The 115,343-nt window shown below is 74.1% G+C and carries 76 protein-coding genes, 1 pseudogene and 2 CRISPR repeat arrays (1 of these 79 running past the window's edge); of the genes and pseudogenes, 42 read left to right on the plus strand and 35 right to left on the minus strand.

The genetic code is table 11. The features are described 5' to 3' along the window. Nucleotides 1–34 precede the first annotated feature (34 nt). Nucleotides 35–2,991: a CRISPR direct-repeat array (repeat unit 29 nt; unit sequence CTGCTCCCCGCACCCGCGGGGTTGGTCCC). A gap of 1,212 nt (nucleotides 2,992–4,203) precedes the next feature. The 7 genes from casA to cas2e are packed head-to-tail and all read left to right on the plus strand — an operon-like array spanning nucleotide 4,204 to nucleotide 13,578. Next, nucleotides 4,204–8,964 carry a type I-E CRISPR-associated protein Cse1/CasA gene (casA, locus tag FHX73_RS33855; RefSeq protein WP_246214059.1) on the plus strand — a complete coding sequence of 1,587 codons (4,761 nt, stop codon included), beginning with the start codon at nucleotides 4,204–4,206 and terminating at the stop codon, nucleotides 8,962–8,964. Further along, the gene (gene casB / locus FHX73_RS33860; RefSeq protein WP_145909829.1) at nucleotides 8,961–9,644 is read left to right on the plus strand and encodes a type I-E CRISPR-associated protein Cse2/CasB; all 684 of its coding nucleotides are present in this window, start codon (nucleotides 8,961–8,963) and stop codon (nucleotides 9,642–9,644) included. Before casA ends, casB begins: the two co-directional genes overlap by 4 nt. Beyond that, nucleotides 9,641–10,873: a type I-E CRISPR-associated protein Cas7/Cse4/CasC gene (cas7e, locus tag FHX73_RS33865; RefSeq protein WP_145909830.1), complete on the plus strand. Its 1,233-nt coding sequence runs from the start codon at nucleotides 9,641–9,643 to the stop codon at nucleotides 10,871–10,873. The genes casB and cas7e overlap by 4 nt, the downstream gene beginning before the upstream one ends. Next, nucleotides 10,870–11,565: a type I-E CRISPR-associated protein Cas5/CasD gene (gene cas5e / locus FHX73_RS33870; protein ID WP_145909831.1), complete on the plus strand. Its 696-nt coding sequence runs from the start codon at nucleotides 10,870–10,872 to the stop codon at nucleotides 11,563–11,565. Before cas7e ends, cas5e begins: the two co-directional genes overlap by 4 nt. 3 nt (nucleotides 11,566–11,568) lie before the next feature. Beyond that, complete coding sequence (cas6e, locus tag FHX73_RS33875) at nucleotides 11,569–12,273, plus strand: type I-E CRISPR-associated protein Cas6/Cse3/CasE (RefSeq protein ID WP_145909832.1); 705 nt, start codon at nucleotides 11,569–11,571, stop codon at nucleotides 12,271–12,273. A 4-nt stretch (nucleotides 12,274–12,277) separates the two neighbouring features. After that, nucleotides 12,278–13,231: a type I-E CRISPR-associated endonuclease Cas1e gene (gene cas1e / locus FHX73_RS33880; RefSeq protein WP_145909833.1), complete on the plus strand. Its 954-nt coding sequence runs from the start codon at nucleotides 12,278–12,280 to the stop codon at nucleotides 13,229–13,231. Then, the gene (cas2e, locus tag FHX73_RS33885; protein WP_145909834.1) at nucleotides 13,228–13,578 is read left to right on the plus strand and encodes a type I-E CRISPR-associated endoribonuclease Cas2e; all 351 of its coding nucleotides are present in this window, start codon (nucleotides 13,228–13,230) and stop codon (nucleotides 13,576–13,578) included. Before cas1e ends, cas2e begins: the two co-directional genes overlap by 4 nt. Before the next feature lie 597 nt (nucleotides 13,579–14,175). After that, nucleotides 14,176–15,973: direct repeats of the CRISPR family, unit length 29 nt; unit sequence CTGCTCCCCGCACCCACGGGGTTGGTCCC. 114 nt (nucleotides 15,974–16,087) lie between these two features. Here cas2e and FHX73_RS33890 read toward each other — a convergent pair. Beyond that, nucleotides 16,088–16,471 carry a hypothetical protein gene (locus tag FHX73_RS33890; protein WP_145909835.1) on the minus strand — a complete coding sequence of 128 codons (384 nt, stop codon included), beginning with the start codon at nucleotides 16,469–16,471 and terminating at the stop codon, nucleotides 16,088–16,090. 4 nt (nucleotides 16,472–16,475) lie between these two features. Further along, entirely contained in the window at nucleotides 16,476–17,006 is a 531-nt protein-coding gene (locus FHX73_RS33895; RefSeq protein ID WP_246214060.1) for a serine/threonine protein kinase, read from the minus strand. 106 nt (nucleotides 17,007–17,112) lie between these two features. Between FHX73_RS33895 and FHX73_RS33900 the strand changes: the two genes are divergently transcribed. Further along, nucleotides 17,113–18,057: a S41 family peptidase gene (locus tag FHX73_RS33900; protein WP_170305199.1), complete on the plus strand. Its 945-nt coding sequence runs from the start codon at nucleotides 17,113–17,115 to the stop codon at nucleotides 18,055–18,057. Between the two features lie 3 nt (nucleotides 18,058–18,060). Here the strand turns inward: FHX73_RS33900 and FHX73_RS33905 are convergent, their stop codons facing one another. After that, nucleotides 18,061–18,972, minus strand: a complete 912-nt coding sequence (locus FHX73_RS33905) for a LysR family transcriptional regulator (protein ID WP_170305200.1) — start codon at nucleotides 18,970–18,972, stop codon at nucleotides 18,061–18,063. A 158-nt stretch (nucleotides 18,973–19,130) separates the two neighbouring features. Between FHX73_RS33905 and FHX73_RS33910 the strand changes: the two genes are divergently transcribed. After that, nucleotides 19,131–19,568 (plus strand): tautomerase family protein, encoded by a 438-nt coding sequence (locus FHX73_RS33910; protein WP_145909837.1) that lies wholly within the window; start codon nucleotides 19,131–19,133, stop codon nucleotides 19,566–19,568. Nucleotides 19,569–19,684: 116 nt separating this feature from the next. Next, nucleotides 19,685–27,775 carry a type I polyketide synthase gene (locus FHX73_RS33915; RefSeq protein WP_145909838.1) on the plus strand — a complete coding sequence of 2,697 codons (8,091 nt, stop codon included), beginning with the start codon at nucleotides 19,685–19,687 and terminating at the stop codon, nucleotides 27,773–27,775. Between the two features lie 31 nt (nucleotides 27,776–27,806). Here FHX73_RS33915 and FHX73_RS33920 read toward each other — a convergent pair whose 3' ends face one another. After that, the gene (locus FHX73_RS33920; RefSeq protein ID WP_145909839.1) at nucleotides 27,807–28,025 is read right to left on the minus strand and encodes a hypothetical protein; all 219 of its coding nucleotides are present in this window, start codon (nucleotides 28,023–28,025) and stop codon (nucleotides 27,807–27,809) included. A 206-nt stretch (nucleotides 28,026–28,231) separates the two neighbouring features. On the opposite strand from FHX73_RS33920, the gene FHX73_RS33925 reads away from it, so the two are divergent. From FHX73_RS33925 to FHX73_RS33935, 3 genes are read left to right on the plus strand one after another with little or no spacing between them, the layout of a single operon-like run. Beyond that, nucleotides 28,232–29,317 carry an ABC transporter substrate-binding protein gene (locus FHX73_RS33925; RefSeq protein WP_211786420.1) on the plus strand — a complete coding sequence of 362 codons (1,086 nt, stop codon included), beginning with the start codon at nucleotides 28,232–28,234 and terminating at the stop codon, nucleotides 29,315–29,317. Further along, entirely contained in the window at nucleotides 29,314–30,333 is a 1,020-nt protein-coding gene (locus tag FHX73_RS33930) for a FecCD family ABC transporter permease (RefSeq protein ID WP_145909840.1), read from the plus strand. The genes FHX73_RS33925 and FHX73_RS33930 overlap by 4 nt, the downstream gene beginning before the upstream one ends. Then, on the plus strand, nucleotides 30,330–31,109 hold the full coding sequence (locus FHX73_RS33935; protein ID WP_145909841.1) for an ABC transporter ATP-binding protein: 780 nt from the start codon (nucleotides 30,330–30,332) through the stop codon (nucleotides 31,107–31,109). Before FHX73_RS33930 ends, FHX73_RS33935 begins: the two co-directional genes overlap by 4 nt. A gap of 7 nt (nucleotides 31,110–31,116) precedes the next feature. Here FHX73_RS33935 and FHX73_RS33940 read toward each other — a convergent pair whose 3' ends face one another. The 6 genes from FHX73_RS33940 to FHX73_RS33965 form a co-directional block, all read right to left on the minus strand. After that, nucleotides 31,117–32,049 (minus strand): L-tyrosine/L-tryptophan isonitrile synthase family protein, encoded by a 933-nt coding sequence (locus FHX73_RS33940; RefSeq protein ID WP_145909842.1) that lies wholly within the window; start codon nucleotides 32,047–32,049, stop codon nucleotides 31,117–31,119. Between the two features lie 76 nt (nucleotides 32,050–32,125). After that, entirely contained in the window at nucleotides 32,126–33,388 is a 1,263-nt protein-coding gene (locus FHX73_RS33945; protein WP_246214102.1) for a cytochrome P450 family protein, read from the minus strand. 41 nt (nucleotides 33,389–33,429) lie between these two features. After that, complete coding sequence (locus tag FHX73_RS33950; protein WP_145909844.1) at nucleotides 33,430–34,785, minus strand: MFS transporter; 1,356 nt, start codon at nucleotides 34,783–34,785, stop codon at nucleotides 33,430–33,432. Nucleotides 34,786–34,959: 174 nt separating this feature from the next. Then, nucleotides 34,960–37,185 carry a heavy metal translocating P-type ATPase gene (locus FHX73_RS33955; protein WP_145909845.1) on the minus strand — a complete coding sequence of 742 codons (2,226 nt, stop codon included), beginning with the start codon at nucleotides 37,183–37,185 and terminating at the stop codon, nucleotides 34,960–34,962. Next, the gene (locus FHX73_RS33960; protein ID WP_145909846.1) at nucleotides 37,182–37,397 is read right to left on the minus strand and encodes a hypothetical protein; all 216 of its coding nucleotides are present in this window, start codon (nucleotides 37,395–37,397) and stop codon (nucleotides 37,182–37,184) included. The genes FHX73_RS33955 and FHX73_RS33960 overlap by 4 nt, the downstream gene beginning before the upstream one ends. A 23-nt stretch (nucleotides 37,398–37,420) precedes the next feature. Next, nucleotides 37,421–38,023 (minus strand): sigma-70 family RNA polymerase sigma factor, encoded by a 603-nt coding sequence (locus FHX73_RS33965; RefSeq protein WP_246214061.1) that lies wholly within the window; start codon nucleotides 38,021–38,023, stop codon nucleotides 37,421–37,423. Between the two features lie 73 nt (nucleotides 38,024–38,096). On the opposite strand from FHX73_RS33965, the gene FHX73_RS33970 reads away from it, so the two are divergent. Then, nucleotides 38,097–38,396 carry a hypothetical protein gene (locus tag FHX73_RS33970; RefSeq protein WP_145909847.1) on the plus strand — a complete coding sequence of 100 codons (300 nt, stop codon included), beginning with the start codon at nucleotides 38,097–38,099 and terminating at the stop codon, nucleotides 38,394–38,396. 297 nt (nucleotides 38,397–38,693) lie between these two features. Here FHX73_RS33970 and FHX73_RS33975 read toward each other — a convergent pair whose 3' ends face one another. Beyond that, entirely contained in the window at nucleotides 38,694–39,443 is a 750-nt protein-coding gene (locus FHX73_RS33975) for a hypothetical protein (protein WP_145909848.1), read from the minus strand. 1,554 nt (nucleotides 39,444–40,997) lie between these two features. On the opposite strand from FHX73_RS33975, the gene FHX73_RS33980 reads away from it, so the two are divergent. The 10 genes from FHX73_RS33980 to FHX73_RS34025 are packed head-to-tail and all read left to right on the plus strand — an operon-like array spanning nucleotide 40,998 to nucleotide 53,197. Continuing rightward, the gene (locus tag FHX73_RS33980) at nucleotides 40,998–41,738 is read left to right on the plus strand and encodes a glycosyltransferase family 2 protein (RefSeq protein ID WP_145909849.1); all 741 of its coding nucleotides are present in this window, start codon (nucleotides 40,998–41,000) and stop codon (nucleotides 41,736–41,738) included. Further along, nucleotides 41,735–42,283, plus strand: a complete 549-nt coding sequence (locus tag FHX73_RS33985) for a hypothetical protein (RefSeq protein ID WP_145909850.1) — start codon at nucleotides 41,735–41,737, stop codon at nucleotides 42,281–42,283. The genes FHX73_RS33980 and FHX73_RS33985 overlap by 4 nt, the downstream gene beginning before the upstream one ends. Further along, nucleotides 42,280–43,047, plus strand: coding sequence for a polysaccharide deacetylase family protein (locus FHX73_RS33990; RefSeq protein WP_145909851.1), 768 nt, complete (start codon nucleotides 42,280–42,282; stop codon nucleotides 43,045–43,047). Before FHX73_RS33985 ends, FHX73_RS33990 begins: the two co-directional genes overlap by 4 nt. Continuing rightward, nucleotides 43,047–44,138 (plus strand): glycosyltransferase family 4 protein, encoded by a 1,092-nt coding sequence (locus tag FHX73_RS33995; RefSeq protein WP_145909852.1) that lies wholly within the window; start codon nucleotides 43,047–43,049, stop codon nucleotides 44,136–44,138. The genes FHX73_RS33990 and FHX73_RS33995 overlap by 1 nt, the downstream gene beginning before the upstream one ends. Before the next feature lie 34 nt (nucleotides 44,139–44,172). Beyond that, nucleotides 44,173–46,563, plus strand: coding sequence for a DUF2206 domain-containing protein (locus tag FHX73_RS34000; RefSeq protein WP_145909853.1), 2,391 nt, complete (start codon nucleotides 44,173–44,175; stop codon nucleotides 46,561–46,563). Continuing rightward, the gene (locus FHX73_RS34005; protein WP_246214062.1) at nucleotides 46,560–47,786 is read left to right on the plus strand and encodes a glycosyltransferase family 4 protein; all 1,227 of its coding nucleotides are present in this window, start codon (nucleotides 46,560–46,562) and stop codon (nucleotides 47,784–47,786) included. The genes FHX73_RS34000 and FHX73_RS34005 overlap by 4 nt, the downstream gene beginning before the upstream one ends. 32 nt (nucleotides 47,787–47,818) lie before the next feature. Continuing rightward, complete coding sequence (locus FHX73_RS34010; RefSeq protein WP_145909854.1) at nucleotides 47,819–48,343, plus strand: hypothetical protein; 525 nt, start codon at nucleotides 47,819–47,821, stop codon at nucleotides 48,341–48,343. Further along, nucleotides 48,340–49,668 (plus strand): lipopolysaccharide biosynthesis protein, encoded by a 1,329-nt coding sequence (locus FHX73_RS34015; protein WP_145909855.1) that lies wholly within the window; start codon nucleotides 48,340–48,342, stop codon nucleotides 49,666–49,668. The genes FHX73_RS34010 and FHX73_RS34015 overlap by 4 nt, the downstream gene beginning before the upstream one ends. Then, nucleotides 49,665–50,933: a polysaccharide pyruvyl transferase family protein gene (locus tag FHX73_RS34020; RefSeq protein ID WP_145909856.1), complete on the plus strand. Its 1,269-nt coding sequence runs from the start codon at nucleotides 49,665–49,667 to the stop codon at nucleotides 50,931–50,933. The genes FHX73_RS34015 and FHX73_RS34020 overlap by 4 nt, the downstream gene beginning before the upstream one ends. Then, a complete protein-coding gene (locus FHX73_RS34025; RefSeq protein WP_145909857.1) occupies nucleotides 50,930–53,197 on the plus strand; it encodes a glycosyltransferase family 4 protein in 2,268 nt (755 codons plus the stop codon). The genes FHX73_RS34020 and FHX73_RS34025 overlap by 4 nt, the downstream gene beginning before the upstream one ends. Nucleotides 53,198–53,549: 352 nt before the next feature. Here the strand turns inward: FHX73_RS34025 and FHX73_RS46745 are convergent. The 11 genes and pseudogenes from FHX73_RS46745 to FHX73_RS34075 all read right to left on the minus strand — a co-directional run. Then, a pseudogene (locus tag FHX73_RS46745) lies at nucleotides 53,550–54,242 on the minus strand (cellulase family glycosylhydrolase); the annotation flags it as partial. 237 nt (nucleotides 54,243–54,479) lie between these two features. Continuing rightward, nucleotides 54,480–56,201, minus strand: a complete 1,722-nt coding sequence (locus tag FHX73_RS34035) for an ABC transporter ATP-binding protein (protein ID WP_246214063.1) — start codon at nucleotides 56,199–56,201, stop codon at nucleotides 54,480–54,482. Between the two features lie 17 nt (nucleotides 56,202–56,218). Next, nucleotides 56,219–57,979 carry an ABC transporter ATP-binding protein gene (locus FHX73_RS34040; RefSeq protein ID WP_145909860.1) on the minus strand — a complete coding sequence of 587 codons (1,761 nt, stop codon included), beginning with the start codon at nucleotides 57,977–57,979 and terminating at the stop codon, nucleotides 56,219–56,221. Next, nucleotides 57,976–59,580 (minus strand): (2,3-dihydroxybenzoyl)adenylate synthase, encoded by a 1,605-nt coding sequence (locus FHX73_RS34045; RefSeq protein WP_145909861.1) that lies wholly within the window; start codon nucleotides 59,578–59,580, stop codon nucleotides 57,976–57,978. Before FHX73_RS34045 ends, FHX73_RS34040 begins: the two co-directional genes overlap by 4 nt. Nucleotides 59,581–59,601: 21 nt before the next feature. Continuing rightward, nucleotides 59,602–60,891: a salicylate synthase gene (locus FHX73_RS34050; RefSeq protein ID WP_145909862.1), complete on the minus strand. Its 1,290-nt coding sequence runs from the start codon at nucleotides 60,889–60,891 to the stop codon at nucleotides 59,602–59,604. Next, complete coding sequence (locus tag FHX73_RS34055; RefSeq protein ID WP_145909863.1) at nucleotides 60,888–66,284, minus strand: non-ribosomal peptide synthetase; 5,397 nt, start codon at nucleotides 66,282–66,284, stop codon at nucleotides 60,888–60,890. The genes FHX73_RS34050 and FHX73_RS34055 overlap by 4 nt, the downstream gene beginning before the upstream one ends. After that, nucleotides 66,281–66,997 carry a VOC family protein gene (locus FHX73_RS34060; RefSeq protein WP_145909864.1) on the minus strand — a complete coding sequence of 239 codons (717 nt, stop codon included), beginning with the start codon at nucleotides 66,995–66,997 and terminating at the stop codon, nucleotides 66,281–66,283. Before FHX73_RS34060 ends, FHX73_RS34055 begins: the two co-directional genes overlap by 4 nt. Continuing rightward, the gene (locus FHX73_RS34065) at nucleotides 66,991–69,171 is read right to left on the minus strand and encodes a Gfo/Idh/MocA family oxidoreductase (RefSeq protein ID WP_145909865.1); all 2,181 of its coding nucleotides are present in this window, start codon (nucleotides 69,169–69,171) and stop codon (nucleotides 66,991–66,993) included. Before FHX73_RS34065 ends, FHX73_RS34060 begins: the two co-directional genes overlap by 7 nt. Continuing rightward, nucleotides 69,168–70,238: a saccharopine dehydrogenase NADP-binding domain-containing protein gene (locus FHX73_RS34070; RefSeq protein ID WP_145909866.1), complete on the minus strand. Its 1,071-nt coding sequence runs from the start codon at nucleotides 70,236–70,238 to the stop codon at nucleotides 69,168–69,170. Before FHX73_RS34070 ends, FHX73_RS34065 begins: the two co-directional genes overlap by 4 nt. Then, nucleotides 70,235–70,360 (minus strand): hypothetical protein, encoded by a 126-nt coding sequence (locus tag FHX73_RS47405; RefSeq protein ID WP_281292766.1) that lies wholly within the window; start codon nucleotides 70,358–70,360, stop codon nucleotides 70,235–70,237. The genes FHX73_RS34070 and FHX73_RS47405 overlap by 4 nt, the downstream gene beginning before the upstream one ends. Next, nucleotides 70,357–77,898: a non-ribosomal peptide synthetase gene (locus FHX73_RS34075; protein ID WP_211786422.1), complete on the minus strand. Its 7,542-nt coding sequence runs from the start codon at nucleotides 77,896–77,898 to the stop codon at nucleotides 70,357–70,359. The genes FHX73_RS47405 and FHX73_RS34075 overlap by 4 nt, the downstream gene beginning before the upstream one ends. Nucleotides 77,899–78,008: 110 nt before the next feature. Between FHX73_RS34075 and FHX73_RS34080 the strand changes: the two genes are divergently transcribed. Together FHX73_RS34080 and FHX73_RS34085 are read left to right on the plus strand one after the other, a co-directional pair. Next, a complete protein-coding gene (locus FHX73_RS34080; protein ID WP_145909867.1) occupies nucleotides 78,009–79,592 on the plus strand; it encodes an MFS transporter in 1,584 nt (527 codons plus the stop codon). Nucleotides 79,593–79,678: 86 nt separating this feature from the next. After that, a complete protein-coding gene (locus FHX73_RS34085; protein WP_145909868.1) occupies nucleotides 79,679–79,963 on the plus strand; it encodes a hypothetical protein in 285 nt (94 codons plus the stop codon). A gap of 59 nt (nucleotides 79,964–80,022) precedes the next feature. Here the strand turns inward: FHX73_RS34085 and FHX73_RS34090 are convergent, their stop codons facing one another. The 6 genes from FHX73_RS34090 to FHX73_RS34115 form a co-directional block, all read right to left on the minus strand. Beyond that, nucleotides 80,023–80,766, minus strand: a complete 744-nt coding sequence (locus tag FHX73_RS34090) for a thioesterase II family protein (protein ID WP_145909869.1) — start codon at nucleotides 80,764–80,766, stop codon at nucleotides 80,023–80,025. Beyond that, a complete protein-coding gene (locus FHX73_RS34095) occupies nucleotides 80,766–83,216 on the minus strand; it encodes an ABC transporter ATP-binding protein/permease (protein WP_246214064.1) in 2,451 nt (816 codons plus the stop codon). Before FHX73_RS34095 ends, FHX73_RS34090 begins: the two co-directional genes overlap by 1 nt. Beyond that, nucleotides 83,213–84,157 carry an ABC transporter permease gene (locus FHX73_RS34100; protein ID WP_145909870.1) on the minus strand — a complete coding sequence of 315 codons (945 nt, stop codon included), beginning with the start codon at nucleotides 84,155–84,157 and terminating at the stop codon, nucleotides 83,213–83,215. Before FHX73_RS34100 ends, FHX73_RS34095 begins: the two co-directional genes overlap by 4 nt. After that, nucleotides 84,154–85,728 carry an ABC transporter substrate-binding protein gene (locus FHX73_RS34105; protein WP_145909871.1) on the minus strand — a complete coding sequence of 525 codons (1,575 nt, stop codon included), beginning with the start codon at nucleotides 85,726–85,728 and terminating at the stop codon, nucleotides 84,154–84,156. Before FHX73_RS34105 ends, FHX73_RS34100 begins: the two co-directional genes overlap by 4 nt. Nucleotides 85,729–85,893: 165 nt before the next feature. Continuing rightward, nucleotides 85,894–87,222, minus strand: a complete 1,329-nt coding sequence (locus FHX73_RS34110; protein WP_145909872.1) for a lipase family protein — start codon at nucleotides 87,220–87,222, stop codon at nucleotides 85,894–85,896. Nucleotides 87,223–87,377: 155 nt separating this feature from the next. After that, nucleotides 87,378–89,432: a phosphocholine-specific phospholipase C gene (locus tag FHX73_RS34115; protein WP_211786423.1), complete on the minus strand. Its 2,055-nt coding sequence runs from the start codon at nucleotides 89,430–89,432 to the stop codon at nucleotides 87,378–87,380. A gap of 302 nt (nucleotides 89,433–89,734) precedes the next feature. On the opposite strand from FHX73_RS34115, the gene FHX73_RS34120 reads away from it, so the two are divergent. Beyond that, nucleotides 89,735–90,511 (plus strand): hypothetical protein, encoded by a 777-nt coding sequence (locus tag FHX73_RS34120; protein WP_246214065.1) that lies wholly within the window; start codon nucleotides 89,735–89,737, stop codon nucleotides 90,509–90,511. Between the two features lie 15 nt (nucleotides 90,512–90,526). Here FHX73_RS34120 and FHX73_RS34125 read toward each other — a convergent pair whose 3' ends face one another. Next, complete coding sequence (locus FHX73_RS34125) at nucleotides 90,527–92,074, minus strand: APC family permease (protein WP_145909874.1); 1,548 nt, start codon at nucleotides 92,072–92,074, stop codon at nucleotides 90,527–90,529. 294 nt (nucleotides 92,075–92,368) lie between these two features. Between FHX73_RS34125 and FHX73_RS34130 the strand changes: the two genes are divergently transcribed. Continuing rightward, the gene (locus FHX73_RS34130) at nucleotides 92,369–92,977 is read left to right on the plus strand and encodes a helix-turn-helix domain-containing protein (protein ID WP_145909875.1); all 609 of its coding nucleotides are present in this window, start codon (nucleotides 92,369–92,371) and stop codon (nucleotides 92,975–92,977) included. Between the two features lie 44 nt (nucleotides 92,978–93,021). On the opposite strand, the gene FHX73_RS34135 is transcribed toward FHX73_RS34130, so the two are convergent. Next, nucleotides 93,022–93,738, minus strand: coding sequence for a DJ-1/PfpI family protein (locus FHX73_RS34135; protein ID WP_246214066.1), 717 nt, complete (start codon nucleotides 93,736–93,738; stop codon nucleotides 93,022–93,024). Between the two features lie 164 nt (nucleotides 93,739–93,902). On the opposite strand from FHX73_RS34135, the gene FHX73_RS34140 reads away from it, so the two are divergent. Next, entirely contained in the window at nucleotides 93,903–94,943 is a 1,041-nt protein-coding gene (locus tag FHX73_RS34140; RefSeq protein WP_145909876.1) for a GlxA family transcriptional regulator, read from the plus strand. On the opposite strand, the gene FHX73_RS34145 is transcribed toward FHX73_RS34140, so the two are convergent. The 3 genes from FHX73_RS34145 to FHX73_RS34155 all read right to left on the minus strand — a co-directional run bounded on the left by FHX73_RS34145 (nucleotide 94,894) and on the right by FHX73_RS34155 (nucleotide 99,745). Further along, nucleotides 94,894–95,982: a polyprenyl synthetase family protein gene (locus tag FHX73_RS34145; RefSeq protein ID WP_145909877.1), complete on the minus strand. Its 1,089-nt coding sequence runs from the start codon at nucleotides 95,980–95,982 to the stop codon at nucleotides 94,894–94,896. The genes FHX73_RS34140 and FHX73_RS34145 overlap by 50 nt on opposite strands. A 63-nt stretch (nucleotides 95,983–96,045) precedes the next feature. Continuing rightward, nucleotides 96,046–97,896 (minus strand): glycoside hydrolase family 15 protein, encoded by a 1,851-nt coding sequence (locus tag FHX73_RS34150; protein WP_145909878.1) that lies wholly within the window; start codon nucleotides 97,894–97,896, stop codon nucleotides 96,046–96,048. Between the two features lie 67 nt (nucleotides 97,897–97,963). Continuing rightward, entirely contained in the window at nucleotides 97,964–99,745 is a 1,782-nt protein-coding gene (locus tag FHX73_RS34155) for an NB-ARC domain-containing protein (protein ID WP_145909879.1), read from the minus strand. Between the two features lie 241 nt (nucleotides 99,746–99,986). Here FHX73_RS34155 and FHX73_RS34160 point away from each other — a divergent pair, with 241 nt between their 5' ends. The 12 genes from FHX73_RS34160 (at nucleotide 99,987) to FHX73_RS34215 (ending at nucleotide 112,993) form a co-directional block, all read left to right on the plus strand. After that, complete coding sequence (locus tag FHX73_RS34160) at nucleotides 99,987–100,718, plus strand: helix-turn-helix transcriptional regulator (protein WP_145909880.1); 732 nt, start codon at nucleotides 99,987–99,989, stop codon at nucleotides 100,716–100,718. 136 nt (nucleotides 100,719–100,854) lie between these two features. Next, the gene (locus tag FHX73_RS34165; RefSeq protein WP_170305201.1) at nucleotides 100,855–101,697 is read left to right on the plus strand and encodes an alpha/beta fold hydrolase; all 843 of its coding nucleotides are present in this window, start codon (nucleotides 100,855–100,857) and stop codon (nucleotides 101,695–101,697) included. A 12-nt stretch (nucleotides 101,698–101,709) separates the two neighbouring features. After that, complete coding sequence (locus tag FHX73_RS34170) at nucleotides 101,710–102,711, plus strand: ATP-grasp domain-containing protein (RefSeq protein ID WP_145909882.1); 1,002 nt, start codon at nucleotides 101,710–101,712, stop codon at nucleotides 102,709–102,711. Next, entirely contained in the window at nucleotides 102,708–103,877 is a 1,170-nt protein-coding gene (locus FHX73_RS34175) for an AMP-binding protein (RefSeq protein WP_145909883.1), read from the plus strand. Before FHX73_RS34170 ends, FHX73_RS34175 begins: the two co-directional genes overlap by 4 nt. Then, nucleotides 103,874–105,289 (plus strand): DHA2 family efflux MFS transporter permease subunit, encoded by a 1,416-nt coding sequence (locus FHX73_RS34180; RefSeq protein WP_145909884.1) that lies wholly within the window; start codon nucleotides 103,874–103,876, stop codon nucleotides 105,287–105,289. Before FHX73_RS34175 ends, FHX73_RS34180 begins: the two co-directional genes overlap by 4 nt. A gap of 32 nt (nucleotides 105,290–105,321) precedes the next feature. Further along, a complete protein-coding gene (locus FHX73_RS34185) occupies nucleotides 105,322–106,557 on the plus strand; it encodes an ATP-grasp domain-containing protein (RefSeq protein ID WP_145909885.1) in 1,236 nt (411 codons plus the stop codon). 41 nt (nucleotides 106,558–106,598) lie between these two features. Then, on the plus strand, nucleotides 106,599–107,267 hold the full coding sequence (locus FHX73_RS34190) for a class I SAM-dependent methyltransferase (protein ID WP_145909886.1): 669 nt from the start codon (nucleotides 106,599–106,601) through the stop codon (nucleotides 107,265–107,267). Beyond that, nucleotides 107,264–108,748: a class I adenylate-forming enzyme family protein gene (locus FHX73_RS34195; RefSeq protein WP_145909887.1), complete on the plus strand. Its 1,485-nt coding sequence runs from the start codon at nucleotides 107,264–107,266 to the stop codon at nucleotides 108,746–108,748. The genes FHX73_RS34190 and FHX73_RS34195 overlap by 4 nt, the downstream gene beginning before the upstream one ends. Next, a complete protein-coding gene (locus FHX73_RS34200; RefSeq protein ID WP_145909888.1) occupies nucleotides 108,745–109,947 on the plus strand; it encodes a LeuA family protein in 1,203 nt (400 codons plus the stop codon). The genes FHX73_RS34195 and FHX73_RS34200 overlap by 4 nt, the downstream gene beginning before the upstream one ends. Before the next feature lie 4 nt (nucleotides 109,948–109,951). Then, nucleotides 109,952–111,385 carry a 3-isopropylmalate dehydratase large subunit gene (gene leuC / locus FHX73_RS34205; RefSeq protein ID WP_145909889.1) on the plus strand — a complete coding sequence of 478 codons (1,434 nt, stop codon included), beginning with the start codon at nucleotides 109,952–109,954 and terminating at the stop codon, nucleotides 111,383–111,385. An 11-nt stretch (nucleotides 111,386–111,396) separates the two neighbouring features. Next, the gene (leuD, locus tag FHX73_RS34210) at nucleotides 111,397–111,987 is read left to right on the plus strand and encodes a 3-isopropylmalate dehydratase small subunit (RefSeq protein WP_145909890.1); all 591 of its coding nucleotides are present in this window, start codon (nucleotides 111,397–111,399) and stop codon (nucleotides 111,985–111,987) included. 496 nt (nucleotides 111,988–112,483) lie between these two features. Further along, the gene (locus FHX73_RS34215) at nucleotides 112,484–112,993 is read left to right on the plus strand and encodes a hypothetical protein (protein WP_145909891.1); all 510 of its coding nucleotides are present in this window, start codon (nucleotides 112,484–112,486) and stop codon (nucleotides 112,991–112,993) included. Between the two features lie 25 nt (nucleotides 112,994–113,018). Here the strand turns inward: FHX73_RS34215 and FHX73_RS34220 are convergent, their stop codons facing one another. Beyond that, nucleotides 113,019–114,173 carry a serine hydrolase domain-containing protein gene (locus tag FHX73_RS34220; protein ID WP_145909892.1) on the minus strand — a complete coding sequence of 385 codons (1,155 nt, stop codon included), beginning with the start codon at nucleotides 114,171–114,173 and terminating at the stop codon, nucleotides 113,019–113,021. Between the two features lie 157 nt (nucleotides 114,174–114,330). Further along, nucleotides 114,331–114,930, minus strand: a complete 600-nt coding sequence (locus tag FHX73_RS34225) for a TetR/AcrR family transcriptional regulator (protein WP_145909893.1) — start codon at nucleotides 114,928–114,930, stop codon at nucleotides 114,331–114,333. 131 nt (nucleotides 114,931–115,061) lie between these two features. Here FHX73_RS34225 and FHX73_RS34230 point away from each other — a divergent pair, with 131 nt between their 5' ends. Then, nucleotides 115,062–115,343, plus strand: partial view of an AMP-binding protein gene (locus FHX73_RS34230; protein ID WP_145909894.1) — the start only. The gene runs 1,257 nt beyond the window's last position; the window shows 282 of its 1,539 coding nt (coding positions 1–282); its start codon is at nucleotides 115,062–115,064; the stop codon falls past the right edge of the window.

Genomic DNA, 115,343 nt, shown 5'->3' on the forward strand with positions numbered 1-115,343 from the left:
CCGCCCCGCTCGCGGTGTTCCGCGAGATCGAACCCTGCTCCCCGCACCCGCGGGGTTGGTCCCCGCGTGGCCGTGGGACGCGGTGGCCGCCGCCGCTGCTCCCCGCACCCGCGGGGTTGGTCCCCAGCGGTACCAGATCGACCGGGCGCTGAGGGCCTGCTCCCCGCACCCGCGGGGTTGGTCCCAGCTCGAAGCCCAGCCCGAGATCCTGATCGGTCTGCTCCCCGCACCCGCGGGGTTGGTCCCGGGTGCTGTCCGTTGCCCGCGAAGCAGACGAGCTGCTCCCCGCACCCGCGGGGTTGGTCCCGGCAAGCTCACCGAGCGGCTGTTGACGATCGTCTGCTCCCCGCACCCGCGGGGTTGGTCCCTGCAGGACCAGGTGCGGCTCGGCGCCGACCCGCTGCTCCCCGCACCCGCGGGGTTGGTCCCTGCGCCGGGCCCGGCTCAAGTTGAGCGACGGTCTGCTCCCCGCACCCGCGGGGTTGGTCCCCCGGTACCTACGTGAAGGCCGAGCAGCCGCAGACTGCTCCCCGCACCCGCGGGGTTGGTCCCGACACCGTGCACCGGACCCTGGTCCGCAGACTCTGCTCCCCGCACCCGCGGGGTTGGTCCCGCCCAGCGGCTGCTGCCGAAGTCGATTCGGTACTGCTCCCCGCACCCGCGGGGTTGGTCCCTTCCAGGCGTTGAGCGCCCGGCTCGAACAACTCTGCTCCCCGCACCCGCGGGGTTGGTCCCGTCAGCGCCATCTCCCGGGCGTCCTCGACCTCCTGCTCCCCGCACCCGCGGGGTTGGTCCCTGCACGCCACGATCACCGACGATCGAGGTCCCCTGCTCCCCGCACCCGCGGGGTTGGTCCCCGGCCGTCAGGTGGTCGGTCAGGTCGGCCTTGCTGCTCCCCGCACCCGCGGGGTTGGTCCCTCAGCGCCCGTTCCATGTTCCCCTTTTCGCCTCTGCTCCCCGCACCCGCGGGGTTGGTCCCGGGGAGACGGCCGCCTTCACGGAGCCGAACTGCAGCTCCCCGCACCCGCGGGGTTGGTCCCGCCGCCGCGAAGTGATCCAAGCGCTCGGCGACCTGCTCCCCGCACCCGCGGGGTTGGTCCCCCGACCGACAACGGCGGCACGCAGACCAGCTGCTGCTCCCCGCACCCGCGGGGTTGGTCCCGGCCCGTCAGCCACAGCGCGAGGAACCGCGCGCTGCTCCCCGCACCCGCGGGGTTGGTCCCCCCGGGGCGCCGCCCGCCCCTGACCAACCGGCCTGCTCCCCGCACCCGCGGGGTTGGTCCCGCCCGGACCTGCCCGACGTCGTACAAGATGGGCTGCTCCCCGCACCCGCGGGGTTGGTCCCTGGGGATCGGATGAGGTCTCCCGGGGGTGAAGCTGCTCCCCGCACCCGCGGGGTTGGTCCCGGCTCGCCGGGGGCGGCCGGCGGGCCGGCGGTCTGCTCCCCGCACCCGCGGGGTTGGTCCCGTTGCCGGCCGCGCCTCCGAACCGGCCGGGCTCTGCTCCCCGCACCCGCGGGGTTGGTCCCGAGGAGTGGGAGGCGTTCCTGGTCCGGATCCTCTGCTCCCCGCACCCGCGGGGTTGGTCCCTGCTCGGGGTCGTGGGCCAGGGCGAGGTCGTACTGCTCCCCGCACCCGCGGGGTTGGTCCCTTACTTCCGATCAAGCCTTACTCTGTGTCGCCCTGCTCCCCGCACCCGCGGGGTTGGTCCCTGCCAGACCCTCAAGCCGCTGGTGTTGTTCCGCTGCTCCCCGCACCCGCGGGGTTGGTCCCGGTGCCTCCCTCCTGGCGGATGTTGACGTTGGCTGCTCCCCGCACCCGCGGGGTTGGTCCCTCGCCGGCCCTTGACCTCGGCCTCCTCGATGACTGCTCCCCGCACCCGCGGGGTTGGTCCCGCTCCCGGGGCTTGGGACAACCCCTGATCAGACTGCTCCCCGCACCCGCGGGGTTGGTCCCGCCGTGCGGCACGCCGCCAAGGCGGGCCCGATCTGCTCCCCGCACCCGCGGGGTTGGTCCCGGCGAAGTCGTGCACCTGGACCGGCTCGCCACATGCTCCCCGCACCCGCGGGGTTGGTCCCAGCTCCGCCGGCCCGGACGGCTCCGTGGTGAGCTGCTCCCCGCACCCGCGGGGTTGGTCCCGTAGCGGCCGGCCCGGCGGTGCGCATCAGGAGCTGCTCCCCGCACCCGCGGGGTTGGTCCCTTCGACCGGCTCATCGCCCGCTCCGGCCTGACCTGCTCCCCGCACCCGCGGGGTTGGTCCCTGCGGCACACCATCATCAGTCTCGGGGGGCACTGCTCCCCGCACCCGCGGGGTTGGTCCCCGTCATCGCAACCCCCTCCCAGAGGTCTTGGACTGCTCCCCGCACCCGCGGGGTTGGTCCCTCGCCCGGCCAGTCGGCGCCGCCGTGGCGATGCTGCTCCCCGCACCCGCGGGGTTGGTCCCGTCCCCACCACCACGACACCGGCCCCCGCCGTCTGCTCCCCGCACCCGCGGGGTTGGTCCCGTGATCGGCCGGATGACCGCCGCCGGGATGGACTGCTCCCCGCACCCGCGGGGTTGGTCCCTTGTCGCCTTCCCCGTACCGGCAATGCCGTTCCTGCTCCCCGCACCCGCGGGGTTGGTCCCATCACGTACCACGTCGCCGACATGACCGGCCACTGCTCCCCGCACCCGCAGGGTTGGTCCCTACGATCAGTTGCTAGTGGAGTCACTGTCAAACTGCTCCCCGCATCCGCGGGGTTGGTCCCGTTTGGTGTGTCGGGGCGGTGCCCGGCCCGTGCTGCTCCCCGCACCCGCGGGGTTGGTCCTGCCCACCCGTGGCGGCGGTGCAGACCTATCTCCTACTCCCCGCACCGGTGGGGTTGGTCCCCGCCAGGCCGGTCGATCCGGCGTGGGGCAGGACTGCTCCCCGCACCCGCGGGGTTGGTCCCAGTTCCGGGCCCGCTGCCAAAAGCGCGCGAAGCTGCTCCCCGCACCTGCGGGGTTGGTCCCTTGCCGAGGAACCCGACCAATGCCAGAGGCAGCTGTTCCCCACAGCTGTGGGGTTACTCCCAGCTCGGGCGGGAGAGGCCGCATCAGCGGCTCCTGATTCCCTGCACCTGCAAGGCTCGTTCTTGACGGAGAAGCAATCTGGCGGGTAATCAGCCCCGACCTGTACAGCCCAAGCCAGCTCCAAACCGGCGCAGTTGGCTTGGCACAAGTCTCCTCGCAACCCCTGACATGTCGGAGCAGTGGCAAGTTCGCCCAAAACTTGTGCAGCGCACGGGCCCTGATGCCGCGCCAGCTACAGGCCCATCGGAGAGAAAATATGAGCATTGACGCGCACCCGCGACACTCTGACAAACCGACAATTCGTTGACCCTGACAAGCGGATGCCCCACCGCTACCATCGGATTGCGCCGTACGGCGCCAGGCCACCGGCGGGGTCTCCTCACCTCCTCGCCACTTTCGAGGCCGGACTGATTACTCCCTGAGCTTCGGGGATGTTCCCTAGATCGCGTGCAATGCGACCTGCTCCCCGCACCTGCGGGGGTTCCGATTCAGATGACCGCAGCCTGCAGGAGTCCAACTACGGAACTAGATGGCGTGCAATGCTTCGCGGCTCGCCGCAACGGAGATGCGCGCTTAACTCAGTCGACAGGAGTAGATTTAGCCACTGGGAGCTGATGCACCATCAGCTAGCCAACTGCTGCGCGCCATGCGCAGAACGACAGAGCCGGGCCCGCACCCCACTACCACATGGACGGACCCGGCCTCTCCAGTGAAGGAGAACACCAATGCTACATGCCGCCAGGCGAAGGATCAGTTCAGAGCCCAGCCTCAAAGACCTGCTTCTCCTGGTCCTCGCCGGAGTTGCGGCGGGGGCCGGTTCGCCGGACCTCCTGGACGCGATCGCACGCCTCGTGGTGGTCGTGGTGGTGCTCGGGATTGTGATCATCAGGTACCTGATCGCTCCGCAGCACCGGTAAGACTTCCCGGGAACCAACGCCAGGCGGGCTGCAGAGCCCTGCGGTCCTCCTGGCGCCAATCACGTTGCACCGCACCCCACTTCCGCACCGCAACTGCCTGCCCGTCGGCCAACTCCGCCGACGCGATGCGTCAGCCTGCCAACCAGACGCATCGATCAAACATGACCACTCAACGCTCAGTCTCGATCACCATCACGCTCTTGATTCACTTCGAGCACGCCAGGGGCCGACCGTGATGTCCAATGACTCCATGATGTTCCGGCACACGACGGTGGACCTCGGCAAACGCCTGACACCCGTCGCTCGTACCGTGTGGGCCAAACACGATCGACGCACCGATGGTTGGGTCCCGCTCTGGCGACACCTCAGCGACACCGCCGCTGTCGCAGAGCTGCTTTGGGACAATTGGCTGCCGTTGACTATCCGTCAACTGGTAGCAGAACAGCTTCCGGGCGGAGCGGAGCACGCGCGCACCCTAGCCGTCTGGCTGGCGGCAACCCACGATGTCGGCAAGTGCACGCCGGCCTTCGCATGCCAGGTGGATTCGCTCGCCGAGCGGATGCGAGCGGCGGGGCTGGACATGCCGCGGCAGGAGCGGTTCGGTGCGGACCGGCGGCGGGCACCGCATGGTCTCGCCGGTCAACTGCTGCTTCAGGAATGGTTGGTGGAGTCGCACGACTGGTCGGACCGGGCGGCCGGGCAGTTCACCGTGATTGCCGGCGGCCACCACGGCGTACCGCCCGGGTACGCGCAAATCCACGATCTCGACCTGCGACCCGACTTGCTTCGCACACCCGGCCCCAGTGAACAGCTTTGGCGCAGCGTGCAGTTCGATGTGCTCGATGCCTGCGCGGAGGCTTACGGCATGCGGGACGTGCTGCCCACCCTGCGGGCGGTCAAGCTCTCACAGCCGGCGCAGGTCCTCCTCACGGCCGTCGTCATCGTCGCCGACTGGGTGGCCAGTAATCCGGACCTGTTTCCCTACTACCCGGAAGCCTCGTCCCAGTCGGAGGCCGAGCGCACGGCGGCAGCTTGGCGAGGGCTGAGCCTGCCGCCCCCGTGGGCGCCCGAGGAGCCGTCCGGTTCGGCCGCCGAGCTGATCGCGCAGCGCTTCGCACTCCCACACGGGGCCTCCGTCAGGCCCGTGCAGGTGCAGGCCGTCGAGCTCGCACGGGCGATGTCCTCGCCGGGCCTGATGGTGATCGAGGCACCGATGGGCGAGGGAAAGACCGAAGCGGCGCTCGCGGTCGCCGAGATCTTCGCCGCACGGAGCGGGGCCGGCGGCTGTTTCGTGGCTCTCCCGACACGGGCGACGAGCAACGCGATGTTCACCCGGCTGCTGACGTGGGTGGACCACCTGCCGGGCGCGGGGGAACGGTCGGTGTTCCTGGCGCACGCTAAGGCCGCGCTGCAGGACGAGTACGCGGGCCTGCTTCGGGCCGGCCGCCGACCGATCGCCGCCGTCGATGCGGATCCGCCGCGGCAGGGGCTCGGCACTGGCATTGCCACTAGCATCGGCACTGGCACCGATCCATCCGACGCCGGATTCGACGCATGTGAACCGTCGATCGAGGCAGTCGACGTCGACGGGCCTCGCGGTGTTCCACGCTCTTGGCGGGAAAGCCGCTCCGCTGCGGCAGAATTGATTGCCCATCAGTGGCTGCGCGGTCGCAAGAAGGGGATGCTGGCGTCATTCGCAGTCGGCACCATTGACCAGTTGCTCTTTGCCGGGCTCAAGAGCCGACACCTGGTCCTGCGCCACCTGGCGGTCGCCGGAAAGGTCGTGGTGATCGACGAGGTTCACGCCTACGACGCTTACATGAACACCTACTTGGAGCGCGTGCTGTCGTGGCTCGGCGCCTACCGGGTACCGGTGGTGATGTTGTCGGCCACTCTGCCGAGCAAGACCCGACAAGCACTCGTCCGCGCTTACGGCGGAGCGGGATACGAGCCCGAGAGCGACAGCGGTGACAGTGAAGTCGCTTCCGACTATCCACTCCTGACGGCGGTGACACCCGGCGCGGTCCCGCTGGTGGCAACGCCGCCCGCTGCCTCGGGCCGGGCCACGAACGTGCTCCTGGAGCAGATGAGCGACGACCTCGGCGCGCTGGCCGACCGTCTGGCAGCGGAGCTGGCCGAGGGCGGGTGCGCGCTGGTGGTCCGCAACACGGTGGACCGTGTCCTGGAGGCGGCGGCGTGCCTGCGGCAGAGGTTCGACGCTGAGGCGGTCACCGTGACCCACGCGCGCTTCCTCGACCTCGACCGGGCGCGCAAGGACACCGATCTCCTTGAGCGCTTCGGTCTCCACGGTCGTCGTCCGACGGGTCCGCACATCGTCGTGGCCAGCCAGGTCGTCGAACAGTCACTGGACGTGGATTTCGACCTACTGGTGACGGATCTGTGCCCGATGGACCTGATGCTGCAACGCATCGGGCGGCTCCATCGTCACCAACGCGGACCGGGCCAGAGCGACCGCCCGCCCCGCCTGCGAACGGCGCGCTGCCTGGTCACCGGCACAGATTGGCGGGCTGACGGTCCACCGGAACCCGTTGCGGGGTCGATCGCCGTCTACCGGCGTCATCCCCTGCTGCGTGCGCTGGCCGTCCTCCGACCGTTCCTGACCGAGGCGGGCGGACACCCCCTCCAACTTCCCCGTGACATCGGGCCGCTGGTCCAGCAGGCCTACGGTGCGGCACCGGTGGGTCCGGACAGCTGGGCTGTGGCGCTGGCGGAGGCCGCCGCCGACCACCAAGCCTTTCGCGCCGCGCAAGGTGCGCGCGCCGAGGTCTTCCTGCTGGACGAGGTCCGCCGTCCGGGTCGGTCCCTCGTCGGGTGGGTCGAAGCCGGCGTCGGGGACGCCGAGGACACCCGCAGCGGACGGGCCCAGGTGCGCGACGGAGGGGAGAGTCTGGAGGTCCTCGTCGCGCGACGCCGGGCGGACGGCACACTGACCACTCTGCCCTGGCTGGACCGCGGCCTGGGAGGCCTTGAGCTGCCAGTCGACTCTTTGCCCGCGCCACGGGCCGCCCGGGGCCTGGCTGCGAGTTCACTGCGGCTGCCTCCGCGCTTCTCGCAACCGTGGCTGATCGACCGGGTGATCGAGGAGCTGGAGCAACTCCACGTGCCCGCCTGGCAGGTGAAGGAGTGTCCGCAGCTGGCCGGCGAGCTGGTCCTGGTGTTGGACGAGGACTCACGCGCCCACCTGGCCGGCTTCGACCTGGAGTACAGCGTGTCCGACGGTCTGGCGGTGCTGTCACCTGAGGCCGAGAAGTCGAGCGTCGAAAAGACGGGAAAAGGGGCGACGGTGCCGTCCTTCGATCTGCTGGCGCGTCCGTGGCTGCCGGTGCAGCGGCTGGACGGCACGACGGCGGAGCTCTCACTGCGCGAAGTCTTCGCCGAGGCCGACACGCTGCGCCGACTGGTCGGGGACGTGCCCACCCAGGAGTTCGCGCTGATGCGGCTCCTCCTGGCCGTTCTCCATGATGCGGTCGACGGGCCGAGGGAGTTGGAGGACTGGGAGGAGCTGTGGCAGTCCTCGGATCCGTTCGCCGAGGTCGGCCCCTATCTGGACAAGTACCAGGACCAGTTCGACCTGCTTCACCCACGGACGCCGTTCTTCCAAGTGGCCGAGCTGCGCACCGAGAAGGACGAAGTAGCTAGCCTCAACCGAATCGTGGCGGACGTGCCGAACGGCGACCCGTTCTTCACCATGCGGATGCCCGAGGTCGATCGGCTCGACTTCGCGGAGGCCGCTCGCTGGCTGGTCCACGCCCAGGCGTTCGACACGTCGGGGATCAAGTCGGGTGCCGCCGGCGACCCGCGGGCGAAGGGTGGCAAGGTCTACCCGCAGGGCCTTGCTTGGAGCGGCAACCTGGGTGGCGTGCTGGTCGAGGGCGACACGCTGCGTGAGACTCTCCTGCTCAATCTGGTGGCCGCCGACACCAGCGGAGTACGGTTCTCGGCCGACGACCGGCCGGCCTGGCGACGTGGACCGTACGGCCCAACGGTTGACCCTGGCGCAGTCGACCCCGCCTCCCGGCGACCATCTGGTCCCCGGGACCTGTACACGTGGCAGTCCCGGCGAGTACGGCTGCACCACGACGGGGAAGCGGTTCACGGCGTGGTGCTCTCCTACGGGGACCCGCTCACCCCGCACAACCAGCAGGCGGTCGAGCCGATGACCGGCTGGCGGCGCAGCAAGGCGCAGGAGAAGAAGCTCGGCGCGGCCCTGGTCTATCTGCCGCGCGAGCACCTGCCGGAGCGGACCGTGTGGCGCGGGCTGGCCGCTCTGCTGGGCTCCGAAGGCGAGCGCGGCACTCAACAGCAGCAGGAGGGCGCCGACGAACTGCGCCCGCGAGTGGTGGAGTGGGTGGCGCGGCTGGCGACCGACGGCCTGCTGAAGCGGCGTCGGCTCATTCGCGCACGCGTCCTGGGCGCGGTGTACGGAACCCAGCAGTCCGTGATCGACGACATGGTGGACGACAGCATCACCATGTCGATCATCCTGCTGCACGAACGGGACGGCCGCTACGGCCGTGCTGCCATCGGCGCGGTCGAGGATGCCGACGCGGCAGTTCGCACCCTGGGCGATTTGGCGGCCGACCTCGCCGAGGCAGCCGGTACCGGGCGCGACGCTCCACGGGCGCGGGCCCTCGAACTCGGCTTCGGCGAGTTGGACGGCCCGTACCGGCGGTGGCTGGCGGAACTGGGAACGCGGACCGACTCGCCGGACCAGGCTCGCCATGCGTGGCAGCGGGAGGCGCGCCGGCGCATCGGCCGGCTGGGCCGGGAACTCGTCGAGTCGGCGCCCGAGGCCGCCCGGAACGGTCGGGTGTTCGACCGTGCCAAGGGCGGCGGGAGCTACTGGCTCAACGACACCCGCGCCCACCTGCGGTTCCGCGGGCGCCTGAACACAGTGCTGCCGGTCGAAGCCGACCCGCTCGAACCGGACGGTGACGACGCATTGGATCCCGACGAACCGAAGGCGGGCTCATGACCTCCTCCACCTCTCCTGCTCGGTCCGACCGCCGACAACTCCGCCTGGTCGGCGCGGCCGTCGACAAGCGCCTGCGCGAGCTCCAGTCCGGCTATCGCAACGACCGGGCCGACGTGGTCGCCGACGTGGCGCGCATCCGACGCGGAGCCGGCCGGTCCGTTGCCGACGCCCCCGAACTGTGGGGCGTCACCGGGCTGGAGCTGCTCTACTCGGCCGGCCAGGGGGCGCGCACGGCAGCCGAAGCCGAGAACGCCTTCCATTCGGCCGTGACGTTGTGGGCCCTGCACCAGCAAGGCCACCGGGAGCAGGGGATGCATCTCCCGTTCGGACCGGAACTCGGGCATTCCATACGCCAGTTGATGCCGAACAACGACATCGACGAACCGATCCGCAAGCGATTCGTGCGCTTGGGCACGGCCTCCTCCTTCGACCTGCTGACCCAACGGCTCCGTGAGCTCGTGCTGCTGTTTCGACGCGATGCCATCCCGCTCGACTACGCGGTCCTCGCCGACCAGTTGGTGCAGTGGCAACAGCCGGGCGGCCGGGGCTCGGTGCACAGTTCCTGGGGTCACAGCTTCCACGCGTACCGGCCCCCTGCCACTGCTGCGGCCGACGACCGATCGTCGGACTCCGTAGCACCCGACCTGCCCTCCGCCACCGACAAGGACGCCAACTCGTGAGCCGTACCATCCTGGACATCCACATCCTGCAGACCGTCCCGCCCAGCAATGTGAACCGCGACGACACCGGCTCTCCAAAAACGGCCGTATACGGGGGAGTTCGCCGCTCCCGGGTGTCCAGCCAGGCCTGGAAGCGTGCCACGCGACAGGCTTTCGCGCAGCTGCTGGACCCCAGCGAACTCGGCGTGCGCACCAAGAAGGTGGCCGAGGCCCTGGCGGAGCGCATCGCCGCGCTGCACCCGACCACGGAAGCCCCCGAAGCGCTCGCACTCGCTGCCGAGACGATCACCGCAGCGACCGGGGCGAGGATCGTTCCTCCTACCCGGAAGTCGAAAGCTGCCAACGACGGCGCTCCCGACCCGGCCCCCGAATCCTCCTACCTGATGTTCCTGAGTGCGCGTCAACTCGACGGGCTCGCCGAATTCGCGGTCGAGGCACTCGCTTCGGGCGACCGCACGACGTTTCTCAAGGACAAGGCGAACAGGGCTCGTGCCCGGGAGCTCGCCGACACCCGCCATTCGGTCGACATCGCCCTGTTCGGACGCATGGTCGCCGATGCCACCGACATCAACGTGGACGCTGCCGCCCAAGTAGCCCATGCGATCGGCGTCCATGCAGTAGAGATCGAATCCGATTACTACACGGCCGTGGACGACCGCAACAGCGAGGCCGAACCCGGCGCTGGAATGATCGGCATCGTCGATTTCAACTCGTCGACGCTCTACCGCTACGCGGCGGTCGACGTCGACCAGCTGTACCGCAATCTCAGCGCCGGTCCCGGTACTGACGAGCAGGCCGGCAAGGCCGTCCGGCGCGCCGTCGAGGCGTTCGTCGAGGGGTTCGTCGCCTCGATCCCGACCGGGAAGATCAACACCTTCGCCAACCACACCCTGCCTGACGCCGTGATCGTCAAACTCCGCTCGGCTCGACCGATCAGCTTCGTCGGCGCCTTCGAGAGGCCGGTGCCGGCCGACCAGTCCGGCGGACACGTGGCGGCTGCGTGCCGGAAGTTGGCCGCCTTCGTGCCGAGGATCGAGAAGGCGTACGGCGCTGAGGCCACCGGAGCCAGTTGGGTGCTCCTGGTGGGCGACGGAACGGCCCCACTCGCCGAGTTGGGGCGCGAGGTGACCTTGCCCGGCTTGGTGGAAGCCGTCGGAGCCGCCGTGGATGAGGCCGTCTCGCGGACCGCGGCCGATGCCATCGCCACGCGGGCGGAGCAGCGTGGATGAGCGTGCTCGTCCTGCGGTTGGCCGGACCGCTGCAGTCCTGGGGCTCCTCAGCACGCTTCGGCCGCCGCACCAGCGAGACCGCGCCAACCAAGAGCGGTGTCATCGGCCTGCTCGCCGGTGCGCTGGGGCGCCCACGTGATGCCGACGTCTCCGACCTCGCAGCGCTCCGGTTCGGCGTGCGGATCGACCAGCCCGGCACCCGAATCACCGACCTGCAGACGGCACATCACGCCGACTCCGAGAAGTCGATGCCGTTGTCCCACCGGATCTACCTGGCGGACGCGGTGTTCCTCGCCGCCCTCCAGGGCGAAGCGACGCTGATCGAGAGACTGCACGCAGCTGTGCTGGCGCCGGTCTTCCTGCCCTACCTGGGACGGCGCTCATGTCCGCCGAGCCTGCCGATCGACCTCGGGACCCGGCCCGGGCCCGACCTGCGGAAGGTCCTGGAGCAGGAGGACTGGCACGCCTCCGACTGGTACCGGGATCGACACCGCAGCGAAGCCGTGCAGTTGTCCCTCCTCGTCGAACCCACGGCAGGCGAGGGGATGCCCGAGTACAGCCAGCGCGACCAGCCGCTCAGCTTCGACCCCCGACACCGCCGCTACGCGCTGCGCGGCGTCTCCGCCGGCACGATGCGGGTGCCCCGCGCCGTTCCCGACCACGATCCGACGCAGCTGCTGGACGGTGTCTGAGCCATGTTCCTCACCCGTTTTCGCCTCAACACCGCGCGGTCCGGCGCCAGGCGTCTGCTCTCCTCACCCCAACAACTGCACGCCGCCGTGATGTCGTCGTTCGCCGAACCACCGGGCCGACCGGACGGCGGTCCCCGCGTCCTGTGGCGGGTCGACCACAACTCCCGCACCGAAGTGGTGCTCTACCTGGTCGGACCCCAGCGTCCGGACCTGACCCACCTCGTGGAGCAGGCGGGATGGCCGACCACGGGTGGGTGGCAGACGTACGACTACGCGCCCTTCCTGACCCGCCTCACAACCGACAGCACCTGGTCGTTCCGGCTCACCGCCAATCCGGTTCACAGCATCCGCCGGAAGGACGGCGAGCCGACGAAGCGGACCGCCCATCTGACGAAGCACCACCAGGCACGATGGCTGCTCGACCGACAGGGTGCGGGCGGGTTCACCATCGTGACGAAGGCACCCGAACGCCAACTGCTGCCGCAAGGCGACGAGTACGAGCTCATCGTCCGCGACCAGCGCGGACTCGACTTCACCAAGGTCGAGCAGACCCGCGGCTCGCGCAGTCGGGTCACCTTGGTCACCGCCACCTACGACGGCCGGCTGCGGGTCACCGATCCCGACGCCATGCGCCACGTCCTGACCATGGGCCTCGGCAAGGCCAAGGCCTACGGCTGCGGTCTGCTGACACTCGCACCGGTGCGGTGACGACGTGCGAACACCCGCTGCCCGCGGCCAGTCCACACCGCGCGAACTCACCCGTGTCAGCGACCGACTGTCGTTCGTCTACCTGGAACGCTGCGTCGTCCACCGGGACGCCAACGCGATCACCGCAGACGACGCCGACGGCACGGTCCACATCCCCGCCGCCACCATCGGCGCTCTTCTCCTCGGCCCGGGAACGCGCATCACCCACCAGGCGATGAGCGTGCTCGGCGAGTGCGGAGCCGGTGTCGTATGGGTCGGTGAGAACAGCGTGCGCTACTACGCGAGCGGGCGGGCGCTCACCCGTTCGTCCGGACTGGCGGAGGCCCAGGCCGCGGCCTGGGCGAACCGACGCAGCCGGATCGACGTAGCACGCGCCATGTACCGCACCCGGTTCCCGGACGAGGATCCGGCCGGCCTGACCCGTCACGAACTGCTGGGTCGCGAGGGCACCCGGGTGAAGGAGTGCTACCGGCGGGAGTCACTGCGCACCGGGGTCCGCTGGCACGGTCGGCGCTACACCCCAGGCGACTTCGCCTCCGGTGACACCCCGAACCAGGCCGTCACCGCAGCCGCCCAATGCATGTACGGCATCGCCCACGCCGTCGTCGCGGCGCTCGGCTGCTCGCCCGCCCTCGGCTTCGTGCACTCCGGGCACGAGCTGTCCTTCGTACTCGACGTGGCCGACCTGTACAAGACGGACGTGGGGATCCCCGCCGCCTTCGACGCGGCAGCCGACGGGGACGAGGACATCGCCGCCCGCACCCGCCGCGCCCTGCGCGACCGGAACCGCGAAACCCGCCTGCTGGACCGGTGCGTCGACGACATCAAACGCCTCCTGGCTCCGTACGGGAGGTACGGCTCCGGAGAGGAGGAAGCGGACCGGGTGGACCTACAGACCGACCGCGACGGACGAGTCGCCGGCGGGCGGAACCACAGCCACGAAGTGGAGGGCTGGTGATCACCATCGTCCTCACCAACTGCCCGACCGGATTGCGCGGCTTCCTCACCCGCTGGCTGTGGGAGATCTCCCCCGGCGTCTTCGTCGGCAACCCGTCCGCGCGCATCCGCGACCTGCTCTGGCAGGAGGTGAAGACCTACACCGGCCAGGGGCGCGCCCTCCTCACCTACAACACCGACTCGGAGCAGGGGTTCGCCTTCGAAACCCACGATCACAAGTGGCAGCCCGTCGACCACGAGGGCATCACCTTGATCCAGCGCCCTGCCGAGCGCCCCACCCCAGCACCCGAGCCACCAACGCGAGGCTGGAGCAACGCGGCGAAGCGGCGGCGGTTTGGGAGCGGATGAGGTGATGTTGGGGCCGGGCAACCGGGACAGCGGGACTACTCGGACTTCCGGCCCCCTGGCTGACAAGCCATCAGGACCGACCTGGTGGCCGCGCACGAGGTTGGTCGCCCGACGGTCTGTGGCGTAGACGCCGCGTTCCGTTGGGTCTCGCGCCGTTACGAACCGGCCCGCACCTCTCCTCCTTCTCCCGCTGGTGATCTGGTAGCCAGTCACATGCGCCCCGCTGTCGGACGGTTCATCCTGGCCCAGTAGCGCCCCGGTGGTCGCGGCCGCAGGCTCGCCGACACGGTCCCGGGCCGGGGGTCACGAGCGACGAGCCTCCGGCTTCGCCCTGTCGTGCGGCACGGCGGTGAAGGTGCCGCCGGTCGGCCAAGGCCAACTCCGCGAACTCTCAGTAGGAGCGCGCGCCATGCGCCGCCAGCGAGCGTCGGTCACCACAATGACAAGTGACGTCGCGTCAACCACGAAGGCATAGCCTCCCACCACCCCCGCGCCGTGTTATTTCAGATAATAAGAGGCACTTTGTCGGAGATGCCCGAATCAATGAAAGTACTCCCCGTTGCGCCGCTGGCCTGACACACCACCAGGTCAGTGACTCTGCTCCCCGCACCCACGGGGTTGGTCCCCGGATGCACACCAAGCTGTCCGTCCTGCTCCTCTGCTCCCCGCACCCACGGGGTTGGTCCCGATATCGTTTTTCGTATCCACTTCGCCGGTGCCTGCTCCCCGCACCCACGGGGTTGGTCCCGGTGAACGCCGGCCGCTGAATCGCCGAGGCGACTGCTCCCCGCACCCACGGGGTTGGTCCCGGTGCGCTGAACCAGCGGAGCACACCGACCCGCTGCTCCCCGCACCCACGGGGTTGGTCCCTGGAAGGGCGGCTCGCCGGCGGGGCTGGTGACCTGCTCCCCGCACCCACGGGGTTGGTCCCGCCGAACCCGATCCCGTGGGGGCGGCGGCGTACTGCTCCCCGCACCCACGGGGTTGGTCCCGGCGACCTGGCCCGCACCGAGTGGGGCACCGGCTGCTCCCCGCACCCACGGGGTTGGTCCCGTGGAGGGGACCGGCTCGAAGAAGAACCACCGCTGCTCCCCGCACCCACGGGGTTGGTCCCGCTGGCACGTCGTTCTCCACCGCGGTGATCAGCTGCTCCCCGCACCCACGGGGTTGGTCCCGGTATCGCCCGCCCGGCCGCGGCCGGCCGGTCCTGCTCCCCGCACCCACGGGGTTGGTCCCAGCCACAAACCAGGACACAGCCGGGGCCGCCGCTGCTCCCCGCACCCACGGGGTTGGTCCCCAGTGGCAGCAGCAGTACGAGCAGTTGCAGGGCTGCTCCCCGCACCCACGGGGTTGGTCCCGTCACCCCCTTTCCGGGAAAAAGCGCAGGAGTCTGCTCCCCGCACCCACGGGGTTGGTCCCGGTATCGAGAACAAGATCCCGCAGCTGCGCTCCTGCTCCCCGCACCCACGGGGTTGGTCCCTGCATGTCGTGGGGGTGGCCGCCGTGGGCGTTCTGCTCCCCGCACCCACGGGGTTGGTCCCCTGTCCGCCAGCCAGCGCAGCGTCCTGGAATGCTGCTCCCCGCACCCACGGGGTTGGTCCCCGCGGGGGTCTGCGCCGGGGCCGGCGCCGGGTCTGCTCCCCGCACCCACGGGGTTGGTCCCGACGGCGCCGCCGTACCGGAGAACGGCGCTGGCTGCTCCCCGCACCCACGGGGTTGGTCCCATGCCGAGCGTGCTCATGGACGAACCGAGACGCTGCTCCCCGCACCCACGGGGTTGGTCCCGCACGAGTGCCGGGCCCGGACCGTGGTCCGAACTGCTCCCCGCACCCACGGGGTTGGTCCCTGGCCGCCACCGAGGCCCGCCTGGGCGGTGGTCTGCCCCCCGCACCCACGGGGTTGGTCCCGGTCTGGTTGGCCACCTCCCAGCCCTGCGCCACTGCTCCCCACACCCACGGGGTTGGTCCCGTCGCAGGCGTGGTGGGACGCTTACCTTGCTCCTGCTCCCCGCACCCACGGGGTTGGTCCCCCGCTGACCTGGATCGTCGTCGCGGTAATGGCCTGCTCCCCGCACCCACGGGGTTGGCCCCGGGTGCCGCCCGTTGCCCGCGAAGCAGACGAGCTGCTCCCCGCACCCACGGGGTTGGCCCCGGGTGCCGCCCGTTGCCCGCGAAGCAGACGAGCTGCTCCCCGCACCCGCGGGGTTGGTCCCGGTGCCGGTCTGGGTGGAAACGGCGTTTCCACCTGCTCCCTGCACCCGCGGGGTTGGCCCCCAGGCTCCCGCCGGCACGAGCTACGCCGTGGTCTGCTCCCCGCGCCTGCGGGGTTGGTCCCTACCTTGCCGGGCAGTACGCCGAGCTGCACCCCTGCTCCCCACATCCGCGGGGTTGGCCCCGATGCAACGAGCGGTGCCCGCGTGCAGCCCGCCGCCACGCCAGCGTTGGCAGCCAAGTGGGCGCTCTGCTCGCCCTGCGGTGCCGCCTGGCGTGGCCCCGGGCTTGAGGCCGCCTCAGCTCCTCACCGGGACGTCGCACGCCTTCCGGTCCGCCGGGTAGGCGTGCGACGTCGGGAATTCGAGGCCTCCCAAGTACGTCTGCACGAGGGCGGTGCAGTCGGCGGTGGCGGGGGTGTTGGTCTGGGTGCCTGCGTGTTCCTGGTCGAGGTGGGTGATGGCGTCGGCGCAGTCGAGGGGCAGGTCGGCGCGGCCGAGGGTGATGGAGGCGATCATCTGGTTGACCTCGGCGTCCTGGGCGGGGGGTGAGGTCTCCGTAGGTGGTGAGGCGGATGTGGGAGGCGGGGGCCACCAGAGGCGGTGGTCGTGCTTGCGGGTGCCGTTGTCGTCGGGGAGGACGTCGGTGTGGACGGTCCAGGTCTGGGCCTGGCGCCCGCCCATGGGGTCAGCGGTGCCGGGTCGGCGGCGGTGATGGTCTCCGGGTGGCGGTGACGGCGGTGGCGTCGAGCTGGTGGGCGATGCCGAAGTCCAGGACACGCGGGCCGTCTCCGGCGAGGATGACGTTCGAGGGCTTGAGGTCGCGGTGGGCGACGCCGGCCCAGTGGATGCAGGCGAGCGCGTGCGCGGTCGCGGCGGCGAAGGTCATCAAGTTCTCGCCGGTCAGCGGGCCGTGGGCCTGGACGTGCTGCGAGAGGGTGTTGCCGGCCACGTAGTCGGTGGCCAGCCAGGGCTGTTCGGCCTGCGGCCCGGCGTCCACCAGCGGGACGAGGTAGGGGCCTTCGATCTTTCGCAGGAGGGTCACCTCCCTGGCGAACCGCTTGCGGTGCTCCGGGTCCTGGGCGTGCTCGGCGTGCAGCACCTTCACCGCGAGCGGCCGGCCGGTGTCCGGGTGCAGGCAGTAGTACACGGTGCCCATGCCGCCCGCGCCGATTCTTTCCAGCGGACGGTAGGGGCCTATGAGTTCGGGGTTCGCCACGGCACGGATTCTTCCGCATCGGCGGTCACGGGTCGTGGACGGGGCGCAGCGGCAGCCATACCGTTGGGGTGTGACGGACAGTCAAAGTGGGCGAGGAGCGCTCCCAATGAGGCGCCCGAGCGCGCCCTCCACCCGCCGGCTGCACGCGTACGTGCACGGCGCCCTCCGGGAGATCCGCAGCACCGCGCTGTTCTCCTCCGCCGTGGCCTGGGAGGACGTGGACCGCGAGGCACAGGCGGTGCTGGGGACCGCCCGCTGCTACGCCGACACCCACGCCTTCCTCACCGAAGTGCTCCAGCGGGCCGGTGGCCGGCACAGCCACCTGACCCCACCGCCCGGGTCGGCCCGCAGCCGGGAGCGGAACGCGCGGCTGGCCGAGGTCCTGGGGCCTCCGGTGCCCACCGGCCGGCTCGTGGGTCAAGGGTCCGCCACCGTGGCCCACCTGCGGCTGCCGAGGCTGCCCGAGGGGCGCCGGGCCGCCCGCCGCTACCTGGCCGACGGCGCCACGGTGATGAACTCCCTGATCGCCGCGCGCCCGTGCGGATGGATCGTGGACCTTCGCGCCAACCTCGGCGGCGGCATGTGGCCGATGCTCGCGGTGGCCGCCCCGTTGTTGCCCGAGGGCGTGCTCGGGCACTTCCGGCTGCCCGACGGCCGGGTGCAGAGCTGGTCGGCACGGCACGGCCGGATCAGGTTGGACCGCCGGGCCATGGCGCGAGTCGTCCGGACCCAGGACCGGCCCGGCGAGCACGCGCCCGTCGCCGTCCTCACCTCACGGCACACCGCCAGTGCCGGCGAGGCCGTGGCCCTGGCCTTCCGGGCGCAGCCCCGGGCCCGGCTGATCGGCGCTCCCACGGCGGGAATGACCACGGGCAACCGCACCCACGTGCTGCGGGACGGGACTCGACTGCACATCAGCTCGGTCTGTTACGCCGACCAGCACCAGGCCCTGGTCGAGGGCCCGATCCCCGTCGACCACCACCTCGCCGACAACAGCCGTGAGATCGCCTTGAGCACTGCCCTGAGCTGGATCCACCACACGGCTCAATAGGAGTCAGGCGGCGAGCTCGGCGGCCTGCTGACGCAGGGCGCGCGCCAGCGCCTGCACGGGTGCGCCGGGCGGACCGGGCAGGCGCACCAGGCTGACCAGCCGCGCCTCCTCCGCGACGCCTTCGACGGGCACCATGCGCAGGCCGGGCGGGACGGCGGGCAGCAGCGCCGGTGTGGCCGTGGTGATGCCGGCGCCGGCCGCGACGAGTTGGAGCTTGGTCAGCCAGTCGCGGGCGGTGTGGCGGACCTCGGGTCGCCCGGGCAGGCCGGGCCAGATGCCGAGCAGCGGCTCGTCCGGGGTGCCGGGGCTGGCGATCCACGGTGCGGCCGCGAGCTCCTCGACGCTGATGCTGCCCCGTTCGGCGAACGGGCTGCCGGCCGGTACGGCCACCGCCAACTGTGTTTCCAGCAGGGGCTCGACGCTCAGGGGCGGGGCGTCGGTGTCGGGCGAGCGGTGCGGGGGCCGGGAGGTGAGCAGGGCGAGGTCCAGGGTGCCGGAGCGCAGCGCGCGGACCAGTGCGGGTGTGGTTCCCTCACGTGTCGTCACCTGGAGGTGCGGGTGGTCCTGGCGCAGCATCGCGAGGGCGCGGGGCACGATCACCGCTCCGGCCATGGGGAAGAAGCCGAGCCGGACGCGGCCCCGCTCGGCCGCCTGCGCGCCGCTGAGCTCCCGGTCGGCCGCCGCGACGGCGTCCAGGGCGACGACGGCGTGCCGCAGCAGGGCGCGGCCCGGGCCGGTGAGCCGGACGCCGCCGGGGTAGCGGTCGAAGAGCCGGGCGCCGGTTGCCTGTTCGAGCGCGGCCACCTGCCGGGAGACGGCCGACTGGGTGTACCCGAGCGCGTCCGCCGCGGCCGTGAAGGTGCCCCGCTCCGCCACCTCGCGCAGCACCCGCAGCCCGGCCAGCGTCATCTCCATCGAGCTCCCCCGTCAGCCGGCCATGAGTGTTCAGCATAGCCACTATGCCAGGCATTCGCTGGCGGAATGTCTCCGGGGTTCCTAGCGTGGAGGGCGCGAACAAGCGCTCCACCAAGGGGACTTCCCACAATCGGGAATCCCGGGAAAGGCGAGGAATCATGCCGCTGGTCACCATTCACCTGCGCCGGGGCACCACCCCCGAATACCGCCGCAACGTGTCCCTGGGCATCCACAGCGCCATGGTCGACGTGCTGAAGGTCCCCCAGGACGACCAGTTCCACGTCTTCCACGAGGTCTCGCCCGACAACTTCCAGATGCAGCCGGTGGTGTTCGGCCTGCGGCGCGGCGAGCGCGCCATGTTCATCCAGCTGTCCTTCAACTACCGCGCCGCCGAGCAGAAGGCCGAGCTGTTCCGGGCGATCGTCGACAACCTGCGGCTGTTCGCCGATGTCCCCGAGACGGACATCCTGATGATGGTCGTCGAGACGGCCGCCGAGAACTGGTGGGCCGCCGGGCGCGTCGTCAACCCGGCAACCGGCTACGACGAGCGGATGGACGCCGACTCCACCCCCGTTGCACCGAGTGCAGCGATCTGACGTTCACTCAACTGAGCCTCCGTCAACGCACTGTGTGCCGCACCGGCGCGCCGCACGACTCGCTCCGTGTCATCGTGCTACTGGGTACGAAGGACGGCGGAACGGAGCGGATCCGGATGGCGACAGGGCGGAGCTCGGGCGTGGGTGGCGGACTGCGGGCTGACGATCCGGTGCGGCCGCTGCCGGAGCTGCTGAAGCGGCACGCCGAGCGGTCGGCGGAGCGGGTGGCGTTCCACGATTTCTCACGTGGCGTCAGCTACGCCGAGTTGGAGCGGCGGACGGGGCGGCTGGGCGGGTGGCTGGCGCGGGCGGGGGTGGGACGCGGGGATCGGGTGGCGCTCGTCCTGGGCAACTGCGTGGAGCTGGTGGAGGGTTGCCTCGCCGTGCTGCGGGCGGGTGCGGTCGGTGTGCTGCTCGATCCCCGCTCCTCCGACGCCGAACTCGACTACTTCCTGACCGACAGCGGCGTTTCGGCGCTGATCACCGATCCGGCGCACCTGGCGCAGCTCTCCCGCCTCGGCCCCGCGCGGCGAGGCCTGCACACCCTGCTCACCGGCACGGACCCGATCCCCTCGCACGCCCCCGACGGCACCGTCCACTTCGAGACGGCGGCGACGGCCGACGGGGCCGAGGCGCGCGACGACCTGGGGCTGGACGATCCGGCCTGGCTGCTCTACACCTCCGGGACCACCCATCGCCCCAAGGGCGTGCTCTCCACCCAGCGCGGCGCGCTGTGGTCGGTGGCGGCCTGCTACGCGCCGATCTTCGGGCTCTCCCCCGCCGACCGGATGCTGTGGCCGCTGCCGCTGTTCCACAGCTTCGGGCACTCCCTGGCGATCCTGGGCACCACGGCCGTCGGCGCGAGCACCGCGATCGCCGGTGCGCGCCTGGCCCCGGGCGACCTGTGGCACGCGTTGCACTCCCCGGGCCCGGACGGCGCCCTCGGCGGGCCGTTCACGCTCCTCGCGGGCGTCCCCACCACCTACCACCAGCTGATGTCCGCGGCGAAGGGTGCTCAACTCCCGGTGTCGCGGCCGGGGCTGCGGCTGTGCGTCACCGCGGGCGCGCCGTGCCCGCCCGCGCTGCGCGGGGCGGTGGAGGAGGCCCTCGGCGCGCCGCTGCTCGACGTCTACGGCAGCACCGAGACCTGCGGCGCGATCGCGGTGACCCGGCCGGGCGGCCCCCGGGTCGACGGGTCGTGCGGGCTGCCGGTGCCCGGCGTGGAGGTCCGCGTGGTCGACCCGGGCAGCGGGGCCGACGTGGGCGCGGGTGGCGAGGGCGAGTTCTGGGTCAGCAGTCCGGGGCTGATGACGGGCTATCACCACCGGCCGGAGGCGACGGCCGCCGCGCTGCGCGGGGGCTGGTACCGGACCGGGGACCTGGGGCGCCGCACCGGCGACGGCCATCTCGTCCTCACTGGCCGGCTCAGCGAGTTGATCATCCGGGGCGGTGAGAACATCTATCCCACGGAGGTCGAGCACGTGCTGCGCGGCTGTCCCGGCGTGCGGGACGCCGTGGTGCTCGGCCTGCCGCACGCCGTGCTCGGCGAAGTCCCGGTCGCCTTCGTGGTGCCGGGGCCGGAGGGGCTGGACGCGCGGGCGGTGCTCGACCGGTGCCGCACGCGCCTGGCGAGCCACAAGGTCCCGGTGGAGGTCCGCGAGATCGAGGCCGTGCCGCGCACGCCGTCCGGCAAGATCGTCCGCCGCGCGGTGCTCGGCGCACCCGTCGCGGAGCCGGCCCCGGCCGCCGGGGCGCTGTACCGCGCGCTGCTGCCACTGCCCGCCGAGGAGCGGGAGCGCGCACTGTGCGAGGCGGTGTGCGCCGAGACGGCCCGGGTCCAGGGAGGCGCGCCGAGAGCGGAAGTCCCCGACGCGGACCGGCCGTTCACGGACCTCGGGCTCACCTCGCTCGGCGCCATCGAGCTGACCGACCGGCTCGCGTCGTCGACCGGGCTGAGCCTGCCGCCGACGCTGGTCTTCGACCACCCCACCCCGGCCGCCCTCGCCCGCCACCTGCACTCCGAACTGTTCACCACCGTGCCCGCCGCCCCGGAGATGCCACAAACTCCGCACGACAGCGATCCGGTGGTGATCGTCGCCATGGCCTGCCGCTACCCGGGGGAGGTGGACTCCCCCGAGGGGCTCTGGGAGTTGGTGGCGCAGGGCACCGACGCGATCTCGGGGCTGCCGACCGACCGGGGCTGGGACCTCGCCGCCCTCCATCACCCCGACCCGGACCGGATCGGCCACAGCTACACCCGCAGCGGCGGATTCCTGCACCGGGCGGCGGAGTTCGACGCGGGCCTGTTCGGCATCTCGCCGCGCGAGGCGCTCGCCATGGACCCGCAGCAGCGGCTGCTGCTGGAGGTCTCCTGGGAGGCGTGGGAACGGGCGGGCATCGACCCGACGTCGGTGCGCGACAGTGAGACGGGCGTGTTCCTCGGGGTGATGTACGGCGACTACGCCTCCCGCTTCACCGAGCACGAGTTGGAGGCGCACCTCGCGCTGGGGTCGGCCGGCAGCGTGGCCTCCGGTCGGGTCGGCTACGTGTTCGGCCTGCGCGGGCCCGCCATCACCGTCGACACGGCGTGCTCGTCCTCCCTCGTCGCGGTGCACCAGGCGGTCGGGGCGCTGCGTTCGGGTGCGTGCTCGCTGGCGTTGGCGGGCGGTGTCACGGTGATGTCGACCCCCAATCCGCTGGTCGCGTTCAGTCGCCAGCGCGCCCTGGCGCCGGACGGCCGGTGCAAGTCGTTCTCGGCCACGGCGGACGGCACGGGCTGGGCCGAGGGCGTCGGGGTGCTGCTGCTGGAGCGGCTGTCCGACGCGCGCCGCAACGGTCATCCGGTGCTGGCCGTGGTGCGCGGCAGCGCCGTCAACTCCGACGGTGCGTCCAACGGCCTGACCGCGCCGAACGGCCGGGCCCAGCAGCGCCTGATCGAACTGGCCCTGGCCGACGCCGGGTTGCGGCCGCACGAGGTGGACGCGGTGGAGGCGCACGGGACGGGCACCGCGCTCGGTGATCCGGTGGAGGCGCGGGCGCTGCTCGCCGGCTACGGCCAGGGCCGGGGGCCGGCGGACCCACCGCTGTGGCTGGGCAGCGTGAAGTCCAACCTCGGACACACCCAGGCCGCCGCGGGGGTCGCCGGGATCATCAAGATGGTCCAGGCCCTGCGGCACGGCGAGTTGCCCAGGACGCTGCACGTGACGGCGCCGACTCCGCACGTGGACTGGTCCGCCGGCCGGGTGGAGGTGCTGACCGCCGCCCGGCCGTGGCCCGCGCGCGACGGACGGCCGCGGCGCGCCGGTGTGTCGGCCTTCGGGATCGGCGGCACCAACGCGCACGTGATCATCGAGGAGCCGCCCGCCGCCGACCCCGCACCGCGGCAATCCAAGGATCCGGTGCCGTGGCTGGTCTCCGGCGCCGACGAGGCGGCCCTGCGCGCCCAGGCGCGGCGGCTGGCGGAGCACCTCGCTGCTCGGCCGGACCTGTCCCCGGCGGAGGTGGGCCACTCGCTCGCGGTGTCGCGGGCGGCGCTCACCCACCGGGCGGTGGTGCCGGCCGGTGACCGCGAGCGCATGCTGGCCGGTCTCCGGGCGCTCGCCGAAGGAACCGGCGGCGCCGGGGTGTTGGCGGGCCCGGCCGACCCGCGCACCCGCCTCGCCTTCCTGTTCACCGGGCAGGGCGCCCAGCGTGCGCGGATGGGCGAGGAACTCCGTTCTGCGTTCCCCGTGTTCGCCGCGGCCTTCGACGAGGTCTGCCAGGTGCTGGACGGCGAGCTGGGCCGGCCGCTGCGCACGGTGATCCGCGCCGAGCCGGGCTCGCCGGACGCGCTGCTCGACCGGACGGACTTCACCCAGGCCGCGCTGTTCGCTTACGAGGTGGCGCTGTTCCGGCTGGTGACGTCCTGGGGAGTGCGGCCCGATGTCCTGGCCGGGCACTCGGTGGGCGAGTTGGCGGTCGCGCACGTCGCGGGCGTGCTGGACCTGCCGGACGCGGTGCGCCTGGTCGCGGCGCGCGGACGGCTGATGCGGGCGCTGCCCGAGGGCGGGGCGATGGTGGCCCTGGAGGCGGCCGAGCACGAGGTGCTGCCCGAACTCGCGGACGTGGCCGACCGGGTGGCGATCGCCGCGGTGAACGGACCGCGCTCGGTGGTGATCTCCGGCGCACGGGACGCCGTCCTCGCCGTGGCGGCGCGGTTCAGCCGCAGCACGCGGCTCAAGGTCGGCCACGGCTTCCACTCGCCGCTGGTCGAGCCGGTGCTCGACGAACTCCGGCGCGTTGCCGAGACGCTGACGTACCGCCCGCCGGAGATCCCGGTGGTCTCCACGGTGACGGGGCGTCAGGTGACGGCCGAGGACATGGCCTGCGCGGACTACTGGGTGCGGCACGCGCGGCTGCCCGTGCGGTTCGCCGAGGCCGTGGAGTGGCTGGGCGGCAGCGGCGTGGGGGGCTTCCTGGAGCTGGGCCCGCAGCCCGTGCTCACCGCCTACGCGCAGGACGGGCTCGCCCAACAGGACGACGGCGGGCCGGTGTTCGCCTTCGCGGCCCGGGCGGGCGAGCGCGAGCCGGAGACGCTGCTGTCGGCGGTGGCCCGGCTGCACGTGCGCGGCGTCGGCGTCGACTGGCCGGCGGTGTTCGCGGGGCGCGGGCTGCGGCCGGTGGAACTGCCGAGCTACGCCTTCCAGCGCCGCAGGTACTGGCTGAACCCGCCGCGCCCGACTGTGACCAGGCCGGCCACCGGGGAACATCCGCTGCTGGGGCCGCCGTTCGAGCTGCCGGACGGCGGGCCCACGGTGTTCTCCGGCCAGCTGTCGGCGGCCGCCCAGCCGTGGCTCGCCGATCACGTGGTGGGCGGGGTGCCGCTGGTGCCGGGGACGGCGTTCGTCGAGCTGGCCGCGCGGGCAGGCGCCGAGGTCGGCTGCGGCGCGGTGGAGGAGCTCGTGCTGCTGCGGCCGCTCACGCTGCCCGACGACGGGGTGCGGGTGCAGGTCGTGGTGGGGGCGGTGGACGGGTCCGGTCGGCGGTCCGTCGAGGTCCACGCGCGACCGGTCGAGCCGACCGAGGCCGCCACGGCCTGGACGCAGCACGCCGCCGGCCGGATCGCGGCCCTGGCGCCCGAGCCTGCGGCGGCACCGGAGGAGCCCGGCCTGGTGCAGTGGCCGCCGGCCGGCGCCACGCAGGTCGATCCCGCCGAGGCCTACGACCTGGCGGCGGAACGCGGCCTGGCCTACGGACCCGCGTTCCGTGGCGTCCGCGCGCTGTGGCAGCGCGGCGCGGAGGTGTTCGCGGAGGTCCGGTTGCCCGAACCGTGGGCCGGCGAGGCGGACTGGTACGGCCTCCACCCCGCGCTGCTGGACGCTGCCGTGCACGCCTCGCTGCTGGCCTCGACCGCCCGGGAGGCGAGGGTGGACGGCGCCCGGGTGCCGTTCCAGTGGCACGGCGTGCGCCTGCACGCCACTGGCGCGTCGACACTACGCGTGCGGATCGGGCCGGCTTCGGTGGACGGCGCGTTCTCGTGCACGGTCGCCGACCCGGCGGGCCGCCTGATCGCCCGGGTCGACTCCCTCTCCACCAGGGCGCTTCCGGCCGGGCGACAGCGCCCCGGGGAGGAGATCGTCCGGCGCGCCCTGCTGCGCCCCGCCTGGATCCCCGTGGAACTACCGGCGTCTGCGGCACAGTTGATGAACCATCAAGTCATCGGGACGGACGAGCTGGACCTCGGTGCCCTCCTCCCGCCCGGCGCCGCGACCACGCCCCGCCACCTGCTGGTCACCGCCGTCGACCCGGGCGCGGATCGCGACCTGCTGGCCGGCGTCCAGCGGCTGACTGCCCGGGTGCTCAAGGTCCTCCAGGACTGGCAGGAGGATCCCGCCATCGCGGGTTCGCGCCTCGTGGTGGTGACGCGGGACGCCACCGCTGCCGCGCCGGATCTGGCGGGAGCCGCCGTCTGGGGGCTGGTGCGCGCCGCACAGCCCGAGCTGCCGGGACGCATCGCGCTGGTCGACGTGGACGCGGGCCCCGCCTCCCTGCGCCTGCTGCCCGCCGCGCTGGCCAGTGGCGAGCCCCAACTCGCGCTGCGAGCAGGCCGAATGACGGTGCCACGGCTGGCCGATGCCGACCCGACCCAGCACCGCACCGCCTTCGATCCGGACGGCACGGTGCTGATCACCGGCGGCACCGGAGCCCTGGGCGCGGAGGTCGCCAGGCACCTGGTCGACGCGCACGGGGTCCGCCGGCTGCTGCTGGTCGGGCGGCGCGGCCCGCACGCACCAGGAGCCGCCGCCCTGAGCGCGACGCTGGCGGAGCGGGGCGCGCAGGCCAGGATCGTCGCGGCCGACGTGGCCGACCGGGCCCGGCTCGCCGAGCTGATCGAGTCCTGCGATCCCCCGCTGACGGCCGTCGTGCACGCCGCCGGGGTGCTCGACGACGGGGCACTGGCGGCCCTGTCCCCAGCCCGGCTGGCGGCGGTGCTGCGGCCGAAGGCGGACGCGGCCTGGCACCTGCACGAGCTGACCCGCGAGCGGGACCTGTCGGCCTTCGTGCTGTTCTCCTCCGTCTCGGGCGTGCTGGGCCGGGCCGGCCAGGGCAACTACGCCGCAGCGAACTCGTTCCTGGACGCGCTGGCCCGGCAGCGGGCCGCGGCCGGCTTGCCCGCCGTCTCGCTGGCGTGGGGCCGCTGGGGCCATGAGGCGGGCATGGCAGCACAGTTGGCCGATGGCACCGGACGCGCAGCGGGCTCCGGAGAGGTGGTCCGCGCGTTCACCACCGCGCAGGGACTGGCGCTGTTCGACGTGGCGCTGCGGAGCGGGGATCCGGTCCTCGTGCCGGTCCTGCTGGACCGGGCCGCGCTGCGCACCGCCGCCCACCTGCCGCCACCCCTGCGTGGCTTGGTGCCGCGCGGGCCGGCCGAACAATCCTCGGACGCCGCAGCGCCCGGAGCGTGGCGCACGCTGCTCACCGGCCTGCCCGCCGAGCGGCGCGGGCCCGCTCTCGCGGAGCTGCTGCGCGGTGAGGTGGCCTCGGTGCTCGGCTACACCGGCGCGCAGGAGCTGCCCACCGGCCGGAACCTGGCCGAGCTCGGCTTCGACTCCCTGACGGCGGTTCAGCTCCGCAACCGGCTCGGCACGGCCCTGCGCCTGCGGCTGCCCGCGGCCGTGGCGTTCGAGCACCCGGCGATCGAGGGCCTCGCCCGCCACCTGCTCGACCTGCTCGAAGACCTGCCCGAGGACGCGCCCGAGGACTCGCCCGACGACTCGCCCACTGAGCGACCCGCACCGCCCACCGCCCGCCCCGCGCAGACGCTCGCCGCGCTCTACCGCACGCTCTGCGAGCAGGGCCACCCGGTGGCGGCGATGCACCTGGTGGTCGCGGCCTCCTCGGCCGCCCCGACCTTCACCGCCGCCGACGCCGACGCCGCCGGGCACGCCGTGCCGCCGCTGCGCCGGGCCGAGGGGCGCGCCGGTGCCCCGGTGGTGGCCTTCTTCCCCGACCACCGACCGCCGTCCGCACTCCCGGGCGGCGGGTTCGCGGCCCTGCACGCCTGCTTCGAGGGCGAGTTGGACGTCCTGGAGTTCCCGCACCCGGGCCTCGGCACGGGCCGCGCCGTCCCGGCCGACCGCGAGACGTTGGCCCGTCTGCACGCCGAGGCGGTGCTGCGGCACACCGGCGGGCGGCCCGTCGTGCTGGTCGGCGCCTCCGCCGGGGGCGCGGTGGCGCACGCCGTGGCCCGGTGCCTCGAAGGGCTGGGCTCGGCTCCCCTGGGGCAGGTGCTGATCGACCCGTACCTGGTCGACCAGGGCAACCACTCCACGCACTGGCTGACCGCCCTGGCCGCCCCGCCGCCCACAGCCGGGTTGGGCATCGCCCCTGGCGCGGACGGGGAGACCGGCGAGGAGGACGCCGCCGTCGCGGCCATGGGCGCCTACACCGCGCTCTTCATGGACTGGCGCCCGGAGCCGGTGGGCACCCCGACCCTGCTGGTCGGGGCCGACCGGCCGACCCCGGCGATGGCGGCCCGGGCGGACGGCGACGCCTGGCGCACGTCCTGGCCGCTGCCGCACGAGCGCGTCGAGGTGCCCGGCGACCACCTCTCCCTGCTGCGTGAGCACGCCGCCACCACGGCGGCCGCGATCCGCGCCTGGATCGGCTCGCTCGGCCGCGCTGACGCCCCGTCGGCGCCCGGCGTGCCTGCCCGAGCGGACCAGTGACCCTACGGGGCCCGTGCCGGGCCGCCGACGGTCAGCCGAGGGCGGCGGCCAGGTCGTCGAGGGCTCCGCTCTTGGCCTGGGCGACCAGGTCGCGGAACTGGTCCTCGCTCATCCGGACCTCCTGACCGAAGTCGTCGGTGATCCGCACCCGCTGCTCGGGCGGGGCGGCGGGGTCGAGGAAGAGCTGCGGGCAGCCGCAGTTGCAGTTGCCGCAGAAGGTGGCGATCGGTGCCGGGCCGGTCTCGTGCATGGGTGTCACCTGGCCGTTTCTTTCCGGGAGTTGATCGGTCAGCTAGTCGATGCCCAGTGGGCGCCCGTGGCGAACCCGCCGGCCGGTGGCGGAAAGCTGCCGAGAATTCCCGCAGGTCGGCGGGAACTCGGCGGCCCGGGCGGACGACTACCTGGCCCGGGCCCGCAGCTGCGCGCCCGCATGATCGGGATCACCTGGAGAAGTCGATGCGTCCTCGTGTGTTGTCCGGCCGGTCCGCCACGGCGGCGGTGCTGGCCGTGGTGGCCGTGCTGGCCACGGGCTGCGGCGGCGGTGCCGGCGGCGGCAGTGCCGAGCCCGCGGCCGCCCCGGCCGCGAGCGCGGCGGGCTACCCCGTCACGGTCACCGACTGCGCGGGGGCGGGGACCACCTTCACGGGGCCGCCGCGCAGGATCGTCACCAGCAACGCCTCCAGCCTGGAGATGCTGCTGGAGCTCGGGGTCGGGGACAGGGTGGTCGGCACCGGCTTCCCGCCCGGCAAGGGCACGATGCCCGCGCAGTTCGCCGACCAGGCGGCCCGGGTGCCGGTGCTCGGGCAGGCGGTGATCCCGAAGGAGAAGCTGCTCGGCTCCGGCGCCGACCTCTACATCGACACCTTCGCGCACGTGGCCGGCATGGGGGCGATGGGGGACGTGCCCACCGACCAGGAGTTCGCCGCCGCGGGCATCAGGCACGTGTACCTGAAGTCCACGGCTTGTGCCACCCAACTCAAGGGCCCGCAGCAGGACTTGTCCACCGTCGAGGCCGACATCCGCAACCTCGGCGCGGTGACCGGCAGTTCGGCCAAGGCCGGCGAGCTGATCGCGGGCATGGAGCAGACGGTCGGCCAAGTCCGGACCGCGCTCAAGGGCGTGGCCGCCGACCAGCGCCCGTCGTACTTCTTCTTCGACTTCGACGCCGGCACGAAGCAGCCGAACGCGGTCTGCGACAAGCAGGTCGCCAACGCGGTGATCACCCTGGCGGGGGCGCGCAACGTCTTCGGGGACTGCGACGGGGCGTTCAAGCCGGTCTCCTGGGAGCAGGTCGTGGCGGCGAACCCGGACTGGATCCAGCTCGGGGTGCGGGACAAGGGCAGTGCCGCGGCGAACCAGCAGGCCTTCGACGCGGCCGAGCAGTTCCTCAAGGACTTCCCCGCCACCAAGGGCCTGGCGGCTGTGCAGCAGGGCCACTTCGTCCGGATCACCTCGGAGCTGACCACCATCGCCGGAGTGCGCGACGCCGACACCGTGCGCCGGATCGCGGCGGTCATCCACCCCGACCTGGTGAAGGGGTGACCCGGACCGGTCGGGTGGCGGCGCTGCTCGCGCTCGCGCTGCCGGCCGCGCTGACCGCCGCCGTGTCGCTCGGGTCGGTGGACATCCCGGTGGGCGAGGTGTGGCGGGTGGTGGGTCACCGGCTGGCGGGCGATCCGCCCGCACCGGGCACCCGGGACCTGATCGTCTGGCAACTGCGGGTGCCGCGCGCGCTGTTGGCGGCGATCGTCGGCGCGGGGCTCGGGCTGGTCGGCACGGCCGTGCAGGCGCTGGTGCGCAATCCGCTGGCCGACCCCTACCTGCTCGGCATCTCCTCCGGGGCCTCGCTGGGCGCGGTCGCGATGATCGTGCTGGGCGCGGGCGTCGGCTCGGGGGTCGGGTTCGGCGTGTCGACCGCGGCCTTCGCGGGGGCGCTGGCGGCGTTCGCGCTGGTCTGGAGCGTGGCCCGGCGCGGTGGCGGGTTCGCGCCGCTGCGCCTGGTGCTGGCCGGGGTGGCGATCGGTCAGTTCCTCTCCGGTTTCACCAGTTTCCTGGTGCTGCGGGCGGGGGACGACCAGCAGACCCGGGGCGTGCTGTTCTGGCTGATGGGCAGCCTCGGCGGTGCCCAGTGGAGCCAACTGACCGTCCCGGCCGTGGTGGTGGCGGGCGGGCTGGTGGTGCTGCTGGCTCGGGCCCGGGCGCTGAACGCCCTGCTGATGGGTGATGAGACGGCGGCGGGTCTCGGCGTGGACGTGGTCCGGCTGCGGCGTGAGCTGTTCGCGGTGACAAGTCTGTTGACCGGCGTCATGGTCGCCGTGTCGGGGGCGATCGGCTTCGTGGGCCTGCTGGTGCCGCACGTCTGCCGGCTGCTGGTCGGCGGCGACCACCGGCGGCTGCTGCCGGTCTCCGCGTTGGCGGGGTCGGTGCTGCTGGTCGTGGTGGACACGGTGGCCCGGACGGCGCTGGACACCCAGGAGGTGCCGATCGGCGTGGTCACGGCGCTGATCGGGGCGCCGGTGCTGCTCTTCCTGCTGGACCGCCGGTTGGAGCCGCGATGAGGACGGCGATCGAGGGACTGACCGTCACGCTGGCCGGCCGGGACGTGCTGCACGGCGTCGAACTGGTCGCCGCCGAGGGCGAGATCGCCGGGCTGGTCGGCCCGAACGGGAGCGGCAAGTCGACCCTGCTGCGCACCGTCTACCGCCATCTGGCGCCGCGGGCGGGCCGGGTGCTGCTGGCCGGGCGGGACGTGCGGGCGATGGCGCCGGCCGAGGCGGCCCGGCACGTCGCCGCGCTGCCCCAGGAGCGCGGCGGCGACTTCGAGTTCACCGTCCGGGAGATCGTCGCGATGGGCCGCTCGCCGTACCAGCGGGCCTTCGCGGGCGAGGGCGCGGCCGATCGGCGGGCGGTGGCGCAGGCGCTGGACCAGGTCGGACTGGCCGGCCAGGAGCAGCGCGGCTTCGATGCGCTGTCCGGCGGCGAGCGCCAACGGGTGCTGCTGGCCCGGGCGCTGGCGCAGCAGCCGGAGGTGCTGGTGCTGGACGAGCCGACCAACCACCTCGATGTCCGGTACCAGGTCGAGCTGCTCGCCCTGCTGCGTGCCCAGCGCCGCACCACGCTGATCTCGCTGCACGACCTGAACGCCGCGGCCTCGCTCTGTGATCGGCTGCACGTGCTGCACGAGGGCGTGCTGGTCGCCTCGGGCACGCCGCGCGAGGTGCTCACCCCGGAGCTGCTGGAGGAGGTGTTCGGAGTCCGGGCGGCGGTGCTGGAGCATCCCCTGACCGGGGATCCGCTGATCGCCTTCGACCACCGGAGCCCGGTCAGGGGCTGAGCTCCGGTCAGCGCGCCTCGTAGTGGCTGGGCCGCCCGTCCCGCAGGACGAGGCGGCCGAGTCGTTCCGCCTGCTGACGGTGCATCAGCTCCGTTCTGCCGTCGGGGTGGCGCAGGACGGTCGAGTGCCACGGGGTGATCCAGGCATCGTCGGCGTCGAGCAGGCGGATGCCGAGCTTGCCGGCGCCGACGGGCTGCGGGTGGATGGAGAGCCGGACCGCGCGGGGGTACTGCTCGGCGATCAGTGCGCCCCAGGCCCGGCTGCGCTGGATGACGCCGTAGGCGCGCTGCCGGCAGTCGCGTTGCAGGGCGGAGCGGGTGCCCTCGAAGCCGGTGCTGTCCTCGGCCAGGAAGCGGGTGATGCCCCGGTAGAGCGCCAGGGTGGCCGGGTCCGCCCGCAGTTCGGCCCGCAGTGCTTCGACGGTGGGCGCGTAGCGGGCGTGGACGTGGGCGCGTTTCTCCTCGTGCGGCAGCTCGCCGAGTACGGCGCGCAGGTCGAACACCGAGAGGTGGCGCAGGCGTTCGCGCCGGATCAGGGCGGCGAGCTCGTCGGCGTAGGCGTCGATGTGGTGGTCCGGGACGCCGATCAGGTCACCGAAGACGTGCCCGTCCGAGCAGATCACCATCCGGGCGCCGGGCTGGTGCACCTCGCCGACGGCGGCGCAGAGCCGGTCGAGGAAGGCCAGGGAGCGGCGTTCGCCCTCGTCGGGCAGGTGGCCGAGCACTTTGGCGGGACTGGGCGACTTGCAGGGGAATCCGGGCAGGGTGAAGGTGATCGGCTCGCCGGCGGCCACGAAGCCGGCGAGTCTGGTCAGTTGGACCGGGAAGGCGCAGGCGGGCGCCGGGGCCTGCGGATCGGTGGCGCGGCGGTGCGCGAGCAGCAGGTCCAGGACGGCGGCGCAGGTGCGGTCGACGGTCTCGGTGCAGGTGGCGAGCGGCATGCGGGTCCTCCGGGAAGGCATGACGGCAGGGCGCCCCGGCGGTGTGCTCGGTGCCGGGGCGCGTGCGGTGGGCGGTTCAGTGGCGTTTGTCGTAGGCGACCGGCAGGTGGTTGACGCCGCGCGCCAACACGGCCGGGATCCAGGCCAGTTCGTCGAGGTCGCCGGCGGGTCGCAGACCGGGCAGGCGGGTCAGCAGGGTGCCGAGGGCGACCTGGAGTTCGGTGCGGGCGAGGGCGGCGCCGGGGCAGAAGTGGATGCCGTGGCCGAAGGCGAGGTGGGGGTTGGGGGTGCGTTCGAGGTCCAGGGTGTCGGCGTCGGGGAACTGCTCGGGGTCGCGGTTGGCGGCGCAGAGCGAGACGATCACCGAGTCGCCGGCCGGGATCGCGGTGCCGTGCAGCTCGCTGTCGGTGGCGAAGAAGCGCCAGGTGGTGAGCTCGAACGCGCTGTCGTAGCGCAGCAGTTCCTCGACCGCGCGGGGCAGCAGGGCGGGTTCGTCGCGCAGCCGGGCGAGCTGCCCGGGGTGGCGGAGCAGAGTGACCAGCATGGTGGAGAGCTGGTTGGTGACGGGCTCCTGGCCGGCCATCAGCAGTTGGAAGATCATCGAGTCGAGCTCCTGCGGCGCGAGTTCGCCCGCGCCCTCGGCGGCGACCAGCCGGGCGAGCAGGTCGTCCGCCGCTCCCCCGCGCTTGTCGGCGACGACGTCGGCGATGTACGTCTGGAGGGCGCGCAACCGGCCCTCGTACGCCGGTCGGCCGGGGTCCTGCGGGCCGACCGGCTGCACCACCTTGCCCCAGTCGCGGTCGAAGCGCTGTGCCAACTCCTCCGGCAGGCCGATCACTTCGGCGAGCACCTGGAACGGGTAGTGGGCGGCGAAGTCCCGCACCAGGTCGGCGCCGCCGGTTTCGGGCAGCCGGTCCACCAGGGCGTCGGCGAGTTCCTGGAGGCGGGGCCGCAGGGCGTCGATCCGGCGCGGCGCGAAGGCGTCCAACACCAGTCGGCGCATCGCGGTGTGCTTGGGCGGGTCCTGGTGCAGCAGGTGGACCTGGAGCTGGGAGTGCTGGGGCTCGGGCATGATCGAGGCGAGGCTGCGCCAGTAGTCGTTGCCGAGCGCGTGGTTCTTGCCCAGCCGTGGGTCGTTGAGCGTCTGCTCGGCGGCCTGGTGGCCGGTGACCAGCCAGGCGGCGATCCCGCTGGGGAAGCGCACCCGGTGCACCGGCCCGGCCTCGCGCAGCTCGCGGTACAGGTCGTAGGGGTCGCTCTTGTAGGCGGCGCCGTGGAGCGGCACCGGCTCGGGCAGCGCGGCTCCGGTGACGGGGCAGCGGGGTTCGGGCACTGGCACGGGCACGGGCATGGGAGTCCTCAATCGTCGCTAAATGTTGTTCAGTTGACGCGGGTTCGGCGCCGGGCGCCGAGCAGCAGCACGGCGAGCCAGGCGATGGCCGCCGCGAGCACCAGTCCGGCGCGCACGCCGCCGGTGCCGCCGCCGGCCAGGCCCCAGGCGGCGGTGGCGAGGGCGGGGCCCAGGGTGAAGCCGAGGCTGCGGGCGAGTTGGACGCCCGAGCCGGCGGCCGCCATCCGCTCGGACGGGGCGGCGGTCATGACGAGTTTCTGGACCGGTCCGCCGTACAGGCCCATGCCGAGCCCGGCCAGGCCGAGCCGCCAGGCGACGTCCGGGGGCGACCAGTTGTCGCCCAGCGGGACCAGCAGGAGCAGGCCGAACGCGGTGACGGCGGTGCCGGCGACGGCCACCTTGCGCGGCGCGAACCGGTCCGCGAGCCGGCCGCCGAGCGGTCCGGCCAGCGCCATGCCGAGCGGGAAGGCGAGCAGGGTCAGCCCGGTGACGGTCGCGCTCACCCGGTCCTGGTCCTGGAGGTGCAGCGCCACCAGGTAGCGCATCACGGCGAAGCCGGCCGCGACGCACAGCACCGTGCCGTGCACGCCCGCGGTGCCGCTGTCGCGCAGCAGCGCGGTGAGCGAGCGCCCGGCGGGGCCGCGCAGCCAGCGCACCAGCGGCGGCACGGCGGCGGCCGCGAGCAGCAGCCAGAGCGGGGAGCCCGGGGCGAAGGTGAGCGCCAGCAGGACGGCGCCCGTGGCGCTGCCGATCAGGCCGGCCTCGGCCAGCGCGCTGCGGTCGGGCGGCCGCAGCCGGCCGCCGCGCGGCGCGGAGCGGTGGGCGATCACCAGGGCGGCCAGGCAGACCGGCAGTTTGACCAGGAAGATCGCCCGCCAGCCCAGGTGGTCCAGCAGCAGCCCGCCGACCGCCGGGCCGGTGACGGCGCCGAGCGGGCCCAGGGTGGCGGGCACGCTCATCGCCCGCCCGCGCAAGCGGGGGCTCACCGAGCGGGCGGCGAGCACCGGCATGAGCACGAACAGCAGTGCCCCGAAGCCGCCTTGGGCGATCCGGGCGGCGAGCAGCCAGGGCGCGGAGGGTGCCAGCGCGGCCGCCGCGCTGCACGTCCCGAAGCCGGTGGTGGCGAGCAGCAGCGCCGGTCTGGTGCCGACCTGGTCGAGCCAGCGCCCGGCGGGCAGCAGCAGGGCCACCACCGGGAGCTGGTAGCCGAGGGCGGCCCACTGCGCGGTCTCCAGCGACACGTGCAGGCTGCGGGCCAGGTCGGGCAGGGCGATGTTGACGATGTTCATGTCCAGCATCGCCACGAAGGACAGCATCCCGGCGACCGCGACCAGGTCCCAGCGGTCGCGCCGCACCGGCGTCCCGGTGTCCGCCGGTCCGCTCATTCCGCTTCCCCCCGTCGTGACGGTCGCCGTCGGGCGACGGCAACCGTCACAGCAGTCGGGCGCGGAGCACGGAAAGTTCCGAACGGATTGCCGAATCAACGGAACCTTTCCTACCGCCTCACTCGGCCCGCGCCTGCCGGACCGTCAGATCTGCCGCCGTCAGATCCCCCGCCGTCAGATCCGCCGCCGGCCGGGCCGCCAGGTGCGCAGCCGCAGGCTGTTGCCCACCACCAGCAGCGAGCTCACCGACATGGCGAGCGCGGCGAGCATCGGGTTCAGCAGCCCGACCGCCGCCAGCGGAACCAGCACCGCGTTGTAGCCGAACGCCCAGACCAGGTTGGCCCGGATGGTGCCCAGGGTGCGCCGGGCCAGGGCGACCGCGACGACCAGGGACTCGATGTCACCGGTCACCAGGGTCAGGCCGGCCGCGCCGATCGCCGCGTCGCTGCCGGAGCCGAGCGCGATGCCCAGGTCGGCGCAGGCCAGCGCCACCGCGTCGTTCACCCCGTCGCCGACCACCGCGACGGTGCGCCCGGATGCGCGCAACTCCTCGACCAGCTCGGCCTTGCGCTGCGGGGAGGCGCCGGCGTGCACCTCCCGGATGCCCAGCTGCTCGGCCACCGCGCGGGCCGCGCCGGGCTGGTCGCCGGTGGCCAGCACCGTCTCCAGGCCCATGCCGCGCAGCCGGTGCACGGCCCGGTAGCTGCCCGGCCGCAGGCTGTCGCCGAGGGCGAGCAGCGCTGCCGGGCGCCCGTCCAGCTCGACGACCACCGCCGTCCGCCCCGCGCCCTCGGCGGCGGCGAGGGCCTCCCGCAGTTCGCCGGGGAGCGCGGCGGCGTCCGGCCGCAGCACCCGGACCCGGCGGTCCGCCACGGTGCCCTCGACCCCGAGGCCGGCCTCGGCCCGGAAGCCGGTGACCGGCGGCAGCGGCTGCCCGGCCGCCTCGGCCAGGGCCCGGCCGATCGGGTGCTCGGAGCGCTGCTCCACCGCCGCGGCCAGCCGCAGCACCTCCTCGGCGCGCTCCCCGGCGGCGGGCGTGGCGACGGCCAGCGCCATCCGACCGGTCGTCAGGGTGCCGGTCTTGTCCAGCACCACCGTGTCCACCCGGCGCAGGCTCTCCAACGCCTGCGGCCCGCGCACCAGCACGCCGAGCTCGGCCCCGCGCCCGGTGGCGGCCAGCAGCGCCGTCGGCGTCGCCAGTCCGAGCGCGCAGGGGCAGGCGACCACCAGCACCGCGACGGCGGCGGTCAGCGCCTGCTGCCGGCCGGCGCCCGCGCCCAGCCAGTAGCCGAGCACGCAGACCGCGATGGCCAGCACGACGGGGACGAAGACCCCGGCCACCGTGTCCGCCAGCCGCTGCGCCTTGGCCTTGCCGGCCTGCGCCTCCACCACCAGGGCGGTGATCCGGGCCAGTCGGGTGTCGGCGCCGACCGCCGTGGCCCGCACCACCAGCGCGCCGCCCACGTTGAGCGTCGCGCCGGTGACCCGGTCGCCGGGGCCGGTCTCCACCGGCACGCTCTCGCCGGTCAGCAGGCTGGTGTCCAGGGCCGAGCTGCCCTCGACCACCACCCCGTCGGTGGCGACCTTCTCACCGGGCCGCACCACGAACAGCTGACCGGGCAGCAACTGCTCGATCGGCACCATCCGTTCGACCTCGCCGACCCGGACGCAGACCTCCTTCGCGCCGAGCTCGGCCAGCGCCCGCACGGCCGAGCCGGTCCGCTCACGGGCCCGCCCCTCCAGCCGCCGCCCGCAGAGCACGAAGAGCGGCACGCCGACCGCCGCCTCCAGGTAGATGTGCGCGCCACCGCCGGCCGCGGCGGTCAACGAGAACGGCATCCGCATGCCCAGCGCACCCGCCCCGCCGAAGCACAGGGCGTAGGCCGACCAGCCGAAGGAGGCGAGCACGCCGAGGCTGACCAGGGTGTCCATGGTCGCGGTCGCGTGCCGCAGGGCGCGCCAGGCCCGCCGGTGGAACGGCAGCGAACCGGCCGTCACCACGAAGGCCGCCAGCGGGAAGCAGATCCACTGCCAGCCGCGCATTTGCAGCGCGGGCACCATCGACATCGCGATCACCGGGACGGCGAGCAGCGCGACCAGGCCCAGCCGCAGCCCCTCCGTCGGATCCTCGGCCGGTGCCACCGTCGGCGGCTGCTCGGCAGGCACCGGTTCGGCGGTGAAGCCGCCGGACTCCACGGCCGCGACCAGGTCGGCCACCGGCACGCCGGCGGGGTGCAGCACCCGGGCCCGGCCGGTCGCCAGGTTGACGCCGGCCCGGACGCCGTCGAGCCGGGACAGCTTCTTCTCCACCCGGGAGACGCAGGCGGCGCAGGTCATCCCGCCGACCGCGAGGTCGGTCGTCACCAGGTCGGTGGCGGTGTCCTGCGTGACGCGGCTCATCGGGCGGTCTCCAGGGTGGCGAGGCCGTCCATCCGCATGCCCGGCATGTCGGTCTGCTGCACCGGCCGGTCGGGACCGCCGGTGGCGGGCGCGGTGGGCCCGGCGAGCCGGCCGACCCCGTAGGAGGCGCCGAACAGCGCGGCGAGCAGCAGCACGAAGCCGAGCAGCGTCCGGGCGGGGCGCCCGGAGTCGGGCGAGGTGACCAAGTTCATCGAACTTCCTTTGTGATCATGCGTTAGTGACGGATCGTCAGGGGGCGGGATGGGGGGGCGAGGTGGGTGGCGGGGTGGGTGCCGCCGTCGAGCTCCGCCGCCCGCAGCAGCGCGACCAGCTCGTCCCGCGCGCGGGCGACCCGGGAGCGGACGGTGCCGACCGGGCAGTCGGCCGTCGCCGCGGCCTCCGCGTAGCTGAGGCCGAGCACCTGGGTGAGCACGAAGGCCTCCCGGCGCTGCGTCGGCACCCGGGCCAGCAGGTCGGCGAGCACCACCTGGTCCTCGAAACCGGTGGCCGGCGGGCGCTGCCGCTCGACGGCCTCCTCCCAGTCGGTCAGCGGGGCGTGGCGCGGTCTGGCCGCCGCGGTGCGGTAGCGGTCCACCACGGTGCGGCGGGCTATCGCGAGCAGCCAGGTGCGCGCCGAGGAGCGGCCGGCGAAGCCGGGCAGGCTCCGCAGCGCCCGCAGGAAGGTCTCCTGGGCCAGGTCGTCGGCGGACTCGACCTCGGTGAGGTGGGCGACGAAGCGCCAGACGTCGCGGTGGGTGGCCCGGACGAACGCCTCGACGTCGGCCGGGTCGCCGGCCCGCGCGGCCAGCGCGAGCGCGGTCAGTCGGTCGTCATCCACGGGGCGCCCCCGCCGGCCGGTTCCGCCGGGGCGGGTTCACCGTTCGCTCATCTCGCTGCGGGACGATGGGCGGGTGACCTGTGACGACTACCGCGCCGCGGCCTCGGCCGAACTCGACGGCGAACGTGACGCCGGCACCGACGCCGAACTCGACGCGGACCGGACGCCGGCCGAGCACCTGGCCCGGTGCGCCGAGTGCGCCGCCTGGCTCGCCGCCGCCCGGCGGCTGCGGGCGCTGTCGCTGGCCGCCCCGGGCCCCTCCGAGGAGTGGTCGCGGCGCTTGGTCGCCCGGGTGGTGGAGGAGGCCGCCAGTAGTGGTGGGCGGCCGGAGCCGCGGACGGGAGCGGATGGAGTCGCTCATGGGAGCTCCTGAGAGCAGGTCGGAGCGCGGTGCGCGCGTCGGCGGCACCGGCCGGAAGGCATGAGGGGGCGTCAGCCCCGGGCACCCCTGCTCCCGCCCGCGGGTACGTCGCGGCACGCCGTGGGTTCCCGGGGATCAGGGCACGGCGGAGCGGAACACCGGCTCCGGGCGCAGCCCGGTGCCTCGTTCAGGGTGACGGAGCGGCCCGAACCCCAGGGCGGCCGGCTCGCTCGGAGGGCCGAGCCGCCGCAGGGGTGACCTGCCCGCAGCACCGCGCCGGCCATGGACCGGCCGGGGTGTGCGGGCGCTTCAGGCTGCGAGGGCGAACGGCGGCGGCCCGCGCCGCGACAGGACGTGCGAGAGGCTGACCAGGCGCGGCAGCCGGTCGCGGGTAGGCCGCCGACGCACCGTCGGCACCCGGCCGGGGCCGTGCGGCGCGAGGAGCAGCAGCACCGGCAGGAAGACGGCGGCCAGCACGCGCAGCAGCTCGAAGACCCCGGCGATCGCGGCCTCTCCGCGCCAGAGCACCACCGCGCAGAGCAGCGCGGCCACCAGGTGGGCGGCCAGCATGCCCGGGGAGAGCCCGAGCGGCATCGCCGTCGCGCCGCCCCGCATGCCCGCCATGCCCTGCATTCCGGGCATGGCGGGCATCTGCCCCATGGCTCCGCCTGCTGACGGCGCGTCAGGGTCCAGGCCCGCCATCCGGGCCAGCGCGGCGGGCGTCATGCCGGCCGTGCCTCCCTTTGGCGTGCAGAGCAGGAGGCCCGCCCAGTCCGGTGCGCTCCGGGGTGCCTGCGCGACCGCGGTGCTCTCGAAGAGCAGGTGCAGCGCGCTCTGCGCCGTCACCATCCACAGGGTGACGGCCGGAAGGCCGCGCCGCCGGCCCGCCAGCAGCCAGGTGCCGCCGGCCGTCCCGGCGAACGCCGCCACCAGCGCGGGCGCCGACAGCTCGGCGCCGGACATGCTGAAGTGCGCGGTGGCGGACACCGCCACGCAGAGCGTGGCGAAGACCGCGGCGCGGAGCGTCCGGAGCTGGCAGACCGTCACAGTGCCAACCATCCTCGCACCCGCCGCCACCCACTGTCCCACCGCCTCCACTCTCCGACACCGGCCCACCCGCCCTGCGGGACGCCGGCGCACCGCGTGACGGGCTTTCAGGCGGAACAAACGCGAACGGCCAATAAGTAACGCAGTGTTAACCACGATCCCCCATGGGCAAACACGGCCGACATCCGGTGCACTCGGGTGATCGGATCGTCCGCCCACTCACCACGGCGGCGGAGCAGGGATCTTGGCGGCGCTACCCGCTGTGAAGTGGGTGAACGCTGGGAGTTCACTGGGTCCGCCGCACCTGTCTAGACCTGCTTTCCCAGTGAAAGCGGATAAAGCTCCCCCGTTCGAGGCCATTGCCCGGGCGATTGCCGGAGAAACGTTCAGCCTTTGCCCGTTGGCTGGCTGCTGGTAATCAGCTCGCCGAACCGGTTGCGAAGGTCCGGCATATGCGCGCACCGCCGCGGACGCCGGGCGCCGGCGTCGTCGCCACTGGTGGGGCGGGGTGGACGGCCCGGCGCAGCGGGGCCCCGGCGGCCTCTGCGGGCGCTTCGCGGCGGGGAGCTGACAGGGCCCTGGCGAGTGCGCAGCGTGAACGGACTACCCCCGCTGACCTGCCGTCAATCCATGGCCGGACCAATCAACCACGGGCGCGTTCAGGAACGCACTGGGGGCGCGTGATTAGCACTCTGCGCCCCCTTGACCTTCCATTCACGCCGACTCGCACCGTTCGGTCGCCGTTCCTCTCCCGGCGCCCGTCGACCACCCGAACGGAGGCTTTCCGAGCAGCTCCGTTGACCTGCGGCGGGGTTCGCGCCTGACGGTCTGTCAGCCGGCGTTAAGACTTCTCAGCTATTCATCGGGCTTCACAAAAAAGCCCAGGTCCGAACGGACTGCCGCTTAAAATCGGACGCGGAAACCGGATTATGCTTCACAACTCGTCACGCCTCTGGCTAGTGTGTTCGTCACACACAGCAACGCGCTGGCACACAGCCATCCATTGCCTGAGGGGGAACATGGCCGTCTCCGGTGCCGCTCGCGCGGCCCGAAGAACCAGCCCTGCTCGATCGGTTCGGGGGAACCGGTAGACGCTTCGGCGTAGCCCAGGGGCACGGCGGCGGTCTGCGGCCGGACATCGATCCGGCGGCCCGACCCGCGGCCGAGCTGCCTTCCGAGCCGGCTCTCGCACCGATTTTCCGCACGTTTCTCCACCCGCACGTATTCCACCCGGACGTCGCTGCACACCGGCGTCCCCGCACACCGACATCCCTGCACCTCGACGTCGCTGCACACCGACGTCATCGTCCGGGCGGGCGGCCGTGCCCACTCGGCGCCGGGGTTTGCCGACCCCTGCGACGCGGCGGTGAGAATCCGCCGGCGAGCCCGGCCGCCCTTCACTGTGCTCACAGCACCCCTGCGGATCCCAGCCGTCGCGGCACAACTGCGCGCCGGTGCCGAAGGGTTACGTCAACCGCGCTGCCAGGCGCGGCCCACCCCGACCCCACGCGCTCTCGTGGGGCCGGACCATCCAGCGTTGATCTCCGCATGCCACAGGGAGCTCACATGAACACACTGTCCATCGTCATACCCGCGCTCAACGAGGCCGAAAACCTGCCCTCCGTGCTGGCGTCCATCCCGTTCGCCGAACTGAAGGACGAGGGCTGGCAGACCGAGGTGGTGGTCGTCGACAACGGCTCCACCGACGGCACCGGCGAGGTAGCCCGCACACTGGGCGCCCGGGTGGTCCACCAACCCGCGCGCGGCTACGGCAACGCCTACCGGGCCGGCTTCGAGGCCGCCACCGGCGACGTCATCGCCACCGGTGACGCCGACCGCACCTATCCGTTCGACGCCTTACCACGACTGCTGCGCACCTTGGTCTCGCACGACGTCGAGTTCATGACGACCAATCGGCTGGTCGACGGCAACAGCGAGGCGATGAAGACCTCGCACTCGCTGGCCAACTACCTGCTCAGCGCGATCAGCCGCACGCTGTTCCGCAACGACCTGCGGGACTCGCAGTCCGGCATGTGGGTGTTCCGCCGCTACGTGTGGCAGCGCCTCGACGTCCGCTCCACCGGGATGGCCTTCTCCCAGGAGATCAAGAACGCGGCCACCAGGGCCGGTTACCGGTACCTGGAGATTCCGATCGAGTACCGCAAGCGCGGCGGCCAGGTGAAGCTGAACGCCTTCCGGGACGGCACCGAGAACCTGCGCCAGCTCTTCGAGCACAACTTCCGCCGCACCCATCCGGTGCGCCGCCCGGTGCTGTCCAACCCCGCCCGGGAGTACGACCCCGCATGACCGAACTCCTGGGAGAAACCCAGGTCCGGGAACCGGCGCCGGCCCGCTCCCGCCACCGGGCGGACCGGCGCCGGGGCCGGGACCCCGGCGCCCGCCGCCCCGGCCGGCGGCGGGTCGGCGCCGGGCTGGCCGCACTGCTGGCGGCGGCGGTCGCCCTGCCGCTGCTCTGGGCGCAGCCGGCCGTGCGCCTGGCGGTCCGTCAGACGTTCACCGAAATCCCGGCCGACTACGACGAGTTGTACTTCACCCAGCTGCCGACCACGGCCGGCGGCCAGGTGGTGGTGCCGCTCACCGTGGTGCAGCACGGCACGCCCGGGCCGGGCCTGCGGTTGCAGGTCTCGCTCACCGCCCCGAGCGGGACCGTCCTCGGCACCACCACCGTCACCCTCGCACCCGAGCCGGACACGCCGGTGGGCACCACCGTCCGCCTGCCGCTGACCGAGCCGGACGCGGAGGTCCGGGTGGCACTGCTGGGTCACGACCAGACCCTGCACTACCGCCTCCAGGCCACCGCCTCCCCCGACCCCAAGGCATCGACACCATGAACGCCACCACCGGCACCACCGGTTCGACCGCTTCGACCACTTCGACCGACCGGCCGCGCGTCACCGTGACCACCAGCTGGGACGACGGCCACGTCCTCGACCCCAGACTGGCGGCGCTGCTGGACCGCCACCGGATTCCCGGCACCTTCTACATCGCCCCGCGGAACCTGGAGTTGAGCCCGGCCGAACGCCTGCCGGCCGTCGGCATCAGGGAGTTGGCCGAGCGCTTCGAGATCGGCGGGCACACGCTGACCCACCAGCGCCTCCCCCGGCTGACCGACGCCGCCGCGGCCGCGGAGATCCGCAGCGGCCGGGCGGAGTTGGAGGCGATCACCGGGCGGCCGGTGACCAGCTTCTGCTACCCGCGCGGTGAGTACACCGCCCGCCAGGTGCACCTGGTCGAGCAGGCCGGCTTCACCCTGGCCCGCACGGTGCGGCGCGGCAGCCTGACCCCCGGCCGGGCGCTGGAGCTGGACACCACGGTGAACGCCTACGCGCACCGGGTGGACGGGCCGCTGGCGCTGCGGCTGGCCGCCGGGCGGCCGTGGCGCGCGGCCCGGCTCTTCCTGTCCTGGGACGAGCTGGCCATCCACTGGTTCGACCGCTGCCTGCGCGAGGGCGGCGTCTACCACCTGTGGGGGCACAGCTGGGAGGTCGACGCCCGGGGCGACTGGTCCCGGCTGGAGCGGGTGCTGGCGCACATCGCGGGCCACCCGCAGGTGGCCTACCGCACCAACGGCGAGCTGCTCGGACTGGCGGCCTGATGCCCACCATCCTGCAGATCACGCCCTACTACCCGCCGCACCTGGGCGGCCTGGAGCGGGTGGTGGAGAACCTCGCGGCGGGCCTCGGCGACCGGCACGAGGTGCGGGTGCTGACCACCACGATCGGCTCCGAAGGCGCGCCGCGCCGCAGCACCCAGGGCGCCGTGACGGTGCACCGGCACCGGTCGGTGGAGCTGGCCCACACCCCGGTGGTCCCCGGCCTGCCGCTGGCGCTGCTGCGCAGCCGGCGCGACAGCGTGCTGCACCTGCACTCCGCGCACGCGCTGCTGCCCGAACTGGTCGCGCTCACCGCCCGGTTGCGGCGCCAGCCGTTCGTGCTCCACTTCCACCTGGACGTGGACGCCTCCGGCCGGCTCGGCCGGCTGCTGCCCGCCTACAAGAAGCACGTCTTCGGCCCGGTGCTGCGGGCGGCGGCGGCCGTGATCGTGCTGACGCCCCGTCAGGCCGAGTTCGTCCGGACCACCTACCGGGTGCCGGGCGCGCGGATCCACGTGGTGCCCAACGGCGTGGACCAGGACTACTTCATGCCCGCGCGCGAGCCCCGGGACCGGCCGCTGGAGCTGCTCTACGTGGGGCGGCTGAGCCCGCAGAAGAACGTCGGGCGGCTGCTGGACGCACTCGGGCTGATCCGCCGGCCGATCCGGCTGCGGATCGTCGGCGACGGCGAGCTGCGCGGCAAGCTGGAACGCCAGGCTCGCGAACTCGCCCTGGACAAGGTCGAGTTCGCCGGGGCCAAGCTGGGCCCCGAGCTGCTGCGCGCCTACGCCGAGGCCGACGCCTTCGTGCTGCCCTCGGACAAGGAGGGCATGCCGCTGGTGGCGCTGGAGGCGATGGCCGCCGGCCTGCCGGTGATCGCCACCGACGTCCCCGGGAACCGGGAACTGCTGGACGGCATCGGCCTGTTGGCCGAACCGGAGCCCGCCGCGCTGGCGGCCGCCATCGAACGGGTGGCGGCCGACCCGGGGCTGCGCCGCCGGCTCGCCGAGCGGAGCACCGCGGCCGCGCCCGCGTTCGCCTGGGACGCGGTGGTCCGCCGGGTGGAGCGCGTCTACGCGGAGGTGCTCGGATGACCACCACCGCCACCGGATCGCGGGAGGGCGGCCGATGAGGCGCCCGGTCGCCCCGCTGCGGCGCACCGGTGCCGCCATCGCCGGGCGCAGCCGGGCGCGCCGGCTGCTGCTGGTCGGCACCGCGCTGGCCGCCGCCGCGGACCTGGTGCCCGGCGTGCCGACCCCGCTGCTGGTGCCGCTCGGCTGCTGGCTGCTGCTCGGCGCGCCCTGGCTGCTCTGGTACCGCTACGGCGCCGCCTTCGTCAGCACCAGGGACGGCCGGGCGCTGGTCGCCGTCGGGCTGGCGCTCGGCGGCGACCTGGTCACCGAGCTGCTGCTGAACACCGTGCTGCCGCCGCTCGGCGACGACCACCCGCTGCGCCGGGGCCCGTTGGCGCTGTCGGCGGCGCTGGCGGTGCTCCTGCTGGCCTGGGCGCTCCCGACTCCCCAGCCGGATCCGACGCCTGAGCCCGCCCGGGCCCGCCACCGGGTGTCTGGGCTGCGCCGGGTGTCTGGGCTGCGCCGGGTGCCGGGGCTGCGCCCGGTGCTGCTGCTCGGCACCGGCTGCCTGGTGCTCAGCGTGGGCGGCGCAATCCGGCTGAACAACGGCCTGGGCCCCACGATGGCGCTGCTGGCCCTGGCCGCGATGGCGCTGCTCTTCGTCCAACTGGTGCGCGGGCGCCGCCGCTACCCGGAGGAGGTGCTCTGCCTGGGCCTGTTCCTGCTGGCCGCCGCCCTGCTGCTGCTCACCTCGCTGCGCGGCTGGTTCATCACCGGCCACGACATCCAACGCGAGTACGAGGTCTTCGAGTTGGCGGCCGGTGCGGACCGCTGGCAGATCGCGGCCTTCCGCGACCCGTACAACGCCTGCCTGAGCATCACCCTGCTGCCCACCGCGTTCGTCCGGCTGACCGGGATCGGCGGCCTGTACGTGTTCAAGGCCGTCTTCCCGCTGCTCTTCGCGCTCAGCGCGCCGCTGGTGTACCGCTCGGTGCGCAACCTGGCGCAGCGGATGGTGGCGCTGCTGTCGGCGCTGTACTTCGTGGCCTTCCCCACCTTCTTCACCGACATGACCTTCCTGGCCCGCCAGGAGATCGCCTTCGTGCTGCTGGGCGCAGCACTGGTGGTGCTCACCGACCAGGGTCGGCCGCTGCGCCGGCGCCGACTGGTGTTCACCGGCCTGCTGGGCGGCGTGGTGCTCTCGCACTACTCGACCACCTTCGTGGTGGTGCTGGTGCTGGCCATCGCGCTGCTCACCGACCACGGCTGGCGGCTGCTGTCCCGCCTCCTGGCCCGGCGCCGGGGCCGGGCGCGCCCGACCGCCACCGGGTTCGTGACCTGGTGGATCGTACTCGTCACGGCGGTGGCCGCGATGCTCTGGACCGGGCCGCTGACCGGCACCGGCGGCCAACTGCGCAGCACGGTCAGCGCGACCGTGCAGGACGCGGTGGACCCGGCGCAGGCACAGGCCGGCTCCTCGGACACCTCCTACAGCCTGCTCGGCGGACAGGCCGTCACCCCGCAGCAGCGGCTGGCCCAGTACCAGGCGGACACCCTGCAACTGACCGCCGGGAGCCGGGCGAACGGTGACTACCTGTCGGCCCGGCAGGTCGCCGCCTACCCGGTGCGGGCGGTGGCCGAGCCGGACCTGCCGCTCACCGCGCTGGGGCGCGCGCTGCAACGCACCGGCCTGGACGTGTCCGGCGCCAACAAGCTGGTCCGCCAGTGGGCCGCCGACCTGCTCCAACTCCTGCTGCTGGTCGGGCTCGCGGTCTGCCTGTGGGCGAAGCGGCGGCGGGCCTTCCGCCCGGCCCGCGACCAGGTCACGCTGTCCGTCGCGATGGTGGCGGTGATCGGGCTGTTGACCGTGCTGCCGCAGCTGTCGGTGGACTACGGCGTGCTGCGCGCCTTCCAGCAGGGGCTGTTCTTCTTCGCGCCGTTCATCGCGGCCGGCTCGCTCTGGCTGTTCCGCTGGGCCCGGCGGTGGGCGCTGCCGCTGTCCGGGGCGCTCGCGGTGGCGTTCTTCCTGGACCTGACCGGGGCCGTGCCGCAGTTGATCGGCGGCTACCCGCCGCAGCTGAACCTCAACAACGCGGGCCAGTACTACGACATCTACTACGTGCAGCCGCAGGAGCGCACCGCGATCGCCTGGCTGGAGCAGCGCACCGCCGACGACCAGGGGCAGGACGTCCAGTCCGAGGTGCAGACCGACCGCTACACCTTCAGCCGCTTGCAGACGCTGATCCACGGCCGGGCGCTGGACGACATCTACCCGACGCTGATCGGCACCGACTCCTACGTCTTCCTCGGCACCACCACGGTGACCAAGGACGAGGCGACCACCTTCTACCGGGGCGATCTGGTGACCTACCGCTACCCGACGGCCCTGCTCGACGCCACCAAGAACGAGATCTACAGCAGCGACGGAGCGGAGATCTTCCGGTGACCCAGGCAATCGAGGCGACCGAAGGGGTCGGGGGGACCACCGGGTCCCGGCCGCCCGGGCGGGTGCTGCTGGTCAGCCACTACTACCCGCCGCACGTGGGCGGGATCGAGAACGTGGTGCACCAGGAGGCGGCGCAACTCACCGGCCGGGGCGGCTCGGTGACGGTGCTCACCACCGGCGGGCGGCGCGCCGCCGCCGACCTGGAGGCGGGGGTGCGGGTGCTGCGCTGCGCCGCCTGGAACGGGATCGAGCGGCGCACCGGCGTGCCGTTCCCGGTGCCCTCGCCGCGGCTGCTGGTCGACGCGGTGCGCGAGGCCCGCCGAGCAGAGGTGATCCACCTGCACGACTGCCTCTACCCGACCTCCTGGGCCGCCTGGGCCGCCTCGGTGCTCACCCGCACCCCGCTGGTGCTGACCCAGCACGTCGCCCTGGTGGCCCACCCCTCGCCCCTGGTGCGGGGCGTGCAGCGGGCGGTGTACGCGGTGTTCGGGCGGGCGCTGCTGCGCCGGGCCCGCCGGGTGCTGGTGCTCAACGACACGGTGCGCGCCTTCACCCGGGCGCACGGCGCCCGCCCGCAGGCCGTGCGGCAGTTGGCCAACGGGGTGGACACGGCACGGTTCCGCCCGGCCGAATCGGCCGAGGAGGTCGCCCGGCTGCGGGACCGCTACGGCCTGCCGGCGGACCGGGTGCTGGTGCTGTTCGTCGGCCGACTGGTGCCGAAGAAGGGCTACGAGCTGCTGCGCAAGGCCGCCGACCCGGCCTACGACCTGGTCTTCGTCGGCACCGGTGCGGCGGCCGACGGCCAGGACGCCGCCGAGGGCGCACACCACCTCGGCGCGCTGACGCCCGATCAGGTCGCCGAGGTCTACCGCGCCTGCGACGTCTTCGCGCTGCCCTCCACCGCCGAGGGCTTCCCGCTCACCGTGCAGGAGGCGATGGCCGCCGGGCTGCCAGTGGTCACCACCGACGACCCGGGCTACACGCCCTACGCCCTGGACCGGGAGGCGGTCAGCCTGCTGCCGCGCGACGCCGGGCGGCTGCGGGCCGAGCTGGTGGCGCTGGCCGCCGACCCGCCCCGGCGGCGGCGGATGGGCCGCTGGTCGCGGAGCTACGCGGAGCGCAGCTTCGGCTGGCCCGAGCACGTGCGCGCGCTGCTCGGCCACTACGCGGCGGCGGGCGCGGGCGGCGCCGGGCGGGCCGCCGGCGGGACGGGGGCGGGATGAGGACGCCCGCCCGGCCGCGTGCCCTGGCGCCCGTGCCGACACCCGCCCCGGCGCCCCGTGCCCGCCGGCCGTTCGGCGACCCGCGCGGACCACTGCTCGATGTCGCGCTGGTGCACGGCCTGCTCGGCTGGCTCTACGTCGCCGCGTGGGCCGCCACCCGGCCCGGCACGCTCTCCGGTGAGCTCAGCTCCTGGCTGCCGCTGCGGCGGGACACCTTCGGGGCGCTGTGCTTCGCCCTGTCGGCCGCCGCGCACCTGGTCCGCGGGCTGCGCCCGGCCGGTCCGCCGTGGCGCGACCGGACGCGACCGGGGCCGGGGCAGCCGGGCGACCGGGTGGCGGCCGTGCTGCGCACCCTGGTCGGCTACCCGCTGCTGGTCTGGGCCTACCTGTGCGTCAACTCGCTGACGCACCCGCAGACGATCGACCGTCAGCTGACGCACTTCGCCCCCGTCCCGACCGAGGGCACCACGGCCGTCGCCTGCTTCGCGCTCTCCGCCGCCGCGCTGCTTGCCCTACGGCTGCGCGCAGGCGAGCCCGGGAACGGAGCCACGCCGTGACGCCCCCCGCCGCGACGAGCGCCGGCCCGGCGGTCGCCCGCATCGGCGGCCGCGACCAGCTGGCCCGCAGCTCCGTGTACCTGATGAGCGCCACGGTCAGCACCGCGGGCCTGGGCTTCCTGTTCTGGGTGGCGGCCGCCCGCCTCTACTCGCCGAGCCAGGTCGGCACGGCCACCTCGCTCACCAACGCGGTCTCGCTGATCGCCTACTTCAGCCTGTGCGGGCTGAACAGCACCCTGGTCCGGTTCCCGGCCGCCCCCGAGCGGCGGGACGCGCAGATCAACCGCGCGCTGCTGCTGGTCTTCGGCGTCGGCTGCCTGCTCGGCACGGGGTACCTGCTCGGCCTGCCGCTGTACGCCGCCCGGCTGCTCCCGGTGCGGGCCGATCCGGTGCAGGCGGTGCTGATCGTGCTGTTCTGCGCGCTGTCGGCCGTCAACCTGCTCACCGACGCGGTGTTCATCGGCGCCCGGCTGGCCCAGTACAACACCCTGGTCGACGGGGTGATCCAGGGGCTGACCAAGCTGGGGCTGCCGTTCCTGCTCACCGGTCTGGGCGCGTTCGGGCTGGTCGCGGCGACCGGCGGCGGCTACGCGGTGGCGGTGCTGGCCTCGCTGTGGTTCCTGCGCCGCCGGATCGGCCTGCGCCCGAGGGTGCTGGGCGGCGGCGCCACCGGGCTGCGCGAACAGCTGGGGTTCTCGGCCGGCAGCTACCTGTCCAGCCTGCTGAACCTGGTGCCGCTGCTGGTGCTGCCGCTGATCGTGCTGCAACGCCTGGGCACGGCGGCGGCCGCCTACTACTTCGTGGCGTTCCAGATCGCCAACCTGGCCAACGCGGTCTCGTTCGCGGTCTGCGAGTCGATGTTCGCCGAGGTCTCCGCCGACGAGTCGCGCCTGGTGCCCGTGCTGCGCCGCTCGGCCCGGCTGCTGGCGGTGCTGCAACTGCCGGCCGCGGTGGTGCTGGCCGCCGGCAGCGGGCTGCTGCTGCGGCTGTTCGGCGGCGCCTACCCGGCCCGGGCCCAGGGGCTGCTGGTGGTGCTGGCGGTGGGCACCGTCGCGGTGGCCCTGAACACGCTCACCAGCTTCGCGCTCAAACTGGTGCGCCGGATGGCGCCGTTGGTGTGGAGCAACGTCGTCTACGCCGTGGTGACCACCGGGCTGGCCGCCGCCTGGGCCGATCGCGGCCTGGTCTGGTTCGGCTACGCCTGGGGCCTGGGCAACCTGGCCTCCGGGCTGGTCGCCGCGCTGGCCCTTCTCCGCACCCGGCTGCCTGCCGTCCACCCGTCCCCGCCCGTCCCACCGGCCCCCGAACGGAATCCGCAACGATGAAGGTACTGGTCGTCAACGCCTACGTCCGCGAGAACGCGGGCGACGCCGCCCTGCTGGCGGTCTGTCTGCGCCAGGTGCGCGCCGCCTTCCCCGCGGCCCGGATCACCGTGGCCGGGATGGAGGACCGGGCGGTGCACCCGGCCTTCGACGGCGCCGCCAACATCGGCTCCATCCGCCGCTACGTGGCCGACGCCGGGGTCGGCACCGCCCGCCGGGTGCTCCGCAAGGCGGTCGGGTTCCTCGCCGCGCCGCTGCTGCTGGCGCCGCGCCCGCTGGCCCGGCTGCTGCGCCCGCTGCTGCCGGCCGAGGTGCGCCGCGAGGCGGACGCGGTGGCGGGGGCCGACCTGGTCGTGTCGATGGGCGGCGGCTACTTCAACGCCCGCCCCGGGCTGGACGGTTACCAGAACGTCTTCTACGTGGTGCTGCCGCTGCTGCTGGCCCAGCGGCGGGGCGTGCCGGTGGTGCTCGCCCCGCAGTCCTTCGGCCCGTTCCCGGCCCCGGCCCAACGCCGCCTCGCCGCCCACGTGGTGCGCCGCTCCGCGCTGGCGCTGGCCCGGGAGGACGTGAGCGTGGAGATCCTGGCCCGCTGCGGGGTGCGCGGCGCGCCGGTGCGCCGGGCGGTGGACTCCGGCTTCGCCTTCGCGCCGCCGCCGCGGCTCGACTGGCGGGCCAGGCTGGGTGTCGGGCCGGAGGTTCCGCTGGTCGGGGTGACGGCCCGTCAGTGGCTGACGGCCGACCAGCAGAACGCCTACGAGCGGGCGTTGGCTGCCACGATCGACGCGGTGCGGGCCACCGGCGCCCAAGTGGTGCTGATCCCCCAGGTCACCACCGACTACCTGGGCGACGACGACCGGATCGTGGAACGCCGGATCGCGGCGCACTGCGCCACCCCGCCGCTGCGGGTGGACGAGCAGGTCGACTTCCGCGAGCTCAAGGGTCTGTACGCCGAGTGCGCCTACGTGCTGGGCACCCGCTTCCACTCGGTGATCTTCGCGCTGACCAGCGGGGTGCCGTGCATCGCGATCGAGTACGAGCACAAGACCCGGGGGATCATGCGGGACCTGGGGCTGGAGTCCTGGGTGCTGCCGATCGCCGACGCCTCGGCCGAGAGCCTGGGCGCGCTGGTGGACCGACTGCGGACGGAACGCGCCCAGTACCTGCGGGTGTTGGCCGAGCGACTGCCCGACTACGTGGCCCGCGCCGAGGAGTTGCCGCAGCTGCTGCGCGCGGCCACCGGGCGCCAGCGGGCCGGGGTGGCCGGATGACCGGGCGCACCGTGCTGCTCGCCACCCCCTACTTCCCGCCCGACACCGGCGGCGTCGAGCAGTACACCTGGGAGCTGGCCCGGCAGTTGCGGGCCCGCCACGGCTACCGGGTGGTGGTGGCCGCGACCGTGGGCGACCGCGGCTGCGGCGCCGGCCGGTACCACGGGCAGGACGGCCTGGTGGTGCACCGGCTGCCCGCCCCGCTGCGGATCTCCCGCACCCGGCTGGGCACCGGCTGGCGCGCCGCGCTGCGCACGCTGATCCGCGAGGAGCGGGTGGACCTGGTGAACGCGCACGCGCCCGTGCCGCTGTTCGCCGACGCCGCCGCCCGGGCCTGCGGGCCGCTGCCGTTCGTGCTGACCTACCACACCGGGCGGATGCGCAAGGCCGATCCGCTGGGCAGCGCCGTCTGCTCGCTCTACGAGCGCACCCTGCTGGCCGGCACCGTGCGCCGGGCCGGCGAGCTGATCTGCTCCTCCGACCACGTCCGGGCCGACCTGGCCCGGCTGTTCGCCGGCCGGGCCGTCACCGTCTCGCCCGGGGTGGACCTGGCGCGCTTCACCGCGAGTCCGGTGCCGGGCGAGCCGCGGATCCTGTTCGCCGGCTCGCTGGAGCGGGCCACCTCCTACAAGGGGCTGGCCGATCTGCTGCGGGTGCTGCCCGAGTTGGCGGTGCGGGTGCCGGGCGTGAGCCTGGAGGTGGTGGGCAACGGCTCGGCCGCGGCCGGTTACCAGCGCCAGGCGCACCGGCTGGGGATCGGCCATCTGGTGCGGTTCACCGGCCGGTTGGGCGGGAGCGAGCTGGCCGCCGCCTACCGCCGGGCCCGGGTGCTGGCGCTGCCCACCCACTACGACAGCTTCCCGAGCGTGCTGGTGGAGGCGATGGCCAGCGGGCGCCCGGTGGTCAGCACCCGGGTCGGCGGGATCCCCTCGCTGGTGACCGAGGACGGCGACGGCCTGCTCACCGACCCCGGCGACCTGCCCGCCCTGGCCTCGGCGCTGACCGCCGTGCTGACCGACGACGCGCTGGCCCGGCGGCTCGGCGCCGCCGGCCGGCGCCGCACGGCTGCCGAACTCTCCTGGGAGCGGCAGGCCGACCGGACGACGGAGGTGTTCGAGCGGGCGCTGGCCGGCCGGCGCCGGCGCGGGGTGGCGGTGGTCGCGCCCTACTTCCGGCCGAAGATCGGCGGGGTGGAGAACTACGCGGCCCGGATCGCCGGGGCCCTCGGCGCGGACCCCGACTCGCGGCCCGCCGTGATCACCACCAACACCACGGGGCGCCGCACCACGGTCCGGGTCGAGGACGGGGTGCCGGTGGTCCGGCTCGGCACCTGGGTGCGCCTCTCCAACACCCCGCTCAACCCGCTCTGGCTGCTCCAACTCCCCTACTGGCTGCGGCGCCTGGACATCGACGTGGTCAGCGCGCACGCCCCCGTGCCGGGCCTGGCCGATCTGGCGATGGCGCTCGGCGGCGCCCGGCCCGCGGTGCTGACCTACCACGCCGGTTCGATGGCCAAGGGCCGCCCCGGCGTGGACCGGCTGATCGGCGGCTACGAACGGCTGCTGCTGCCACGGCTGTTCGGCCGGGCCGGGGCCCTGGTCGCGGTCTCCCCCGTCTCACTGGCGGCCGGGCACCGCGGCGCGCTGCGGATCCCGCCCGGGGTGGACACCGAGCTCTTCACCCCCGGCCCGCCGGCCGCCGAGCGCCCGCCCACCGTGCTGTACGTGGGGCGGATGGACCTCACCTCGGCCTGGAAGGGCGTCCCGGTGCTGCTGCGCGCCTTCGCGCTGCTGGCCGACCTGCCGCAGGCCCGCCTGCGGTTGGTCGGCGACGGCGACGCCCGGCCCGAACTGCACGCCGAGGCAGCCCGGTTGGGCCTGGCCGACCGGGTCGAGTTCACCGGCGTGCTGACCGGCCCGGCGCTGGTGGCCGAACTCCAGCGCGCCGCCGTGCTGGTGCTGCCCTCGCTGAGCCCGGCCGAGTCCTTCGGCATGACCCTGATCGAGGCGATGGCCTGCGCCACCCCGGTGGTCGGCTCGCGGGTCGGCGGCATCCCGCACGTGGTGGACGACGGCGCGACCGGCCTGCTGGTGGCGCCCGGTGACGAGCGGGAGCTCGCGGCGGCCTGCCGGCGGCTGCTCACCGACCCGGGCACCGCCGAGCGCCTCGGCGCCGCGGGCCGGCGCCACGTCGTCGAGCACTACGCCTGGCCCGGCCTGACGGACCGTTACCTGGAGCTGTTCCGGGCGCTGTCCCCCGGCTGAGCGGGAGCGAGGCGGTGCGCACGGCGGGCGTCGCGGCCCCGGAGGACTGCGCCGCGCGCAGCTGGGCGATGGCCGTGCGCAGCGCCGCGAGCGCGGGCTTGGCGCTGCCGTCGGCCCGGCGCAGCCCGTACCAGTCCTCGGTGCTGGTGCCCTGGCCGGCGCCGGTCGCGGCGGCGGCGTCCCGGTCGGTGTACCAGACCAGGGCGCCGATGCCGGGGTCGGCGGCGGCGGTGCGCGCGGCGTCGGCGGCGATCTCGGCCTGGCGCTGCTCGGTGACGTGGGTGGTGTCGGGGCCGATGTCGCCCGGGGCGCCGTCGGAGGCCGCGCCCGGGCCGCCGGTGGGCGCGCCTTCCTCGGTGAGCCAGATCGGCAGCCCGGGCGTGCCGTCGCGCTCCAGCACGCTGCGCAGGCTCTCCTTGGTGCGGTCGATCTGCTCCCAGGCGGTGCCGAACGAGGTGGTGGCGCTGGGCAGGTAGGGATAGCTATAGGGGTGGTAGCCGATCGCGTCGACCGCCCGGGTGGCGCCCTGCCGGGCGACCCGGTCCAGGAAGACGGTCGGCGCCAGGTCGCCGTGCCCGCTGCCGACCGGGGACAGGCCGCCGAGCACCACGAAGGCGTGCGGGTCGGCGTGGTGCAGGGCGGCGGCGCCCGCCTCGACGGTGGCGGCGTAGCCGGCCGGGTCGGCGGCGGGAGCCCAGAAGGTGGTCAGGTTGGGCTCGTTCCACAGCTCCCAGTCGTGCACTCCGCGCGGCGCGTAGCGGTCGGCGGCGGCCGCGGCGAAGGCGGCGAACCGGGCCGCGTCGTGCGGGCCGCAGGCGGGCACGGTGCAGCCGGCCGAACGGGCCCAGGGCGGCGTGCCGGTGAGCACCGGCAGCACGGTCAGCCCGCGCGCCGCGGCGGCCGCGACCACCCGGTCGAACAGGTACCAGGCGTGGCTGCCGGGCCCGTCGTGCTGGATGTCGTCCCAGGACAGGTCGGCGCGCACCAGCGTGGCGCCGACCTGGACGGCGGTGTCCAGCGCGGCCGCCAGGTCGGCGTCCGACATCCAGACCAGCCGGTCGCCGTAGGCGATCCCGGTGACCGGCCGGGTCGGCGGGAGCGGCGCCGGCGGGACCGCCCGGCGCCGGGTGGCGCCGCCGCAGCCGGCCAGCAGCAGGCTCACCAGGACCACGGCCGCCACGGCCCAGCGCGTCCCCGACCGCCGCCGCCTCGCTCCGCCCACCTGGCCTCCCGTCGCCCAGTCGACCGTACACCGCCGGGCGGCCCGGCCGTTGACAATGCGTCAGGCGTGCGCCCACTCCCGGGCGGCGAGCTGCGCGGCCCACATCCGGGCGTACCGGCCGGCCGGGTCGGCGAGCAGCTCGGCGTGGCTGCCGCGCTGGGTGATCCGGCCGCCGTCGAGCACCAGGATCTGGTCGGCGCCGACCACGGTGGAGAGCCGGTGGGCGATCACCACCACGGTCCGGCCGGCCACCAGGCGGTCCACGGCCTGCTGGACCACCCGCTCCGACTCGGTGTCCAGGGCGGCGGTCGGCTCGTCCAGCAGCACCACGGGGGCGTCCTTGAGCAGGGCCCGGGCGATCGAGATCCGCTGGCGCTCGCCGCCGGACAGCGCGGAGCCGATCTCGCCCACCGGGGTGTCGTAGCCCTGCGGCAGCCGGGCGATGAACTCGTGCGCGTTGGCGGCCCGGGCCGCGTCCTCGATCTCCGCGTCGGTGGCGCCGGAACGGCCGAGGGCGATGTTGGCCCGCACGGTGTCGTCGAACAGGTGGACGTCCTGGAAGACCACCGCGAGGTGGCGCAGCACCTGGTCGGGCTCCAGGGTGCGCAGGTCGGTGCCGCCGAGCCGGACGGTGCCGTGCTGCGGGTCGGCGTAGCGCCCGATCAGCTTGGTGACGGTGGTCTTGCCGGAGCCGGAGGGGCCGACCAGCGCGGTCAGCGAGCGCTCGGGGACGGTGAACGAGACGCCGCGCAGGGTGGGTTCGCCCTGGCCCTGGTAGGCGAAGGAGACCTCCTCGAAGGTGATGGCGGAGCCGGCGGGCGCCGAGCCGCCGGGCTCGACCGGCAGCGGCGGCACCGCCAGCACCTCGTCGATCCGGTGCAGGGCGGCCTCGGCCTGCTCGAACAGCTTGGTCATCACGGTGGCCAGGCCCAGCGGTTCGGCGAACCGGGCGGCGGCGACCACCACGGCGGCCAGCACGGCGGGCGATAGGTGCGCGCCGAGCGACAGGTCGGCGCCGACCGCAACCAGCGCCACCAGGGCGATCTGGACCACCAGTTGGGTCCCGGCGACGGGCAGCGCGGCCGAGCGGTTGGCGGTCAGCTGGGCCTGGTGCTGGCGGGCCAGCACCGGGCCCAGCCGCGGGGAGCCGGCCCCGGCCTGCCCGGTGGCCTTGAGCACGGGCAGGCCCTGGACGTACTCGACGATCCGGTCGGACAGCTCGGCGTCGGCCGAGTCCACCTGGTGGAAGCCGGAGTTGGCGCGCCGTTGGACCCGGCGCACCAGCGGCAGCGCGGCCGGCACTGCGGCGGCCAGCACCAGGCCGAGCCGCCAGTCGACGGCCAGCACCACCGCGCCGAGCACCAGCGGGACGGTGACCAGCTGGACGAAGAGGGTGCCGAGCGAGGAGATCGCGCCAGCCGCCGTGGTGGTGTTGCCGCCGACCACGGAGGTGAGGTCGCCGGCGGCCCGCCGGGACAGCTCCTGCTGGGGCATGGCCCGCAGCTGGGCGCCGAGCCGCAGCCGGGTGGCCCTGGTGACCAGGTGCCAGTAGTCGTAGGTGAAGGCCGTCTCACGCACCCTCAGCAGCGCCTCGACGCCGGTGAGCGCGGCCAGCAGGGCCACCCACAGCCAGGCCCGCTCGGCGCGGATCTGACGGCGGGTCAGCTCGGCGAGCAGCGGCACGAAGACGGCGTAGGCGGCGGCCTGGGCCAGCGAGGCGGCGGCGGACAGCCGCAGGGTGCGGCGGAACTGCGGCGCGTACGGGCCGGCGGCGGTGAGCATCAGGCGCAGGATTCGCCTCAACGTGCGTTCTCCAGATCGGTGGTCAGGCCCCAGCGGGCGGCGGCCTCGTGGTTCGCCCAGAGCTGTGCGTAGCGTCCGCCGGCGGCGACCAGGTCGGTGTGCCGGCCGCGTTCGACCACCCGGCCGCCGTCGAGCACGGCGATCTGGTCCACACCGGTGATGGTGTTGAGGCGGTGGGCGATCACCAGCACGGTGCGGCCGGCGGTGAGCCGGGCGACGGCCCGTTGGATCAGGGCCTCGTTCTCCGGGTCGGCGAAGGCGGTGGCCTCGTCGAGGATGACGATCGGCGCGTCGGACAGGATCGCCCGGGCGATGGTGATCCGCTGGCGCTGGCCGCCGGAGAGCAGCCCGCCGCGCTCGCCGACCTGGGTGGCGTAGCCCGCGGGCAGCTCGTTGACGATGAACTCGTGGGCGGCGGCGGCCTCGGCGGCGGCCTCGACCTCGGCATCGGTGGCGTCGGGCTTGGCGAGCCGGATGTTCTCGGCGATGCTGCCGGTGACCAGGAAGGGGTCCTGGAAGACCAGGGCGACCTGCTTGAGCAGCGCCGTGCTGCTCATCTCCCGCACGTCCACGCCGCCGATCCGCACGGCGCCCTCGTCCACGTCGTGGAAGCGCGGGACCAGCCGGGCGACGGTGGACTTGCCGGAGCCGGAGGGGCCGACCAGCGCGCAGACGGTGCCGGCCGGGATCTCCAGGTCGAGGCCGTCCAGGGCGGGCCGGTCGGGGGTGTAGGAGAACCGGACGCGCTCCAGGGTGATGCTGCGGTCGGCGGGCTCGCGCGGGTGCTCGGGTTCGGGCAGGGCCGGGACGGCGAGCAGGTCGGCGATCCGCACGGCGCCGGCCTTGCTGTCGTTGATGTGGTTGACCAGGTGCATCAGCGGGGCCACCGCCTCGATCGGCAGGGTGCCGATCAGCAGGCCGAGCAGCAGGTCGGTGTCGGAGATCCAGCCGGCCGCGCGCAGCGGCACGGCGGCGGTGGCGACCAGCAGCAGGGTGGGCAGCGGCACGATGAACAGCTTGGTGAGCAGCCCGGCGGTCCGGGAGGTGGCCAGCCAGCCGGCCACCGCCTCGGTGAACTCCTCGACGGCGGTGGCGAACCGGCCGAAGGAGTGCTTGCCGTCGTCGAAGGTGCGCACCACCGGCATGCCCTGGACGAACTCGACCACGGCGGCGTTGACCCGCTCGTTGGCCCGGTTGTAGGTCTCGCGCTGCTGGGTGTGGTCGCGGGAGAGGAAGGAGAGGCAGAGCATCGCGATCGGCAGGATCAGCAGCACGGCGAGCAGCAGCTTCCACTGCACGGTGCCGAGCACCAGCAGCGCGGCGAGCGGCTGGGCCAGGCCGACGCCGACGAACGGCAGGCTGTCGGCCACCACGTTGTGCAGCGACTTGACGTCGTCCTGGACGATCTTGCGGATCGCTCCGGAGCCGAGCCGCTGCACCTCGCCGAGCGGCATCCGGGCGAGTGCGTCGGCGAGTTCGCCGCGCAGCTCGACCTCCAGCTGGTAGCTGGCCTCGTGGGCGAGGTTCTCGCTCAGCCAGCGCAGCGCGAAGGAGAGCACCAGCCCGGCCGCCGCGCCGGCGGTCCAGCCGGTGGCGGAGCGGCCGGCCAGCACAGCACCGACCGCGTAGGCGACGCAGAGGAACCCGGCCACGGCGGCGAGGCCGCCGAGCAGGCCGAGCAGGGCGGCCCGGCCGAGCCGGGCCCGCACGGCGGGGGCGAGCCCGACCAGGTCGAGCAGGCTGCGCAGGCCGGTCACCGGGCACCTCCGGTGAGCAGCTCGGCCAGCGCGCGCTTGTCCACCTTGCCGAGCGCGGTGCGCGGCAGGCGCTCCAACACGGCGAGGCGGTCGGGCAGTTTGAAGGCGGCGAGGCCGAGCGCGGTCAGGTGGGCGGTGAGCTCGGCCCGGCTCGGCGGGGCGCCGCGGGCGATCACGCAGGCGCAGCTGCGCTCCCCCAGCTCCCGGTCGGGCAGGCCGACCAGGGCGACCTCGTGCACGGCCGGGTGGGTGAGCAGCAGTTGCTCGACCTCCTGGACCGGCACCTTGTCGCCGCCCCGGTTGATCACGTCCTTGGTCCGGCCGGTCACCACCAGGTGGCCGCCCGGCAGTTGGCGGACCAGGTCGCCGGTGCGGAAGTAGCCGTCGGCGGTGAAGGCGGCCCGGTTCTGCTCCTCGGCGCGGTAGTAGCCGCGCAGCGTGTAGGGCCCGCGCACCTGGAGCTCGCCGGTGCCGCCCGGGGCGACCTCGCGGTCCTGCGGGTCCACGACGCGCAGTTCGTCGTCGGCGGCCAGCGGCCGGCCCTGGGTGGTGAGCACGAGGTCCTCGGGGTCGTCCGGGCGGGTCATGGTGAGCAGTCCCTCGGCCATGCCGAAGACTTGCTGGAGGCGGCAGCCGAGCACCGGGGCGATCCGGGCGGCGGTCTCCGGCTGCAGCCGGGCGCCGCCGACCTGGAGCAGGCGCAGGCTGGTGAGGTCGGCGGCGCTGTGCGCGGCGTCCTCCAGCCAGAGGAGCACCAGCGGCGGCACCAGGGCGGTCACGGTGATCCGCTCGCGCTCGATCAGCCGGAAGGCGTCCTCGGGGCTGGGCGTGGGGCTGAGCACCACGGTGCCGCCGGCGTGCAGGGTGCCGAGCACCCCGGGGCAGGCGAGCGGGAAGTTGTGTGCCACCGGGAGGGCGGCGAGGTAGCGGGTGTCCGCATCGAGGCCGGCCGCCTCGGCGGCGGCCGCGAGGTTGTAGGCGTAGTCGTCGTGGGTGCGCGGGATCAGCTTGGGGGTGCCGGTGGTGCCGCCGGAGAGCAACAGCAGGGCGACGTCGGACGGTTCGGGACCGGGCAGCGGATCCGGCTCGGCGTCGACGGCCGCCAGGGCGGTGAACTCGGCCGGCTCGCCGGCCACCAGGACGTGCCGCACGCTCGGCGCCTGGGCGCGCACGCTGCGGGCCAACTCGCGGTGGTCGAAGCCGAGGTGGGTGTCGGGGGCGACGTAGGCGACGGCCTCGGCGAGCCGGGCCAGCTGCACGATCTCGGTCTCCCGGTGCGCGGGCAGGGCGTAGACGGGGACGGCGCCGAGCCGGAAGAGCGCGAAGGAGAGCGCCAGGAACTCGGCGGTGTTGGGCAGGTGCACCAGCACCCGCTCCTCGGGGGCGATCCCGAGCGCGGCCAGCCCGGCGGCCAGCCGGTCGGCGCGCTCGTCGAGTTCGCGGTAGCTCCAGCGGCGCTCGCCGTCCACCACGGCGGTGGCGGTGGGGCGGGCCAGGGCGGCGCGGCGCAGCACCGAGCCGAGGGTGCGGCCCTGCCAGTAGCCGCGCTCGCGGTAGCGGGCGGCGAACTGCGCCGGCCAGGGGGTGAATCCGTTCAGCATCACGGTCTTCCTGATGGTTGGTCAGATCTGGGCGGGGACCAGGTAGGGCGCGACGGCGGCGAGCTTCTCGCAGGTCTCCTGGTACTCCCGTTCGGGGCGGGAGGCGCCCACCACTCCGGCGCCGGCCCGCAGCCAGGCCCGGCCGTCGCGCTGGTAGACGGCGCGCAGCACCAGGGCGGCGTCCAAGGCGCCGTCGGCGCCCGCCATCAGCACGGCGCCCGCGTAGAGCCCGCGCGGCTCCGGCTCCAGCTCCTCGATCAGCCGGTAGGCGGCGGCCTTCGGGATGCCGGAGGCGGTGACGGGCGGGAAGACAGCGCCGAACGCGTCCCAGGCGGTGTGCGGCCCGGTGAGCGTGCTGGCGACCCGGGAGGCGAGGTGCTGGACGCTGCCGCGCTCCTTGACGGTCAGGAACTCGCCGATCCGGGTGTCGCGGCCGACGCCGGCCAGCTCCTGGAAGGCCAGCTTGACCGACATCGCGTGCTCGCTGACCTCCTTGGGGTCGGCCAGCAGTTCGGCGCGCAGTGCGCTGTCCAGGGCCGGGTCGCCGGTGAGCGCCCGGGTGCCGGCCAGCGGCTGGGTGGTGACGCAACCGGTGCCGTCCGCCTCCAGCACGGTCTCCGGGCTGAACCCGGCGGCCTGCCAGCCGCCGAGGTCGAGCAGGAAGGAGCGGGCCGGGGTGTTGTGGCGGCGCCCGTGCAGGTAGCTGGCGCACAGGTCCACGGGGAACGGCACCGGCACGGGCCGGGAGAGGATCGCCTTCTGCAGCCGCCCCGCGCCGATCTCGGCGACCACCCGGGCGACGCCCGCCCGGTACCGCTCGCCGTCGAGCCGGGTCTCCACGGCGACGGCGCTCGGGTCGGGGAGCTCGGCGGGTTCGGCCAGCACCTTGCGGGCGCTCTCCAGCGCCTCCCGGTCCAGGGCGCGGATCAGCACCCGCTCGGTGGAGACGGTGAACTCCAGCTGCGGGACCATCAGGTGGGCCAGCGTCTGGCCGGCGAACCGGGCGTCCCCGCTGGCGAGTTCGAAGCAGGTCCAGCCGTAGGCGTGCCAGTCGGCGACCGGCACGGCGGCCAGTGCCTCCTCGATGCCGCGCCAGGGTGCCCCGGTCCAGGGCCGCACGGTGCCGAAGCTGCTGGCGACCTGACGCTCCGTCACCTCGATCCGGCCGAGCGGGTTCGCGGCGACGTACCAGTGCGCCTCGCGCTCGTAGACCACGTGCTCGGTCAACAGGCCGGAGCGGACCAGCTGGTGGACCACGGCGAGGGGGTCGAACGGGCCGTCGACCCGGGCCTGGAGGTACTGCTGTCTCATCGCGTGATCCCTTCGGCGAGGAGCTCGGCGACCGCACGGGCGTTCGACTCCTCGATGCAGCTGAAGTGGTTGCCCTCGATCTCGGCGACGGCCAGCTCGCCGATGCCGACCTCGCGCCAGAAGGCGAGGGTGGACTCGTCCATGCCGGGCGCGAAGCCGGAGGAGGCGGTGGGGCGCAGGAAGCGGATGTCCCCGGCGTAGGGCTCGGGGGTGAACCTGGCAGCCAGGAAGCTCTGCCGGTAGACCCGGAACATGCCGGCCACCATTTCTGCCGGCATGTGCTGGCCGGAGGCCTCGCTCGCGGCCCGGGCGTAGCGCTCGAACCGCTCCTCGCGCCCGACCGCGCCGAGCCGGCCGACGAACCCGGCGACGGCGTCGAGCCCCGGATCGCCGCCGACCTTGGCCAGTTCGCCCTCGGGCACCCGGCCGCCGTGCCGCTCCAGCACCTGGAGGAAGGCCCGCAGCAGCTCGTCGGCCGCCACCTCGCCGAAGCCGGCCTGCTGGAGCGAGATGTGCAGGTTGGGCACGAAGAGCAGCTCGATCATCAGGTCGTCCTCGACGTCGATGACCACGGGGTGGCTGCTGATCAGCGCCAAGTCCTCGACGGTGGCGCCGCGTTCGTCCAGCCGCCGGGCCACCTCGGCGGCGAACAGGCCGCCGAGGCAGTAGCCGACCAGCTGGAAGCGGGTGTGCCCCTCGGCGAGCAGGCGGGCGGTGTAGTCGTCGGCGAGGCGCTCGACCACCCCTGCGGGCGGCTGGGCGGTGTAGACCTCGGGGTCGTCGATCACGATGCCGAGCACCGGCCCGAGCCGCTGGGCGGCCAGCTGGGCGGCGAGCGGGCGGAAGCAGTCCATGGTGCCCAGGCCCGCGTGGAAGAGCACCCGGACCGGCCCCTCGCTCGCCGGACCGAGCGGCACCAGCACGGCGTTGCTGCCCTCGGCCCGCCGTCCCGAGTCGTCGGGGACGCTATCCGGGGCTCCGTCGAAGGCCCGCAGGAACTCGGCCAGCGCCGCGACGGTCGGGTGGTTGAGGAGTCGGCGCAGCAGGCTGTCGAACGGCACGGCGGCCGCCTCCGGCACCTCCGCGCGCAGCCGGCCGGTCATCCGGGCGGTGATCAGCGAGTCGGCGCCGAGCGAGTAGAAGTCCTCGGTGCGGCCGACCTGGGGCACCGCCAGGGCCTGCGCCCACAGGGCGGCGAGCCGGGCCTCGAAGGGGTCGGCGAGGTCGTCGGTGCGGGCGGTGCGGGCGGCCTCGGTGCGGGCGGGGCGCCAGCCGGCCAGGGTGCGGCGGTCCACCTTGCCGTTGCCGGAGAGCGGCAGGGCGTCGACCAACTGGAGGTGGCCGGGCAGCATGTGGCCGGGCAGCCGCTCGCTCAGGTGGGCGAGCAGCTCCGCCTCGGTGACGGGTACCCGGTCGGTCTTCAGCCGGGCGGCGAACAGGTGCACGCCCTGCGGGGCGAGCGGGTGGTCGTCGGCGGGCAGGCAGAGCACCCGCTCGGCGCCCGCCGACCGGGCCAGCAGCTCCAGCCACTCCGCCCGGTCCAGGTAGCTGGCGCCGGCGCTGCGGCGCTCGTCCTGCGGACGCTGCATCATGAAGGCCTGCGAGGCGAGGATCCACGGGTGTTCGCGGGTCGGCTCGGTGAGGACCAGCCAGCCGCCGGGGGCGACCAGGTCGGCCAGCCGGGCGAGCGCGGCGGCGGTGTCGCGGGCGTTCTCCAGGACGCCCGCCGCGAGCACCACGTCGAAGGAGTTGGGCGCGAGGCCCTGGGCCCGGTGGTCCTGGTCCACGTCGAAGACGCCGAACCGCACCCACGGCCGGTCGCCGAAGCGGGTGCGGGCCTCGGGCAGGAAGAACGGCGAGACGTCGGTGAACAGGTAGTCGGGCCGCTCTCCATCGGACCGCTGGCCGTCGGGCCGCTGTCCATCCGGCCGTGCGGAGTCCAGCGCGGCGAGCACGCCCTCGGTGGTGCCGCCGGTGCCGGCGCCGACCTCCAGCACCCGCAGCGGGCGCGCCGCCCCGGCGGCGAGCTGCCCGAGCAGCGAGGCGACGGCGGTGTTCAGGTAGCGGGCCATGCTGTGCTCGCGGTAGAGCGCCCGCGCGGTGTCGAACCCGCCTTCGGGGAAGAGGAGTTCCACCGGGTTCTGAGTACCCGTCAGCAGCTGCGGCAGTCGCTCGGCGTTGCGGCGCAGGTAGGCGAGGAACTCAGGCGAGCCCAACTCGGGGGTCCAGGCGGCGTCCAACTCGGCCCAGGCCCGCTGGACCTCCGCCGCCGTGGCCCGGGTCCGGTCTCCGAGCAGGGCCCACCAGCGGCCGACCAGCCAGGTGTGCCGGGGGTCCACGGTCGCGCCGGTGCGGGTCAGCTCGTCGAGGGCGTGCGCCATCGAGGCGAGCACGGCCGCGTCGAGCCGCTCGACGTAGATCTCCACCTGACTGCGGGTCGGGCCCTCGGCGGGCTCGTCCAGCACGGGCGGGGCGAACGGCGCGGGGCTGGTGCGGGCGGGTTCGACGACGGCGAGCAGGGCGCGGTCGGCGTCCGTGCCGTCCAGCACCACGCCGGCGGCGGCGACCGCCGGGTGGTCGAGCAGGGCGGCCTCGATCTCGCCGAGCTCGATCCGGTGGCCGCGCAGCTTGACCTGGGTGTCCTCGCGGCCCAGGAACTCGATCTCACCGCCCGGCAGGTAGCGGCCGAAGTCGCCGGTGCGGTACAGGTGTTGACCGTCCGGGTGGTCGACGAACCGGAACCCGGTGGTGTCCGGGTCGCCGAAGTAGCCCTGGGCCAGGCCGGCGCCGGAGATGTACAGCTCGCCGACGGCCCACACCGGGCAGTCGCGGCCGTGGGCGTCCAGCACCCGCCAGCCCTGGTTGGCCAGCGGCCGCCCGTACGGGATGCTGCGCCAGCCCGGCTCAAGTCCCTGGTACGGGTGGTGGATCGACCAGATCGCGGCCTCGGTGGCACCGCCGAGGCCGATCACCCGCAGGCCGGGCAGCCGACCGGTGATCTCGTCGGGCAGGGTGAGCGGGATCCAGTCGCCGGAGAGCAGGGCCAGGCGCAGGCTGGGCAGCCCGATCGCCGGCTCGCCCGCCAGGTAGCCGCCCAGCAGGTGCATCAGTGCGGGCACCGAGTTCCACAGGCTGACGCGGTGTTCGGCGATCAGCTCGGCCCAGTGCGAGGGGTCGGTGCGCCGGTCGGCCGCCGGGAGCACCAGGGCGCCGCCGGCCGAGAGCGGCCCGAAGACGTCGTAGACGCTCAGGTCGAAGCCGAGCTGGGCCAGGGCGAGCACCCGGTCCTCGGCGCCGACGGCGAAGCGGCGGTTGATGTCGGCGATGGTGTTGCCGGCCGCCCGGTGGCTGACCAGCACGCCCTTGGGCTTACCGGTGGAGCCGGAGGTGTAGATCAGGTAAGCGGGCGCGTCCGGGTCACCCGGCTCAGGCCGGCCGGGATCGAGGCTGCCGGGATCCAGGCTGCCCGGCTCGGCGTCCGCCAGCAGGTCGACGGCGATCGCCGTGCCCTCGGGCTCCAGCCAGGACTGGGTGAGCACCAGGTGCGCCCCCGCGTCCTCGCGGATCGCCGCGCGCCGCAACGGCGGCTGCGTGGTGTCGATCGGCAGGTAGACGGCCCCCGCGAGGAGCGTGCCGAGCACGGCCGCCACCTGCTCGGGCCCCTTGTCCATGACCACGGCGACGTGCGCCCCGGGCGTGCAGCCGGCGGCTCGCAGCGCCCGGGCGACGGCGGTGGCGCGGGCGGCCAGTTGACGGTAGCTCAGCGTGCCGGCCGGGCCCAGCACGGCCGGGCGCTCCGGGGTGCGGGCGGCCTGCGCGAAGAACGGCTGGTGCAGCAGGGTGTCGGGCAGCTCGGCGGCGGTGTCGTTGGCGCGCCGGCGCTCCTCGGCCTGCCAGCTCGGCAGCGGCACGGGCTCGGCGGCCTCCCAGGCCTGCGGGCCGTCGGCGAGGTCGTGCAGCAGGGCCTCGAAGGCGGCGAACATGTCGTCCAGCAGGCCGTCCGGGAAGACGCCGTCGCGGGCGTCCCAGTTGACCAGCAGGCCGTCGGCGTCGTCCATCGCCTGGCAGTCGACGAAGACCTGCGGAGTTTGGGTGATGCCGAAGCCGTCCAGCCGGCCGGTGCCGGTCGGCTCGCCCAGGCCGATGGCACTGGTGAAGACGATCGGCAGCAGCGCCTGCGCCCGGCCGCGCCGGCGGGCGAGTTCGCGCAGCACCTCGACGCCGGAGCAGAGCCGGTGGTCCAGGTCCTCGAACAGCCGCTCGCCGAGGGCGGCGGCCCGCTGCGCGAAGCTGCGGCCCCGGGTCCAGTCCACGGCCAGCGCGTTGACGGAGGTGAAGTCGCCGACGATGCGGTCGGTTTCGGGGTGCAGCGGCTGCCGGTTGAGCACGGTCAGGTTGAGCGAGAAGCGCGGGGTGCGGCTCCAGCGCTCGATCGCGGCGGCGTAGGCGGCGAGCACGGCGGCGGACGGGGTGAGGTCGCGCAGCTGGGCCTGCTGCTTGAGCCGCTGCCAGGCGGACCGGTCGAGGCGCAGCTGACGGCGGGTGAAGCGCGGAGCGGACTCGCCTGCGGCGAGCGGGAGTTCGGGCGCGGGCGGCAGCTCGTCCAGCCGGGACCACCAGTAGGCGCGGTCGCGCTGGTAGCGCGGGCCCTCGCGCAGCTGCCGCTCGGCGAGCAGGTAGTCGCGGAACCCGGCGGTCAGCGGCGGGAGTTCGTGCTCGGGGTCGGCGTGCAGGGCCTCGAACTCGCTCAGCAGCAGCCGGATGCTCGCCCAGTCGGCGGTCAGGAAGTCCAGCGAGAGGTGCAGCAGGGCGCGATCCGGACATCGGGTCACCCGCAGCTCGTAGAGCGGCCAGCGGTCGGCCGGGTGGATCTTGTGCCCCAGCTCCTCGCGGACCGCCGCCAACTCCCGCTCCACGTGGGCGGCGTCGGCCTCACGCAGGTCGACGCAGGGCACGTCGAGGTGCGGCACGGCGGGCAGCACCCGCTGGTAGCCGTCCGCCTCGGCCACCGCGCGGAGCATGGCGTGCCGCTCGACCAGCCGGTTCCAGGCGGCCTCGGTGCGCTCGGGGTCGAGGTCGGGGTAGGCCACCTCCAGGCAGGCGTGGCAGGCGACTCCCCCGTGGCCGAACGCGTCGTTGCGGCCGAGCAGGTAGGCGGTCTGCACGTCGGTGAGCGGGAAGGGTTCGTGGGCCGCGTCCGGGTCGGGCACCAGGGCGACGGGGCGCTGCTCGGCCCGCAGCAGTGCCAGCACCTCCTCCTTCCCCGCGCGCAGGGCGTCGAGCCGATTGGGCGTCAGGACGCCTTTGGGCGCGCGGTAGCGCAGTCGGCCGTCCTCCTCCCAGAGGACGGCGCCGGCGCCGCGCAGTTCGGCCATCAGTGCGGTTGTGCTCATGCTTGGACTCGACCTTCTGTTCTGGTGGTGGCCGGGGCGAACGCGGCGCCGTGCAGCTTCTCGGGGTCCAGCTCGGCGGCCAGCCCGGCGAGTTCGACGCGGAGCGGGCCGGTGCGGGGCGCGGGTTCGGTGCGCAGCCAGGGGTCGTCCGGGCCGATCAGCGCGGCGAACCGGGCGCGGTCGGCCTCGGCCACGCCGTAGCGGACCGTGCTGATGCCGAGGGCGCCGTTGGGGTGGGTGACCTGGGCCGGGCGCTGCGGCGGGTCGTAGGCGGAGACGACGAAGGGCAGGTGGGCGGGCCGGGGCGCCAGGAACTGGTAGCGGACCGGTTGCCCGTCGGGGCGGGTGCGGCAGCCCTTGATCACCCGGGAGACCGGGAGGCCGGCCGCGCGCAGGTCGGCCCGGGTGGCGTCCAGGGTCAACGCGTCGGTCTCCAGGGCCAGATCGCGCCAGCCCTCGCCCGACTCGGCCCAGCGGGCCAGCCGCTGCCCGGCGGCCCGGCCGAAGGCCAGGCCCATCGGCCCGCGCAACAGGCGGGCGGCCGGGTGGAGTTGGTAGAACTCCAGGAACGGGCCGGCGGCGAACCAGATCAGCGCGTTGTGCGCCTTGGCCGGGTCGCTGCCGTACTCGACGGTGAAGCCGAGCTCGGTCAGGTCGCGGACGGCGGCGCGGATGTCGTCCACCTTGTGGACCAGGTGACTGCACCTCAGCATGCGGGCCGCCGCGCCGCGAAGAGCCGCTGGCCGAGCGGGGCGAGCGGGTGGTCCTCGCCGGGCAGCACCAGGACCTCGGCCAGGCCGGCCGCGTCGAGCACCTCCAGCCACTGGCGGCGGGAGAGGAAGAGCGCGTCCGCCTCGGCCCGGGCGCCCTCGGGGGCGGTCATCATGAAGGCCTGCGAGGTGAGGATCTCCAGGTGCTCGCGGACCGGTTCGGTGATCAGCAGCCAGCCGCCGGGGGCCAGCCACCCGGTCAGCGCGCGGACGCTGGCGACGGCGTCCCGGGCGTTGTTGAGCACGCCCGCCGCGATCACCACGTCGGCGGAGCCGGGCGCGCCGGCCGGGTCGTCCACGTCGAGGACCTCGTAACGCAGGCCGGGGTGGTGGGCGAAGCGCTTGCGGGCCTCGGTGAGGAAGAACTGCGAGAGGTCGGTGAACAGGTAGTCGACCGGCTGCTCGCCGAGCGCGGCCAGCACCGCCTCGGTGGTCGCCCCGGTGCCCGCGCCGACCTCCAGGACGCGCAGCGGGCGCGGCCCGGCGGCGGCGACGGTGCGGACGGTGGCGGCGATCAGGGTGTTGAGGTAGCGGGCGGTGACCGGGTCGCGGTAGATGCTGTCGGCCAGCTCGCTGCTGCCCTGCGGGAAGAGCAGCAGGGTGGCGCTCTGCTCGCCGCCGAGCAGTTGCGGCAGTCGGTCGGCGTTGTCGGCCAGGTAGTCGACGAACGCGGCCGGCCCGAGCCGGTCCGTCCAGGCCTCGGCCGCGCGGCGCCAGAGCCGCTCCGGGGTTGCGGGCGGGGCGAGTTCGCAGGGCTCGCCGGCGGGGACGGCGCGTCCGTGCGCCGCCAGGGCGCGCAGCCAGCGCCCGACCAGCCAGTGGTGGGCGGGGTCCACCCCGGCGAGCAGCTCCGCACTGGTGCCGCCGGTGGGCAGGGCGCGCTGCATCGCGGCCAGCACGGCCTGGTCCAAACGGTCGACGAACGTGCTGACCTGATGGTTCGTCAGGTGGCGGACGTGGGCCTCGGCGGCGGGCAGCGCCCCGGCGAGCACGCCGTGCAGCGTCAACGCGCCCGGGTCGGCCGGGCGGTCGTCCGGGACGCCCGCCGCGGCGGCGGTCAACTCGGCGACCGGGACGGGCTGGTGCTGCTGGTTCGCGGCCAGCGCGGGGTAGCCGAGCTGGGTGGTGACGTCCTGCCAGAGGCGGCTGAGCGCCAGCTGGTACTGGTCCGGTCGGCTCGCTGCCTGTTCGCCCGTGATGGCCGCGCGCAGGTCCAGCAGGTCGCGCCCGATCGCGGCCGGCCACAGCTCGCCCAGGATGTGCCGGTAGCCGGGTGGTTCGGCCGGGCCGAGCACGGTGGAGCCGGGCTCGGCCAGGTGCTCGGTGCCGGGTGCGGCGAAGTCCAGGTCGTGCTTGGCCCGTTCGGGGATGTGCAGGCGCGGGGTCCAGAGCACCGGGCCGTGGGTGTCGGTGAGGGTGAGGCTGCCGGCGGCGGTGCCGATGGTCGCCCGGTGCAGCAGCGCCAGGTGGTTGTCGGGGTCGGCCGGATCGACCCGGTGGTGCACCCGCAGGGTGAGCGGCACGCCGCCGAGCCGCCCGGTCACCAGGGCCAGCGGGCCCTCGGCCGGGCCGGCCGCCGTCAGCTGCCAGGGGCGGACGGCGCCGACCGCGTCGCCCAGCAGGTGCAGCAGCGGGAAGGCGACCTGCACGGCGCAGGCCGCGTCCAGGTACTCGGCCGGCTGCCGGGCGAGCAGGGCGCGGGCGGCCGAGGTGAACCGGCGGGCGGCGGGCAGCCGGGGGTAGAGGTCGCCGACCCGGTAGTGCACGCCGTGCCGGCGGGCCTCGCGCAGGCACGCCACCAGGTCCTCGTGGTGCACGGGCTGCTCCTGCACGACGTGCACGCCCCGGCGCAGCAGCCGCAGGGCGGTCTCGGTGCCGGAGCCGCCGAGCACGCCGGAGCGCAGCACCACGCAGGCTAGGTCGATGCCGTCGGGCAGTTGGTCGACGTCGGTGTGCAGCGGCACGCCGTACCGCTCGGCGCACGCCACGGACCGGTCGCTGCCCTTGGCGAGCAGGCCGACCAGCTCGAACTCCTGGGGCAGGGCGGCGAGGGCGGCCAGGTAGAACTGGCCGAAGGTGGTGCCGCAGACCACCGTCCGCAGTCTGCGCCCGGTCACAGCGCTCCCTCCTCGACCAGCGCGAGCTGGTCGATCGTCGTCTGGTGAATGGTCAGTTCCACGTGGTCGCCGATCTGTTCGAGCAGTGCCGCCGGGTCGAGCACCTCGGCGGCCGGGCGGGCGCCGGGCGGTACCCGGCCCGCCAGCACCTGCGGGACGGCGGCGGCGGTCACCGCGCCGGTGAGCCGGGCCACGCCGGGGGCGCGCAGGACGGCGGTGCGGGTGGCCGCGCGGCCGCCGATGGTGCCGTCGAGCTGGACCAGCAGGGTCAGGTAGGGGGTGCGACCGGCGGTGTCCAGCGCCGTGGCCCGGCACAGCCGCCGCACGGCCTCGGGCAGGGGCAGGGTGCGGGCCGCTTCGAGGGCCGCGGGCAGCTGCTCGCCGTCCAGCAGGCTGTACCAGTAGCCGTGGGCGAGGCCGAGGCGGTGGGCCAGCCGCTCGGCCTCGGCGTCCAGGTAGGGCGTGGCGGTGACCTCGCGCGGCAGGTGCGGCAGGCGGGTGGCCGGGCGCCTGGGCAGCGCCCGGGAGCGGCGCCGGCCGTCCTGCCAGGCGGCGAGCGGTTCGGTGCCGCCGCCCAGCACGCCGTGCAGGTAGTCGGCGGCGGCGGTGGGCGTGAACCGGTCGAAGACGGCGGTGTGGGCCGTGAGCCGGTGCACGGCGGTGAACTCGGCGGCCAGCCGGCGCGGGAGCAGGCCGGACAGGCCCGGCACCGCGCCGGCGGCGAGCACCACGCTGCGGTCGGCGGGGAACTCCGGCACTCCGTCACCGCCCGCGTCCACGTGGTGCGCACCCACGGCCAGCGCGGCCCGGGCCACCCGGGCGGCCGTGCGGTGCGAGGGTCCGGCGCAGTTGACCACCAGGTCGCAGCCGTGCACGAAGGCCTCCAGCGAGGCGTCGTCGGCCAGGTCGACCCGGACGCCCTCGGCCGGCCCGGGCAGCGCCGCCGCGCTCGCCCGGGCGCGCTCCTCGTCCCGCCCGCCGATCCGCAGCGGCCCGATGCCCCAAGCGGCCAGCAGGCGCGCGGCCTCGCTGCCGACGGCGCCGTAGCCGCCGAGCACGCCGATCACGAGTCCCCCTCCTTCGCGGCCAGGCCGCGTTCCAACTCCCGCACCATCACGGCGAGTCCCCTGCCGATCCGCAGCCGCCAGCCGGTCATCCGCCGGCCGCTCGGTGTTCCGTCGCCGATCACAGCTCGCCGTCCTCCATCTCGCTCCCGGGCGCTACGAGTTCGCCCAGCACCTGGGCAACGCCGGCCAGGCTCCGGCCGCCGAACAGGCGCCGCATGGGCAGCTCGACGCCGTAGCGCCGGCGCACCTGTTCCACGAAGCGGGTGGCCAGCAGGCTGTCGCCGCCGAGGGCGAAGAAGCCCCGCTCCCGGCCCGTCACCGGGCTGCCCAGCAACTCGGCCCACAGCGCGGCCACTTCGCTCTCCAGGCCGCTGCGCGGTGGCTCCTCTGGCTCGTCCTCCCGTGCCACGGTCAGCAGTTCGGCGAGCGCCTTGCGGTCGACCTTGCCGTTGGCGCTCAGCGGCAGCCAGGGCAGCACCTCGATCCGCTCCGGCACCATGGGGCCCGGCAGCCGGCCGGCCGCGTGGGCGGCCACCGCCGCCGGGTCGAGATCGGGCGCGGTCGCCGGCCGGGTGGCCCACAGCAGCTCGGTGTGGGCCGAGCCGATCGGCCGGTGGCCCAGGCCGCGCAGTCCGGCCCGCCCAAGGAGTTCGGCCCAGCGCGCGGCGGGCAGCATCGGGCTGCCGGCCCTGCGGCGCTCGGGGTCGAACGCCGCGTAGCCCCGGTCGAGCACCGCGCCGGTCAGCAGGGTGAGCGGGGTGAGCGCGGCCCGCTCGACGGCGAGCACCGTGCCGCCCCGGCGGGTCAGCAGCGCGGCCAGTGCCGGGCCCTGGGCCGGGTCGGGGTAGCGGTGCAGCGCGTTGTCGGCGAGCACCACGTCGAACCGGTGGCGCAGGTCGTCCGGCACCGTCACCAGCCGCCGGCACTCGGTCTGGTGCGGCAGCTCGGCGAGCCGCGCGGTGGCGGCCGCCAGCATCGTCGGCGAGGCGTCGAGCAGGGTGAGCCGGATCCGCTCCGGCGGGAGCAGCCGCAGCAGGGCCGCGGCGCCGCGCCCGTCCCGGCCGCCGAGCACGGCGACCTCCAGCACGTGGCCGGCCCGGCGGGCCGACTCGGCGATCCGCCTGGCGAGTTCGGTGCGCACCTCGGCCGCGCCCGGGTCCAGTTCGGCCAGCGCCAGCGGGGAGAGCCGCTCGTCGTCCAGCAGCACCGCCGGGTCGAGCCGGCCCGCGAGGATCCGCCGGTAGTCCGCCAGCCGCTCCACCGCCCGGGCCCGCACCTGCTCGACCAGTCGGCCGAACTCGGCGGTCGGGGCGCTGGGTTCGGCGATCTCGGCCAGCTCGGGTCCGGCCCGGAAGCCGTCCGCCTCCTCGACCAGCACCTTCCGCTCGACCAGCCAGCCCAGCATCACCCGCAGCACCGGCAGTTGCTCCTCGGCCAGCTCCAGCCGCGCGGCCAGCGCCGACAGGCGCACCCCGTCGCCGAGCGCGTTCAGTCCGAGCAGCTCGACCAGCACGCTCGCGACGGCAGCGCCCTCCAGCTCGATCGCGCCGGCCTCGGCGGCGAGCCGGTCGGCGTCCGGGGCGACGCCGATGATCCCGCCCTCGAAGACCGGGCGTGCGGGCACCACGGCGGCGACCATGCGGCGAGCGGCTCCGGTGACGTCCGCGACCGCGTGGGCCACGCCGGGGTGGTCGGTGAGGGCAGCCTCGATCTCACCGAGCTCGATCCGGTACCCGCGCACCTTGACCTGACGGTCCGCCCGCCCCAGGAACTCCAAGGTCCCGTCCGGCCAGTAGCGCCCCAGATCACCCGTCCGGTACCAGCCGCCGACGAACTGACGCTCCGTCAACTCCGGCGCGTTCCGGTACCCACAGGCCACCCCCGCCCCACCGATCCACAACTGACCGGCCACCCAGTCCGGACAGTCCCGGCCGAACTCGTCGGTCACCCGGTAGCGCTGGTTGCGCAGCGGGAACCCGTACGGAATCGACCGCCACCCAGGCTCAACTTCGGCCACCTCGAACGCGTTCGACCAGATCGCCGCCTCCGTCGCACCACCCAGCGCCACGAACCGACAGTCCGGGCGCAGCGCACGCAAACGACCCGGCAGGTCCAACCCCACCCAGTCCCCCGACACCAGCACCAGCCGCAGCGCGTCGAGTCCGCCGACGCCCTCGGCCACGGTCAGCAGCATGTCCAGCAGGGCCGGCACCGAGTTCCACACCGTCACGCCGTGCGTCTGGGCCAGCTCTAGCCAGCGCCGGGCGTCCCGCCGCTCGTCCTCCTCGATCAGCACCACTGAGCCACCCGCCGAGAGCGGCCCGAACAGGTCGTAGACCGACAGGTCGAAGTCCAGTGCCGAGACGGCCAGCACCCGGTCCCGCTCGCCGACCTCGAAACGCTCGTTGACGTCGGCCACGGTGTTCACCGCAGCGGCGTGGGTGATCTCCACGCCCTTCGGCTCACCCGTCGAACCCGAGGTGTAGATCACGTACGCGAGTTCGTCCGCACTCACCGCCACCGGCGCGGCCAGCGGCTCGCCGACCACCAGCCGATCGAGCACCAGCCGCACGCCCGCCGCCGCGCAGATCCGCTCGCGCCGCAGCTCCGGCTGGTCGACCCCCAGTGGCAGATAGGCCGCGCCGGCCGCCAACACACCCAGCACCGCGACCACCTGGTCCGGACCCTTCGGCAGCGACACCGCCACCAGGTCCCCGGGCCCCACCCCCTGCTCGACCAGCCAGCCGGCCAACCCGAGGGCGAGTCGCGCCAGTTCGCCGTAGTCGAGGCTCTCCTCCGCGTCCCAGCGCAGTGCGATGGCGGCGGGGTCGCGCCGGGCGCACTCGAAGAAGCCGTCGTGCAGCCGCCGTTCGGGGCGCGGTCCGGCCGTGGCGTTGACCTCCGCCCGCACCTCGCGCTGCTCGCGCGGCAGCAGGTCGGGCAGCGGCGCGTCCCAGTCCGCGTGGCCGAGCCAGTCCAGCAGGGCCAGGTAGGCGTCGAACATCGCATCGAGCAGGCCGCTCGGGAAGAGCTCCTCGACCGCGTCCCAGTGCAGCCGGACGCCGCCGTCCCGGGTCTCGGTCACCTGGTGGTCCAGCCAGACCTGCGGCGTCTGCGAGACGCCCGCCACGTAGTCGGCGAAGAGCGCCGAGGCGGGCTCGCCGCCGACGCCGAGCGCGCTGGTGAAGACCACCGGCATGGCGACCTCGGGTTCGCCGTTCAGCCGGGCGAGTTCGCGCAGCAGCCGGACCGCCGAGACCTCCCGGTGGTCGAGCGCGCCCCAGAGCTCCTGCTGCACCCGGCGGGCCTGCGCCAGCCAGTGCCCGCCCGGCTCCGGCCGGGACGGCACGAGCAGCAGCGAGGTGAAGTCGCCCAGCACGTGGGCGATGTCGGGGTGCACCTCCTGGCGGTCGAAGAGCGTGAGGTTGAGCGTCAGGTCGGCGCGGGCGCTCCACCGGCCGAGCACCTCGCCGAAGGCGGCGAGCAGCACCGCCGACTGGGTGAGTCCGTGCTCCCGGGCGCGGTCGGCGACCGCTCGCCAGTAGCGCCCGCCGATCATCGCCTCGCGCCGGGTGAACTGCGGCCCGCGCACCGCCGACGGGTCGACCGCGAGCGGGAGTTGGGGGGCGGGCGGCAGCTCGGGCAGCCGGGTGTCCCAGTACTCCCGGGCGGCGGCGAGGGCTTCCGGCGCCGGGTCGGTGGCCAGCACGTAGTCGCGGAACGACACGTCCACGGAGGGCAGTTCGGCCTGCGGGTCGTCGTAGAGCGCGCCGAGTTCGGCGTAGAAGGTGAGCACGCTCAGCGCGTCCAGCACGATGTTGTCCACGCCGATGCCGAGCCGGGTGCCGTCGGGCGTGCGGACGGCGCGGATCGCGAAGAGCGGCCAGGCCGAGGGGTCGAAGACCTGGTGGGAGCCGCGCTCCCAGAGCTCGGCGAAGGCGCTCTCGACGTCCGCCCCGGCCTCGGTGACCTCGATCCGGTAGTGCGGGACCTCGGGCAGGATGCGCTGGTCGCCCCGCTCGTCCACCACCGCACGCAGCATCTCGTGCCGCCGCACCAGCCGGTCGACGGCGGCCTCCAGGCGGGCCAGGTCGAGCTCGGCCACGTCGTACTCGCGGTAGAAGTGGCAGCCGACGCCGCCGAGGGTGAACTCCTCGCCCCGGCCGAGCCAGTAGGCCCGCTGGACCTCGGTGAGCGGGAACGGCTCCAGCCGGCGGGCCGGGTCGGCGATGAGTGCGGCCGCTGCGGGCCGGGCGGGCACCGGTTGGTGGAGCGTCGCCGCGAAGTCGGCGAGCGCGGGCCGCCGGAACAGCTCGGCGAGCTTGACCTCGCCGAAGCCGTCCGCCTTCAGCCGGCCGATCAGGCGGGTGGCGAGCAGGGAGTCACCGCCGAGCGCGAAGAAGTCGTGCTCCCGGCCGACTTCGGGCACCCCGAGGATCTCGGCCCAGGCGGCCGCCACCCGCCGTTCGACCTCGCCGACGAGCGGGACGGCCGGCCCGGCCGGGACGGCCGGCCCGGACCGGAGCACCTGCCGGGCGGCGAGCACACGGCGCAGGGCCGACCGGTCCACCTTGCCGTTGGGCGTGAGCGGCAGCTCGGGCAGCACGGCGAGCCGCTCGGGCAGCATCGCGGCGGGCAGCCGGTCGGCCAGGAAGGCCCGCAACTCCGCCAGGTCCAGGGGTTCCTGCTCCTCGGCCCGCTGACCGCCGGCAGCCTCGGCCAGCGCCCGCCAGTCGGGCACGGGCTGCGGCGCGCAGCCGGTGACGACCGCGCCGAGGCGCCCGTCCTCGCCGACCACGGCGACGGCCTGGCCCACACCGGGGTGCTCGGTGAGCGCCGCCTCGATCTCACCCAGCTCGATCCGGTGGCCGCGCACCTTGACCTGACGGTCCGCCCGACCCAGGAACTCCAAGGTCCCGTCCGGCCAGTAGCGCCCCAGGTCACCCGTCCGGTACCAGCCGCCAACGAACTGACGCTCCGTCAACTCAGGCGCGTTCCGGTAGCCCCGGGCCACCCCCGCCCCACCGATCCACAACTGACCGGTCACCCAGTCCGGACAGTCCCGACCCAGCTCGTCGGTCACCCGGTAGCACTGGTTGCGCAGCGGGAACCCGTACGGAATCGACCGCCAACCAGGCTCAACTTCCGCCACCTCGAACGCGTTCGACCAGATCGCCGCCTCCGTCGCACCACCCAGCGCCACGAACCGACAGCCCGGACGCAGCGCCCGCAACCGCCCCGGCAGGTCCAACCCCACCCAGTCCCCCGACACCAGCACCAGCCGCAGCGGATCCGGCGCCCCTTCGGCCTCGGCAGCGGTGAGCAGCATGTCCAGCAGCGCGGGCACCGTGTTCCAGAGCGTCACCCCCCGCTCGCGGACCAGCTCCAGCCAGCGCCGGGCGTCCCGCCGCTCGTCCTCCTCGATCAGCACCACCGAGCCACCCACCGAGAGCGGCCCGAACAGGTCGTAGACCGACAGGTCGAAGTCCAGCGCCGACACGGCCAGCACCCGGTCCCGCTCGCCGACCTCGAAACGCTCGTTGACGTCCGCGACCGTGTTCACCGCAGCCGCGTGGGTGATCTCCACACCCTTCGGCTCACCCGTCGAACCCGAGGTGTAGATCACGTACGCGAGCTCGTCCGCACCCACCGCCACCGGCGCGGCCAACCGCTCGCCGACCACCAGCCGATCGAGCACCAGCCGCACGCCCGCCGCCGCGCAGATCCGCTCGCGCCGCGCCTCGGGCTGGTCCACGCCGAGCGGCAGGTAGGCCGCGCCGGCCGCCAACACGCCCAGCACCGCGACCACCTGGTCCGGACCCTTCGGCAGCGACACCGCCACCAGGTCCCCGGGCCCCACCCCCTGCTCGACCAGCCGGCCGGCCAACCCCAGTGAACGGCGCGCCAGTTCACCGTACGTCAGGAACTCGCTCGCACCCCAGCGCAGCGCCACCCGCTCGGGCTGCTCCGCCGCGCGGGCGAAGAAGCCGTCGTGCAGGCGCTGTTCGGGGCGCGGGCCGGCGGTGTCGTTCACCGTGTCGCGCACGGAGCGCTGTTCGCGGGAGAGCAGCGCGGGCACCGGTTCGGTCCACGCCCCGGGTCCGGCCAGCAGGCGGTCCAGCAGGCCGCTGTAGGCCTCGAACATGGTGTCCGGCACGCCGGGGGCGAAGGCGTCGGCCCGGAAGTCCCAGTTGACCAGCAGTCCGCCGGCCAGTTCGGTGACCTGGGCGTCCAGCCAGACCTGCGGGCCCTGCGAGACGACCCAGCTGGGCTCGCCGAAGGCCTCGCGGACCCGGGCCGGGAAGAGCTCGCCCAGGCCGAGCGCGCTGGTGTACACCACCGGTGCGAGCACCCGCTCGCCGTGCAGGCGGGAGGCGTCGCGCAGCACCTCGACGCCGGAGTGGCCCGCGTGGGCGACGTCGGCGTGGAACCGGGCCTGCAGCCGGGCGGCCCGCTCTGCGAAGCCGCCCGGCCCGCTGCCGTCCCAGGCCAGCAGCACCGAGGAGGTGAAGTCGCCGATCACCTGGTCCACTTCGGGGTGCAGCGGTTCGCGGTCGAAGAGCGGCAGGTTGAGCAGGAAGCGCGGCTCGGCGCTGAACGCGGTGAGGGTCTCGGCGAAGACGGCCGCCAGGGCCATCGCGGGGGTCAGGCCGTGCGTCCTGGCCAACTCGCCCAGTCGGGCGGCCTGGTCCTGGTCGAGCTGCCGGTGGCGGCGGTGCGCGACGGCGTCCGGTGCGGGTTCCACCAGCGGGAGGCGGGGGGCGCCGGGCAGGTCGGGCAGGTGGCGGCGCCAGTGGTCGCGGTCGGCGGCGAGCGCCTCGGTGCGGGCCGGGGTGGCGCGGGCGGCCCGGCGTTCGGCCAGGTAGCGGGCGAATCCGTAGTCCAGCGGCGGGAGTTCTTCGCCGGCGTAGAGCCGGGCGAGGTCGGCGAGCAGGATCCGCACGCTCAGCGCGTCGGCCGCCACCATGTCCAGGTTGAGGTGCAGCCGGGTGCCGGCGGGCCGGATCGCGTCGGGCAGCAGCGAGAGTTGCAGGTCGAAGACCTCGCCGGCGGCGATGTCCAGCTGACGGTGCGAGAGTTGCCGCCGGAGCTCGTCCAGTTCGCACCGGGCCGTCTCGGCGGTGTGCCCGCGCAGGTCGTGCACCCGCAGCCGGGGGCCGCCGGTGGGTTCGATCCGCTGCCGGCCGTCGTCCAGGATCCGGGCGCGCAGCATGCCGTGCCGGGCGACCAGCGCGTGCAGGGCGGCCGCCAGGCGCTCGGGGCCGAGGCTGGCGCCGTCGAACTCGTTGTAGAAGTGCGAGGCCACGCCGCCCAGTTGCTGCTCGGCCGAGCGGCCGACCCAGTAGGCGTGCTGCATCAGCGCCAGCTCGAAGGGCTCGCTCTCGTCCACCGGCGCGGGCGCGCTCACCGGCGGGGCCGCCGCCCGGGCCGAGCCGGTGAGTCTGGCCCAGGCGGCCAGGGTCGGTTCGGCGACCAGGTCGGCGAAGCCGAGTTCCAGGCCGGAGCGGCGCAGCCGGCCGGCCAGCCTCATCATCGCCAGCGAGTCCAGGCCGAGCGCGATGAGGTTCTCGTCCGGGTCGATCGCCTCGCCCGGCCGACCCAGCAACTCGGCGACGGCCTCGGGCAGTTCGACTGGAACGATCCCTCGATCCTCGGGCACCTGAACTCCTTGGTTGGTCCGCTCGCCTTATTGGCAATGGTTATCATATGCATTAAGCGGAGGGAGCTTGCAAGCCCCTTCACCGACGAACCCCCACGGAGGACGCAGGGATGGAAGAGACCATGACCATGGCGCCGGAGCGGCCGGTGCCGCCAGAGGTGCTCAGCGGCCGGCGCTGGACGGTGGCCGCGACCGCGCTCGCGGCGGCGATGATGACCCTGGACATCACGGTGGTGAACGTCGCGCTGCCCCGGATCGGCGCGGACCTGCACACCTCGCTGGAGAGCCTGCAGTGGGTGGTCAGCGCCTACACCCTGGCCTTCGCCGCGCTGCTGCTCACCGCCGGCTCGGTCTCCGACCGGATCGGTCGGCGGCGGATCTTCCTGGCCGGCGTGGCAGTCTTCACCGCCGCCTCGGCCAGCTGCGCCCTCGCCCCCTCGGTCGGCCTGCTGATCGCCGCCCGGGCCGCCCAAGGCGTCGGCGGCGCCCTCGCGTTCGGCACGGCGCTGGCGCTGATCGCCGGCGCCTACCAGGACGCGCCGGCCCGCACCAGGACCACCGCGATCGGCCTCTTCACGGCCGGCGGCGCGGTTTCGGCCGCGCTCGGTCCGCTGATCGGCGGCTCGATCGTGCAGTGGCTGAGCTGGCCGTTCCTGTTCGCCGTCAACGTGCCGATCGGGCTCTTCGTGCTGTTCGTCACCGCGCGCCGGGTGCCCGAGAGCGTCGCCGCCGGGGCGGCGGGCCGGATCGACTGGGCCGGCGCGGTGCTCGCCGTGCTCGCCCTCTTCGCGCTCAACTACGGCCTGCTGACGGGAGCTCAGCAGAGCTGGAGCCGGCCGGACGTGCTGGCCGCGCTGATCGCCGGCTCGCTGCTGGCCGTGGCCTTCGCCGCCGTGCAGTGGCGGCTCGGCCCGGCCGCGATGCTGGACCTGCGGCTGTTCACCGTCCCCACCTTCAGCGGGGCGGTGCTGCTCAGCTTCGCCGCCCGGATCTTCAGCTTCGGCCTGCTCCCCTTCCTGACCCTGTGGCTGGGCGGCATGCTCGGGCTCTCGCCGTTCCGGGTCGGGCTGGTGCTGCTCGCCCAGTCGGCGGCCCTGGTGGTGACGGCGGCGGTGAGCGGCCGGCTGGTCAAGGTGCTGCCGGTCTCCCGGGTGCTCGCCCTGGGCACGGCCGTGGTCGGCGTCGGGATGTTCCTCGGCACCGGGCTCGGCCCGGCCGACGGCTGGACCGCCGTGCTGCCGACCCTGCTGCTGCTCGGCGCCGGGGCCGGTCTGACGATGCCCCACCTGCTCTCACTGGCGGTCGAGGTGGTCCCGCCCGACCAGGCCGGCACCGCCTCCGGCACGGCGAACACCTTCTTCCCGCTCGGCACGGCCGCCGGGGTGGCCGGCTTCGGCACCCTGCTGACGGCCAAGGTGAACACCGTGCTCTCCGGCCCCGCGCTCGCCAGGCTCCAGGTGCCGCAGGCCGACGGCGCGCCGCTGCGCCGGCTGGTCGCCGCGGGCCAGTTCGACGCGCTGCGCGCCGCCGCGCCGGCCGCCACCCGCGAGCAGGTGGTGGGCCTGGCCCGCTCCGCCTACACCGGGGCGCTCTCCACGGTCTTCCTGGTCGCCGGGATCGCCGCCCTGCTGGCGGCGGCCGCCAGCCTGGTGCTGGTGCGCGAGCGGGACCTGAGGTCCGATAGCAGCGGGTGACCCACTCGATCGGCCGCGACGCCGCGCGGCACCTCGACGCTGCTGTTGAGCTGATCGCGCACCCGAGCGAGAGAAGGAGATCAGCCATGGCAGTGCTACTGCAGCTCGACTTCCCCGGCGTGACCGCGGAACAGTACGACGAGGTGGACAAGCGAGCGGGCTCGCGCGCCCCGCAGGCCCCGGACGGGCTGCTGTTCCACAGCGCCATCGTGTCCGGCGAGGGCCTGCACGTGGTCGACCTGTGGGAGTCCCGCGCGAAGCTCGACGCGTTCATGGGACGGATGCTGCCGATCACCAAGGAGGCGGGCTTCCCGGACCCGAAGGGCGCGCCGAAGGTGACCGAGGTGCACCACCACTTCGTTCGGCGGTAGAGGCAACAGCGAGAGGCTTCCGTGCACGGCTCGTGCACGGAAGCCTCTCGCTGTGCTGCCTAATGCCGCGTCAGGCAGCGGCGGCGGATCACCGCGACCACGCGCTCGGGCTGCTCCGTGAGGTAGAAGTGCCCGCCCGGGAAGGCCTCCAGGTCGAACTCGGCGCGGGTCCAGCGCGCCCAGCCGGCCGCCTCCCGCTCCGTCAGCTCGCCGTCCTCGCGGCCGATCAGCGCCGTCACCGGGCACGGCAGCAGGCCGCTCGGGGTGGCCGGGTAGTTCTCGATCAGCCGGTAGTCGGCCCGCACGGCCGGCAGCACCAGCTCCCGCAGCTCCGGGATCGCCAGGGCGGCGGCGTTGCTGCCGCCGAGGCGCAGCAGCTCGGCGCAGAGCGCGTCGTCGTCCAGCCGGTGCACCGCCCCGCCGCGGTGGTGCTGCGGTGCCTCGCGGGCCGAGACGAAGAGGTGGACGGGCGCCCGGTGGCCCTGGCGGACCACCTCCAGGGCGAGCTCGTGCGCCACCGCCGCGCCCATGCTGTGCCCGAAGACGGCCCACGGCCGGTCGAGCAACGGCGCTAGCACTCCGGCGAGTTCGCCGACCAGCCCGGCCAGGTCGGCCGGTTCGGGATCGTCCAGCCGGTCCTCCCGCCCGGGCGGGCAGGCCAGCAGCAGGTCCACCTGCGCCGGCAGCAGCGAGCTCCAGCTTCGGAACAGCCCGGGCGAGCCGCCCGCGTGCGGCAGGCAGAGCAGCCGCAGCTCGGCGTCGGGCCGGGGTCGGGGTCGGCGCAGCCAGTGCTGAGCGGGCATCAGTGCGGTCCTCGGGTCGAGCGGGCGGACGAGGTCGGAGAAGTCGGAGAGGTCGGAGAGATCGGCAACTCCGGCACGGCGGCCAGCAGTTCGGCCGTCACCGGGTGGGTCGGGTTGGTCAACAGGCGCTCGGTCGGCCCGTGTTCGCGGATCCGGCCGTCGGCCAGCACGGCGAGCCGGCCGCCGAGGCGGGCGGGCACCGTCAGGTCGTGGGTGACCACGACCAGCGCGATCCGCAGCTCCCGGCGCAGCTCGTCGAGCAGGCGCAGCACGGTGTCGGCGGTCGGCGCGTCCAGCGCGCTGGTCGCCTCGTCGCACAGCAGCACGGCCGGTTCGGCGGCCAGCGCCCTTGCCAGTGCCACGCGTTGGCGCTGCCCGCCGGAGAGCTGGGCGGGCCGGCGTTCGGCGTGCTCGGCGGTCAGGCCGACCCGGTCGAGCAGCCGGTGCACCTCCGCGCGCCGGGCCCGCGGGTCCAGCTCCGGGCGGTGGCGGGCCAGCGGGCGGGCGATGATCCGGCCCACCGGGTGGCGCGGGTTGAGCGAGTCGTGCGGGTCCTGCGGCACCAGCTGGAGGCGGCGCAGCTGCGCCGCCGTGCGGTCGCGCAGCCGGGCCGGCACGGGCGCGCCGTCCAGCTGGAGGTGCCCCGACCAGTCCGGGTGCAGCCCGGTCAGGCAGCGCAGCAGGGTGGTCTTGCCGCCGCCAGAGGGGCCGACCACGCTGAGGCACTCGCCCGCCCGGACCGTCAGCTCCACCTCCCCCAGCACCGCCCGGGGGCCGCGCAGGGCCCGGAGGCCACGGACCGTCAGGACGGGCCGGGCGGTCTCCTCGGCGGCCGGGCCCCGCCAGCTCGCCCGGGCCGCCTCGACCAGCCGGCGCGCGGTCGGGCCGGCCGGGTCGGCGAGCAGACCGGCGACCGGTCCGCGCTCCACCACCCGGCCGCCGTCGAGCACCGCGATCTCGTCGGCCACCCCGGCGACCTGGGCCAGGTCGTGGCCGACCAGCAGCACGGCCGGTCCGCCGTCGGCCCGCAGCTCCTTGAGGTCGGCGAGCAGCGCGGCGGCGGTGGCCGGGTCCAGGGCGCTGGTCGGCTCGTCCAGCACCAGCAGGTCGGGCCGGTGGGCGAGCGCGGCGGCCAGCGCCACCCGCTGGCGCTGGCCGCCGGAGAGCTGGTGCGGGTAGCGGCGCAGGAAGGCGTCGTCGTCCGGCAGTCGGACCATCCGCAGGGCGGCCCTGATCCGCTCGGGCCGCTCGGCGGCCGGCACGGCGCGGGCCCGCAGGAACTCGCCGAGGTGGCGGCCGATCCGCATGGTCGGCGCGAGCGAGGTGCGCGGGTCCTGCGGCACGTAGCCGGCGTGCTCGCGGCGCAGTCGGCGCAGCTGACGGTCCGGCAGGTGCAGCACCTGACGGCCCATCAGGTGCAGTTCTCCGCCGGCGAGCGCGAGCCCGGGCCGCAGTTCGCCGAGCGCGGCCAGCGCGAGCGTGGTCTTCCCGCTGCCGGAGGGGCCGACCAGGGCCAGCACCCGGCCGGGCGCGAGGTCGAGGTCGATCCCGTCCAGCACGGTGCGCCCGCCCGCCGTCACCGTGAGGCCGCGCACCCGCAGCACCGCGCCCGTCTCCAGCGGCGCGGCCGGGCCGGTGCGGCGCCGTCGGGCCACCGCCGGGAACGCGGCGTCCACCAGCAGGTTCGCCGAGAGCAGCAGCGCCAGCACGCCGATCGCCGGCACCGCGACCGCGAGCGGTTGCAGGGCCAGCCCGTCCCGGTTCTCCAGGATCATCAAGCCCCAGTCGGCGGCCGGTGGTTGGGCGCCGTAGCCGAGGAACCCGGCGGTGGCGACCACGAACACGGCGCCGACGAACCGCACCGCGGCGTCGGCGGCGAGCACCGGCGCGAGGTTGGGCAGCACCTCCCGGAACAGCAGGTAGGCCGTGCCCTCCCCGCGCGCCGCGGCCGCCTCGACGTAGTCGTGCTGGAGCGCCTGCAGGGTGGCGGCGCGGACCAGCCGGACGATCTCCGGCAGCAGCACGACCGCGGCGGCCGCGCCGACGCCGAGCGCGCCCCGGCCGAGCGCGACCACGGTGAGGCTGAGCAGCAGCAGGGCCGGCAGGCTGAGCAGCACGTCGGCGCTCCAGCGCACCGCCCGGTCCAGCCGGCCGCCGCGCAGCGCGGCGGCCATGCCGGCCGTCCCGCCGATGCCGTAGCCGGCGGCGAGCGCGGCCAGCGAGAGCAGCACCAGCGACCGCCCGCCGGCCAGGAAGCGGCTGAGCACGTCCGCGCCGAGGTGGTCGGTGCCGAGCGGCGCGGCGCCGCCGGCCGGCGCGTACGGCATGTCCAGCACCTCGCCGGGCGGGTGCGGCGCCAGCACCGGGCCGAGCAGCGCGAGCAGCACCACCGCGAGCAGTGCGCCGCCCGCCAGCAGGGTCCGCCACCGCGGTATTCGGAATTCGGTCAACTGTGGCTCCTGGCAGCGGGGTTCAGTGCGTTGGCGAGCAGGTCGGCGAGCAGGTTGAGGGTGATCGTCAGGCCGGCCACCAGCAGCGTGACGCCCTGCACCACCGGCACGTCCCGGCTCGCGGTGGCGTCCACCAGAGCGGCCGCCAGGCCCGGGTAGCCGAACAGGGTCTCGGCGACCAGGGTGCCGCCGAGCAGGTAGGCGAGGTAGCGGGCGAAGACCGGCACGGCGGGCACCACGGCGGCCGGCAGCACCCAGCGCAGCAGCACCCGGTGTTCGGGCAGGCCGCCGAGCCGGGCGGTGCGGACGGCCTCGGAGCCGTTCGCCTCGATCACCCCGGCGCGGACCAGCCGGACGTTCTGCGCCAGGCAGGCCGAGAGCAGGGTGAGCACGGGCAGCACCAGGATCTGCGGCTGGGTCAGCGGGCTCTGCCCGGCCGAGGGCACGGAGACCGAGGGCAGCAGGCCGAGGCCGACGGCGAGGACCAGCACCAGCAGCGTGCCGGTGACGAACTCGGGCAGGCTGACCAGCGCCAGGGTCGCCGTGGAGACCACCCGGTCGGCCGCCCGCCCGGCCCGCACCCCCGCCCACAGGCCCAGTCCGAGCGCCGAGGGCACCAGCAGCACGGCGGCGACCGCGCCGAGCAGCAGCGAGTTGCCCGCCCGCTCGGCGATCAGGTCGGCGACCGGGCGGCCGCTGGCGTAGGAGGTGCCGAGGTCGCCGTGCAGCGCGCGCCAGAGCCAGTGGCCGTACCGGCTCCAGGCCGGCTGGTCCAGCCCGAGCCGGTGCCGCAGTTCGGCGACCTGGGCGGGCCCGGCCCGGCCGCCGAGCCGGGCCGACGCCGCGTCACCGGGCGCCAGCGCGGTGGCCGCGAACACCAGGACGGAGGCGGCCAGCAGGGTCCCGGCGGCCGCGGCCAGGCGGCGCAGCGCACCGCTCACGCGAGGAAGGCGTCGCGCAGGCACGGGTAGTCGAACACGCCGCGCGGCTGGATGCCGTGCACGGCCGGGGTCGAGGCGGCGAGCGGGGGGATCCGGGCGAAGACCGCGTCGCCGCCGTGGTCGTAGAGGTAGTGCTGGACGTCGTGCACCGCGCTGGTGCGCCGGTCGTCGCCGACGGCGGTGTGCATGGCGGCCAGCAGGCCGGTCAGCGTGGGGTCGGCCGGGCCGGTGAACGGGTACATGGCCTGCGGCCCGTAGTACATGGACAGTTGCAGCGGCAGCGGCTGGGCGTGGTAGAGGTTGGTCTGCAGCGGGGTGCTGAGCAGGGTCTTGACGTCGGCGTAGTAGTCGGCGGCCGGGACCTTGTCCACCGCCACCTGGATGCCCGCCGCCTGGGCCTGCTGCACGAAGGCGCTCGCGCTCTCCAGCGTGCCGTACTCGTAGTCGCTGGTGCGCAGCGAGAGCTTGCCGCCGGGGAGGAGCCGCCTGGCCTGGTCGGGGTCGTGGGGGCGGGCCGGCAGGGTGGTGTCGTACCAGGTCTGGTACTTGCCGAGCGCGTCACCGGCCACCTCGCCGTAGCCGAGGGTGACGGTGCGGACCATGGCGTCCCGGTCGATCGCCAGCTTCAGCGCCTGGACGGCCTCGGGCTTGGTGAACGGGTCGGTGCCCAGGTTCATGGTGAAGGCCAGGTCGCTCCAGAGCTCCTTGGGGGCGGTGAGCACCCGCAGCGCCTTGTTGTCCTGCTCGGCGCGGGCGGTGGCCAGGGTGAGGCCGCCGGCGTAGTCGAACTGACCGGCCTTCAGGCCGTTCAGCCGGGCGCCCGCGTCGGCGACCGAGAAGAGCTCGATCCGGTCCAGGTAGGGGCCGCCGTTGGCCGCGTCCCAGTAGTCGGTGCGGGCGGTGAGCAGGCTGCTGGCGCCGGCGCTCCAGCTCTTCAGCAGGAACGGGCCGGAGCCGAGGGCGTGCGCGAAGTCGCTGGTGCCGTCCGGGAAGACGAACATCGACTGAGCCAGCACCAGGTCGAAGAACCCGTCCGGGGCCTTGAGTTGGAGGTCCAGGGTGCGCGGGTCGCGGACGGCGGAGGCGTTCGGGTCGAGGCCGCCGAGCACACCGGCCTGCACGGTCGGGTTGGCGGCCAGCGTGCGGAGGCTGAACAGCACGTCCTGGGCGGTGAGTTGGCGCCCGTCGCTGAAGCTGACGCCGGCCCGCAGCTTGACCGTCCAGCGGCTGGCGTCGGCGTTCGGCTCGACCGACTCGGCGAGCCGCCAGATCACCTTGCTGCCGTCGAGCTCGCCGAGGGTGTCCCAGATCAGCCGGGCCCGCACGTAGTCGACGGCGCTGCCGGTGGCCTGGAGCACGTTGGTGGACTCGGCGCTGGATCCGGCGAAGGCGGCCCGCAGCTTTCCGCCGCGCTTCGGCGCCACGGAGGCGGTCGGCGCGTCGGCATCCAGTGCCGCGGGGTGCGCGGCGCCGGAGCCGCAGGCGGCCAGCAGGCCGGCGCCGGCCGCGGCGCCGAGGCCGGCACCGACGGTGCGCAGCAGGGTTCTACGGGATATCCGGGGTGCGGTCACAGTGGTCCTCGTTCACGGTTCAGGGGCGCGCCGGAGCGGCGGTGGCGGGTGCGAGGGCCACTCTAAATGAAAACGGATTTCATTTCACTATTGGCCCTGCCCCGCCGTCCGCCGCCCACCCCACCGCCCGCAGCGCCTGTGACCGCGCGGCTCAGGCGTCAGGGATCAGGAGACCGTCCGCTCCGGCGCGAGCGAGTTGCCCGCCGGGATGTGCCCGCAGTCGGACGGGGCCGGCCTGCCCGCGAAGCGGTCGTTCAACCAGGAGGCCGCGTTGAGCGCCCAGGCCGGCGCCGTGCCGAAGTGGCTGAGCAGGTCGTACTGGTCGTACTTGATCGAGCGGTTGCCGGTGGCGCAGTACTGGTTGGCCAGCGCCCGCACGTCGCCGGCGACCATCACGCCGTCGCCGGTGCCGATGCCGGACGGGTTGGCGAACGTCCCCTCCAGCACGCCCCCGTCGCCCTGGGCGATGTAGCCGGGGATGGTCGGAGTCGGGGCCGAGCCCAGGTTGATCTTGTTCACCACGTCGACGAAGGCGGCCACCGAGTCCGGGTCGGCGTACTGGGGCTTGGCCATCTGCTGCCAGGTCAGACCCGGGTAGTGGCCGAGCGCGTCGAGCAGCGAGCCGTTCTGCAGCCGGTCGTAGATCTGCAGGCCGTAGCCGTTCAGGTAGGGCGTCAGGTCGACGCCGTAGGAGCGGGAGACCCCGATGATCGACATCGGGATGACGCCGGACCAGACCAGCGAGCCGTTGACGTACTTCAGGTTGTGCGCCGGGTCGACGAGCACCCCGCCCTCGGCGAAGCCGACCAGGTTCTTGTTGACGTCGGGCGCGTAGCCCGGGGCGAGCGCCGAGGCCCAGTCGGTGGCGATGGAGCCGCCGGAGTAGCCCATCAGGCCGAACTTCGTCGCGCCGTTCAGGCCGGTCGCCGGGGAGCTGGTCGCGGCCCGGATCGAGTCCAGGGTGTTGAAGGCGTACTCCGGGCCGGCCGCGAAGTCCGCACCCTGGCCCTCGGTGTCCGGGATGACGAGGTTGTCGCCCTGCAGCAGCAGCGCCGAGAGGGCGACGGACTCGAAGTTGGCGATGGTGCCGCCGAGCGTCACGTTCCCGGCGATGGCCCGGGACGGTTCGTCCTGCGGGTTCAGGGAGTCGTAGAACGACTGGTAGGAGACCGCCGTCGTGGTGTTGCCGGTGAGGCTGCGCACCACCGAGGTCACGTTCGCGGCCGGTCGGCCCTGCGCGTCGGTGGTGCGGTAGAGCAGCTGGATCGCGGTGACCGGCGTGGGGATGCCCTCGATGTGGTAGTGCAGGGTCCGGGTCTTGAGCACGGTGCCCGGTGCGAAGGAGGACAGCGGCGCACTGCCGGTGTAGGTGGCGAAGGAATCGCCCGTACTGCCGCTCGCGGTCGCGGCCCAGGCGCCCGGGGCGGCGGCCAGGGCCGTCACCGTGGCGGCGGCCACGGCGACGGCCAGGCGGCGGACGGAGTTTCTGGACATGGCTTTCCCCCGAGGTAGTGAGGCGGGTCACACTCCTGACTGGCGAGTAAGTTACCAATGGGTAAAGCGTCCGTACAGAGAGATGACACGGCATCCTGTGGGCACTTGGTGAAGGACCGTCGGGCCGGCCCCGCCCACCGGATCCTGACGGCGGCTCAGCCGGTCCGGCTCGGCAGCCCGTTCTCGGCGTGCCCGGTGAAGCGGCGCAGGAAGGTCGGGTCGGTGTTCACCGTGACCGAGAGGTCGTACCAGCCGTCGAAGGAGAGCAGGTCCCAGCTGTCGGTGGTCGAACCGCCGGCCGGGACGGCGTACGTCCAGGGCCCGTCGCCCCGGTACTGGTTGGCGGTCACGGTGATGGTGACAGGCTGGGCGGAGGCGTTGGCCAGCACCAGTTGCAGGCGGGGCGCGGCGGTGTAGGAGGCGGTGACCTCCACGCCCGCGCCGGGGCTGTTTGCGTCGCCGGCGAACTGCCAGCGGAACCGGTTGGGGCCGTGGACGGCGATGTCGTACTCGCCGCCGCCGTAGGCCTGGACGTGCCAGGTGTCGCTGACCGTCGCGCCGGCCGCCACGTCGTAGCCCCAGGGCCCGTCGGTCTGCCCGTCGGCCCGGTAGGCCGCCAACTGCACCGCGGCGGCGCCCTGGTTGGCGAAGGTGGTGGTGAGGAGCTGCCGGTCGGCGCTGAGCGAGGCCGCGGCCAGCGGCTGGTACGGCAGCGGCCGGGCGGGCCGGGTCCCCGGGTCCTGCGCGGGCGCGGCGGTCGGGCCGGTCGCGGGCGGGGCGGCGGCGGGCAGGCCCTTCTCGGGGTCGTCGGGGTCGCCGGGCGCGATGGCGTGATCGGGCATCACGGGCAGGCCGGTGGGCACGGCCGGGTCGGCGGCGGTGAAGTCGAAGCAGCTGGTCAGGTCGCCGCAGACCGAGCGCCGCCACGGCGAGATGTTGGGGAACGGCTGGTCGGGGTGCTTCCAGGTCTCGATGAAGCGGATCACCGAAGTGTGGTCGAACACCTGGGAGTTGACCCAGCCGCCCTTGCTCCAGGGGGAGATCACCGTCATCGGCACCCGGGCGCCCAGCCCGATCGGCAGGCCGCCCACGTACTCGTCGGTGGCGCCGGCCGGCGGCATCGGCGGCGGCACGTGGTCGAACATGCCGTCGTTCTCGTCGTAGTTGATCAGCAGCACGGTGGAGGACCAGAGCTCCTGGTCGGCCCACAGCGCCTTCAGCACCTCCTGGATGTAGACCGCCCCGTTGAGCGGGCGCCCGGCCGGGTGCTCGCAGTAGCCGGAGGGGGCGACGATCCAGGAGACCTCGGGGAGGGTGCCCGCCGCGCAGTCGGCGGTGAAGGCGGAGAGCACGTGCGCCGGATCCTTGCCGAGGCCGGAGTCCGGCTGCCACGGGGTGATGCCGGCCTTCTGGGCCAGGGCGGAGTTGGCCGGGTCGTGGAACGCGCTGAACAGCCAGAGCGGGTTGTCCCCGTAGTCGCCGACCCAGGGGTGGTTGCCGTCGTCGCCGACCTCGTTGTTGGCGTAGACCCGCCAGCTGACGCCGCGCTGCTCCAGGAACTCGGGATAGGTCTGCCAGGAGTAGACCGGCTGGTAGTCCGCCGGGTTGTTGTTGCCCGGGCCGCCGTGCTGCCCGGCCGCGTCGATGGTGCCGGAGAACAGGTAGACCCGGTTGGGGGTGGTCGGGCCCTGCACCGAGCAGTGGTAGTGGTCGCAGATGGTGAAGGCGTCGGCGAGCGCGCGGTGGAACGGGATGTCCTGCTCGGTGAGGTAACCCATCGTCATCTCGCCCTTGGCGGCGATCCACTGGTCGCACCTGCCGCCGTCGATCGCCTGGTGCTGGTCGCTCCAGGCGTGCGGCAGGTAGTCGTCGTCCTGGCCGTCGACCTGGGTGGTGTTGATCCGGAACGGCAGCAGGTGGCCGTCCGACCGGCTCGCGGAGGGCTGGTGGAACACGTCCAGCCCGTTCGGCATGGTCACCGCGGTGCGGTCGCCGAAGCCCCGGACGCCGCTCATCGTGCCGTAGTAGTGGTCGAAGGAGCGGTTCTCCTGCATCAGCACGACGACGTGCTTGACGTCAGCCAGGGATCCGGGCACGGACGGGGCGGCCAGCGCCTGCGCCATGCCGGGCGGCAGCACGGACAGGGCGCCGGCGGCGACGGCTCCGCCGAGGAAGCGGCGACGGGTGAGGGGGAAGCCTGGCTCGGTCACGTGACCGACCTCCATCTGACGACTGTGGGGGGATGGGTCGTTCCGGGTGCTGCGTGGGCATCACGGGCCGCCCGCCGACGCGCTGTTGGGGGTGCGCGTGGGCGGCGGGACTCGCGGAGTGGGTGACATAATCTGCTCATTGAAGGCGTCTAGTCAACAGAACTGCGCAGTAACTGCTCAGGGAATGCTCAGCCTCGCGTGTCTGCGTCGGCGGGGTGCGGGCCTCGGGCATGATCGACCCCGTGATGGACCCCGTGATCTGCTCCGTGATCGGCTCGTCTCGCACCGATGGGTGCTGAAGGGTGCGGCTGTCGGCTGCCGGGTGGTGGCAGCAGGCCGTGGTGGACACCGGGCGACTGCCGCTGCTGGCCGCGCTGCTCGCGTTCCTGCTCACGTTCCTGGTGACCCGGGGCATCACCCGGCTGATCCGGGCCGGCCGGGGGCCGTTCCGCGACAACGTCACTCCCGGCGGCGTCCACATCCACCACGCGGTGCCCGGGGTGCTGCTCATGGTGGCCGGGGGCTTCGCGCTCGCCGCCATCCCCGGCACGGGCGCGGCCAAGATCGCCGCCTGCATGGTGTTCGGTGTCGGGACCGGGCTGGTGCTCGACGAGTTCGCACTGATCATCCACCTCGCCGACGTCTACTGGACGGACGAGGGGCGCGCCTCGGTCGAGGCGATCACGCTGACCACCGCGGCGTTGCTGATGGTGCTGCTCGGCAGCGTGCCGTTCGGGATCGGCGACGCCGGGCAGCGCGCGACGGTGGGCTGGACGGTGTGGATCCTGGCGATCGTCGCCGACCTGCTCTACACGGTCGTCGCGTTCGCCAAGGGCAAGATCCGGATGGGTGTGCTCGGCCTGTTCGTCCCGGTCATCGGACTGGTCGCCGCCGTCCGGCTGGCCCGTCCCGCCTCCCCCTGGGCCAAGCGGTTCTACGCGGACAAGCCGGCCAAGCTCGACCGCGCCACCCGGCAGACCGCACGCCACGACGGCCACTGGCAACGGCTGTTGACACGCGTCCAGGACTGGATCGCCGGCGCCCCGGACCGGGGTGGCCCCGGCCGGGGTGGCGGCTGACGTCAACACACGGGCTCAGGACGGCTCGGCCGCCGAGACGGTGATCACCCGCTTGGCGAAGTAGGCGGGGCGGACCAGCGAGTAACCGATCATCACCAGCGCGCCGAACAGCAGCGATCCGATGCCGATCACCGAGACCCGCCCGACCTGCCCGAGCAGCGGCAGGTCGACACTGCCGGTGCCGTAGCCCGGGTCGGCGTAGACGAAGAAGGCGGCGTAGACGAACAGCCCGAACAGGATCAGCGCGCCGAGGCCCGGCAGGATGCCCTTGAACCAGAGGTCGCGGGCGCTGCGGGTGAGCACCCTGCGGTAGTACCAGACGCAGGCGGCGCCGGTCAGGCCGTAGTAGAAGGCGATGGACAGGCCGATCGAGCCGATCGAGTCGGTGAGCACCGCCGTGCTGACCTTGCTGAGGACCACGTAGAAGACCGCCGAGACCACGCCCATGCCGACGGTCGACCAGGTGGGCGTCAGGTACTTGGCGTGGATCCGGGCGAACCGCGCCGGGATCGCCTTGTGGGCGGCCATCGACAGGGTGGTCCGAGCGGTCGGCAGGATCGACGTCTGGGTGGAGGCGGCCGAGGAGGTGAGCACCATGAAGATGAGCAGCTTGGAGAGGAACCACCCGATCCCGTGACTGCCGAACACCTCGTTGCCCAGGCCCGACAACACGTCACCGGCGTTCGCCTTGTTGGCCAGGCCGGTCCCGCTGGTGCCGATGCCCGCGAAGGCCTGTGCCGAGGTGGAGACCACGGCGTAGATCACCAGCAGCAGCACGGTGGAGATCACCGCGGCCCGCCCCGGGGTGCTCGCCCGGCTCTCGGTCTCCTCGTTGACCGAGACGGCGGTGTCCCAGCCCCAGTAGATGAAGATCGCGGCCAGGATGCCCTTCGTGAAGGCGCTGGGCGAGTCGATGTTCAGCGGGTTGAACCAGGAGAGCGCGATGTGCGCGGAGCCGGCGGCGGCGTGACCGGTGTACACCTTGGCCAGGGCGACGACCGAGAGCACCGCCAGCATCACGACCTCGATGCCCAGCAGGACCTTCTGCAGCGCGGCGGAGATCTCGATGCCGATGTAGCAGAGCCAGGTCATCAGCACGATCCAGACGACACCGGCCGTGGTGGTCCACAGCGTGCTGCTCGCCAAGCCGTTGGCGCCGATCAGCTCGAAACCGTACTGGCCCGCGATCTGCGCCAGGTTGGCGAGCACGATGACGTCCGCGGCGATGATGCCCCAGCCGCCCATCCAGCCGGTGCGCGGCCCGAACGCCCTGGCCGCCCAGGTGAAGGTGGTGCCGCAGTCCGGGTCGGCCGCGTTCATCTCCCGGTAGGCGTAGGCGATCAGCAGCATCGGGATGAAGGCGAGGATCATCACGATCGGCGACTGGAGCCCGACTCCGGCGACCACCAGGCCGAGGGTGGCCGCGAGGCTGTAGGCGGGGGCGGTGGAGGCGAGGCCGATGGCGACGCTGGAGGCCAGGCCGAGCGCGCCGTCCTTGAGTCCCTTGCCGCCGCTGGCGCCGCTGGGCGGGTCGGTCGGCGAACTGATCGAAGTGGAAGACATTGACCTCTCCGGATGTGGGGGGCATCGGACGGAAAGCGGGGAGAGTTAACTACCACTGAACAAATTGTTCGAGGAAGTTACCACCGGCCATCCTGGCGAACAAGCGGCGGAGGACTCGACTCGGTGTCGGCCCGGTGACGGTCCGGGAGCGGGTTCACGAGGAGGCAAGTCGACCGAGCTATCGGACAGTTGATCGACCGTCCGACCCGGACCGCACCGGAGGGACCGGTCGGTGAACACCACTGAATAGGATGTTCGGCGAGGCGGTCCAGATCAGGTGGCGAAGGGGGCGGGATGACACAGGTGGCCTCTCCGGACGCCCCGGCCCCGGGCGGCCGGGACCCGCACGTGGGCACCCGGGTGCGCGAGTACCGGCTGATGCGGCGGCTCACGCTGCGCGCGCTCGGCAAGGCGGCCGGGGTGAGCCCCAGCTTCCTCAGCCAGCTGGAGAACGGCCGCACCGACGCCAGCGTCGGCTCGCTGCGCCGGATCTCCATGGCCCTGGGCGTCAGCATGGCCGACCTGTTCGAGCCCGCGCCGCGCGCCTGGCACGCGGTGCTCCGGCGCGCCGACCGGCCGCAGGTCGAAGTCACCGCCGGGTCGCGGAAGTTCATGATCGCGCAGCCGCCGCTGCGTCACCTGGAGATCTACACGGGCGAGTTCGGCCCCGGCGGCTCCACCGGCGACGGCCAGTACACCCACGGGGACGCCCAGGAAGTACTGCTGGTGATCTCCGGCGAGGTCACCCTGGAGCTGTCCGAGGAGCGCCACACCCTGCGCACCGGGGACAGCATCGAGTACGCCACCTCGACCCCGCACCGCCTGGTCAACTCGGGCCAGGGACCGGCCGAGGTGCTCTGGGTGATCAGCCCGCCGACACCGGACGAGGTGCCGAGCACCTAGCCCCGGCCGCTGAGATGACGCAGCCGGGGCGGGAACGGGTCCGGTCAGGAGGTGAGGCGGGCGAGTAGCTCCGGGTGGTCGGCCAGGGCGCTGGCGAGCGCCTGCTGGGAGCGGGGCCGGTAGTGGTCGGCGTCCACGGCGGGCCAGTCGATCGGGCCGAACGGCGGCTCCGGGTCGTACTCGATGAGCAGCTGGATCTCCCGCGCCAGCTCCTCGCCGGCCACCCGCGCGACCAGTTGGAGCGCCATGTCGATGCCGGCCGAGACGCCCGCGGCGGTGACGTAGCGGCCGTCCTCGACCCAGCGCTGCGCCACCGGCGTCGCACCGAAGCGGGTCAGCAGGTCGCGGTACCACCAGTGGGTGGTGGCCCGGCGGCCCTCCAGCAGGCCGGCGGCACCCAGCAGCAGCGAGCCGGTGCAGACCGAGCCGACCAGGTGGGCCCCGTCCGCCGCCTTCCGCAGGCGCGCCAGCAGGCGCTCGTCGGCCAGCGCCTTGAGCGTCGGTTCCAGGCCGCCGGGGACCACCAGCACGAACGGCTCGGGGACCTCGTCGAAGGTGTGGCTCGGCACCACCGCGAGCGGGGTGTCGGTGTCCACCGGCTCGACCCGCTCGCCGAGCACCACCGTGCGGAAGCCCGGCGCCAGCTGCTCCAGCGCGGAGCAGACCTGCAACGGGCCGGCCAGGTCGAGCAGGGTCAGGCCCGGGTAGACGGCGAAGGCGATGGTCCGGAGCGGGGTCTGCTCCATGGCGTCCTCGGACACGGTTCGGCTCCTCGGTGTGGTGGGTGACGGTGGGTCGGGCGGCCTGCGCGGACCGCCCGACCCACCGTCACCCACCGCACCCGCCACCCCCGGCCGGACCGGGCTGTCCTGTCCGGAATCCTGCGATCCCTGTCCGCCGGACGCGGCGGCGTAGGCTGAGCGCCATGCCCGCCCCCGCCCGACAGGTCGTCATCATCGGCTACGACCGCTCCGAACTCCTCGACATCGCCTGCGTCAGCGACACCCTGGACGCCGCCAACCGACTCGGCGCGGACCCCGCCTACCGGGTCCGGCTGGCCTCCGTGCGCGGCCGCCCGGTGCGGTCGTCCGGCGGGCCGGCGCTGATGAGCCAGGCCGCCGTCGAGAAGGTCCGGGGCCCGCTCGACACCCTGGTGATAGCCGGCGGGATCGGCCACCTCGCCGCCGCAGCCGATCCCGAACTGCTGGAGCAGATACGACGGTTGGCGCCGACGAGCCGCCGGGTGGCCTCGGTGTGCACCGGGGCGGGCGTGCTGGCCGCGGCCGGCCTGCTCGACGGGCGCCGCGCCACCACCCACTGGTCGTACGCCCGCGAGCTCGCCGCCCGGTACCCGCAGGTCGCGGTGGACCCGCGCCCGCTGTACCTCGTCGACGGCCCGGTCTGGACCTCGGCCGGGGTGACCAGCGCCCTCGACCTGGCGCTGGCCCTGGTGGAGGACGACCACGGGCCCGAGCTGGCCCGCTCGATCGCCCGCTGGCTGGTCACCTACATGCAACGGCCGGGAAACCAGGCCCAGTTGTCGCCCTACGTGCAGGACGCGCCGCCGGCCCACCAGTTGCTGCGCCAGGTGGTGTGCTACATCGCCGGCCACCTGGACGCCGACCTGTCCGGCGCCGCGCTGGCCGCCCGGTGCGGGGTCAGCGAGCGGCACCTGTCCCGCCTCTTCCTCGACCAGCTCGGCGAACCGCCCGCCCGCTACGTGCGCACCGCCCGCGCCGAGGCCGCCGCGACCCTGCTGACCAGCACCGCGCTGCCGCTGACCGCGGTCGCCCGGCGCTGCGGGTTCCGCTCCACCGAGACGCTGCGCCAGGCCTTCCTGGCCCACTTCGGCACCACGCCCTCCGCCCACCGCAGCGCGCTGGGCCCGCGACCGGCGCAGCGGAGCGAACCGACGGTCAGCGGATCCGGTCGAGGTTCCACAGCGGCAGGTACTCGAAGAAGGTGACGGCCTCGTCCCGCCAGCGGGGCCGCCAGCCGGCGGCCTCGGCGGACGCCAGTTCCGCCAGGCGCCGCAGCTGCGCGCGCATGGTCTCCGGCACCCCGTGGCGCCGGGCGATCTCACGGACGGCGTCGACCTCCTCGGCCGAGCACTCTCCGTTCCCGAGCGCGGACTCCACCACGGCCCGCTCGGCGTCGGTGGCCACCCGCAGGATCGCGGCCACGGTGTAGTTGCGCCGCCCGTCCCGGATGTCGGTCCCGGTGGGCTTGCCCATCGTCGCGGGGTCCCCGAACAGGTCCAGGTAGTCGTCGCGCAGCTGCCCGGCGATGCCCGCCAGCCGGGCGTAGCGCCGCAGTTCGGTCTCGTAGCGGGCCGGCTGCCCGCCCGCGGCGAGCAGCCCGAGTTGCATCGGGGCCAGCACCGAGTAGCGCGAAGTCTTGTAGTCGGCCACGCAGTTCAGCACCTCCTCGTCCGGCACCGGGGTGAAGTCCCGTTCCATGTCGGCGATCTGGCCCAGGAACGTGGCCGAGGCCGCCCGCGTCTGGGCCTCGACCATCGCGTGGCGCACCGCGAGGGGGGCCTTGGCGTCGAGCAGCACCTGGAGGGAGAGGGCGAGCGCGAGGTCGCCGGCCAGCAGGGCCAGCCCGAGGGCGGTCTGCGGCCGGTCGGGGAACTGGTCGCGGTAGGCGTAGTAGGTCGACGGGCCGCCGCGGCGGGTGGGGCTGTCGTCGATGATGTCGTCGTGGATCAGCCCGTGGGTCTGCAGCAGTTCGACGCTCAGCGCGGCGGCGTCCAGCCCCTCGACGGGCTCGGCGGTCACCAGGCGAGCCGCCTCGAAGAGGAGCACCACCCGCATCCGCTTGCCCCCGCGCAGCGACAGCTCCCGCAGCAGCCGCACGCAGTCGGGCGTGAACCTGCTGAACGCGGGCATGTCGAGGTCGGCGCCCAGGCCCCGGAAGTACTCCTCGAAGAGCGCGCCGAACCGCTGCTCGTAGCCGGCGATGCGGGCCAGGATCTGTTCGACGGCGACGGGCGTCTCGGTCATGTGCGGGGCTCTCCTGTTCGGGGGTTGGGGACAGCCTCACAGAAATCGCGGCCCGATGCCCCGTCAGCCCAGCGCGCGGTCGAGGTTGAAGGCGGCGCTGATCAGCGAGAGGTGGGTGAAGGCCTGCGGGAAGTTGCCGAGTTGCTCGCCGGTGGGGCCGATCTCCTCGGCGAACAGGCCGAGGTGGTTGGCGTAGGTGAGCATCTTCTCGAAGGCGAGCCGGGCCTCCTCCAGCCGGCCGGCCCGGGCCAGGGCCTCGACGTACCAGAAGGAGCAGATCGAGAAGGTGCCCTCGGGGCCGCTCAGGCCGTCCGGGCTGGTGGCCGGGTCGTAGCGGTGGACCAGGGAGTCGGAGACCAGGTCGGCGGTGAGGGCGTCCAGGGTGGCGAGCCACTTGGGGTCGGTGGGCGAGACGAACTTGGCCATCGGCATCATCAGCAGCGAGGCGTCCAACTGGTCCTCGTCCAGCGCCTGGACGAACGCGCCTCGCCCGGTCGACCAGCCGCGCGCCATGATCTGCCGGTAGATCGCGTCCCGGCAGCCGCGCCAGCGGGGCAGGTCGGCCGGCAGGCCGCGGCGGTTGGCCATCCGGATCGCCCGCTCCAGCGCGACCCAGCACATCAGCCGCGAGTAGACGAAGTTGCGGCGGCCGCCGCGGGTCTCCCAGATCCCCTCGTCGGGCTGGTCCCAGTTCTCGCAGAGCCAGTCCGCCATCGCGCCGACCTCGTCCCAGCGCTCGCTGCTGATCGGCTGGCCCCACTTGTCGTACAGGTAGAGGGAGTCGATCAGGGCTCCGTAGATGTCCAGCTGGAGCTGGCCGGTGGCCGCGTTGCCGATCCGGACCGGCGCGGAGCCGAGGTAGCCCTCCAGGTGCGCCAGCTCCCGCTCGGGCAGTTCGCTGCGCCCGTCGATGCCGTACATGATCTGCAGCGGGCCGCCCGCGCCGGTGCCGCGCATGATGCCGCGCTCGCCGAGGAAGCCCATGAACGCCTCGGCCTCCGAGGTGAACCCCAGGCGCAGCATGGCGTAGAGGCAGAAGGCGGCGTCGCGGACCCAGACGTAGCGGTAGTCCCAGTTGCGCTCGCCGCCGAGCTGCTCGGGGAGGCTGGTGGTCGGTGCGGCGATGATCGCGCCGGTCGGCGCGTAGGTGAGGAGCTTGAGCACCAGCGCGGAGCGGTTCACCATCTCCCGCCAGCGGCCGTGGTACTGCGAGCCGGCCAGCCAGCGGCGCCAGAACCGCACCGTCGCGTCGGCCTGCTCCTCGGCCTCGGCCCGCGGACAGGCCCGGGTCGGCACCTCGTCGCCGATCTGGTCGAGTGCGAAGACGTTGGACTCGCCCTCCAGGAGCTTGAAGTGCGACCAGACGTCGGTGCCGTCGCTCTCCAGCGGGGCGGTGGAGGTCAGTGCGAGGGTGAGCGACGGGGCGCGGAAGACGGCGTGGTGGCCTTCGAGGTGGGTGGTGTGCGCCTCGGTGCCGTAGCCGAACCGCGGGGCGATCCTGGCCCGGAACGGGAGGGTGCCGCGCACGCACAGCACCCGGCGGATCAGCCGGTGCCGGGCCGCCTCGCGCGAGTCGTCGACCACCGGCATGAAGTCCTGGATCTCCGCCACCCCGTCGGCCGCGAAGAACCGGGTGATCAGCACGTTCGTGTCGGGGAAGTAGAACTGGCGGGTGCGGGTCGGGACTTCGGCGGCCAGCTCGAACGAGCCGCCCCGGTCGGCGTCGAGGATGGCCCCGAAGACGCTGGGCGCGTCGAAGCGCGGGCAGCAGTACCAGTCGATGGTGCCGTTCGTGCCGACCAGGGCGGCCGTGCGCAGGTCGCCGATCAGGCCGTGTTCGGAGATCGGTGTGTACCGGCCGCTGTCGCGGTAGGCGAAACCGGTCGTGTCGAAGCCGGTCGTGGAGAACGCCATGTCGGCCTCCCTGCCGCTGCGGCGCGCGGGCCCGGGGACGGAGCCTTCCTCCCATGCTAGTGCCGCGTCAGCCGACCGCCGGGTCGGTCGGGGGGTCGGTCGGGGGGTCGGCGCCCTGGGTGTCGCCGAGGCGGTCGAGCCGGTCGGCGGCGGGCGCGCGGCCGGCCAGGATGCGGGCCTCGGCGGCCGGGTCGCCGAGGGTGCGGGCGGCGGTGAGGGCGAGCCGGTAGCAGGTGGCGAGGTCGTCCAGGTGGCGGCGGAGCAGCAGGAAGGCGCCCTGGACGACCGCCAACTGCCAGACGGTCTCGTGCAGTCCGGCGCCGGCACTGGCCTGGAGCACGGCGGCGAGGTTCTTCCGCTCCTGGTCCAGCCAGTGGAGTCCGTCGGCGCGGGAGGCGAAGTCCAGGGGTGGCACCTCGGGCACCGAGGTGAGCACCGGGAGGTCGGTGGCGTCGATCGCGGTGGCCGCGTTGTGGGCCGTGTGCAGGGACCAGGTGGCCAGCCGGGCGAGCGCTCTGCCGCCGTCGCGTTCGCGGTCGGCCAGTTCGGCGGCGTAGCGGCGCAGCAGGTCGTGCAGTTCGTAGCGGCCGGACGTCTTCTGTTGCAGCAGGTGCTCGTCCTGGAGCAGTTCCAGCAGCGCCTCCGCGTCGGCGGGGGCGGTGCCGGCCAGCGCGGCGGCGGCGGGGACGGTCAGGTCGTGGCCCGGGTAGCGGCCCAGCAGGCGGAACAACCGGCGGGCGGGCTCGGGCAGTTCACGGTAGGAGAGGTCGAACACCGGCCGCAGCGACCGGCTGCCCGCGCGGGCCGCGTCCAGGCTGGCGGCCCGCAGGCGCGCGGCGAGGTCGGCCAGGCTCCAGGCCGGCCGGGCGCGCAGCCGGGAGGCGGCCAGCGAGACGGCCAACGGCAACAGGCCGCAGGCGTCGGCGATCTCCTCGGCCACCGCCGCCTCGGCGCCGACCCGGTCGTGGCCGGCGATCCTGGCCAGCAGTTCGACGGCCTCGGCGGGGCTGAACACGTCCAGCAGCCGTGGCGAGGAGCCGTCGAGCCCGGCGAGGCTGCGGCGGCTGGTGATCAGCACCAGGCAGCTGGCGGAGGCCGGGATCAGGCTGCGGACCTGCTCCTCGCCGGCGGCGTTGTCCAGCAGGATCAGCGCGTCCAGGCCGTGCATCCGGTCCCGGAACATGGCCGCCCGGGCGTCCTCCCCGTCGGGTATCTGGGCGGCCGGCACCCCGAGGGAGCGCAGGAAGGTGTCCAGCACGGCCGCCGGGGCGGCGGGCTCCTGGTCGGGTTCGAAGCCGCGCAGGTTCACGTAGAGCTGCACCTCGGCGTACCGTCCGGCGCCGACCAGCTTGTGCGCGGCGTGCAGCGCCAGTTGGGTCTTGCCGACGCCGGCCATGCCCTCGATGGTGAGCACCAGTGCGGCGGCCGGATCACGGGGCCTGGCCTGGCCGAGCAGCCAGGCCAGCTCCTCCTCACGTCCGGTGAACGTCGGCAGCGCGGACGGGAGTTGGCGCAGCACGCCGGTGGGTCCGCCGGTCTTGGCGTTGGCGTGCACTGTCACGCAGGCGGCCCGCCAGTGGGCCACGGCCGGCTCGTCGACGCCCAGCGCCCGGACTATCCCGACCACCAGGTCGATGTCCAGCCGGCGGCGGCGCAGCTGGAAGACGTCGGTGATGGTGGACTGCGACACCTGGCGCGCGGGCCGCAGCAGCGGGCCGACCCGTCTGGCGAGGGTGCGGTACGACGGCTGGCCGGCCCAGGCGCGCAGGTGTCCCAGCAGTCCGATGAACTCGGCCAGATCGGCGGCCCGGCGGGGATCCGGGGCAACCTCGTGTCGCAGCAGGCTCAAGAGTTGACTCCCCCCACTTCCGTCTTGATCACCGTCGACGAGTGTAGGTGCCCGGACTTGCCCGGGAAACTGTGCCGCGCTGGCCCCTTCCGGCCATTGTGATCAACGCCGGTGCGGGCGGCTGCGGCTGCTCAAGTGCGGCGGGACCTGGGCGTTTCCCGGTCCTCCCGGCGTCCCGGCCGACCGGGGCAGCCGGGGCACCACCGGAGTTCGGAGCACAGCGACGAGATCGGAGGGTGCAATGTCGGAGGGGGCGAGGGCGGTGCCGGGGCACACCGGTGACGGGCCCGTGCTGATCGGGGTGGTGGACGAGTGCCAGGCGACCGCGCTGGGGGTGGCGTCCTGGCTCGACGACCTGCCGGGGGCCCGGGTCGTGGTGGCCCCGCCGGAGCAGGTGGCGGAGCCGTACGGCCGGGTGGGGGCGCTGGCCGACGTGCTGGTGATGGAGCTGGTGTACCGGGGTCGGGCGCGGTTGCCGGACATCGGGCGGCTGGCGCACGCGGGCCGGGAGGTGGTGGTGTACACCCGCTCGGTCGACCGGCCGACCGCGGCGGCCGTGACCGGGGCGGGCGCGCTGTGCTGCGTCTCGACCACGGACGGGCGCGAGGCGCTGGTCCCGGTGCTCGCGGCCCTGCTCGCCGCGCGCGGCGACCGGGGGCCGCGGGCGGCGGGCGCCGAACCGGAACCGGAGCCGGAGGAGCGCGAGGAGCCGGAGCCGGAGCCGGAGCCGGAGCTGGAGGAGCGCCCGAGCCTGTCCGCGCGGGAGATCGACACCACCGTGCTGTGGCTGCGGTCGCCGTCGAAGCACGTGGTGGCGCGGCAGCTGCGGATCTCCCCGCACACGGTGGACATGTACCTGCGCCGGGTGCGGCACAAGTACGAGCAGGCGGGCCGGCCGGCGCACACCAAGGCGGAGCTGCTGACCCGGGCGATCGAGGACGGCCTGATCACGGTCGGCTGCGCGCCCGACTGAGCGGGTGTCACCTGGCCCCGTGTCACCTGAATGCGTGTCATGCCTGCGTCGGCATATGCCTTCTAAGGTCGTGTGCAGCGAAGCACTGCGAAACGTTGGTTGTCATGATCACGTCTATTTTAGGCAGGAGGTCAGATTGATCCACTTCGAGCAGACCGGCCGGGGCCCGGCGCTCGTCCTGGTTCCCGGACTCGCCGCCACCACCCGCTTCTTCGACCCGCTCGTCACCGACCTCGCCCGCGACCACCGAGTCATCACCCTGGACCTCGCCGGGCAGGGGCTGAGCCCGACCGGCGCACAGCCCTCGACCCTCGCCCGCGCCGTCCACGACCTGCGCGCCGTCCTGCTGGCGCTCGACGTGCGCGACGCCGTGCTGATCGGCTGGTCGCTCGGCGCGACCGTCGCCTACGGCTACCTGGAGCAGCACGGCGACGACCGGGTCACCGCGCTGGTCTCGGTGGAGCAGACGCCGCGCCTGCTGGGCGGCGACGACTGGGCCTACGGCGCCTTCGGCGGGCTGACCCCGCAGGCGGCCCGGGAGTTCGCCGACGCGCTGGGCGCCGGCGGGCGGGACGCGGTGGCGAACCTGGTGCGCGGCTCCTTCGCGGCCGGCTCCGAACCCGAACCGGCCCTGCTGGAGCACCTGGTGGCGCAGGGCGCGGCGAGCGACCCGGCCGCGCTGCGCTCGCTCTTCTCCGACGCGCTGGCCCAGGACTGGCGCGAGCGGATCACCGCCGTCACCGTGCCGACCCTGCTGGTGCACGGAGCGCGCAGCGCGGTCTACCCGCCCGCCGTCGCCGACTGGCTGGCCGCGGCCCTGCCGGACGCCGCGGTGGCGCCGTTCCCGGACAGCGGGCACCTCCCGTTCCTGGAGGAGACCGAGCGGTTCGCCGCCGTGGTGCGCGGGTTCGCCGCCCGGCACACGGGCCGCCCGCACGCGGACCAGCAACGAACGGACCGTCAGACCTCGACCCGTTAGGGGATCCACACCATGTCTACCACCCTGGACAGCCGCACCCGCCGGCTGTGCTGGATCTACCCGGACCGCGGCACCGCCTGGCAGCGGGGCCTGGAGCAGGAACACGTCTGGGACCGGTACGCCGGGATAGCCCGCGAGGCGGGCTTCGAACTCTCCTTCCACAAGCCGGAGTCGCTGGCCGTGGACGCCACGGACAGCCGCCGGCCGAAGTTCTTCCTGGAGGGCGAGCCGGTGACCCCCGAGGACACCGTCTTCGTCACCGACATCTACTCCCTCTCGCACCAGCTCCAGGACGTCGGCAGCCAGCTCTTCCTCTACACCCTGCTCGAACGGGCCGGCTTCTACCTGCCGATCCCGCCGAGCACGGCCTACCTGGGCACCGAGAAGACGACCACCCTGCTGCACCTGGCGGACAGCCCCGTCAGCGCCGTGCCCACCGTGCGGATCGCCACCGGCCGCGACGGCATGCGGGCCCAGTACGACCAGGCGCTGGCCGGCCTGGAGTACCCGCTGCTGGTCAAGCCCGCCACCTGGGGCATGGGCCTGGGTGTCTGCGTGGTGCACAACCTCAACGAGCTGCGCGGGATCGTCGGCCTGGCCGGCGCCTCGGACACCGTCCTGGTGGTGCAGCCCTACTTCAGCAACGTCGAGGACTACCGCGTCTACGTGGTCGACGGGAAGCCGCACACCGTCCTGCACAGCGTCAAGGACGGCCCGAACCTGATGGCCAGCCGCGCGACCGGCGGCAAGCGCCGGCGCGGCTACGAGGACCCGCTGCCCGAGCTGGCGGAGACCGTCGACTACGTGGTCTCCCGGCTGCCGCTGCCCTTCCTGACGGTCGACTTCCTCTTCGACGGCGAGCGGTTCTGGCTCTCCGAGATCGAGGTGGACGGCGCGGTCGGCTTCGAGGAGGACGAGGAGATGGCCCGCCGCGGCCACACCATCCTGCAGGCCCGCTTCCAGGCCTACCGCGCCGGGCACGACGCCTGGCTGGCCCGGCGGGCCGAGCGGTGACCGCGCTGCTCGGAACCGCGCCCGAGCCGGCCGCGCTGCTCGCGCACGCCCGCCGGCTGGCCGGTCGCGGCGGCGCGCCGGTGCCCGAGGGGGCCCGCGAGCTCGCCGACCTGCCGCTCAGCGGGGCGGCGGAGATCCTGGCGGTCAGCCGGCAGGCGTCCGCCGAGCACGGCGGCAGCATCGTGATGTCCAGCGGCGGCACCACCGGACGGCCGAAGCTCACCTTCATGGCCTACCACCAGGCCTTCGCCCGGCTGTCCGCCCAGTGGCGCCCGCTGCGGCCCGGCGGCACCCTGCTCAACCTGTTCAACCCGGGCCGGCTGTGGGGATCGCACTACTACATGCAGGCGTTCGCCCAGCACAGCGGCTGCGCCGCCGCCCCGATGGGCCCGTTCGAGCCCGGCGAGGTCGCCTCCTGGCTCGCCACCTGCGAGGACATGGGCGCCGACGCGGTCGCCGGGACGCCGAGCGTGCTCGCCGACTTCGCCCGCGGGGTGCTCGACAACGGCCGCCGGCTCCAGCTCTCCTCGCTGGTCTGGATGGCCGAGCCGTGGACCGAGGCGAAGCTCGCCGTGGTGCGGGAGGCCTTCCCCGGGATCGGCTTCTGGGGCAACTACGGCTCCTCGGAGACCCACATCGTCGCGACCAGCGCCCCGGCCTGCGAGGTCGGCGTGCTGCACCTGCTGCCGGACCAGCTGGTGGAACTCGACGAGGAGGGCGCGCTGTTGACCCGGGTGGGCGGCGGCTGGACCATCCCGGTGGTGCGCTACCGGCTCGGCGACCGGCTCGCCGCCGCCGAGTGCCGGTGCGGGCGGCCCGACGGGCTGCGGGTGCTCGGCCGGGCGGACGACTCGGTGAAGTTCCACGGCTCGCTGCTCGGCATCGGGGCGATGCTGGACGCGGTGCGCCGCCTCCCCGGGGTGGACGAGGCCCAGTTGCTGCTCACCGGCGAGAACAGCGGGCTGCGCACGGTCACCGCGCTCACCGCCCGGTACGCGGGTGACGCACCGTCAGACGTGGTGCGCCAGGCCCTGATCGCCGAGTTCGAGGAGCTGCGCGACGTCGCCCTCCAGCAGCCGGACGCCGTACGGGTCGAACGGGCCGCGCGGCTGGAGCGGGTCGAGCGCACCGGAAAGGTGCCGCCCGCGCTGTGGCGGGCCGCGTGAGCCGGCTCAAGGGGCACCCGTGGGCGGTGCTGGTGGTGCTCTCGCTCGGCCTGTTCATGACCCAGCTCGACATCCTGGTCATCTCCATCGCGGTGCCCGACCTGGTGAGCGGCCTGCACACCTCGCTGGGCGCGGTGGTCTGGGCGCTCAACGCCTACGTCCTGGTGATGGCCGTGCTGGTGGTGGTCTGCGGGCGGCTCGGCGACCTGCGCGGACAGCGCCGGGTGTTCGTGGCCGGCGTGGCGCTGTTCACCGTGGCCAGCCTGCTCGGCGGCCTGTCCCGCAACGCGCCCGAGCTGATCGCGGCCCGGGCGGTCCAGGGGCTGGGGGCGGCGCTGCTGAGCCCGCCGACCCTGGCGATCCTGGTGTCCGTCTTCCCGGCCGACCGGCGCGGCTCCGCGCTCGGGATCCGCGGTGCGGTGGCGGGCGCCGCGGCGGTCTCCGCGCCGGTGCTGGGCGGCCTGTTGATCAGCGCGCTGAACTGGCGCTGGGTGTTCTTCATCAACGTGCCGGTGGGGATCGCGGTGCTCGCCGGGGCGTTCCTGATCATCCCCAGGATCGAGCCCGTGCGGGCCGCCCGGCTGGACCTGCTGGGCACCCTGCTGGTCGCCGTCGCGCTCACCGCCTTCACCTTCGCCGTCAGCGAGGGGCAGCACTACCACTGGAACGGCTGGGTCTGGGCGCTGCTCGGCGTCGCGGCGGTGTTCTTCGCCGCCTTCGTGCGCCAGCAGCGCGGCGTGCAGGACCGGCAGCCGCTGGTGCCGTTCGCGCTCTTCCGGGACCGCAACTTCGCGGTGATGAACGCCGCCTCGGTGGCCGTGACGATCGGCGTGCTCGGCTGCGTGCTGGTGCTCTCGGTGTTCTTCCAGGACGTGGCGCACTTCGGCGCGCTGAAGACCGGCCTGATCATCGCGCCCGCCTCGGCGGTCTCGATGGTGCTGTCGCCGCTGGCCGGGCGGCTGGCCGACTGGATGGACGGGCGGATCCTGCTGATCGCCGGGTTCCTGCTGACCGCCGCCGGAGTGCTCTGGTCGGCGCTGGTGATCGGCCCGGCGGCGCCCTGGGCGGCCTTCCTGGCACCGATGGTGGTCATCGGCCTGGGCAACGCGTTCATGGTCACCCCGATCGGCGCCCTGGCCTTCCACGAGGTCACCACCGACATGGCCGGCGCGGCCGCCGGGGTGATGAGCTCGCTGCAACAGGTGGGCTCGGTGGTCGGGACGGCGATGGTGGGCGCGCTGCTGCAGAACCGGCTGGCCGCCGCGGGCACGCCCCAGTCCGCCGTCCAGACCACCCTGGCGCTGCCGATCGCGGTGGTGGTCCTCGGCGCGCTGGTCTGCCTGGCCGCGCGCCCGCCGCGGGCCGCCGCCGGGCCGCCCGCCACCGAGGCCGCCGAACTCGTGGAGCAGTGAACCCGTCCGCCCCGTCACTCCCGAGGTCACCCATGTCGCACGCCCCGCTCTACCTCGTCATCAACAGGTTCGAACACGAGTTCGCCGAGTACCACCGCTACGTCGATCCGGCCGCCTGCCGGCTGGCGTACATCACCACCCCGGCCGGCCTGGCCGGGCTGCGCACGGACCGCGCGGTCGGGACCGAGGTGGTGGACACCCTCGACCCGGAACCGGTGCTGGCGGCGGCCCGCCGGCTCGCCGCCGCGCACGGCCGGCCGGCGGCGGTGGCGGCCCTCGCGGAGTACGACGTGCTGGCCGCCGCCCAGGTGCGGGAGGAGCTCGGCGTCGCAGGCGGCCATCCGCTCGACCTGGTCCGCCGGTTCCGCGACAAACCCGTCATGAAGGGCCTGGTCGAGGCGGCCGGCCTGCGGACCCCGCGCTTCCTGACCCTGGACGCCGGCTCCGCCGCCGACCCGCAGCGGATCGCCGACACCCTGGGCCTGCCGCTCCTGCTCAAGCCCCGCACCGGGGTCGCCGCCCGGGGTATCCAACGCATCGGCAGCACGGCCGAGTTGGCCGAGGCGCTGCGGTCGGTGGACCCGGCCGGGTACGAGTGCGAGGAGTTCGTGCCGGGCGCCGTGCTGCACGTCGACGGCCTGCGGCGGGCCGGCCAGCTGCGGCTCGCCACCGCCTCCGAGTACATCAACACCTGCCTGGCCTACACCGCCGACGGCGAACCGCTGGGCTCGGTCCTGCTGGACGACGGACCGCAGCGCACCGCCGCGATCCGGTTCGCCGACCGCTGCCTGGACGCCCTGGACCTGGCCGACGGCGCCTTCCACCTGGAGCTCATCCGGCACCCCGGCGGCGAACTGCACTTCCTGGAGGTCGGGTTGCGGGTCGGCGGCGGGCCGGTCGCCTTCCTGCACCGCGACCTGTTCGGCATCGACCTGCACGCCGAGTCGTTCCGGGCGGCGATCGGCCTGCCGCCGCGGGTCCCGGCCGACCCGCCGCTCACCGGCACTGGCGGCGGCTGGCTGCTGATGCCCGAGCCCCGGCCGCTGCCGAGCCGGGTGCTGGCCCGCAACTCGATGCGGGGCGTGGTGCCCGAGGTCTACCACGAGGCGCTGCCCGCGGTCGGCACCGTGCTGGACGGCACCGGCGGCTTCGACCGGCCGGGCGGGGTCTTCCGGCTCAAGGGGGACTCGGCCGCAGCCGTCCACCGGGCGGCCCGCGCGGTGATCGCCGGCTACGACCTCAAGTCCGAACACCTGCAGTCTTCCTGACCATCCATCAATCACTGCTTACAACAGAGGAGTTCACCATCATGGCAGTCCCCGAGCTGTGGAACCCGACCGAGTACGACGCGCTGCGCCGCCAGATCATCCCCTCCTTCGACCTGGTGTACCAGAGCGTCGGTGACGCGGTCGCGATGACCGCCCCGGGCGCGCCCCGGGTGCTGGACCTCGGCGCCGGCACCGGCCTGGTGAGCGCCGTGGTCCGCGACCGGCTGCCGCAGGCCCGCCTGGTGCTGCAGGACCGCTCCACCGGCATGCTCGGCCAGGCCAAGCTCCGCTTCGCCGACGACGACCGGGTCGACACCGTGATCAGCGACCTGCTGGACCCGCTGCCCGAGGGCCCGTTCGACGCGGTCGTCTCCGGCCTGGCGATCCACCACCTCAGCCACGAGGAGAAGCGCGACCTCTTCGCCCGGATCCTCGACGTGCTGCGGCCGGGCGGCGTCTTCGTCAACTGCGAGCAGATCCTCGGCCCGACGCCCGCCGTCGAGGCCATGTACCACCGCCGCCACGAGATGCTGATCGAGCAGACCGGCGCCTTCGAGGAGTGGCGGGCCGGGCAGGAGCGGATGAAGTTCGACGTCTGCACCGACGTGATGGCGCAGCTCGACTGGCTGCGCGAGGTCGGCTTCGCCAGCGTGGACTGCCTGGCCAAGGACTGGCGGTTCGCCACCTACGCGGGCTGGAAGAGCGCATGACGGCCCGTGCCGAGCGGGCCGGGCTCTACCAGGCGGTGCGGGAGAGCGCCGAGCTGCGGCCCGAGGCGATCGCCGTCCGCACCCAGGGCGGTGCCGCGGTGACCTACCGCGAGCTGATCGCGCTGGCCGACCGGCAGAGCGCCGGGCTGCGCCGGCACGGGGTCGGCCCCGGCGACACGGTGGCGGTCCGGCTGAGCTCCGGCATCGGGTACGTCGCGCTGATCCTCGCCGTGGCCCGGCTGGGCGCCCGCTACGTGCCGCTGCTGGAGAACTTCGGGCCCGAGGACCAGGCCCACGTGCTGGCCCGGCTCACGCCGCGACTGCTGGTGACCGACGGGACCAGGGCGGAGCCGGCCCCGGCCCCGGCCGCGCTGCCGTCCGTCGAGCTGGCCGAGCTGACCGAGCCGGCCGCACAGGCCGAGCTCGCCGACGGTCCGGCCGGGGCCTCCGAACTGCCGCCGCAGAACGGCGTGTTCCGGCTGCTCTGGACCTCCGGCACCACCCGGTTCCCGAAGGCGGCGGCCTGGCGCCAGGACCGCTACGTCGCCGAGCGGCGCCGCTGGTGCGCGGACCTGGGGATCGGCCCCGAGGACCGCTTCCTGTGCCGCCACCCGCTGGACGTCGCCCACGCCACCGACCTGCACGTGATGCCCGCCCTGCTGTCCGGCGCCAGCGTGCTGCTCGCCGACCCCCGCACCTCGGGCGAGCAGTTGCTCGCACTGCTGCGGTCCACCGGGACGACGGTGCTGAGCGCGCTGCCCAGCCACTACGAGGCACTGCTGGCCACCCGGGCGGCGGCCCGCGGAGCCCGGCTGCCCGACCTGCGCTACCCGATCTGCGGCGGGGCCTACGTCAGCCCGGCGCTGGCCGAGCGCTGCCGGGAGGTGCTCGGCGTGCGGCTCGTCGGCGCCTACGGCTCCACCGAGTTCGGGGTCGCCATGTGGTCGCCGCCCGGCCGGCCGCTGGTGCCGCACACCGGCGTGAGTGCCCGGATCGTCCCGTTCACCCCTGACCACCCGGACCTGGGCGAACTGGTGCTGCGCTCGGCCGACTCCGGCGAGGGCTACCCGCTCGACCCCCAGGACCACGACCGGACCTTCCGGGACGGCGAGTACTGGACCGGGGACATGGCCCGCCGCCTCGGCGACGGCGGACTGCGGGTGCTCGGCCGGGTCTCGGAGGCGCTGGCCACCGCCAAGGGCCCGCTGCTGGCACCCGAACTCGACGAGGAACTGCTGGCGCTGGCCGGCGTCGCGGAGGTCGTCTGCCTGCCCGCCGTCCAGGGCGAGTACCGCGCCGAGCTGCTGGTCGCCGTCCACCCGGTGCCCGGCACGGCCCCGGACGCGGCGGCCACGGCGGTCCGGCAGGCCCTCGCCGCCCATGAACTGACCGGTGACGTCCGGGAGTTCGACGAGCTGCCGCGCACTCCGGTCGGGAAGGTCGACAAGCCCCGGGTGCGCACCTGGTTCGACGCGCGATGACCGCCGCCCCGAAGGGAGAGACCGTGCCGCACCACCGTCAGATCACCGTCTTCGACTCGACGCTGCGCGACGGCGAGCAGGCCCCCGGCAACGCCATGTCGCCGGAGCACAAGGTCGCGCTGGCCCTGGCGCTGGAGGAGGTCGGCGTCGACGTCATCGAGGCCGGGTTCCCGAGCTCGTCGCCGGAGGACTTCAAGGCCGTCCAGCAGGTCGCCCAGGCACTGACCACGGCGAAGCTGTCCACCCTCAACCGCGCCGTCCCGGCCGACATCGAGGCCGCCGCCGAGGCCGGCGGGGTGGACCGGCACCAGATCCAGATCATGGCCACCGGAAGCGACTTCCACCTGGCGCACAAGCGCGGCATCAGCCGGCAGCAGGGCATCGACGAGGTCGTGGCCGCGGTGCGGCTCGCCGGCCAGCTGGGCTTCCGGGACGTCTCGCTCGGCGTCGAGGACGCCTCCCGGGGCAGCGACGAGCTGCTGCGCCCGCTGGTCACGGAGGCCGTCGCGGCCGGGGTCACCACGGTGGTGCTGGCCGACACCACCGGCCGGCTGCTGCCGACCGAGTTCGGCGACCTGGTGCGCCGGGTCCGGGCCTGGACGCCGCCCGAGGTCGTGCTCTCCACCCACTGCCACGACGACCTCGGGCTGGGCCTGGCCAACGCCCTGGCCGGCCTGCTGGCCGGCGCCGGGGCGGTGCAGACCACCATCGGCGGCATCGGGGAACGGGCCGGCAACACGCCGCTGGAGGAGCTGGCGGCGGTGCTGCACTACAAGGGGGACCAGCTCGGGCTCTCCTGCGGCGTGCGCACCGACGGCCTGTTCGCCGCGTTCGACCAGCTGTGCCAGGCGATCGGGATGCCCTGGCCGCGCAACAAGGCGATCGTCGGCGAGTACGTGTTCTCCACCGCCGCCGGCATCCACCAGGCCGGGCTGATCAAGGAGCCGGCCACCTACGAGTACGTCGAGGCGGCGCGGTTCGGCCGCCGCCGGCAGATCCTGATCGGCCGTCACTCCGGCCGGGCCGTGCTGCGCCACCTGGTCGAACAGGCCGGCCGGGCGCCCGACCCGGAGCTGATCGCCGCGCTCTACGAACGCCATGTGGCGGGCGGGCAGCGCGAGGTGACCACCATCGAGGAGCTGGCCGCCGTGGTCGCCGCCGAGGCGGCCGACTGGCGGCGCGGCACCGGGGAGCGGTGAACCGATGACACTCTCGACGACATTCTCGACGACGGGCCCGACGACAGGCTCGACGACGCTCTTCGAGCACCTGTGGAACCGTCACCTGGTGGTGCCTCAGGAATCCGACCCGGCCCTGCTCTACGTCGACCTGCACCTGGTGCACGAGGCCAGCTCGCCGCAGGCGTTCGAGGGCCTGCGGTTGGCCGGGCGCCGGGTCCGGCGGCCCGACCTCACGCTGGCCGTCGAGGACCACAACGTGCCGACCGACAGCACGGTGATCCGCAACGAGCTGAGCCGCAAGCAGGTCGAGGCGCTGCGCGCCAACTGCGCCGAGCAGGGCGTCACGCTGCTGCGGCTCGGCAACTCCCGGCAGGGCATCGTCCACGTGGTCGCCCCCGAACTCGGCCTGGTGCAGCCGGGGATGACGGTGGTCTGCGGGGACAGCCACACCTCCACCCTGGGCGCGTTCGGCGCGCTCGCGTTCGGCATCGGCACCAGCGACGTCGAGCACGTGCTGGCCACCCAGAGCATCTCGCTGGCCAAACCGCTCAGCATGGCGGTCGACTTCACCGGCACCCTGCCCCGGGGCGCCACCGCCAAGGACCTGATGCTGGCGCTGATGGCGCGGATCGGCGCCAACGGCGCCCGGGGCTGCGTCGTCGAGTACCGCGGCGAGGCGGTCGAACGGCTCTCCATGGAGGGCCGGATGACGGTCTGCAACCTCACTGTCGAGGCCGGCGCGCGGGCCGGCCTGATCGCGCCCGACGAGACCACCTTCCGCTACCTGGAGGGCCGGCCGCACTCCCCCGCCGGCGCGCACTGGGAGCAGGCGCTCGACCAGTGGCGCGGGCTGCGCAGCGGGCCCGACGCACCGTTCGACCGCCGGCTGGAGTTCGACGCCTCCACCGTGGTGCCGTACGTCACCTGGGGCACCAACCCCGGGCAGGCGGTGCCGATCGACGCGGCCGTGCCCGACCCGGGCGAGCTGGCCGACCCGGCCGCCCGCGCGGCCGCCGAGAAGGCGCTGCGGTACATGGACCTGCGCCCCGGCACGCCGATGCGCGAGGTGCGGATCGACACCGTCTTCCTGGGCTCGTGCACCAACGGCCGGATCGAGGACCTGCGGGAGGCCGCCGAGGTGCTGCGCGGGCGGACCGTGGCGGCGCACACCACGATGCTCGTGGTGCCCGGCTCGATGGCCGTGCGCCGGCAGGCCGAGCGGGAGGGCCTGCACGAGGTGTTCCAGCAGGCCGGCGCCGAGTGGCGGCTGCCCGGCTGCTCGATGTGCGTGGCCATCAACGGCGACCAGGCCAGCCCCGGCGAGCGGGTCGCCTCCACCTCCAACCGCAACTACGAGGGGCGCCAGGGTGCGAAGGCCCGCACCCACCTGGTCTCCCCGGCCACCGCCGCCGCCACCGCCGTCTCCGGGCGGATCGCGGCGCCCGACGAGATCTGAGGTCACCTCACATGGGCGCACCACTGGTGCAGCACACCGGGCGCGGACTGCCGCTCGGCCGCGACGACGTGGACACCGACCAGATCGTGCCGGCCCGGTTCTGCCGGCGCATCACCCGCACCGGGTACGACGACGCGCTGTTCGCCGACTGGCGCGGGCTCAGCGGGTTCCCGCTCTCCGACCAGGCGTACGCGGGCGCCACCGTCCTGCTGGCGGGCCGCAACTTCGGCACCGGCAGCTCCCGCGAGCACGCCGTCTGGGCGCTGCGCGACTGGGGCTTCCGGGTGGTGCTGGCGTCGAGCTTCGGGGACATCTTCCTGCGCAACGCGCTCAACAACGGGCTGCTCGCGGTGACCCTGCCACCCGACGGGCTGAACCTGCTGCTGGGCCGCACGGCGGCCGACCCGGCCGCGCCGATCTCCGTCGACCTGGCGGCCGGGCAGGTCGAGGCGGCCGGCCACACCTGGGAGTTCGAGATCGACGGCCGGGCGCGCGAGCTGCTCCTGACGGGGGCGGACGAGATCGACTCGACCCTGGAGCGGGGTGACCTGATCACCCGTTACGAGGCCGGGCGCGAGCCCTGGACGGCCAAGGTCGGCTGACCGACCGATTCGATCGCTCCGCCCGCTGTCCGGCCGCTCCCCGCGGCCGGACAGCGGCGTTCGCGGCTCGCCGCAGCGGGTCGCGGGGCCGGGCCGAGGGTCCGGGGCCGGGAGTCCGGGGCCGGGGGTCCTGGGCCGGTCGGCCCGCCAAGAGGCCGCCCCCGCATCGCTGCGGAAACGGCCTGCGACCCGCGTCAACGCCGATCGGGCGGAGGGCCGGCCCTGCGCTCGCGACCACATGAGGGTCCTATTGTTTTCCCGCTGATGAGCCGGGCGAGAGTTTCGCGGCCGCGAGGTGCGGAACCAGCCGTCCAATCGTGCCGAGTTCCATGCGCACCTCCGGGAATCGCCTCGCCGGTAAGCCTTCCGGCACGTTCCAACCTACTCCGTAAAATCCTCGGAAATATCCATCCGCGATATCCGCCGGCGGCCGTTGAACGACCGGACCGTCGTATGCGTACTGATGGGCATGGCCATCTCGAAGACACTCACGCAGATGAGCACGGACCACCGTCGGGCCGCGCTGCCGACCGGGGCGCTCCTCGGCCTGTGGCTGCTGCGCTTGGTGACCGCCGCCGCCCTGGCCGTGGACGCCTATGTGCACGCCGACCTCGCGGCGGGCTACGACTCCATCAACAAGGGGATCAGCCAGGGCACGCTCTTCCGGATCGAGGCCGGCGCCGCCGCGCTGGCGGCCGCGCTGCTGGTGGTGGCCGGACGCCGGGTGGTGGTCTGGGGGTACGCCTTCCTGGTGGCGGCCGCCGGAGTGGGCGCGGTGCTGCTCTACCGGTACGTGGACGTGGGCGTGCTCGGCCCGCTGCCCAACATGTACGAACCCGTGTGGTTCCCCGAGAAGACCGCCTCCGCCATCGCCGAGGCCGCTGCAGTGGTGACGGCCCTCGCCGGTCTGCTCCTCAGCTGGCACTGGCACCGCGTCGCCAGCCGCTCCCACCGCCGCGGCCGCCGCCGTGACCCGGGGCCGGCCGGGCCCGTACCGGATCCGTGACCATGCGCGGCCGTCCCACCGGCGGCTACGCCGGGCCCGCCTGGCACAGCTGCCGGTCGAGCAGGGTGTCCACGGCGGCCTGGCTGCCCGCGCCGCCGTCGCCGGTGCTCGCGACCACGGCCGCGCGCCGCCCGTCCGGCGTCGCGCCGACCAGGGTGTTGTAGCCGGGCGCGCCGCCGGAGTGGCCGTAGTAGCCACCGCCGCAGGACAGCGGCACCCACCACAGGCCCAGGCCGTAACGCGCGCCCGGCCAGATGGGGGCCGGCACGGTCGTCTCCATCTCGGCCAGTTGGGCCGGGGCGAGCAGTCGGCCGCGCATCAGGGCGGTGTAGAACCTGGTCAGGTCCGCGGTGGTGCTGGTGATCTCCGCGGCGGCGTCTCCCGCCGTCGGGTTGAAGGCGGTGACGTCGATCGTCGGGCCGGTCCCGAAGCCGGAGTAGCCGTGCAGGTACGGGCCGGTGATGAAGGGGTCGGTGCCCGGGATGTCGGTGTGCCGCAGCCCGAGGGGCTGGATGATCCGGGTGCGTACCTCGTCCTGCCAGCTGTGCCTGGTGACCCGGTCGATGATCATGCCGGCCAGGATGTAGTTGGTGTTCGAGTACTTCCACCCGGTGCCGGGGGCGAAGGCCGGCGCGTGCCGCATGGCGACGGCGACCAGCTGGGCCGGGGTGTAGGTGGTGAACCGGTTGGCCAGGAAGCCCGCCTCCGAGGAGAACTGGGGCAGGTCGTCGGTGTAGTTGTAGATCCCGCTGGTGTGCTGCAGCAGCTGGCGCACGGTGATCCGGCTGCCGTCGTTGCCGTTGCCGGAGACCACGCCGGGCAGCCAGTGCTCGACGGTGTCGTCCAGCGACAGCCGCCCCTCGCCGACCAGTTGGAGCAGCACGGTGGCCGTGAAGCTCTTGGTGGCGCTGGCGATCCGGAAGGCGTCGTCGGGCCGCGCGGGTGCGCCGGTGGCGGTGTCGGCCTGGCCGGCGGTGGCGTAGTGGTGACCACCCGGGCCGGTCGCCTCGGCCACCACGCCGTCGTACCCGGTGGCCCTGATCGCGTTCACCTCGCCCTGCAGCGAGCCCGGTTCAACGGTGGCGGCGCCGGCCGCCGGCGCACACGTCAGCGCGGCCAACGCGGCCAGCGCGGCGACGAGCACCGCCGCCCCTCGGCGACGCGGGTTCCTGGTACGCATGGTTGCCTCCTGGCGGATCGGCCGTCACACCGCGGCAGCGGTGCAATGGCCACGCTAGGGAGCGGCCCGGCGCCCCGCGATGGGGCCACCACCCCTCTCCGGGTAGGGCCAGCCCCACAGTTGGCGGGCCGTCAGAACAGCGACAGCCTCCGGACCGTCAGGACGCCGGCGGCGTGAGGCCGCTGGCCCAGTAGCGGCCGTGGATCGCGAGGTCCAGGAGCATCCGGGCGGCCTCGGCGGCCGGCATCGGCGGGGTGTCCTGTTCGAGCCACCAGTGCAGGACGGCGAGTTGCTCGCCGACCCAGGCCCGGGCCAGCAGGTCCGCCGGGATCCGGGGGGCGACCCGGGAGTGCTCGGCCCGGGCGGTGAAGACGGCGGCGACCCGGCGGACCGACTCGTCGCCGAAGGTGCGCAGCGCCTTGCCGTCGCCCTCGCCGCGCAGGATGACGCGGTAGAGGTCGCGCTCCTCCTCGGCGTGGCGGAACAGCTCCAGGAGCGGTTTGCCGGTGAAGCCGGTCCCGGTCTCCTCGGCCAGCGGGTGCAGCCGCTCGTCGAGCTCCCGCAGCAGGTCGCCGGTGACCTTGGTGAACAGGTCGTCCTTGTCGCGGTAGTGGCTGTAGAAGGTGGCCCGGGCGACGTCGGCGCGCTCGGCGATGTCCTCGACGGTGAGGCCGGTGTAGCCGCGCTCCAGGATCAGCGCGACCAGGGCGTCCCGGAGCGCGCGCCGGGTCCGTCGGGTGCGCCTGTCCTCGGCCATCGTTCTCCTCCAGCTGTCCGTCCGGTCCGCCGGGCGAGTCTAGCAACTCTTGACACCCCCTCCATTACTGGACAAGCTGTCCGGAAATAGCCACTGTGTCGAACAGTGGCTCCTGAGTGCGGTGGTGTCTCGTGAATCTGGGTGTGTACCTGACCCGCAGTGCCCGTCACTGTCCCGATGCGCCGGCCCTGGTCTGCGAAGGCCGGCGCTGGACGTTCCGGCAGCTGGAGGAGGACGCCAACCGGCTGGCCGCCGCGCTGCTGGCGCGCGGGCTCGGGCCCGGCGACGCGGTCGCCAGCCTGGCCTGGAACCGCGGCGAGCTGGTCGTCGTCGAGTTCGCCCTCTACAAGGCGGGGCTGATGCGGGCGCCGATCAACGCGCGGCTGGGCCGCGGCGAGATCGCGCACCTGCTC

Origin of the sequence: Kitasatospora viridis, assembly GCF_007829815.1 — a bacterium.
GTDB classification, from domain to species: Bacteria; Actinomycetota; Actinomycetes; order Streptomycetales; family Streptomycetaceae; genus Kitasatospora; species Kitasatospora viridis.

Coding starts and splice junctions, on each gene's coding strand:
- casA (WP_246214059.1), top strand. CDS start 4,204: ATGTCCAATGACTCCATGATGTTCCGGCACACGACGGTGGACCTCGGC.
- casB (WP_145909829.1), top strand. CDS start 8,961: ATGACCTCCTCCACCTCTCCTGCTCGGTCCGACCGCCGACAACTCCGC.
- cas5e (WP_145909831.1), top strand. CDS start 10,870: ATGAGCGTGCTCGTCCTGCGGTTGGCCGGACCGCTGCAGTCCTGGGGC.
- cas6e (WP_145909832.1), top strand. CDS start 11,569: ATGTTCCTCACCCGTTTTCGCCTCAACACCGCGCGGTCCGGCGCCAGG.
- FHX73_RS33890 (WP_145909835.1), bottom strand. CDS start 16,471: ATGGGCGGGCGCCAGGCCCAGACCTGGACCGTCCACACCGACGTCCTC.
- FHX73_RS33900 (WP_170305199.1), top strand. CDS start 17,113: ATGAGGCGCCCGAGCGCGCCCTCCACCCGCCGGCTGCACGCGTACGTG.
- FHX73_RS33905 (WP_170305200.1), bottom strand. CDS start 18,972: ATGGAGATGACGCTGGCCGGGCTGCGGGTGCTGCGCGAGGTGGCGGAG.
- FHX73_RS33910 (WP_145909837.1), top strand. CDS start 19,131: ATGCCGCTGGTCACCATTCACCTGCGCCGGGGCACCACCCCCGAATAC.
- FHX73_RS33915 (WP_145909838.1), top strand. CDS start 19,685: ATGGCGACAGGGCGGAGCTCGGGCGTGGGTGGCGGACTGCGGGCTGAC.
- FHX73_RS33920 (WP_145909839.1), bottom strand. CDS start 28,025: ATGCACGAGACCGGCCCGGCACCGATCGCCACCTTCTGCGGCAACTGC.
- FHX73_RS33925 (WP_211786420.1), top strand. CDS start 28,232: ATGCGTCCTCGTGTGTTGTCCGGCCGGTCCGCCACGGCGGCGGTGCTG.
- FHX73_RS33935 (WP_145909841.1), top strand. CDS start 30,330: ATGAGGACGGCGATCGAGGGACTGACCGTCACGCTGGCCGGCCGGGAC.
- FHX73_RS33940 (WP_145909842.1), bottom strand. CDS start 32,049: ATGCCGCTCGCCACCTGCACCGAGACCGTCGACCGCACCTGCGCCGCC.
- FHX73_RS33950 (WP_145909844.1), bottom strand. CDS start 34,785: ATGAGCGGACCGGCGGACACCGGGACGCCGGTGCGGCGCGACCGCTGG.
- FHX73_RS33955 (WP_145909845.1), bottom strand. CDS start 37,185: ATGAGCCGCGTCACGCAGGACACCGCCACCGACCTGGTGACGACCGAC.
- FHX73_RS33960 (WP_145909846.1), bottom strand. CDS start 37,397: ATGAACTTGGTCACCTCGCCCGACTCCGGGCGCCCCGCCCGGACGCTG.
- FHX73_RS33975 (WP_145909848.1), bottom strand. CDS start 39,443: ATGGTTGGCACTGTGACGGTCTGCCAGCTCCGGACGCTCCGCGCCGCG.
- FHX73_RS33980 (WP_145909849.1), top strand. CDS start 40,998: ATGAACACACTGTCCATCGTCATACCCGCGCTCAACGAGGCCGAAAAC.
- FHX73_RS33985 (WP_145909850.1), top strand. CDS start 41,735: ATGACCGAACTCCTGGGAGAAACCCAGGTCCGGGAACCGGCGCCGGCC.
- FHX73_RS33990 (WP_145909851.1), top strand. CDS start 42,280: ATGAACGCCACCACCGGCACCACCGGTTCGACCGCTTCGACCACTTCG.
- FHX73_RS33995 (WP_145909852.1), top strand. CDS start 43,047: ATGCCCACCATCCTGCAGATCACGCCCTACTACCCGCCGCACCTGGGC.
- FHX73_RS34000 (WP_145909853.1), top strand. CDS start 44,173: ATGAGGCGCCCGGTCGCCCCGCTGCGGCGCACCGGTGCCGCCATCGCC.
- FHX73_RS34020 (WP_145909856.1), top strand. CDS start 49,665: ATGAAGGTACTGGTCGTCAACGCCTACGTCCGCGAGAACGCGGGCGAC.
- FHX73_RS34025 (WP_145909857.1), top strand. CDS start 50,930: ATGACCGGGCGCACCGTGCTGCTCGCCACCCCCTACTTCCCGCCCGAC.
- FHX73_RS34035 (WP_246214063.1), bottom strand. CDS start 56,201: ATGCTCACCGCCGCCGGCCCGTACGCGCCGCAGTTCCGCCGCACCCTG.
- FHX73_RS34045 (WP_145909861.1), bottom strand. CDS start 59,580: ATGCTGAACGGATTCACCCCCTGGCCGGCGCAGTTCGCCGCCCGCTAC.
- FHX73_RS34050 (WP_145909862.1), bottom strand. CDS start 60,891: ATGAGACAGCAGTACCTCCAGGCCCGGGTCGACGGCCCGTTCGACCCC.
- FHX73_RS34055 (WP_145909863.1), bottom strand. CDS start 66,284: ATGAGCACAACCGCACTGATGGCCGAACTGCGCGGCGCCGGCGCCGTC.
- FHX73_RS34060 (WP_145909864.1), bottom strand. CDS start 66,997: ATGCTGAGGTGCAGTCACCTGGTCCACAAGGTGGACGACATCCGCGCC.
- FHX73_RS34080 (WP_145909867.1), top strand. CDS start 78,009: ATGGAAGAGACCATGACCATGGCGCCGGAGCGGCCGGTGCCGCCAGAG.
- FHX73_RS34085 (WP_145909868.1), top strand. CDS start 79,679: ATGGCAGTGCTACTGCAGCTCGACTTCCCCGGCGTGACCGCGGAACAG.
- FHX73_RS34090 (WP_145909869.1), bottom strand. CDS start 80,766: ATGCCCGCTCAGCACTGGCTGCGCCGACCCCGACCCCGGCCCGACGCC.
- FHX73_RS34110 (WP_145909872.1), bottom strand. CDS start 87,222: ATGTCCAGAAACTCCGTCCGCCGCCTGGCCGTCGCCGTGGCCGCCGCC.
- FHX73_RS34125 (WP_145909874.1), bottom strand. CDS start 92,074: ATGTCTTCCACTTCGATCAGTTCGCCGACCGACCCGCCCAGCGGCGCC.
- FHX73_RS34130 (WP_145909875.1), top strand. CDS start 92,369: ATGACACAGGTGGCCTCTCCGGACGCCCCGGCCCCGGGCGGCCGGGAC.
- FHX73_RS34140 (WP_145909876.1), top strand. CDS start 93,903: ATGCCCGCCCCCGCCCGACAGGTCGTCATCATCGGCTACGACCGCTCC.
- FHX73_RS34145 (WP_145909877.1), bottom strand. CDS start 95,982: ATGACCGAGACGCCCGTCGCCGTCGAACAGATCCTGGCCCGCATCGCC.
- FHX73_RS34150 (WP_145909878.1), bottom strand. CDS start 97,896: ATGGCGTTCTCCACGACCGGCTTCGACACGACCGGTTTCGCCTACCGC.
- FHX73_RS34160 (WP_145909880.1), top strand. CDS start 99,987: ATGTCGGAGGGGGCGAGGGCGGTGCCGGGGCACACCGGTGACGGGCCC.
- FHX73_RS34170 (WP_145909882.1), top strand. CDS start 101,710: ATGTCTACCACCCTGGACAGCCGCACCCGCCGGCTGTGCTGGATCTAC.
- FHX73_RS34185 (WP_145909885.1), top strand. CDS start 105,322: ATGTCGCACGCCCCGCTCTACCTCGTCATCAACAGGTTCGAACACGAG.
- FHX73_RS34190 (WP_145909886.1), top strand. CDS start 106,599: ATGGCAGTCCCCGAGCTGTGGAACCCGACCGAGTACGACGCGCTGCGC.
- FHX73_RS34195 (WP_145909887.1), top strand. CDS start 107,264: ATGACGGCCCGTGCCGAGCGGGCCGGGCTCTACCAGGCGGTGCGGGAG.
- FHX73_RS34200 (WP_145909888.1), top strand. CDS start 108,745: ATGACCGCCGCCCCGAAGGGAGAGACCGTGCCGCACCACCGTCAGATC.
- leuC (WP_145909889.1), top strand. CDS start 109,952: ATGACACTCTCGACGACATTCTCGACGACGGGCCCGACGACAGGCTCG.
- leuD (WP_145909890.1), top strand. CDS start 111,397: ATGGGCGCACCACTGGTGCAGCACACCGGGCGCGGACTGCCGCTCGGC.
- FHX73_RS34215 (WP_145909891.1), top strand. CDS start 112,484: ATGAGCACGGACCACCGTCGGGCCGCGCTGCCGACCGGGGCGCTCCTC.
- FHX73_RS34220 (WP_145909892.1), bottom strand. CDS start 114,173: ATGCGTACCAGGAACCCGCGTCGCCGAGGGGCGGCGGTGCTCGTCGCC.
- FHX73_RS34225 (WP_145909893.1), bottom strand. CDS start 114,930: ATGGCCGAGGACAGGCGCACCCGACGGACCCGGCGCGCGCTCCGGGAC.